110 protein-coding genes, 17 tRNA genes, 3 rRNA genes and 1 other annotated feature (1 of these 131 cut by a window edge) are annotated in these 115,343 nt (G+C 41.0%); of the genes, 98 read left to right on the top strand and 32 right to left on the bottom strand.

The window, feature by feature from the left end; genetic code table 11:
• The 3 genes from bcp to perR all read left to right on the top strand — a co-directional run.
• Positions 1–123 carry the 3' portion of a thioredoxin-dependent thiol peroxidase gene (gene bcp / locus MKY71_RS15610; RefSeq protein ID WP_340733228.1) on the top strand. 345 nt of this gene lie to the left of the window's left edge, so only the last 123 of its 468 coding nucleotides appear in the window; its start codon lies beyond the left edge, outside the window; the stop codon is at positions 121–123.
• A 23-nt stretch (positions 124–146) separates the two neighbouring features.
• Positions 147–1,094 carry a D-2-hydroxyacid dehydrogenase gene (locus tag MKY71_RS15605; RefSeq protein WP_339199752.1) on the top strand — a complete coding sequence of 316 codons (948 nt, stop codon included), beginning with the start codon at positions 147–149 and terminating at the stop codon, positions 1,092–1,094.
• A gap of 176 nt (positions 1,095–1,270) precedes the next feature.
• Positions 1,271–1,717: a peroxide-responsive transcriptional repressor PerR gene (gene perR, locus MKY71_RS15600; protein ID WP_339173572.1), complete on the top strand. Its 447-nt coding sequence runs from the start codon at positions 1,271–1,273 to the stop codon at positions 1,715–1,717.
• A gap of 92 nt (positions 1,718–1,809) precedes the next feature.
• Here the strand turns inward: perR and MKY71_RS15595 are convergent, their stop codons facing one another.
• Positions 1,810–2,151, bottom strand: a complete 342-nt coding sequence (locus tag MKY71_RS15595) for a YgzB family protein (protein ID WP_339173570.1) — start codon at positions 2,149–2,151, stop codon at positions 1,810–1,812.
• 291 nt (positions 2,152–2,442) lie between these two features.
• Here MKY71_RS15595 and MKY71_RS15590 point away from each other — a divergent pair, with 291 nt between their 5' ends.
• The 21 genes from MKY71_RS15590 (at position 2,443) to nagB (ending at position 11,520) form a co-directional block, all read left to right on the top strand.
• Positions 2,443–3,336 carry a nucleotidyltransferase-like protein gene (locus tag MKY71_RS15590; protein WP_340733227.1) on the top strand — a complete coding sequence of 298 codons (894 nt, stop codon included), beginning with the start codon at positions 2,443–2,445 and terminating at the stop codon, positions 3,334–3,336.
• A 344-nt stretch (positions 3,337–3,680) separates the two neighbouring features.
• A 16S ribosomal RNA gene (locus MKY71_RS15585) occupies positions 3,681–5,235 on the top strand.
• Positions 5,236–5,661: 426 nt separating this feature from the next.
• Positions 5,662–8,590 (top strand): 23S ribosomal RNA (locus tag MKY71_RS15580).
• 116 nt (positions 8,591–8,706) lie between these two features.
• Positions 8,707–8,822: ribosomal RNA gene (gene rrf, locus MKY71_RS15575) — 5S ribosomal RNA — on the top strand.
• Together the 16S, 23S and 5S rRNA genes with 16 tRNA genes alongside form the textbook arrangement of a ribosomal RNA operon.
• Before the next feature lie 14 nt (positions 8,823–8,836).
• Positions 8,837–8,912 (top strand) — tRNA-Asn (locus MKY71_RS15570).
• A 9-nt stretch (positions 8,913–8,921) separates the two neighbouring features.
• A tRNA-Ser gene (locus MKY71_RS15565) sits at positions 8,922–9,013 on the top strand.
• Positions 9,014–9,029: 16 nt separating this feature from the next.
• Positions 9,030–9,104: transfer RNA gene (locus MKY71_RS15560), tRNA-Glu, on the top strand.
• Positions 9,105–9,133: 29 nt separating this feature from the next.
• A tRNA-Val gene (locus tag MKY71_RS15555) sits at positions 9,134–9,209 on the top strand.
• A gap of 18 nt (positions 9,210–9,227) precedes the next feature.
• Positions 9,228–9,302: transfer RNA gene (locus MKY71_RS15550), tRNA-Met, on the top strand.
• Positions 9,303–9,305: 3 nt separating this feature from the next.
• Positions 9,306–9,381 (top strand) — tRNA-Asp (locus MKY71_RS15545).
• Positions 9,382–9,401: 20 nt separating this feature from the next.
• Positions 9,402–9,477: transfer RNA gene (locus MKY71_RS15540), tRNA-Phe, on the top strand.
• A gap of 8 nt (positions 9,478–9,485) precedes the next feature.
• Positions 9,486–9,561: transfer RNA gene (locus tag MKY71_RS15535), tRNA-Thr, on the top strand.
• Positions 9,562–9,567: 6 nt separating this feature from the next.
• Positions 9,568–9,651 (top strand) — tRNA-Tyr (locus tag MKY71_RS15530).
• A 10-nt stretch (positions 9,652–9,661) separates the two neighbouring features.
• Positions 9,662–9,735: transfer RNA gene (locus MKY71_RS15525), tRNA-Trp, on the top strand.
• A 35-nt stretch (positions 9,736–9,770) separates the two neighbouring features.
• Positions 9,771–9,846, top strand: a tRNA-His gene (locus tag MKY71_RS15520).
• A 40-nt stretch (positions 9,847–9,886) separates the two neighbouring features.
• Positions 9,887–9,962: transfer RNA gene (locus tag MKY71_RS15515), tRNA-His, on the top strand.
• Between the two features lie 22 nt (positions 9,963–9,984).
• Positions 9,985–10,059, top strand: a tRNA-Gln gene (locus MKY71_RS15510).
• Positions 10,060–10,070: 11 nt separating this feature from the next.
• A tRNA-Gly gene (locus tag MKY71_RS15505) sits at positions 10,071–10,145 on the top strand.
• Between the two features lie 5 nt (positions 10,146–10,150).
• A tRNA-Cys gene (locus tag MKY71_RS15500) sits at positions 10,151–10,224 on the top strand.
• Between the two features lie 43 nt (positions 10,225–10,267).
• Positions 10,268–10,348: transfer RNA gene (locus MKY71_RS15495), tRNA-Leu, on the top strand.
• A 440-nt stretch (positions 10,349–10,788) separates the two neighbouring features.
• Positions 10,789–11,520 (top strand): glucosamine-6-phosphate deaminase, encoded by a 732-nt coding sequence (gene nagB / locus MKY71_RS15490; RefSeq protein ID WP_339173566.1) that lies wholly within the window; start codon positions 10,789–10,791, stop codon positions 11,518–11,520.
• 35 nt (positions 11,521–11,555) lie between these two features.
• On the opposite strand, the gene MKY71_RS15485 is transcribed toward nagB, so the two are convergent.
• Positions 11,556–12,434: a DMT family transporter gene (locus tag MKY71_RS15485; protein ID WP_339173563.1), complete on the bottom strand. Its 879-nt coding sequence runs from the start codon at positions 12,432–12,434 to the stop codon at positions 11,556–11,558.
• Positions 12,435–12,562: 128 nt separating this feature from the next.
• Here MKY71_RS15485 and MKY71_RS15480 point away from each other — a divergent pair, with 128 nt between their 5' ends.
• Positions 12,563–13,474 carry a S66 peptidase family protein gene (locus MKY71_RS15480; RefSeq protein ID WP_340733226.1) on the top strand — a complete coding sequence of 304 codons (912 nt, stop codon included), beginning with the start codon at positions 12,563–12,565 and terminating at the stop codon, positions 13,472–13,474.
• Between the two features lie 225 nt (positions 13,475–13,699).
• On the opposite strand, the gene MKY71_RS15475 is transcribed toward MKY71_RS15480, so the two are convergent.
• Both MKY71_RS15475 and MKY71_RS15470 read right to left on the bottom strand, forming a co-directional pair.
• Positions 13,700–14,209 carry a hypothetical protein gene (locus MKY71_RS15475; RefSeq protein ID WP_339173558.1) on the bottom strand — a complete coding sequence of 170 codons (510 nt, stop codon included), beginning with the start codon at positions 14,207–14,209 and terminating at the stop codon, positions 13,700–13,702.
• Between the two features lie 13 nt (positions 14,210–14,222).
• Positions 14,223–14,912 (bottom strand): B3/B4 domain-containing protein, encoded by a 690-nt coding sequence (locus tag MKY71_RS15470; protein WP_340733224.1) that lies wholly within the window; start codon positions 14,910–14,912, stop codon positions 14,223–14,225.
• Between the two features lie 100 nt (positions 14,913–15,012).
• Between MKY71_RS15470 and queG the strand changes: the two genes are divergently transcribed.
• From queG to MKY71_RS15450, 4 genes are all read left to right on the top strand, one after another.
• Positions 15,013–16,146: a tRNA epoxyqueuosine(34) reductase QueG gene (gene queG / locus MKY71_RS15465; RefSeq protein ID WP_339173553.1), complete on the top strand. Its 1,134-nt coding sequence runs from the start codon at positions 15,013–15,015 to the stop codon at positions 16,144–16,146.
• A gap of 16 nt (positions 16,147–16,162) precedes the next feature.
• On the top strand, positions 16,163–16,636 hold the full coding sequence (gene trmL / locus MKY71_RS15460; RefSeq protein ID WP_340733223.1) for a tRNA (uridine(34)/cytosine(34)/5-carboxymethylaminomethyluridine(34)-2'-O)-methyltransferase TrmL: 474 nt from the start codon (positions 16,163–16,165) through the stop codon (positions 16,634–16,636).
• Between the two features lie 569 nt (positions 16,637–17,205).
• On the top strand, positions 17,206–18,102 hold the full coding sequence (gene ltrA / locus MKY71_RS15455) for a group II intron reverse transcriptase/maturase (protein WP_339171590.1): 897 nt from the start codon (positions 17,206–17,208) through the stop codon (positions 18,100–18,102).
• Complete coding sequence (locus MKY71_RS15450) at positions 18,006–18,491, top strand: group II intron maturase-specific domain-containing protein (protein WP_339171587.1); 486 nt, start codon at positions 18,006–18,008, stop codon at positions 18,489–18,491. The genes ltrA and MKY71_RS15450 overlap by 97 nt, the downstream gene beginning before the upstream one ends.
• A gap of 67 nt (positions 18,492–18,558) precedes the next feature.
• Here MKY71_RS15450 and MKY71_RS15445 read toward each other — a convergent pair whose 3' ends face one another.
• Together MKY71_RS15445 and MKY71_RS15440 are read right to left on the bottom strand one after the other, a co-directional pair.
• On the bottom strand, positions 18,559–19,332 hold the full coding sequence (locus MKY71_RS15445; RefSeq protein ID WP_340733222.1) for a sporulation protein: 774 nt from the start codon (positions 19,330–19,332) through the stop codon (positions 18,559–18,561).
• Positions 19,333–19,440: 108 nt separating this feature from the next.
• A complete protein-coding gene (locus MKY71_RS15440; RefSeq protein ID WP_340733220.1) occupies positions 19,441–20,328 on the bottom strand; it encodes a VOC family protein in 888 nt (295 codons plus the stop codon).
• 368 nt (positions 20,329–20,696) lie between these two features.
• Between MKY71_RS15440 and MKY71_RS15435 the strand changes: the two genes are divergently transcribed.
• Positions 20,697–20,858: a multidrug ABC transporter ATPase gene (locus tag MKY71_RS15435; RefSeq protein ID WP_339196060.1), complete on the top strand. Its 162-nt coding sequence runs from the start codon at positions 20,697–20,699 to the stop codon at positions 20,856–20,858.
• 48 nt (positions 20,859–20,906) lie between these two features.
• Here MKY71_RS15435 and MKY71_RS15430 read toward each other — a convergent pair whose 3' ends face one another.
• Positions 20,907–22,520 (bottom strand): long-chain fatty acid--CoA ligase, encoded by a 1,614-nt coding sequence (locus tag MKY71_RS15430; protein ID WP_340733217.1) that lies wholly within the window; start codon positions 22,518–22,520, stop codon positions 20,907–20,909.
• A 187-nt stretch (positions 22,521–22,707) separates the two neighbouring features.
• Between MKY71_RS15430 and MKY71_RS15425 the strand changes: the two genes are divergently transcribed.
• Positions 22,708–23,538 (top strand): aldo/keto reductase, encoded by an 831-nt coding sequence (locus tag MKY71_RS15425; RefSeq protein ID WP_339173542.1) that lies wholly within the window; start codon positions 22,708–22,710, stop codon positions 23,536–23,538.
• Between the two features lie 29 nt (positions 23,539–23,567).
• Complete coding sequence (locus MKY71_RS15420) at positions 23,568–24,116, top strand: acyl dehydratase (RefSeq protein WP_339173540.1); 549 nt, start codon at positions 23,568–23,570, stop codon at positions 24,114–24,116.
• Positions 24,117–24,154: 38 nt separating this feature from the next.
• Here the strand turns inward: MKY71_RS15420 and MKY71_RS15415 are convergent, their stop codons facing one another.
• Genes MKY71_RS15415 through MKY71_RS15405 form a run of 3 tightly spaced genes read right to left on the bottom strand, consistent with a single transcriptional unit; the run spans position 24,155 to position 25,943 of the window.
• The gene (locus MKY71_RS15415; RefSeq protein ID WP_340733214.1) at positions 24,155–24,988 is read right to left on the bottom strand and encodes an RluA family pseudouridine synthase; all 834 of its coding nucleotides are present in this window, start codon (positions 24,986–24,988) and stop codon (positions 24,155–24,157) included.
• 57 nt (positions 24,989–25,045) lie between these two features.
• Entirely contained in the window at positions 25,046–25,516 is a 471-nt protein-coding gene (locus MKY71_RS15410; RefSeq protein ID WP_339173537.1) for a thioredoxin family protein, read from the bottom strand.
• Position 25,517: 1 nt separating this feature from the next.
• Positions 25,518–25,943, bottom strand: coding sequence for a disulfide oxidoreductase (locus MKY71_RS15405; protein WP_339173534.1), 426 nt, complete (start codon positions 25,941–25,943; stop codon positions 25,518–25,520).
• 153 nt (positions 25,944–26,096) lie between these two features.
• Between MKY71_RS15405 and MKY71_RS15400 the strand changes: the two genes are divergently transcribed.
• The 3 genes from MKY71_RS15400 (at position 26,097) to MKY71_RS15390 (ending at position 29,543) form a co-directional block, all read left to right on the top strand.
• Positions 26,097–27,638, top strand: a complete 1,542-nt coding sequence (locus MKY71_RS15400; RefSeq protein ID WP_339173532.1) for a GNAT family N-acetyltransferase — start codon at positions 26,097–26,099, stop codon at positions 27,636–27,638.
• Positions 27,639–27,772: 134 nt separating this feature from the next.
• A complete protein-coding gene (locus tag MKY71_RS15395) occupies positions 27,773–28,885 on the top strand; it encodes a GAF domain-containing sensor histidine kinase (protein ID WP_339173530.1) in 1,113 nt (370 codons plus the stop codon).
• Between the two features lie 10 nt (positions 28,886–28,895).
• Positions 28,896–29,543, top strand: coding sequence for a response regulator transcription factor (locus tag MKY71_RS15390; protein WP_339173527.1), 648 nt, complete (start codon positions 28,896–28,898; stop codon positions 29,541–29,543).
• A 103-nt stretch (positions 29,544–29,646) separates the two neighbouring features.
• On the opposite strand, the gene MKY71_RS15385 is transcribed toward MKY71_RS15390, so the two are convergent.
• Positions 29,647–30,993 (bottom strand): hemolysin family protein, encoded by a 1,347-nt coding sequence (locus MKY71_RS15385; protein WP_340733212.1) that lies wholly within the window; start codon positions 30,991–30,993, stop codon positions 29,647–29,649.
• A gap of 380 nt (positions 30,994–31,373) precedes the next feature.
• Complete coding sequence (locus MKY71_RS15380; RefSeq protein WP_339173522.1) at positions 31,374–31,583, bottom strand: YheE family protein; 210 nt, start codon at positions 31,581–31,583, stop codon at positions 31,374–31,376.
• A gap of 108 nt (positions 31,584–31,691) precedes the next feature.
• Between MKY71_RS15380 and MKY71_RS15375 the strand changes: the two genes are divergently transcribed.
• From MKY71_RS15375 to MKY71_RS15345, 7 genes are all read left to right on the top strand, one after another.
• Positions 31,692–32,837: a DUF445 family protein gene (locus MKY71_RS15375; protein ID WP_340733210.1), complete on the top strand. Its 1,146-nt coding sequence runs from the start codon at positions 31,692–31,694 to the stop codon at positions 32,835–32,837.
• Between the two features lie 22 nt (positions 32,838–32,859).
• Positions 32,860–33,204, top strand: a complete 345-nt coding sequence (locus MKY71_RS15370) for a YlbF family regulator (protein WP_339173517.1) — start codon at positions 32,860–32,862, stop codon at positions 33,202–33,204.
• Positions 33,205–33,373: 169 nt separating this feature from the next.
• Entirely contained in the window at positions 33,374–34,876 is a 1,503-nt protein-coding gene (locus MKY71_RS15365; protein WP_340733208.1) for a coproporphyrinogen III oxidase, read from the top strand.
• A 200-nt stretch (positions 34,877–35,076) separates the two neighbouring features.
• Positions 35,077–36,273: an MBL fold metallo-hydrolase gene (locus tag MKY71_RS15360; protein ID WP_340733207.1), complete on the top strand. Its 1,197-nt coding sequence runs from the start codon at positions 35,077–35,079 to the stop codon at positions 36,271–36,273.
• The gene (locus MKY71_RS15355) at positions 36,260–36,505 is read left to right on the top strand and encodes a DUF3006 domain-containing protein (protein ID WP_339173512.1); all 246 of its coding nucleotides are present in this window, start codon (positions 36,260–36,262) and stop codon (positions 36,503–36,505) included. The genes MKY71_RS15360 and MKY71_RS15355 overlap by 14 nt, the downstream gene beginning before the upstream one ends.
• Before the next feature lie 123 nt (positions 36,506–36,628).
• A complete protein-coding gene (locus MKY71_RS15350) occupies positions 36,629–37,417 on the top strand; it encodes an HAD family hydrolase (protein WP_339173510.1) in 789 nt (262 codons plus the stop codon).
• Between the two features lie 109 nt (positions 37,418–37,526).
• Complete coding sequence (locus tag MKY71_RS15345) at positions 37,527–37,901, top strand: DNA polymerase III subunit delta (RefSeq protein WP_339173507.1); 375 nt, start codon at positions 37,527–37,529, stop codon at positions 37,899–37,901.
• A gap of 32 nt (positions 37,902–37,933) precedes the next feature.
• On the opposite strand, the gene MKY71_RS15340 is transcribed toward MKY71_RS15345, so the two are convergent.
• Both MKY71_RS15340 and serA read right to left on the bottom strand, forming a co-directional pair.
• On the bottom strand, positions 37,934–39,187 hold the full coding sequence (locus MKY71_RS15340) for a polysaccharide deacetylase family protein (protein ID WP_340733206.1): 1,254 nt from the start codon (positions 39,185–39,187) through the stop codon (positions 37,934–37,936).
• Positions 39,188–39,411: 224 nt separating this feature from the next.
• Positions 39,412–41,037, bottom strand: coding sequence for a phosphoglycerate dehydrogenase (gene serA, locus MKY71_RS15335; protein ID WP_445265722.1), 1,626 nt, complete (start codon positions 41,035–41,037; stop codon positions 39,412–39,414).
• A 74-nt stretch (positions 41,038–41,111) separates the two neighbouring features.
• Positions 41,112–41,358 (bottom strand) — a binding site (T-box leader).
• Positions 41,359–41,735: 377 nt separating this feature from the next.
• Here serA and MKY71_RS15330 point away from each other — a divergent pair.
• The 3 genes from MKY71_RS15330 to MKY71_RS15320 all read left to right on the top strand — a co-directional run bounded on the left by MKY71_RS15330 (position 41,736) and on the right by MKY71_RS15320 (position 45,567).
• A complete protein-coding gene (locus MKY71_RS15330) occupies positions 41,736–43,421 on the top strand; it encodes an FAD-binding dehydrogenase (protein ID WP_340733205.1) in 1,686 nt (561 codons plus the stop codon).
• Between the two features lie 66 nt (positions 43,422–43,487).
• Positions 43,488–44,270, top strand: coding sequence for an enoyl-CoA hydratase (locus tag MKY71_RS15325; RefSeq protein WP_339173498.1), 783 nt, complete (start codon positions 43,488–43,490; stop codon positions 44,268–44,270).
• Positions 44,271–44,394: 124 nt separating this feature from the next.
• Positions 44,395–45,567, top strand: coding sequence for a hypothetical protein (locus tag MKY71_RS15320; RefSeq protein WP_339173495.1), 1,173 nt, complete (start codon positions 44,395–44,397; stop codon positions 45,565–45,567).
• A gap of 103 nt (positions 45,568–45,670) precedes the next feature.
• On the opposite strand, the gene MKY71_RS15315 is transcribed toward MKY71_RS15320, so the two are convergent.
• On the bottom strand, positions 45,671–45,856 hold the full coding sequence (locus tag MKY71_RS15315) for a YhzD family protein (RefSeq protein WP_008406474.1): 186 nt from the start codon (positions 45,854–45,856) through the stop codon (positions 45,671–45,673).
• Positions 45,857–46,135: 279 nt separating this feature from the next.
• On the opposite strand from MKY71_RS15315, the gene yhaM reads away from it, so the two are divergent.
• The gene (gene yhaM, locus MKY71_RS15310) at positions 46,136–47,071 is read left to right on the top strand and encodes a 3'-5' exoribonuclease YhaM (protein ID WP_339173491.1); all 936 of its coding nucleotides are present in this window, start codon (positions 46,136–46,138) and stop codon (positions 47,069–47,071) included.
• A 153-nt stretch (positions 47,072–47,224) separates the two neighbouring features.
• On the opposite strand, the gene serC is transcribed toward yhaM, so the two are convergent.
• Positions 47,225–48,322, bottom strand: coding sequence for a 3-phosphoserine/phosphohydroxythreonine transaminase (gene serC / locus MKY71_RS15305; protein WP_340733203.1), 1,098 nt, complete (start codon positions 48,320–48,322; stop codon positions 47,225–47,227).
• Between the two features lie 251 nt (positions 48,323–48,573).
• On the opposite strand from serC, the gene MKY71_RS15300 reads away from it, so the two are divergent.
• On the top strand, positions 48,574–48,912 hold the full coding sequence (locus MKY71_RS15300) for a zinc ribbon domain-containing protein YjdM (RefSeq protein WP_079524477.1): 339 nt from the start codon (positions 48,574–48,576) through the stop codon (positions 48,910–48,912).
• Between the two features lie 47 nt (positions 48,913–48,959).
• Here the strand turns inward: MKY71_RS15300 and MKY71_RS15295 are convergent, their stop codons facing one another.
• Entirely contained in the window at positions 48,960–49,808 is an 849-nt protein-coding gene (locus tag MKY71_RS15295) for a peptidylprolyl isomerase (protein ID WP_339173485.1), read from the bottom strand.
• A 147-nt stretch (positions 49,809–49,955) separates the two neighbouring features.
• On the opposite strand from MKY71_RS15295, the gene MKY71_RS15290 reads away from it, so the two are divergent.
• Positions 49,956–50,060: a YjcZ family sporulation protein gene (locus MKY71_RS15290; protein ID WP_081483416.1), complete on the top strand. Its 105-nt coding sequence runs from the start codon at positions 49,956–49,958 to the stop codon at positions 50,058–50,060.
• 94 nt (positions 50,061–50,154) lie between these two features.
• On the opposite strand, the gene MKY71_RS15285 is transcribed toward MKY71_RS15290, so the two are convergent.
• The 5 genes from MKY71_RS15285 to MKY71_RS15265 all read right to left on the bottom strand — a co-directional run bounded on the left by MKY71_RS15285 (position 50,155) and on the right by MKY71_RS15265 (position 52,744).
• On the bottom strand, positions 50,155–50,340 hold the full coding sequence (locus MKY71_RS15285; RefSeq protein ID WP_079524475.1) for a hypothetical protein: 186 nt from the start codon (positions 50,338–50,340) through the stop codon (positions 50,155–50,157).
• A 35-nt stretch (positions 50,341–50,375) separates the two neighbouring features.
• Positions 50,376–50,915: a DUF3267 domain-containing protein gene (locus MKY71_RS15280; protein ID WP_339173483.1), complete on the bottom strand. Its 540-nt coding sequence runs from the start codon at positions 50,913–50,915 to the stop codon at positions 50,376–50,378.
• 140 nt (positions 50,916–51,055) lie between these two features.
• Positions 51,056–51,619 carry an HTH-type transcriptional regulator Hpr gene (locus tag MKY71_RS15275; RefSeq protein ID WP_339176652.1) on the bottom strand — a complete coding sequence of 188 codons (564 nt, stop codon included), beginning with the start codon at positions 51,617–51,619 and terminating at the stop codon, positions 51,056–51,058.
• 183 nt (positions 51,620–51,802) lie between these two features.
• Positions 51,803–52,171, bottom strand: coding sequence for a YtxH domain-containing protein (locus tag MKY71_RS15270; RefSeq protein WP_339173480.1), 369 nt, complete (start codon positions 52,169–52,171; stop codon positions 51,803–51,805).
• A 153-nt stretch (positions 52,172–52,324) separates the two neighbouring features.
• On the bottom strand, positions 52,325–52,744 hold the full coding sequence (locus MKY71_RS15265) for an HIT family protein (protein ID WP_339173478.1): 420 nt from the start codon (positions 52,742–52,744) through the stop codon (positions 52,325–52,327).
• A 310-nt stretch (positions 52,745–53,054) separates the two neighbouring features.
• Between MKY71_RS15265 and MKY71_RS15260 the strand changes: the two genes are divergently transcribed.
• Positions 53,055–53,804 carry an ABC transporter ATP-binding protein gene (locus tag MKY71_RS15260; RefSeq protein WP_339173477.1) on the top strand — a complete coding sequence of 250 codons (750 nt, stop codon included), beginning with the start codon at positions 53,055–53,057 and terminating at the stop codon, positions 53,802–53,804.
• Positions 53,788–54,966, top strand: a complete 1,179-nt coding sequence (locus tag MKY71_RS15255) for an ABC transporter permease (protein ID WP_339173475.1) — start codon at positions 53,788–53,790, stop codon at positions 54,964–54,966. The genes MKY71_RS15260 and MKY71_RS15255 overlap by 17 nt, the downstream gene beginning before the upstream one ends.
• 326 nt (positions 54,967–55,292) lie before the next feature.
• On the opposite strand, the gene MKY71_RS15250 is transcribed toward MKY71_RS15255, so the two are convergent.
• The 3 genes from MKY71_RS15250 to MKY71_RS15240 form a co-directional block, all read right to left on the bottom strand.
• The gene (locus tag MKY71_RS15250) at positions 55,293–55,820 is read right to left on the bottom strand and encodes a chromate transporter (protein ID WP_339173474.1); all 528 of its coding nucleotides are present in this window, start codon (positions 55,818–55,820) and stop codon (positions 55,293–55,295) included.
• Positions 55,817–56,368 (bottom strand): chromate transporter, encoded by a 552-nt coding sequence (locus MKY71_RS15245; RefSeq protein WP_339173472.1) that lies wholly within the window; start codon positions 56,366–56,368, stop codon positions 55,817–55,819. The genes MKY71_RS15250 and MKY71_RS15245 overlap by 4 nt, the downstream gene beginning before the upstream one ends.
• A gap of 122 nt (positions 56,369–56,490) precedes the next feature.
• The gene (locus tag MKY71_RS15240; protein WP_340733200.1) at positions 56,491–56,997 is read right to left on the bottom strand and encodes an antibiotic biosynthesis monooxygenase family protein; all 507 of its coding nucleotides are present in this window, start codon (positions 56,995–56,997) and stop codon (positions 56,491–56,493) included.
• A 211-nt stretch (positions 56,998–57,208) separates the two neighbouring features.
• On the opposite strand from MKY71_RS15240, the gene hemE reads away from it, so the two are divergent.
• The 6 genes from hemE to MKY71_RS15210 all read left to right on the top strand — a co-directional run bounded on the left by hemE (position 57,209) and on the right by MKY71_RS15210 (position 64,423).
• Entirely contained in the window at positions 57,209–58,261 is a 1,053-nt protein-coding gene (hemE, locus tag MKY71_RS15235) for a uroporphyrinogen decarboxylase (protein ID WP_340733199.1), read from the top strand.
• A 162-nt stretch (positions 58,262–58,423) separates the two neighbouring features.
• The gene (gene hemH / locus MKY71_RS15230; protein WP_251690373.1) at positions 58,424–59,356 is read left to right on the top strand and encodes a ferrochelatase; all 933 of its coding nucleotides are present in this window, start codon (positions 58,424–58,426) and stop codon (positions 59,354–59,356) included.
• Positions 59,357–59,368: 12 nt separating this feature from the next.
• A complete protein-coding gene (hemY, locus tag MKY71_RS15225) occupies positions 59,369–60,802 on the top strand; it encodes a protoporphyrinogen oxidase (protein ID WP_340733197.1) in 1,434 nt (477 codons plus the stop codon).
• A gap of 192 nt (positions 60,803–60,994) precedes the next feature.
• The gene (locus MKY71_RS15220) at positions 60,995–61,486 is read left to right on the top strand and encodes a FixH family protein (protein WP_340733195.1); all 492 of its coding nucleotides are present in this window, start codon (positions 60,995–60,997) and stop codon (positions 61,484–61,486) included.
• An 85-nt stretch (positions 61,487–61,571) separates the two neighbouring features.
• A complete protein-coding gene (locus MKY71_RS15215; RefSeq protein ID WP_339173462.1) occupies positions 61,572–62,147 on the top strand; it encodes a TetR/AcrR family transcriptional regulator in 576 nt (191 codons plus the stop codon).
• An 89-nt stretch (positions 62,148–62,236) separates the two neighbouring features.
• Positions 62,237–64,423, top strand: a complete 2,187-nt coding sequence (locus MKY71_RS15210) for a YhgE/Pip domain-containing protein (RefSeq protein ID WP_339173460.1) — start codon at positions 62,237–62,239, stop codon at positions 64,421–64,423.
• A gap of 161 nt (positions 64,424–64,584) precedes the next feature.
• Here MKY71_RS15210 and yhfH read toward each other — a convergent pair whose 3' ends face one another.
• Positions 64,585–64,710, bottom strand: a complete 126-nt coding sequence (gene yhfH / locus MKY71_RS15205) for a protein YhfH (RefSeq protein WP_008406441.1) — start codon at positions 64,708–64,710, stop codon at positions 64,585–64,587.
• A 139-nt stretch (positions 64,711–64,849) separates the two neighbouring features.
• On the opposite strand from yhfH, the gene MKY71_RS15200 reads away from it, so the two are divergent.
• From MKY71_RS15200 to MKY71_RS15170, 7 genes are all read left to right on the top strand, one after another.
• Positions 64,850–65,842 carry a lipoate--protein ligase gene (locus tag MKY71_RS15200; RefSeq protein ID WP_340733193.1) on the top strand — a complete coding sequence of 331 codons (993 nt, stop codon included), beginning with the start codon at positions 64,850–64,852 and terminating at the stop codon, positions 65,840–65,842.
• A 154-nt stretch (positions 65,843–65,996) separates the two neighbouring features.
• Complete coding sequence (locus MKY71_RS15195; RefSeq protein ID WP_340733192.1) at positions 65,997–66,701, top strand: response regulator transcription factor; 705 nt, start codon at positions 65,997–65,999, stop codon at positions 66,699–66,701.
• A complete protein-coding gene (locus MKY71_RS15190; protein WP_339196027.1) occupies positions 66,701–67,684 on the top strand; it encodes a sensor histidine kinase in 984 nt (327 codons plus the stop codon). The genes MKY71_RS15195 and MKY71_RS15190 overlap by 1 nt, the downstream gene beginning before the upstream one ends.
• A 49-nt stretch (positions 67,685–67,733) precedes the next feature.
• Positions 67,734–68,507 (top strand): ABC transporter ATP-binding protein, encoded by a 774-nt coding sequence (locus MKY71_RS15185; RefSeq protein ID WP_339173454.1) that lies wholly within the window; start codon positions 67,734–67,736, stop codon positions 68,505–68,507.
• Positions 68,479–70,413, top strand: a complete 1,935-nt coding sequence (locus MKY71_RS15180; protein ID WP_340733191.1) for an ABC transporter permease — start codon at positions 68,479–68,481, stop codon at positions 70,411–70,413. Before MKY71_RS15185 ends, MKY71_RS15180 begins: the two co-directional genes overlap by 29 nt.
• 138 nt (positions 70,414–70,551) lie before the next feature.
• Entirely contained in the window at positions 70,552–72,102 is a 1,551-nt protein-coding gene (locus MKY71_RS15175) for a fatty acid--CoA ligase family protein (protein ID WP_339173451.1), read from the top strand.
• 1,413 nt (positions 72,103–73,515) lie between these two features.
• Entirely contained in the window at positions 73,516–75,489 is a 1,974-nt protein-coding gene (locus tag MKY71_RS15170) for a S9 family peptidase (protein WP_340733188.1), read from the top strand.
• Between the two features lie 52 nt (positions 75,490–75,541).
• Here the strand turns inward: MKY71_RS15170 and MKY71_RS15165 are convergent, their stop codons facing one another.
• Entirely contained in the window at positions 75,542–76,318 is a 777-nt protein-coding gene (locus MKY71_RS15165) for an enoyl-CoA hydratase-related protein (protein WP_340733187.1), read from the bottom strand.
• 119 nt (positions 76,319–76,437) lie between these two features.
• Between MKY71_RS15165 and MKY71_RS15160 the strand changes: the two genes are divergently transcribed.
• The 21 genes from MKY71_RS15160 to MKY71_RS15060 all read left to right on the top strand — a co-directional run bounded on the left by MKY71_RS15160 (position 76,438) and on the right by MKY71_RS15060 (position 95,252).
• Entirely contained in the window at positions 76,438–77,676 is a 1,239-nt protein-coding gene (locus MKY71_RS15160; RefSeq protein WP_340733186.1) for an EAL and HDOD domain-containing protein, read from the top strand.
• A 116-nt stretch (positions 77,677–77,792) separates the two neighbouring features.
• A complete protein-coding gene (locus MKY71_RS15155) occupies positions 77,793–78,647 on the top strand; it encodes a YitT family protein (protein ID WP_340733185.1) in 855 nt (284 codons plus the stop codon).
• Positions 78,648–78,698: 51 nt separating this feature from the next.
• Positions 78,699–79,013: a cytochrome c551 gene (cccB, locus tag MKY71_RS15150; protein ID WP_339173443.1), complete on the top strand. Its 315-nt coding sequence runs from the start codon at positions 78,699–78,701 to the stop codon at positions 79,011–79,013.
• 172 nt (positions 79,014–79,185) lie between these two features.
• Entirely contained in the window at positions 79,186–80,124 is a 939-nt protein-coding gene (gene hprK / locus MKY71_RS15145; protein WP_339173441.1) for an HPr(Ser) kinase/phosphatase, read from the top strand.
• Positions 80,125–80,147: 23 nt separating this feature from the next.
• Positions 80,148–81,020 carry a prolipoprotein diacylglyceryl transferase gene (lgt, locus tag MKY71_RS15140; RefSeq protein WP_340733184.1) on the top strand — a complete coding sequence of 291 codons (873 nt, stop codon included), beginning with the start codon at positions 80,148–80,150 and terminating at the stop codon, positions 81,018–81,020.
• Positions 81,021–81,346: 326 nt separating this feature from the next.
• Positions 81,347–81,988: a pyrophosphatase PpaX gene (ppaX, locus tag MKY71_RS15135; protein ID WP_339173436.1), complete on the top strand. Its 642-nt coding sequence runs from the start codon at positions 81,347–81,349 to the stop codon at positions 81,986–81,988.
• Positions 81,989–81,990: 2 nt separating this feature from the next.
• The gene (locus MKY71_RS15130; protein WP_339173435.1) at positions 81,991–82,521 is read left to right on the top strand and encodes an acyltransferase; all 531 of its coding nucleotides are present in this window, start codon (positions 81,991–81,993) and stop codon (positions 82,519–82,521) included.
• Between the two features lie 260 nt (positions 82,522–82,781).
• Positions 82,782–83,942 carry an ATP phosphoribosyltransferase regulatory subunit gene (locus tag MKY71_RS15125; RefSeq protein ID WP_340733183.1) on the top strand — a complete coding sequence of 387 codons (1,161 nt, stop codon included), beginning with the start codon at positions 82,782–82,784 and terminating at the stop codon, positions 83,940–83,942.
• A 4-nt stretch (positions 83,943–83,946) separates the two neighbouring features.
• Complete coding sequence (gene hisG / locus MKY71_RS15120) at positions 83,947–84,570, top strand: ATP phosphoribosyltransferase (protein WP_008406420.1); 624 nt, start codon at positions 83,947–83,949, stop codon at positions 84,568–84,570.
• Positions 84,571–84,584: 14 nt separating this feature from the next.
• The gene (hisD, locus tag MKY71_RS15115) at positions 84,585–85,865 is read left to right on the top strand and encodes a histidinol dehydrogenase (protein WP_340733182.1); all 1,281 of its coding nucleotides are present in this window, start codon (positions 84,585–84,587) and stop codon (positions 85,863–85,865) included.
• Positions 85,865–86,458, top strand: a complete 594-nt coding sequence (gene hisB / locus MKY71_RS15110) for an imidazoleglycerol-phosphate dehydratase HisB (protein ID WP_339173426.1) — start codon at positions 85,865–85,867, stop codon at positions 86,456–86,458. Before hisD ends, hisB begins: the two co-directional genes overlap by 1 nt.
• Positions 86,455–87,075: an imidazole glycerol phosphate synthase subunit HisH gene (gene hisH, locus MKY71_RS15105; protein ID WP_339173424.1), complete on the top strand. Its 621-nt coding sequence runs from the start codon at positions 86,455–86,457 to the stop codon at positions 87,073–87,075. Before hisB ends, hisH begins: the two co-directional genes overlap by 4 nt.
• A complete protein-coding gene (hisF, locus tag MKY71_RS15100) occupies positions 87,069–87,827 on the top strand; it encodes an imidazole glycerol phosphate synthase subunit HisF (protein WP_340733181.1) in 759 nt (252 codons plus the stop codon). Before hisH ends, hisF begins: the two co-directional genes overlap by 7 nt.
• A complete protein-coding gene (gene hisIE / locus MKY71_RS15095) occupies positions 87,824–88,441 on the top strand; it encodes a bifunctional phosphoribosyl-AMP cyclohydrolase/phosphoribosyl-ATP diphosphatase HisIE (RefSeq protein ID WP_339173420.1) in 618 nt (205 codons plus the stop codon). Before hisF ends, hisIE begins: the two co-directional genes overlap by 4 nt.
• 185 nt (positions 88,442–88,626) lie before the next feature.
• Positions 88,627–90,153, top strand: coding sequence for a tetratricopeptide repeat protein (locus MKY71_RS15090; RefSeq protein ID WP_339196018.1), 1,527 nt, complete (start codon positions 88,627–88,629; stop codon positions 90,151–90,153).
• Between the two features lie 76 nt (positions 90,154–90,229).
• A complete protein-coding gene (gene trxB, locus MKY71_RS15085; RefSeq protein ID WP_339173416.1) occupies positions 90,230–91,174 on the top strand; it encodes a thioredoxin-disulfide reductase in 945 nt (314 codons plus the stop codon).
• A gap of 330 nt (positions 91,175–91,504) precedes the next feature.
• On the top strand, positions 91,505–91,975 hold the full coding sequence (locus tag MKY71_RS15080) for an 8-oxo-dGTP diphosphatase (RefSeq protein WP_079524437.1): 471 nt from the start codon (positions 91,505–91,507) through the stop codon (positions 91,973–91,975).
• Positions 91,976–91,989: 14 nt separating this feature from the next.
• Entirely contained in the window at positions 91,990–92,871 is an 882-nt protein-coding gene (gene rapZ, locus MKY71_RS15075) for an RNase adapter RapZ (RefSeq protein ID WP_339173413.1), read from the top strand.
• A gap of 4 nt (positions 92,872–92,875) precedes the next feature.
• Positions 92,876–93,853, top strand: coding sequence for a gluconeogenesis factor YvcK family protein (locus MKY71_RS15070; RefSeq protein ID WP_339173411.1), 978 nt, complete (start codon positions 92,876–92,878; stop codon positions 93,851–93,853).
• A 50-nt stretch (positions 93,854–93,903) separates the two neighbouring features.
• Positions 93,904–94,845, top strand: coding sequence for a DNA-binding protein WhiA (gene whiA / locus MKY71_RS15065; protein ID WP_339173409.1), 942 nt, complete (start codon positions 93,904–93,906; stop codon positions 94,843–94,845).
• A 149-nt stretch (positions 94,846–94,994) separates the two neighbouring features.
• Positions 94,995–95,252: an HPr family phosphocarrier protein gene (locus MKY71_RS15060; RefSeq protein WP_339173406.1), complete on the top strand. Its 258-nt coding sequence runs from the start codon at positions 94,995–94,997 to the stop codon at positions 95,250–95,252.
• A 281-nt stretch (positions 95,253–95,533) separates the two neighbouring features.
• Here the strand turns inward: MKY71_RS15060 and clpP are convergent, their stop codons facing one another.
• The gene (gene clpP / locus MKY71_RS15055; RefSeq protein ID WP_339173403.1) at positions 95,534–96,124 is read right to left on the bottom strand and encodes an ATP-dependent Clp endopeptidase proteolytic subunit ClpP; all 591 of its coding nucleotides are present in this window, start codon (positions 96,122–96,124) and stop codon (positions 95,534–95,536) included.
• 187 nt (positions 96,125–96,311) lie between these two features.
• Here clpP and MKY71_RS15050 point away from each other — a divergent pair.
• The 5 genes from MKY71_RS15050 (at position 96,312) to MKY71_RS15030 (ending at position 100,352) form a co-directional block, all read left to right on the top strand.
• Positions 96,312–96,383: transfer RNA gene (locus MKY71_RS15050), tRNA-Arg, on the top strand.
• A 737-nt stretch (positions 96,384–97,120) separates the two neighbouring features.
• On the top strand, positions 97,121–97,900 hold the full coding sequence (locus tag MKY71_RS15045; protein WP_340733180.1) for a basic amino acid ABC transporter substrate-binding protein: 780 nt from the start codon (positions 97,121–97,123) through the stop codon (positions 97,898–97,900).
• Between the two features lie 30 nt (positions 97,901–97,930).
• A complete protein-coding gene (locus MKY71_RS15040; RefSeq protein ID WP_014822776.1) occupies positions 97,931–98,632 on the top strand; it encodes an amino acid ABC transporter permease in 702 nt (233 codons plus the stop codon).
• Entirely contained in the window at positions 98,633–99,355 is a 723-nt protein-coding gene (locus tag MKY71_RS15035) for an amino acid ABC transporter ATP-binding protein (RefSeq protein WP_079524429.1), read from the top strand. It abuts the gene before it with no gap.
• 202 nt (positions 99,356–99,557) lie between these two features.
• Entirely contained in the window at positions 99,558–100,352 is a 795-nt protein-coding gene (locus MKY71_RS15030; protein ID WP_339173399.1) for a basic amino acid ABC transporter substrate-binding protein, read from the top strand.
• A gap of 58 nt (positions 100,353–100,410) precedes the next feature.
• Here the strand turns inward: MKY71_RS15030 and MKY71_RS15025 are convergent, their stop codons facing one another.
• Complete coding sequence (locus MKY71_RS15025; RefSeq protein WP_340733177.1) at positions 100,411–100,671, bottom strand: Parvovirus coat protein VP1-like protein; 261 nt, start codon at positions 100,669–100,671, stop codon at positions 100,411–100,413.
• Between the two features lie 89 nt (positions 100,672–100,760).
• Entirely contained in the window at positions 100,761–102,008 is a 1,248-nt protein-coding gene (locus tag MKY71_RS15020; protein ID WP_340733176.1) for a Zn-dependent hydrolase, read from the bottom strand.
• Between the two features lie 124 nt (positions 102,009–102,132).
• Between MKY71_RS15020 and MKY71_RS15015 the strand changes: the two genes are divergently transcribed.
• From MKY71_RS15015 to MKY71_RS14975, 9 genes are all read left to right on the top strand, one after another.
• Positions 102,133–103,671 (top strand): PucR family transcriptional regulator, encoded by a 1,539-nt coding sequence (locus tag MKY71_RS15015; protein WP_340733175.1) that lies wholly within the window; start codon positions 102,133–102,135, stop codon positions 103,669–103,671.
• A 134-nt stretch (positions 103,672–103,805) separates the two neighbouring features.
• The gene (locus MKY71_RS15010; protein WP_340733174.1) at positions 103,806–105,161 is read left to right on the top strand and encodes an aspartate aminotransferase family protein; all 1,356 of its coding nucleotides are present in this window, start codon (positions 103,806–103,808) and stop codon (positions 105,159–105,161) included.
• Between the two features lie 15 nt (positions 105,162–105,176).
• Positions 105,177–106,694, top strand: coding sequence for a CoA-acylating methylmalonate-semialdehyde dehydrogenase (locus MKY71_RS15005; RefSeq protein WP_340733173.1), 1,518 nt, complete (start codon positions 105,177–105,179; stop codon positions 106,692–106,694).
• Between the two features lie 844 nt (positions 106,695–107,538).
• Positions 107,539–108,936: a dihydropyrimidinase gene (gene hydA, locus MKY71_RS15000; protein ID WP_340733172.1), complete on the top strand. Its 1,398-nt coding sequence runs from the start codon at positions 107,539–107,541 to the stop codon at positions 108,934–108,936.
• A gap of 215 nt (positions 108,937–109,151) precedes the next feature.
• Positions 109,152–110,489 carry an NAD(P)-dependent oxidoreductase gene (locus MKY71_RS14995; protein ID WP_340733171.1) on the top strand — a complete coding sequence of 446 codons (1,338 nt, stop codon included), beginning with the start codon at positions 109,152–109,154 and terminating at the stop codon, positions 110,487–110,489.
• Positions 110,490–110,500: 11 nt separating this feature from the next.
• Positions 110,501–111,784 (top strand): NAD-dependent dihydropyrimidine dehydrogenase subunit PreA, encoded by a 1,284-nt coding sequence (gene preA, locus MKY71_RS14990; protein WP_340733170.1) that lies wholly within the window; start codon positions 110,501–110,503, stop codon positions 111,782–111,784.
• 115 nt (positions 111,785–111,899) lie between these two features.
• The gene (locus tag MKY71_RS14985; RefSeq protein ID WP_340733169.1) at positions 111,900–113,381 is read left to right on the top strand and encodes an NCS1 family transporter; all 1,482 of its coding nucleotides are present in this window, start codon (positions 111,900–111,902) and stop codon (positions 113,379–113,381) included.
• Positions 113,382–113,400: 19 nt separating this feature from the next.
• Positions 113,401–113,613: a hypothetical protein gene (locus MKY71_RS14980; RefSeq protein ID WP_339173380.1), complete on the top strand. Its 213-nt coding sequence runs from the start codon at positions 113,401–113,403 to the stop codon at positions 113,611–113,613.
• A gap of 170 nt (positions 113,614–113,783) precedes the next feature.
• On the top strand, positions 113,784–114,239 hold the full coding sequence (locus MKY71_RS14975) for a nucleotide-binding protein (RefSeq protein WP_339196000.1): 456 nt from the start codon (positions 113,784–113,786) through the stop codon (positions 114,237–114,239).
• Positions 114,240–114,388: 149 nt separating this feature from the next.
• On the opposite strand, the gene MKY71_RS14970 is transcribed toward MKY71_RS14975, so the two are convergent.
• Both MKY71_RS14970 and MKY71_RS14965 read right to left on the bottom strand, forming a co-directional pair.
• Positions 114,389–114,565 carry an asparagine synthase gene (locus tag MKY71_RS14970; RefSeq protein ID WP_079524417.1) on the bottom strand — a complete coding sequence of 59 codons (177 nt, stop codon included), beginning with the start codon at positions 114,563–114,565 and terminating at the stop codon, positions 114,389–114,391.
• Between the two features lie 148 nt (positions 114,566–114,713).
• Positions 114,714–115,325 carry a spore coat protein gene (locus MKY71_RS14965; RefSeq protein ID WP_339173375.1) on the bottom strand — a complete coding sequence of 204 codons (612 nt, stop codon included), beginning with the start codon at positions 115,323–115,325 and terminating at the stop codon, positions 114,714–114,716.
• Between the last annotated feature and the right edge of the window lie 18 nt (positions 115,326–115,343).

The raw sequence follows: 115,343 nt of genomic DNA, 5'->3' as shown, positions 1-115,343 counted from the left end.
GGAATTGAACGTTCAACGTTCTTGATCAATGAAAAGGGAATCGTTGAAAAAGAGTGGCGTAAAGTCCGGGTGAAAAATCATATTGAAGATGTGTTAAACTATTTAAAAAATCGCACAAATTAATAGGTGCACAAAGGGGAATTATGATGGTAACGATTTATTTTACATTTGAACTACGCGACGATTTAAAGCAGCCGCTTTTGGCACAGTTTCCTCAAGTAGATTTTTTATTCGATAAGAAACTGGATGTGGAGAAACTGGCTCAAACAAATGTTTTAGTGACGTATGGGGAAGATTTAAAGGAAGAGCACTTACAGCATGCAGACAAACTGCAATGGATTTTCGTTGCATCTGCAGGAATTGAAAAGATGCCGGCAGAAGCGATCGCGAAACGTAATATACTCGTTTCGAATGTGCGCGGGATACATAAGAAGCCGATGACTGAATCAATTTTAGCGCATATTTTAGCATTAAAACGAGTATTGCCTTTTATTTATGAACAGCAACAGAAGAAAGAATGGAATAAAAAGGCGCGTCCGACAGAGTTAAACGGTAGTACAGCGCTAATCATCGGCCCGGGTGCGATCGGCAGCGAAGTAGGACGGATTCTGCAGGCTTTTGATGTTCATACAATTGGCTGCAACCGCTCAGGCAACGAGGCTCCTTATATGAATGAGACATATAAGCTCGATGATTTAAAAGAGCAGTTACCGAAAGCGGATATTATTCTTTCAATGCTGCCATCTACTAAGGAAACGAAGCATATGCTGACTCGAGAGCATTTTGAACTGATGAAGAGTTCAGCCATCTTTATGAATTTCGGGCGCGGGGACTTAGTGGAAACAGATACTCTTGTTGGCGTTTTACAGGACAAACTAATTGAACATGCTGTTTTGGATGTCTATGAAATTGAGCCATTACCGGCAGAAAGTCCGTTATGGGATTTGAACAATGTTACACTTTCACCGCATTTTTCAAGCCATTCTTCACGTTATTTAGAGCGCAGTTTGGATATTTTCAAACCTAGTCTGGAGAAATGGCTGAACGGGGAACGTGATTTAGAAAATAAAATGAATATTTTAAGAGGATACTAATTGAGAATGCTATATGGAAGAATAGGCATTTAACCGTTTACATTTTCATTTAGCTTTTTTATCCTATACTTTTGTTTCAACCGACATAAGCAATTGTTGACAACGCATGGACAAATTCGCTACACTAATTATAACGATTACAAATTAATAATATGTATGAAAAGGGGTGCATGACGATGTCTGAATTGCATTTAAAGGATGCGCTGGACACGTTAAAGACTACTGGTGTACGAATTACTCCTCAGCGTCATGCGATTTTGGAATATTTAATTCAAAGTATGATTCACCCAACAGCTGATGATATATACAAGGCGCTTTGCGATAAGTTTCCTAATATGAGTGTAGCAACGGTTTATAATAACTTACGTGTCTTTCGTGAGGTGGGCTTAGTAAAAGAGCTTACTTATGGAGATGCAGCAAGTCGCTTCGATTTTGTAACGGGCGATCATTATCACATGATTTGTGATGGCTGCGGTAAAATTGTAGACTTCCACTATCCCGGTTTAAATGAAGTGGAGCAGTTTGCTTCGCAAGTAACGGGTTTTCAAGTTAATTCACACCGTTTAGAAGTCTATGGTACATGTCCTGACTGTTTAGCAGTCGGTGCAACAAAAGTTCAATAATAATCTAACCTAGTAACGGTTGTTGCTGGGTTTTTTTTATACAAAAAACTGGAGTAAAAGTTTGTTATCTTTACTCCAGCCTTGTTGAACATTTAATTTTTATTGTATTCTTGATTGAATTCTTTTCCTTCTAATGTAGGATCTAAAGTTAACGGTTCATTGCAGTACATGCAAATATCCACACGACCTAACACCTTTGTCCATTTCCCGCATTCCGGACAAACGACTTGAACAGCTTTTGTAGACAATAATCCTACCCAGGCGTATACAGCAGTACTGCCGATAATACAAAGAAGTCCAATTGTCATGAAGATTAATACAAGTATCTGATTATTTTTGAAGAAGATTGCACCATACATAATAACGAAGCCGATGAAAATAAGGGATAATGCAAAAGAGCGGATCTTATTAATTTTACTATTATATTTTTTCATTTCAATTGCCTCCTAATCTAAAATATACTATAACATGAATTGGATATAAATTAGTAGACAGGAAAGAATTAGGCGGCTCGTTAACAACTCTTAATACTATTTAAAAATGTTTAAATGAAGGGTTTTTGTAAATGAATGGCGAAAGAAAAAATAATGGCATTTCTATTATTTATTTTTAAGAAATGATGGACTTTCAGCATGGTTAAAGTTTATCGTCGTAATATTAGTTAATTTATCTTATAGCATCTACAAGGATATTATATAGAAGGTAAACTTTATAGGGGGATAACAATGGAACATATTTTAAGACCGATATATCAGGAACGTGCAAGTCAGCCGGAAACGCTTGGAGTAATATTGATAAACAAGCGTGAAGGTGCCGAGAATATGACCGATACATTTGATTCGGTTCTTTTAATTATTGTAAAAGAAAGTGATAAGCCTATTTATTCGAAACACTATTCATATGGTGAAGCGAAAATGGTGATGCATATTTTAACGGAGGAACGGTTGCGTAAATGGATTTTCATTGGCTCGCACAGGCGGTTAGTTGATTGGCTTTTCCACGGGAAAATTATGTTTGACCGCAATGAGTTTCTATATAAACTGCGTTCTGAATTGCAAGAGTTCCCATTCTTCGGTCGAAAATTAAAAACAGGTATACAGTTTGCCAAGTTAATCCGCCGTTATAAAGAAGGAAAAGAATTATTTGAGGATGGTCATTATTTAGATGCGTACAATCATGTGGTTGCTTCATTGCATCATTTAGGGAGACTATCGATTATCGATAGCGGGCATTACCCGGAAGTAACAGTGTGGGCCCAGGTGAAACGCAATGATCCTGCAATATATAAATTATATGAAGAATTGATTATGAGCAACGAAAGTCTTGAAAAGCGTCTGGAGTTATTATTTTTAGCAGGCGAGTTTTTAATCAATTCCAGAACGACAGATGGGGCACAGCATATTTTAGAAACAATGCTTGCACAACCTTCGTGGACAATTCAGCAATTGCATGATCATCCTGAATTGAGTTATTACTCTGTTGACCTGGAAGTGTTTGTTGAATACTTAATTGAAAAAGAGTTAATTTTAGTGGAAGCGGTTATCGCTAAAAACGAAGCGATCTTCCACAGAAACTATTATGTAGACAGACATTATATTGAATCCGAGTATGGGTTATAGTATATTAATCAGAGCGTTTAAAAACGCTCTGAAATTATTTTTAAAAAAGTATTGACGAAAACATTGAAAGTATTGTAATATATTAAATGTCGCTAAGACGTACTTGAAAACAACTAAATTACACACTCGAGTTTCTTTAAAAAACTTTTTCAAAAAAGTTATTGACAAAAAGAAACAGAGATGTTAAATTAGAGAAGTCGCTAAAACGACAAACGAAACACAATGAACCTTGAAAACTGAACAAGCAACGTTAATGAGACAAGCTTCTTGAATGAAGCAAACAATAGATTCCAACTTCTAACGAAGTTGGATCGCTAGCAAAGCAAATGAGCTTTCAAACTACTTTTATGGAGAGTTTGATCCTGGCTCAGGACGAACGCTGGCGGCGTGCCTAATACATGCAAGTCGAGCGGAAATTTTATTGGTGCTTGCACCTTTAAAATTTTAGCGGCGGACGGGTGAGTAACACGTGGGTAACCTACCTTATAGATTGGGATAACTCCGGGAAACCGGGGCTAATACCGAATGACACTTTTTAACACATGTTTTAAAGTTGAAAGACGGTCTTGCTGTCACTATAAGATGGACCCGCGGCGCATTAGCTAGTTGGTGAGGTAACGGCTCACCAAGGCAACGATGCGTAGCCGACCTGAGAGGGTGATCGGCCACACTGGGACTGAGACACGGCCCAGACTCCTACGGGAGGCAGCAGTAGGGAATCTTCCACAATGGACGAAAGTCTGATGGAGCAACGCCGCGTGAGTGAAGAAGGATTTCGGTTCGTAAAACTCTGTTGCAAGGGAAGAACAAGTAGCGTAGTAACTGGCGCTACCTTGACGGTACCTTGTTAGAAAGCCACGGCTAACTACGTGCCAGCAGCCGCGGTAATACGTAGGTGGCAAGCGTTGTCCGGAATTATTGGGCGTAAAGCGCGCGCAGGTGGTTCCTTAAGTCTGATGTGAAAGCCCCCGGCTCAACCGGGGAGGGTCATTGGAAACTGGGGAACTTGAGTGCAGAAGAGGATAGTGGAATTCCAAGTGTAGCGGTGAAATGCGTAGAGATTTGGAGGAACACCAGTGGCGAAGGCGACTGTCTGGTCTGTAACTGACACTGAGGCGCGAAAGCGTGGGGAGCAAACAGGATTAGATACCCTGGTAGTCCACGCCGTAAACGATGAGTGCTAAGTGTTGGGGGGTTTCCGCCCCTCAGTGCTGCAGCTAACGCATTAAGCACTCCGCCTGGGGAGTACGGTCGCAAGACTGAAACTCAAAGGAATTGACGGGGGCCCGCACAAGCGGTGGAGCATGTGGTTTAATTCGAAGCAACGCGAAGAACCTTACCAGGTCTTGACATCCCGGTGACCACTATGGAGACATAGTTTCCCCTTCGGGGGCAACGGTGACAGGTGGTGCATGGTTGTCGTCAGCTCGTGTCGTGAGATGTTGGGTTAAGTCCCGCAACGAGCGCAACCCTTATTCTTAGTTGCCATCATTCAGTTGGGCACTCTAAGGAGACTGCCGGTGATAAACCGGAGGAAGGTGGGGATGACGTCAAATCATCATGCCCCTTATGACCTGGGCTACACACGTGCTACAATGGACGGTACAAACGGTTGCCAACCCGCGAGGGGGAGCTAATCCGATAAAACCGTTCTCAGTTCGGATTGTAGGCTGCAACTCGCCTACATGAAGCCGGAATCGCTAGTAATCGCGGATCAGCATGCCGCGGTGAATACGTTCCCGGGCCTTGTACACACCGCCCGTCACACCACGAGAGTTTGTAACACCCGAAGTCGGTGAGGTAACCTTTTGGAGCCAGCCGCCGAAGGTGGGATAGATGATTGGGGTGAAGTCGTAACAAGGTAGCCGTATCGGAAGGTGCGGCTGGATCACCTCCTTTCTAAGGATTTTTCGGAATCATTCCCTTGGGGAATGAAACATTAACGTTTGCTGTTCAGTTTTGAAGGTTCATTCTTAAATGAATGAAATACTTCAAAACATTGCTCCTGACGCTTGCGCTTTCGTCGCAAAGCTGCATGAAGCAAAATCAGTGAAGCTTTGTCACGATGTGATTGAAGTCAGCTGCTTCGTTCTTTGAAAACTGGATAAAACGACATTGAAAGCAATAAATCAAATTTCTATTTTATAGATTTTTAAACAAGTCAAGCAATTGACGTGTAAACTTAAATCTTGGATCTAAACTTCATTTCATGAAGTTAGGCCTCTGGCAGATGTTACAGATTTTTTAAAGGAAACTTTTTGAGTGGACTCAAAAAAATCTGAACGCAATTACGCCAAGGCGAAATTGATCTAAGTGTTAACTTTTGGTTAAGTTAATAAGGGCGCACGGTGGATGCCTTGGCACTAGGAGTCGATGAAGGACGGCACTAACACCGATATGCCTCGGGGAGCTGTAAGTAAGCTTTGATCCGGGGATTTCCGAATGGGGGAACCCACTATCTTTAATCGGATAGTATCTTCACGTGAATTCATAGCGTGTCGAAGACAGACGCAGAGAACTGAAACATCTAAGTACCTGCAGGAACAGAAAGAAAATTCGATTCCCTGAGTAGCGGCGAGCGAAACGGGAAGAGCCCAAACCAAAGAGCTTGCTCTTTGGGGTTGTAGGACACTCTATACGGAGTTACAAAAGAATGAACTAGACGAAGCGACTTGGAAAGGTCCGCGAAACGAGGTAAAAGCCCTGTAGTCAAAAGTTCATTCCCTCCAGAGTGGATCCTGAGTACGGCGGAACACGTGAAATTCCGTCGGAATCCGGGAGGACCATCTCCCAAGGCTAAATACTACCTAGTGACCGATAGTGAACCAGTACCGTGAGGGAAAGGTGAAAAGCACCCCGGAAGGGGAGTGAAATAGATCCTGAAACCGTGTGCCTACAAGTAGTTAGAGCCCGTTAATGGGTGATAGCGTGCCTTTTGTAGAATGAACCGGCGAGTTACGATTACGTGCGAGGTTAAGTTGAGAAGACGGAGCCGCAGCGAAAGCGAGTCTGAATAGGGCGAATTAGTACGTGGTCGTAGACCCGAAACCAGGTGATCTACCCATGTCCAGGGTGAAGGTGAGGTAACACTCACTGGAGGCCCGAACCCACGCACGTTGAAAAGTGCGGGGATGAGGTGTGGGTAGCGGAGAAATTCCAATCGAACCTGGAGATAGCTGGTTCTCTCCGAAATAGCTTTAGGGCTAGCCTCGTGATTGAGAATACCGGAGGTAGAGCACTGTTTGGACTAGGGGGGCATCTCGCTTTACCGAATTCAGACAAACTCCGAATGCCGGATATTTATACACGGGAGTCAGACTGCGAGTGATAAGATCCGTAGTCAAGAGGGAAACAGCCCAGACCACCAGCTAAGGTCCCCAAGTAATCGTTAAGTGGAAAAGGATGTGGCGTTGCTTAGACAACCAGGATGTTGGCTTAGAAGCAGCCATCATTTAAAGAGTGCGTAATAGCTCACTGGTCGAGTGACGCTGCGCCGAAAATGTATCGGGGCTAAACGATTCACCGAAGCTGTGGATGCATACTTTGAGTATGCGTGGTAGGAGAGCGTTCTAACAGCGTTGAAGTCAGACCGGAAGGACTGGTGGAGCGGTTAGAAGTGAGAATGCCGGTATGAGTAGCGAAACATGGGTGAGAATCCCATGCACCGTATGACTAAGGTTTCCTGAGGAAGGCTCGTCCGCTCAGGGTTAGTCGGGACCTAAGCCGAGGCCGATAGGCGTAGGCGATGGACAACAGGTTGATATTCCTGTACCACCTCCTCACCGTTTGAGAAATGGGGGGACGCAGTAGGATAGGGTAAGCACGCCGTTGGTTGCGCGTGTTCAAGCAGTAAGGCGTGTATGTAGGCAAATCCGCATACTTTAACGTTGAGCTGTGATGACGAGCTCGTATGAGCGAAGTTCCTGATTTCACACTGCCAAGAAAAGCCTCTATCGAGGTGAGAGGTGCCCGTACCGCAAACCGACACAGGTAGTCGAGGAGAGAATCCTAAGGTGTGCGAGAGAACTCTCGTTAAGGAACTCGGCAAAATGACCCCGTAACTTCGGGAGAAGGGGTGCTTCTTTGGGTGCATAGCCTAGAGAAGCCGCAGTGAATAGGCCCAGGCGACTGTTTAGCAAAAACACAGGTCTCTGCAAAACCGTAAGGTGACGTATAGGGGCTGACGCCTGCCCGGTGCTGGAAGGTTAAGAGGAGCGGTTAGCGCAAGCGAAGCTGTGAATTGAAGCCCCAGTAAACGGCGGCCGTAACTATAACGGTCCTAAGGTAGCGAAATTCCTTGTCGGGTAAGTTCCGACCCGCACGAAAGGCGTAACGATCTGGGCACTGTCTCAACGAGAGACTCGGTGAAATTATAGTACCTGTGAAGATGCAGGTTACCCGCGACAGGACGGAAAGACCCCGTGGAGCTTTACTGTAGCCTGATATTGAATTTTGGTACAACTTGTACAGGATAGGTAGGAGCCAGAGATCTCGGAGCGCCAGCTTCGAAGGAGGCGTCGGTGGGATACTACCCTGGTTGTATTGAACTTCTAACCCATGCCCCTTAGCGGGGTAGGAGACAGTGTCAGGCGGACAGTTTGACTGGGGCGGTCGCCTCCTAAAGAGTAACGGAGGCGCCCAAAGGTTCCCTCAGAATGGTTGGAAATCATTCGTAGAGTGTAAAGGCATAAGGGAGCTTGACTGCGAGACCTACAAGTCGAGCAGGGTCGAAAGACGGGCTTAGTGATCCGGTGGTTCCGCATGGAAGGGCCATCGCTCAACGGATAAAAGCTACCCCGGGGATAACAGGCTTATCTCCCCCAAGAGTCCACATCGACGGGGAGGTTTGGCACCTCGATGTCGGCTCATCGCATCCTGGGGCTGTAGTCGGTCCCAAGGGTTGGGCTGTTCGCCCATTAAAGCGGTACGCGAGCTGGGTTCAGAACGTCGTGAGACAGTTCGGTCCCTATCCGTCGTGGGCGTAGGAAATTTGAGAGGAGCTGTCCTTAGTACGAGAGGACCGGGATGGACATACCGCTGGTGTACCAGTTGTCTTGCCAAAGGCATCGCTGGGTAGCTATGTATGGACGGGATAAGTGCTGAAAGCATCTAAGCATGAAGCCCCCCTCAAGATGAGATTTCCCATTACGCAAGTAAGTAAGACCCCTGAAAGACGATCAGGTAGATAGGTTCGAGGTGGAAGTGCGGTGACGCATGCAGCTGACGAATACTAATCGGTCGAGGACTTAACCACATTTTATTGCATAACTCAATGAAACGTTTATCCAGTTTTGAAAGAATGAAAAATTATTATAAAATACTTGACAAAATTGAAAAGTATGGTATAATAATTAATGTCTTTCTAAATAGTCTAGTGATGATGGCAAAGAGGTCACACCCGTTCCCATACCGAACACGGAAGTTAAGCTCTTTAGCGCCGATGGTAGTTGGGGGCTTCCCCCTGTGAGAGTAGGACGTCGCTAGGCTGTTATAGAATTATTCCGAAGTAGCTCAGTTGGTAGAGCATCCGGCTGTTAACCGGCAGGTCGCAGGTTCGAGTCCTGCCTTCGGAGCCATCAAATCTTGGAGAGTTGTCCGAGTGGCCGAAGGAGCACGATTGGAAATCGTGTATGCGGGTAACCCTGCATCAAGGGTTCAAATCCCTTACTCTCCGCCAGGCTTATTTATAACGAGGCCCGTTGGTCAAGTGGTTAAGACACCGCCCTTTCACGGCGGTAACACGGGTTCGAATCCCGTACGGGTCACCAAAAAGATACATAAGAAAGTATCCAGCGTTGGAGGATTAGCTCAGCTGGGAGAGCACCTGCCTTACAAGCAGGGGGTCGGCGGTTCGAGCCCGTCATCCTCCACCATTAAACAAATAATATTATCGCGGGGTGGAGCAGTGGTAGCTCGTCGGGCTCATAACCCGAAGGTCGCAGGTTCAAGTCCTGCCCCCGCAACCAAATGGTCCCGTGGTGTAGCGGTTAACATGCCTGCCTGTCACGCAGGAGATCGCCGGTTCGATCCCGGTCGGGACCGCCATTTTTATGAAATTAAACTGTGGGTTTGTAGCTCAGTTGGTAGAGCATTAGATTGAAGCTCTAAGTGTCGGCGGTTCGATTCCGTCCAAACCCACCATATTTTTTGCCGGTGTAGCTCAGTTGGTAGAGCAACTGACTTGTAATCAGTAGGTCGAGGGTTCGACTCCTTTCGCCGGCACCATTACCTGGAGGGGTAGCGAAGTGGCTAAACGCGGCGGACTGTAAATCCGCTCCTTAGGGTTCGGCGGTTCGAATCCGTCCCCCTCCACCATCCTTTTGATAGGGGCATAGTTTAAAGGTAGAACTACGGTCTCCAAAACCGTCAGTGTGGGTTCGATTCCTACTGCCCCTGCCAAATAAATTCTCAAAAATACTTAAAATAATATAGTGGCGGTTGTGGCGAAGTGGTTAACGCACCTGATTGTGGTTCAGGCATTCGTGGGTTCGATTCCCATCAGTCGCCCCATCTTTTATTTAGGTTTAAGTATTAAAATTATATTATAGTGGCGGTTGTGGCGAAGTGGTTAACGCACCTGATTGTGGTTCAGGCATTCGTGGGTTCGATTCCCATCAGTCGCCCCATTTTATATAATAATTTGAATATTGGGGTATAGCCAAGCGGTAAGGCAACGGATTTTGATTCCGTCATGCCCTGGTTCGAATCCAGGTACCCCAGCCATTTTTTAATTTGCGGAAGTAGTTCAGTGGTAGAACACCACCTTGCCAAGGTGGGGGTCGCGAGTTCGAACCTCGTCTTCCGCTCCAAATATGGCGGCATAGCCAAGTGGTAAGGCACAGGTCTGCAACACCTTTATCACCGGTTCAAATCCGGTTGCCGCCTCCATATTTCATTGAATCGGAATTCCGATTTTTTTTTACCTTAATTTGCCGAGTTGGTGGAATGGCAGACACGACGGACTCAAAATCCGTTGCCGCGAGGCGTGTGGGTTCAAGTCCCACACTCGGTATCAGTTCAATACAACAGATGAAACTCTTCAAAGCCTAACATAAATGCTTTGAAGAGTTTTTTGTTGTATTTGCTTTGTATACTAGCAAGTTTTTAATTCTCTTAAAAGTATTTCCTACAGCAAGCAATTATTTCAATACAACTGTGTAGTTATCTTATAAAAAGTAATACTGTAAAAGATATTTTTTAAGTATTTATACAGAAATAAAGTTATTCCATAAGTTTATTTGCTTACTCCATTTAATATTGGAAAGGTAGAAAAACTATATATATTTTGCGTCATTACATGCTCTTTTTAATAGGAAATAAGACGTTTTTTTCTAGCTTCTTAAAAATATTTGCTATAGAATGAACATTATAATGGTAGGAAAACAAGAAGCCGTAAATATTATTTATACAATAACAAATATGTATTTCAGTGAGGAAGTAGGGAAATAAAAAATGAATGTAGTAACAAACTTTAAGTGGATTGAAGCAGCAAACTATGATGAGATGAGTAAAATTGCCGCAACAATTTTTATAGATCAATTGAAAAAAAATAGTGAAACAGTACTTGGTTTAGCTACAGGGGGGACTCCGGAAGGCTTTTATAAAGAACTGGTTGCAGCATACAAAGCAGGTGAGGTATCTTTTGCACAGGCCAAGTCCTTTAACCTGGATGAGTATGTCGGAATTGATCCGGCAAATGAATCGAGCTACCATTATTATATGGATCATCATCTGTTTAATCATGTCGATATGAAACGTGATAATATCAATTTACCGGCTGGCATTCAATCGAATTTAGAAAAGGCTGCAGCTGAATATGAAGCGATGATTAAGGCAGCAGGAAATATTGATATTCAGCTTTTAGGAATCGGTGGGAATGGACATATTGGTTTTAATGAACCGGGAACTCCTTTCGATGTAGGTACACATATTATAGAACTTGCGCAGTCTACACGTGAAGCAAATAAAGTTTATTTTGATTCAATTGAGGATGTGCCGACCCATGCCATTACTATGGGAATTAAAACCATTTTAAGTTCTAAAAAGATTGTATTATTAATTGCTGGTGCTTCAAAACAAGAGGCCTTTGATCGTTTGCGCAGTGGGATAGTTACAGAAGATTTCCCTGCAAGCGCTCTTCACAACCATCCGGATGTTACTGTTATTTATACAGATGTAAAATAAACTAAAGGAGTGCATACAATGTGCACTCCTTTTTATTATTTCATCGCTGATATAACGACTCCTGCAATAACAGCGATTCCACCAATTACTTGAGCAAGTAGGAGTTGCTCATTTAAAAACAATACAGCAAAGATTGTTGCAAAGAGGGGAATGAAGTTCAGGTAAATACTTGCTTTGTTTGCACCTAATGAGACAACGCCGGTATTCCAGCTTAAAAAGGCAACAATTGAAGCAATGATGCCTACATAAATAATTGCCCCGATTGTCGAAGTGTTCCATACGATTGTCTGTGATGTTGTCAGTAGTTCATATGCTGCGAATGGGAGTAACATAATGGCTCCGATTGCGATTGTTACTAAAAAAGTAGAGTAGCCAGGCAATTTGCCAGCGTACTTTTTAATGAGTAATGAATAGATACTCCAGCACACTACGGCAATTAATACGATTAAGTCCCCTTTGTTGAATGAAAATGAAAAGAGGCTTTGTAACGAACCTCCAGATATAATAAAGAGCACGCCGACTAAAGATAGCATCGTGCCGAACATCTGGAATTTTGTTAAACGTTCTTTTAAAAAGATGAAGCTCAGTATGTATATAATGATCGGTGTCGATGAATTCATTAATGATGCATTGATGGACGTTGTATAATGCAATCCGATGTATACGAGCGTATTGAATGCAGCAACTCCTGTAAGTGCTAAAATAATGACTGCACCCCAATGCTGTCTCAGGGCAGGCCATTCTTTTTTCGTTCGTTGGTAAGCGATAGGGAAAAATACGAGAAAGGCGACAATCCATCGTAAAAAGGCAAGAGTTATCGGAGGAATATCCCCGGAAACAGCCCGTCCAATTACAAAGTTACCACCCCATAATAAAGTAGCTAAAATGAGCAGTAGCTGTGGTGGAAATTTCATACTTGTACATCTCCTTATATTGGAAAAATGATTTTATCTATTATAGGGACAACCACATGGAATTTGCAATGCGCTTTACATAAAACGCTATGATACAATAGCCACAGAAGTAAAAGGAGGTCATTAACATGAAAATACGACCAGCAAGATTACAGCAAGGCGATACTGTAGGATTAGTAAATTTAAGCAGTCCGCTTAAGACAGAATCATTAGGTGATAAATTAGCGTTATTAGATGAGCTCGGTTTAAAGTATAAGCTTGGTAATACGGTACAGGATTATGAAGGCTATTTGGCAGGTACTGATGAGGAGCGAATTAAAGATTTCCACCAGATGATTGTCGATCCTGAAGTGAAGGCCGTCTTTTTAGTGACGGGCGGCTATGGGGTTTCTAGAATTATCGATAAAATAAGCTATCCATTAATCGAGGACAATCCGAAAATTATTTGGGGCTTTTCCGATGTGACGGCTCTACACACTCAAGTAAACGAGTTTGCAAATTTAGTGACGTTCCATGGCCCGATGATGTCCAGTCCAAAAGGGGAGCTGGATACTCTTTCTAAAAAGATGTATCAGCAGCTGTTCCAACCGATTGAAATTCAGTATACGGAAAGCATTTCTCCTCTTACAACAGTTGTACCGGGAGTGGTACGCGGCGAGTTGACAGGCGGAAATTTAAACCGTATTGTCAGTACGCTAGGCACGAAATTTGAAATTGACGTACGTGATAAAATTTTACTTCTTGAAGACATAGGGGAAACAATTGAGCAAATTGATTTAATGATGAACCAGTTGCGCCTATCAAGAAAGCTGGAGCTTGCAGCAGGCTTTGTTATAGCGGATTTTAATATGCCGGATGATACATACAGCTATGAGGATGTGTTGAAGGTAATTGAAGGGTATTTGAAGCCGTTTAACAAACCTGTGTTAGCAGGGTTTAAAATTGGCCACTGTGCACCTAATATCGCGATTCCATTAGGTGTGGACGTAATTTTGGATGCAGACGAAAAGACATTAAGAATTTTACCGGGTGTAGAGTAAATATTAAATATAAAAACAAAGACACCTTTTCACAAATGTGAGCAGGTGTCTTTTAATAACGAGCGAGCAAAAATACTCTATAGTTTGTGTTAGCTTTTACTATGGTTGGTTATGAGTGAAAGGTAACATTGTAAACGGTAAAGAGTTATTGGTTTCACCAGTTGTTGGGAATGCCGAAGCATAATCGCTCGTTATTACCTAGTTTGGAGTCTCACCGCCCCAGGTTTAGAAATAATTGCTGTCATCAAATTCAATTTCAACTTGATAGTTTTTCGCATTGATTAAATTGGACAGGCGATGTGCTTCCTTTTCCAGCTCATTTGCACGGTTTCGATATGTCATTGGCTCGTACAATGCTACGCGGTAAAGCATGGCATCACCGGAATTATGGTAAAAAGCTTCTTTTTCTTCTGAGCCAAGGTTTTTACAAAATTGGGCTTCTGCTCGTAATTGGCTCGCCAGTTCAATTGCTTCGACAATAGGCATTTCCTCATCTTTAAAGACAACCGTATTGTCGATGTTAGCACGGTAGATTAGAGCATCAAGTTTACGAGAATCATAACGTAGCTCTTTTAGCTCTGCTTCAAGCATCTCTAAAGAATAATCAGGTGTTTTTGGCTGTTCACCTTTTTCAATGATGACATGTGTTAATGAATGTACTTGCATTGTGCGTTCCTGAATTCTCTTCGTAATGATACTTTTTAGTTTTACTGCCTCAGCTAAGTTAATACTCAAATCATTCCACTCCTTAAAATTGAACTTTTGAATTTTCCTTCGATAGAATATGTACTTCATATTCGCCACCGCTAACTTGTGTAAACATGTTTCCTGCACTGCTCAATAGTTTAGTTGCCTCTTCTTCACTTAAGGAAGGGCGCAAATAAAAGATTTGCAGGGCATTTGTCGTAGCCTCTGTTACGGCCGTTCTTTTTGAATCAACAAAGGGGCTGCCGAATGGGCCATGCGCATCTTTTGAATGGATGATATTTTCTAGTGAATTAAAGCGTCCATTGATCCCATCATAGCCTGTCGTCTCATTGCCTACTTCGATTTCCACGCCGCCTTCAATAGCATCTAAATCATATATGCCAACAGGAATCTCAAATTGCAGTGAGAAGAAATTGTTTAAATCAACAGCAGAATGGAACGGAGCTAAATACTGCTGCTTAGCGATACGTCGCATCAAACTTTCCGCTGAGTGACGGTACCGGTTCGGATCGCCGCCGAAAGCCTTCCAAAGCTGGCGCCACTCTTTAATGCCAGGTCGTTCTGTCACAGGTGTTTCCTGTAGTTCCAAATACAGATTTTCCTGATAAAGTTGTGTGCGTCCTTTAATCATTTGAGGAGATTCTTCAACGATAATTTTGCTATAATGGATAAGGCCAATTTTTAATTGTTCATTTACTGAAAAAAGAGCTTCATTAATGGAAATATTCATGTAGAACACCTTCTTACATTGTTTTTAATGGGAAAAATACTAAATTATGTAATACGAAATAAATTTATATTTATTGTATCATTTGAAAGGAGCATGTGAAATGAAAGTACATCAACTTCAAGAAGATTTAGTGAAATATGCAGCATCTATTGGTGTTGATAAAATCGGATTTACAACCGCTGCTCCGTTTCATGAATTGAAGAATCGTCTGCGTCGTCAGCAACAATTAGCATACCAATCAGGCTTTGAAGAAGCAAATATAGAGCTGCGCACAGAGCCTTTAAAACTATTAGATGAAGCAGAAAGCATTATTGCGATTGCGATTGCGTATCCTTCTCGCATGCAAGATGCCCCACAAGGAAAAAAAGGGGAGCGCCGCGGCATCTTTTGCCGTGCTTCATGGGGGATTGATTATCATACAGCAGTTCGTGAACGTCTGCAGCTTATTGAAGCTTGGCTGCAAGAACGGGTACCGAATGTAAAGGTGAAATCGATGGTCGATACCGGGGAACTGGTGGATCGTGCGGTTGCAGAACGAGCAGGCATCGGCTGGAGCGCCAAAAATTGCTCTATTATTACACCTGAATTTGGTTCATACGTCTATTTAGGAGAAATTATCACGAACATCCCGTTTGCACCAGATACACCGATGGAAGATGAATGCGGTGACTGTACATTATGTATCGATGTATGCCCTACAGGAGCGATCGTTGCACCTGGGCAGCTGAATTCACAGCGTTGCATTGCCTTTCTAACACAGACGAAAGGATTTTTGCCTGACGAATTTCGTGCCAAAATCGGAAACCGTCTGTATGGCTGTGATACATGTCAGACGGTCTGTCCGAAAAATAAAGGAAAGCTCAACTGGATACATGAGGAATTTACGCCGGATCCTGAAATCGCAAAACCATTGCTTCAACCGCTTTTATCGATTTCAAATAAGGAATTCAAAGCAAAGTTTGGCCATGTATCCGGCTCATGGCGCGGCAAAAAGCCGATTCAGCGCAATGCTATTTTAGCGCTTGCCCACTTTAAAGAAGAAGCGGCAATGCCTGACTTAGTTCAAGTATTGCAAAAAGATGAACGTCCTGTATTGAGAGGGACGGCTGCATGGGCAATCGGAAAAATCGGAACGGATGGGGCAGAGGCTATTTTAATGGCTGCCAGAAAAACAGAGCAGGATGAAGAAGTGCTGGCCGAAATTGAAAAAGGACTGGCCATGTTAAATCATTAAGAGAGAAGGATCAGAAGTGCCAAACCATATCGTATTATATCAACCAGAAATCCCAGCAAATACAGGCAACATTGCCCGCACTTGTGCTGGAACGAATACATCATTACATTTAATCCGCCCTTTAGGCTTTTCAACAGATGACAAAATGCTGAAGCGTGCCGGGCTGGATTATTGGGAACATGTGAATGTTGTATACCATGATTCATTAGAGGATTTTATCGAGTACAGTCAAGATGGCGATGTGTACTTAATTGAGACATATAGTGATGAACCATTTACGACGCATGACTTCAGCAATTCAGAACGTGACTTATACTTTATGTTCGGAAGAGAAACGACAGGCTTGCCAAAGGAATTTGCAAAGGAGCGTGCCGATATGTGTCTGCGAATACCGCAAAGTGACCATATCCGCTCACTGAATTTATCAAACACAGCGGCAATCGTTATTTACGAAGTACTAAGACAACAAAACTATCCGGGGTTAAAATAAAACAAGGCAAGAAGCGTCTGATGCTTCTTGCCTTTTTCTTAGTGTGCCCGGCATGCACAACAGCCTGGTGGTGAAAGTCCACTACAGGCTTGGCAGTAGGAACTGTTAGCGAAAGACAAGGGTGTCCATGGTGACGTGGAATCTGAAGGAAGTCGGACGCAAACTCTCGAACTGACGAACAGAAATCAGATAAAAGGCTGACTTGGGACGGATGAGCTTGCTAAACAAAGCGAAGTCCAATACTGCCCAAATCCCATACAGTAAATCTGGCAGTTACATGAGAGGAAGGCGGTTGTGCTTACCCGGGGAGGTCTCTTGAGGGTTATTCAATTAACAATTTGTTTAGTGATAAATGGATGAATCAAGAGAAGTCAGCAGAAGCCATAGTAGTCTTCGACCGAAGATGAAGGGCCGAACAATCTTTTAAATCTTGAAAGAAACAAGGAGGTGGAGACATCCCGCCAAAACACAGAAAACATCAAGGTATAGACCGAATAGATGGCTACTTATAGAGGGATAAGCTGGAAGCGAAAGAGTATATAAGAGCGTGTAGGGATGTAAACATGGAAATGAAGAAACAAGAAAGTATCAATTTAATTGACAGAATTGCGTCCCATAGAAACCTATGGAATGCATATAAGAAAGTAAAAGGAAATGGAGGAGCACCTGGAATCGACGGTATCACGGTTGATGGACTGAAGGCGCATTTAATAAAATACGAGGAACCATTGAAAAGGAAATTAAAAGATGGTTCCTACCAACCTCAACCAGTGAAACGAGTAGCTATCCCAAAAGCGAATGGCTCCAAACGATATCTAGGTATACCATGTGTATTGGACAGAGTTGTTCAACAAGCCATTCTACAAGTCATCCAACCAATAATTGATCCACACTTTTCAGACAAAAGTTTTGGCTTCCGAAAAGGTCGAAACCAACACCAGGCAATTGCCCTCGCTAAGAAATATTACGAGGAAGGTTATCGAACAGTGGTCGATTGTGACTTGAAAAGTTACTTCGATACGATTCATCACCAGCGACTACGAGCTTATTTGGAAGAATTCATAACAGATAAAATAGTACTTAAGCTAATATGGAAATTCTTACGCTCAGGCATATTGGACAAGGACATCCTCATTGAAACGACAGAAGGTACACCCCAAGGGGGTCCACTCTCTCCAATTCTAGCAAACGTGTATTTAAACAAGCTAGATAGAGAGTTAGAAAAACGAGGACACCGATTCATTCGCTATGCGGATGATTTTGTGATTTATGTAAAGTCACCAAGAGCAGGTGAACGCGTCATGACCAGTGTCAAGAATTTTATCGAAGATGAACTGGGTCTCACAATCAATGAGCAGAAAAGTAAAGTATGTGGCGCAACAGCAGCTACATTCTTAGGGTTTCATCTACAAAATCTGTCGGGAAAGTGGGATACCGACCAATCAAGTCCGCCAAGAAACGACTAAAAGATAAGCTAAGAATACTGACGAGTCGTAAACGAACAGGGACATTTAGTGAGATTGTGAAAAGAATCAATCAAACAACGGTTGGTTGGATTAATTACTACGGAGTTTCCAACATGAAAACTTTCATCCAAGAATTACAGGGATGGTTAAACCATCGCTTACGTCAATTAATATGGAAACGGTGGAAGCTACCACGAACTAAATATGTGAAATTACGCCAATACGGAATCCAACATGATGAAGCGATGAAAACGGCGCATTCAAGAAAAGGGTACTGGCGAATATCACGAAGCGAGGTTCTACACCAAGCCATTCCAAATAAAAGGCTCGTAAAATGGGGACTGAAAGACCTGTCCCAATTTTACGAGCAAAGATACTCAAAAGATTGAACCGCCGTATACGGAACCGTACGTACGGTGGTGTGAGAGGTCGGCTAGCCAATTAATGGCTAGCCTCCTACTCGATTTTCATCTTCGACTTAATCACTTGTTCAAGCTTTGCCTGGATATTGTCGTGTTCGGATAATGTGAGGCGGATGAAGCTTTCATCCATATCGAATGCTTCGGATAATAAACCTCCAAGTCCGCGCGCACGGCGGTCCACCTGCAATAAAATTTCAGCTGAGTTTGGTGTTTGCTGTAAAAAGATAACTTCAAGTTCGTCTAGATACCGGCGATATGTGTTGTTTGTCGGTGTAAATTCAAATTCCTGAACAATCGGTGTTTGACGGCGCAAATAAGAAGGGGCTTGCTCATTATCCACTTTACGCAACCGGAAGCCCATATTTTGAATGGCTGTTAAAACACCATTCGCCAGACGAGTCGGCTTAATCTCGATAAAGTCCTTATCTGTAGGATCTACCGCATTTTTAATATCTAAGCCCGTTTGTATCCATACACGCGAGTTGCCTGTCGTTACCGGAACAACAGGGGGCAGTGCGAATGAAAATGGGATTTGATGTTTTTCGTTTGGCTGAATTGTAAATGGCTCATTTAATTTGTATTTGTGCAGCACCGCTTTATCTTTAACCTTTTTATCATCGATTTCGCGGATAAAGTTTGTATGGAGTGTTAGATAGATTGCGTCAATTTGCTGGTTTGTGCTGCCCCCGATGATTTCGACAACACCTGAAATATTTTCATTTAATGTATAAGTTGACTTGTGCAATTTTGTATCAACTTTTGCAGCTCCTATCCCGACACTTGCTAAAACCTTATTAAATAATGACAAATGAATTCCTCCGTTAATTGTAATTATCTATGTATACGTAGGATAAAAAAGAAAGTTTCAAAAAAGAGCCCGAAAAGTTTTCGGGCTCTTGCTTTAGGTTTCTGCTGATTATTCACCATCTAATGTAAACACGATGCGTAAACCGTTTGGATCGACTGTTGAGAATAACTGAGTACCACCATGTGCTGGCGCTTCTGCAAAGTTTTCAACGATGAAGCCGTTATTTGTCAGGCTTTGTTTTACTTCTTCAGCATACTCTGCACCCTTTAACACGACTGTAAAGGATTTTAAGCCGACCATATCATTGGTTGGAGCATGACCGTTATTGCTGTTCCAAGTGTTTAATCCGAAATGGTGATGGTATTTCCCTGTTGATACGAACAATGCCTGTGCACCGTAACGAGTCACAACATTATAATCCAATACATTTGTATAAAACTGCTCCGATTTGTCCAGATTTACTACGGATAAGTGGACATGCCCCATAACAGTGTCAGCAGGCAAACCGTTCCAGTTGCCGTCTGCAGCTGCTAAAATCGGCTGGAAATTCAGCTGTTCTGTCACCATATGCACTTGTTCATCCTGATTCCAAGTCCATTCGGATTCATGACGGTCGATATAAATTTCGATTCCATTTCCATCCGGATCGTTCAAGTAAAGTGCTTCTGAAACATCATGGTCTGCCGCACCGAGACGAATATTCATGTTAACAAAATGCTGTACGATGTTTCCTAAGTCCTTGCGAGAGGGTAATAGTAATGCTAAGTGGTATAAACCTGCAAAGCCTTGTTTAAGCGGCTGAGCATTTTGTACTTCGACTAGTGATACTAAGCTTGTTTGTCCGTCTGCTGTTAAGTATGCTTCCTTTTCTGTTTGCTGTAATACTTTAAAGCCGATAATCGTTGTATAGTATTCAATCGAACGTACTAAGTTAGAAACCTTTAATTGAACATGAGCTGGGTAGAGGTTAGGTTTTTTATGAAAATGTGTAGCCATAATATGTGAACTCCCTTAATGGTTATTTTTTATAATCAACTTACTTTATGTAACTAATATAAAATATAGAATAATAAAAGTCAAATGAAAAAGACAATCGCTACTTGACGATTGTCCTTTACTGGAAAGCTAGTGGAATTATCTTTCTTTTGGGAATGGTTTGCTATCATAGCCAGCTGTGAAAATAGCTACCAAAAATGATATGCTGACACCAAGAATTAAAAGTAATTTCATGGAAGTATCCTCCTCATGTTTTAATTATCTCTGTTTTCAGTATAGCATAAATTATTTGAATGAATACTTTATTTATGACAGAAATCAGTCAAAATTGGAAAAAAATAATACTAAATTAATTTGGAGGGATTGTTATGAAAAGAGAAGAAATCGTTAACGGGAACATGGCGAATACTATGGATGAGCTGAAAATTCTCGGAAAGCAAATGGAGAACTTAAGAGACGGCGGACAACTGGAAGAAGCGGAACGCATTTCAGATCCGCAGCAGTTTGATGATGAAGAGGAAGAAGATTAATAAATAAATGTGCACTGAAATTTGCGTTTCAGTGCACATTTTCTTTCATTAAATCTGAACCTTATAGTCTTTTAATTGTTCTCGCAGGGTTGCTTTTAAAAATTTGCCGACGGAAGTTTTTGGGATTTCATTTAAAAATACGACATCGTCCGGAAGCCACCATTTTGCAAAGTCCAGTTCGATTGACTCAATAAGCTCTTCTTTAGTCGCCGTTGCACCTTCTTTTAAAACGACACATGCCAATGGACGCTCCTGCCACTTCGGATGCGGAACCGCAATTACGGCTGCCTCGAAAACAGCCGGATGTGACATGAGGGCATTTTCCAGATCAACAGATGAAATCCATTCTCCACCTGATTTGATAAGGTCCTTCGTTCGATCGGTAAGTTTGATATAGCCTTCTTTTGTATAGACCGCAATATCACCTGTATAAAGCCAGCCGTCACGGAATGCTTCATTCGTCCGTTCATCATTATAGTATTCAGAGGCAATCCATGGACCGCGGACACGCAGTTCACCCATTGTTTTTCCATCCCATGGAACCGGGCCATTTTCATTAACAACTTCTGTTTCAATTAGTGAAACCGTTAAACCTTGAGAAACACGGATATTCAACTGTTCATCATCTGTATAGTCGTTCATATCGCTTGTTAGATGCGACATACTTACAAGCGGTGATGTTTCCGTCATACCGTAGGCGTTGATGTACGGAACACCAAGTTTTTCGTTGTAAGCCTGAATTAATCCTTTCGGTGATGCAGACCCGCCTGAAATAATTAAACGGACAGAAGAAAGGTCACGGGGATTTTTTTCCTGCTCAACGAGTGCGCCAAGCCAAATAGTTGGAACACCTGCTGTAATTGTTACCTTTTCTTGTTCAACCAAATCCAGTATTAAACTTGGTGTCATCATTGGTCCTGGTAATACGATACTAGAGCCGAAATTCAATGCGGCAAACGGGAAGCCCCAAGCATTTGCATGGAACATCGGCACAACAGGAAGGGCAGTGTCGCTTTCTTTAATTGCAAAAGATTCTGCAAGACCAAGTGCCAGGCTGTGAAGTACAATGCTTCGGTGTGTATAGACGACACCCTTTGGCATCCCTGTCGTTGCAGAAGTGTAGCACATTCCAGCTGGCAGGTTTTCATCCAGATCTGTCGGGAACTCGAAATTTTCATCCGCTTCCTGAAGCAGCTGTTCGTAGCTGTACACATTCGGGAAACTAGATTGTGGAGCACTTAGTTCATCGCCCATAACGATAATATGCTTAACCGTTTTCAAGTGGCCAAGTGCCGGCTCGACTAACGGGAATAAATCGCTATCAATCAATAAAATTTCATCTTCGGCATGATTGATAATATAAACAATATGTTCAGGGGCAAGGCGGATATTAATCGTGTGTAAAATTGCACCGCTGCATGGAATCGCAAAATACGCTTCCAGATGACGGTGATGATTCCAGGCAAATGTGCCGACCTTTGTACCACGCTTCATTCCGAGCTTTGTCAGGGCATCTGCCAATCGGTGCGTTCTTTTTACATAGTCATTGAATGTGATGCGATGTGTTTTAGTGGGGCTTGTGCGAGAGATAATTTGCTTGTTCGGGAAGTACCGTTGTGCACGCTTTAAAAATCCAGTCAAAACTAGTTGTGTATCCATCATAGTTTTTCAGCTCCTCAACGAGAATATACTAATATATACTCCTGAAACCGGAAAATTATTCTGTAAATAGTAATATGCTAGACAATAAGTTTAAAAAATATAATGTGTTTACAAATAATAGCAATTATTAAACGGCAAATAATTAGAATGTTATAATAAACACAATCAAATGTGAGAGGTGAACAATATGAATTTACAATCAACAAAAAAGTTAACAAATGGCGTAGAAATGCCTTATTTAGGTTTAGGGGTTTATAAAATGACGAACCGTGATGAAACCCTTCAGGCGATTGAAACAGCACTTGATTTAGGTTATCGTGCAATTGATACAGCTGCGCTTTATTACAATGAAGAAGAAGTAGGGGAAGCCATTCGCCATTCTTCTGTACCGCGCGAGGATATCTTTGTTACAACAAAAGTTTGGAATAGCGACCAAGGGTATGACAATACATTGCGCGCCTTTGAAACATCACTGAAAAAACTTGATATGGATTATGTGGATCTTTATTTAACACATTGGCCGGTCGAAGATAAATTTGTAGATACGTACCGTGCAATTGAGCGCTTATATGATGAGAAGCTGATCCGTGTACCTGGAGTATCCAACCATCATGAACATCATCTAAAAGAAATTATGGCAACTCGCAATATCGCCCCAATGGTGAACCAGATTGAAGCGCATCCGTATTTGTCCCAAGAACCGCTGCGCGCATTTTGTGAACAGCAGCAGATTGCAGTAACAGCGTGGTCACCGCTAGGCCGTGGAAATGTTTTAAATGACGAAACGATTATTCGTATTGCAAATGAATATAATGTATCACCGGCTCAAATCATCTTACGTTGGCATTTACAAAACGATGTCATCATCATTCCGAAGTCAGTAACAGCTTCACGCATCAAAGAAAATAGTGAGCTCTATCATTTCGAATTAACAACTGAAACAATGCAGCAGTTAAATGCATTGAATCGTAATGAACGATTTGGTAAAGATCCGGATAATTTTAATTTTGATTTCTAACATCGTTTTAACTTAGGGGGAGTGAAACTGTGTTTAAAAATTTTTCACCGAGTTTGTTTTTCTCAATGTCGGCAGTGACGGTTGTAGTTGTCGCACCTTTAATTATGATTTTCCATCCGATTTTTCAGAATGAATTTTTCCTGTACAATAATTCGTCCGTAACATTCATACCAAACCCGCTTAATTTTAGACTTGTACTTATAACAGGTTTTGTTTTGATTGTGATGTTTTGGCTTTTAGCGTATAAGCGTAATATGAAAGTTTATTTGATCGGTCTATTACTTTTTATATTGAGTATTGGCCTCGGTTATTTATCGACTCAAAATTATATATTGATCAGTCAGGAAGAATTGGAACGACACTATTTATTTGAGGAACACCAATATCGGTGGGAAGAACTCGACGAAGTTGTTTATGAATATGTTGTAGGCAGTAACAAGGGAGATATCACGTTTACGACAAAAACAGGGGATCAGTTTGTCGTTAAAGAAAAAGAATTGCACTCAACCGGTAGAAGTTTAATTTATCAGCTTTCGAGAGCGAATGAAGTAACTTATATCGAGCGTGAAAAAAGATAAGAAAGGGCGTCCGTAGTCTAGTTACGGACGCCTCTTTTTTAGTTATCTTTAACGATGATCTGCTCGTCTAAAAACGGGTGCATAAATGCTAGCTGAATGGCGTGCAATGCATAATCGCCGGATGCAGTTTCACGAGCACCGTACATTGTATCGCCTACAATCGGGTGGCCTAAGTGCGCCATATGCACGCGAATTTGGTGTGTACGTCCTGTCTCCAGAACAACATGGACAACACATGTGCCTTTATAGCGATTCACTACTTCATAATGTGTCACGGCATGCTGGCCAGTAGGTGATACGACACGGCGCGTATTGTGATGACGGTCTTTACCGATGGCAGCATTGATCGTACCGCTGTCCGTACGAAGATTGCCCTGAACTTCAGCTGCATACGTACGAACGATTGTTTTTTCCTCGATCATACGGTCAAAAATAGACTTTGCAATCGGATGCTTTGCAACAAGCAGCAACCCGTTTGTCCCTTGATCCAAACGGTGTACATGTTCTGCATAATGCCCGCCGTTGTCCACAATATGACGCATTACATGATTCATGCATGTGTCACGGTCTGTTGGTTCGTTTGGATGTGTTGCCATACCTTTAGGCTTTGAAACAATTAGGCAGTGTTCGTCTTCATAGCGGATGTTTACATCACAGCTGTCTGTGGGAATATAATTTGAAGAAGGAATATCAAATGCAAATTCGATTTTCGTCCCTTTATCAAATGGCTCTTTCCACATAATTGGCTCCCCGTCGATTGTGACTGCTTTAGACATACGCAATTCATGAACAAGCTTTTTGCCTAAGCGCCACTTATCGCGCAGCAGGTCTTCAACGGTTTGACCGTTTTCGTGAATGATATATGTGAACATTAATTTTCCTCCAAATGAAAAATCGTGCTCGTAAAGAACACGATTTTGAATATAATCTTATTTTAACACAACATCGTTAAAGAATTGGCGCGTTGTTTCATCTGGTGCGTCACCTTCTAAACGGGCAACTTCCTCACCGTTTTCAAAATAGATAAGTGTTGGTGTTGCTTGAATATTATAAGTAGTCCACTCATCCGTAAACTCAAGAATGTTTAATTGATCCACTTGAACATCCAGTTCATCGGCAATCGGCATAAGTTTTGGAGTGTAGTTTTGGCAGTGAGAACATTCCGGACTAAAGAAATAGCCGACAACGCCGTCACCTGACTCGATTTTCTCTGCCAATGCATCCGGTAAGATGATATTTTGATAGTTTTCATTGTCCAATAAGTCGATCGTTGATTGTTTTAAGTTGTCAGTACCGTATGGATTGTTTTCTAGTTTTGCACTGTTTTTCATGTTTGTAAGTACAATAATTGCTGCGAATAATACGACAATAATTGCACCGACAATCGCTAACTTCTTCAAATTATTTCTCCCCCTTTAAAACCTTTAACATATAAAAACTAACTGCTGCTATAATAACAAAAGCAGTAAGTGCCAAAAATGGAATCGTAATGAACCCTAGCCAGTTAATATACTGACCGGTACATGCTACACGACCACAGGCAGGTGCTGCATCCTGCATAAAAACTAGCTTCTGCAGGCTATAATGATAAAGAGATGTTGCCGCTCCAATTGTAGAGAATACGGCTGTTGTTAATGCAATTTTCGCATTTTTCTGGATGTAGGCAATCGTTGAAATCAGCACGATAGGGTACATAATAATGCGCTGATACCAGCATAATGTACATGGTTCGTAATTTCGTACTTCAGAAAAATACAATGATCCGAGCATTGCTGTCAACGATACAACCCAAATAATGAGCAAGGCATTTTCAAGTTTTTTGGACATAGTGCTACCTCGATATTCAAAATTTAACTTCTATACTAAAGAAGTTTTTCCTATTTATTCTCATTGATTATAGTTTGAATTCGAGAAAAAGTAAATTACTACGTTTATTAAAGGCTATTAAAAGGAAAGTTAAATACGGAGGGGGAGTTAAGTATGACAGATTCATTAGATATGTCCAAATTTGAAAAACCAATGATTATCCGAAATATGACAATAGAGGATATTGACTCAATATTAGAAATTCAGCGTATATGTTTTCCGGGGATGGAGCCTTGGGAACGAGCGCATCTATACAGCCATTTATCCATTTTTCCAGAAGGACAAATGGTAGCGGAGCTTGATGGAAAAGTAATTGGTTCCTGCTCAAGCCTGCGCATAAACTTCGATGAATACGATGACCGCCATACATGGAACGATATTACCGACAACGGCTTTATTACTAACCATAATCCGGATGGTTATAATCTGTACGGAATTGAAGTAATGGTGCACCCGGCTTATCGTCGTATGAAAGTCGGTCAAAGGCTATATGAAGCGCGAAAAGATTTGGCACGAACACTTAATCTGAAATCGATCATTATTGGCGGCCGTATTCCAAACTATCATGTCCATTCGGATGAGATGAGTCCACGTGATTATGTAGATGCGGTAAGTCGCCATAAAATATATGACCCGGTGCTGACATTCCAAATGATGAACGGCTTTATTTTAATGCGTATTAATCCAAACTATTTACCGGATGATACAGCTTCAGGCAAATATGCGACATTAATGGAATGGAACAACGTGGATTATCGACCGCTGACAAAGCGTCACTTCAAGACGAGCTATCCAGTGCGTATTTGTGTTGTGCAATATATGATGCGTGCAATCGATTCCTTCGAGGATTTTGCGAAGCAGTGTGAATACTTTGTGGATGTCGGATCTGATGCAGGATCGGATTTTGTTGTCTTTCCGGAAATTTTCACGACCCAGCTGATGAGTTTCCTAAATGAGAAATCACCGTCACAGGCTGTTCGTAAATTAACGAAATATACACCAGAATATATCGAACTGTTTACGAGTCTGGCTGTCCGCTACAATGTCAACATTATCGGCGGTTCGCATTTTGTTGAGGAAGAAGACGAGGAAATCTACAATATCGCTTACTTATTCAGACGTGACGGGACGATTGAAAAACAATATAAAATTCACATTACACCAAACGAACGTTTATGGTGGGGCATCAGTAACGGGGATAAAGTCCGCGTGTTCGATACGGACTGCGGCAAGATTGCCATTCAGATTTGTTATGATATCGAGTTTCCTGAACTTGCACGCATTGCGACAGATATGGGAGCGAATATTATTTTCACACCGTTTTGTACAGAAGACCGCCAAGGCTATTTACGCGTGCGCTATTGTGCACAGGCACGTGCGGTTGAAAACCAGATTTATACGGTCATTTCCGGAACAGTCGGAAACTTGCCTGAAACGGAAAACATGGATATCCAGTATGCGCAATCAGGCATCTTCGCACCAAGCGATTTTGAGTTTGCAAGGGATGGCATCGTAGGAGAAACGAGCCCGAACCTGGAGATGGTATTGATTGGGGATGTCGATCTTGAAATATTGAGAAGACAACGCCAAGACGGTACCGTAAAGCATCTTAAAGACAGACGCCATGACGTATACCGCGTGGAATATTTAAAATAATTTACACCGAAATTCTGCTATTGTAAAAAATAGCAGGATTTTTTTCATTCAAAAGTATGAGAGGGATAGCGGTGCGCTCTATTTAATTGAAATGGTATGATAGAGAAAAGTGAAGTTGCAAAGGAAGAGTCAGTATGACAAAAGACCAATCTAATATTGCCATATTAAAAGAAATTGCGGAGCTGTTAAATGAGGAAACAGAAATGATTCCGATGCTGAATGGGGCACTGTCCAAATTTTTAAGCGGTACGAAATTTGAGACAGGCTGGATTTTCTTTATCGATGAAAAAGGGAAATCGGAGCTTGTCGTGAAACAGGATTTGCCGGATGCGCTGAGCCATAACAATTGCCACTATTTAAAGAAGGGCGGTTGCTGGTGTGTATCCCGTTTCCGCAATGAAGAATTAAAAAAAGCTTCGAATATTATTGAATGCCAGCGCATAGAAAGTGCCATCGCCGCAAATGTAGGCGACCATAACGAAATTACCCACCATGCGACAGTACCGTTGCAGTCGGGGCAGGAGCGCTTCGGCTTGCTGAATGTTGCTTCCAGAAATACGGTACGCTTTTCCGATGAAGAGCTGGATTTACTTGAATCGGTTGCTTTTCAGATGGGTTCTGCGATTAAACGTATTTACTTAACGAATGAACAGCAGGAAATCGCGCTTGTTCAAGAACGTAACCGTTTAGCACGTGATTTACATGATTCTGTCAATCAGCTGCTTTTTTCAGTGACACTGACGGCCCGTGCTGGAGTAGAGATGAGCAACGAGCAGGACATTAAAGAAACATTTAAGGATATTCAGCAGCTTACACAGGAGGCTTTGACGGAAATGCGTGCACTCATTTGGCAGCTCCGTCCGAAAGGTTTGGAAAGCGGACTCATTGAAGCGATTAAAGTGTATGCAGAAATGCTGAGCCTTAAATTAACGGTCAATGTTACCGGTGTTATTCAATTTCCTTCCAGAATAGAGGAAACGCTTTTCCGAATTACTCAGGAAGCATTGAACAATGTACGAAAACATGCGGGTGTAAAGAGTGTGGAAATATATATCAACGTGACTCCTACCGATGTATTACTTGTTGTTAATGATTCAGGCCATGGCTTTAATGTGGAGGCACATCGCCGTATACCGTCAATCGGCATGCAATCGATTATCGACAGAGCGCATTCTGTTGGAGGAACGGCAGATTGGGTAAGTGAAATTGGAAAAGGGACAGAATTGCTTGTCCGTTTACCATACTAGGGGGGATTTGATGATACGGGTACTAATAGCAGATGACCATCATGTAGTAAGACGAGGCTTGTTATTCTTTTTAAAAACTCAAAAGGATATTGAAGTTGTAGGAGAAGCGAAAAACGGATTAGAAGCAGTAGAGCTTGTTGAACAACTTTCTCCGGATATTGTTTTAATGGACCTCGTCATGCCTGAGATGGATGGTATTCAGGCAACAAAGAAAATAAAAAACAGCTGGCCGGATATTAAAATCCTGATGCTGACAAGTTTTTCGGATAAAGACCATGTGCTGCCGGCAATGGATGCCGGGGCTTCAGGCTATCAGTTAAAAGATATTGAACCGGATGATTTGGTCGAATCAATCCGTCAGATTATGCGCGGCGAAAATACAATCCATCCGGAAGCGACTACGCAATTAGAAGAAGGGCTGCGTGAAGATGAAAACAAGCCCCATATTTTAAATCCGCTGACACCGAGAGAACAGGACGTATTGGCAGAACTGACAAAGGGCAAAAGTAACAGGGAAATCGCGTCTTCACTATATGTAACAGAAAAAACGGTTAAAACGCATATATCGAATATTTTTGCGAAGCTTCATGTACAGGATCGTACGCAGGCAGCTTTATATGCAGTAAAACATAATTTAACCGAATCGAATGAAAGCTAAATGAGGATGAAACTGTTTCTGTTGAACCAGGTCATTTCATCCGGTAAATTAAAAACCTCACTTTTTCTCCGTTGAAGGAAAAAAAGTGAGGTTTTTGTATGGATTATAGAATTTCCTCGTCTGTCGTTTCAGACGGTGGAAGTTTTGTTACTTCAATATACAAAATGTGGTGACCATCGAGTTCAGTTACTTTGAACCTGTGGCCTTCCGCTTCGATGATATCGCCTTCTTGAACATCAAAGCGTTGTGTCATGAACCAGCCACCGATTGTATCGATATCTTCATCTTCAAACGTTGTACCTAAAATATCATTCATTTCCTGCAATAACATTTTAGCGTCAAAGATATAGTGGTCTTCAGCGATTTCCTGAATTTCAGGGATTTCATCTTCATCGAATTCGTCTTGAATATCACCGATAATTTCCTCGATAATATCTTCAATTGTTACTAAACCGGAAGTACCACCGTATTCATCCATTAAAATGGCCATATGAATACGTTCGTTTTGAATTTTTAATAATAAATCACTAATAGGAATTGTTTCAATTACTCGAATAACCGGTTGCATATATTCATCAACAAGCTTATCGCCATTTGCAGCATCTTTAATATAGGCTGTTAATAAATGCTTCATGTTAACAAGACCAATGACATGGTCTTTGTCTCCATCAGTAACAGGGTAACGTGTATATTGTTCAATGCCCATTACTTCAAATACTTCGCGAATCGTTTGACCTCTTTCAATACTGATAATTTCAGTTCGAGGTACCATTATCTCCTTCGCTATTCGATCAGAAAACTCAAAAATACTATTAACATATTCGTATTCAGAGTGGTTAATTTCCCCACCTTTGAAGCTGTCTGATAAAATCATGCGAAGCTCTTCTTCAGAGTGCGCTTCTTCTGTTTCAGAAACCATTTTCAAGCCAAATGCCCCAGATAATGCACGTGCCGAACCATTTAAGGCACGGATGAAAGGATACATAATGTTATGGAACAGAATTAAAAATCCGGAAAGCTTTAATGTTACGGCTTCTGCTTTTTGAATAGCGAGAGTTTTTGGAGCTAATTCCCCTACGACAACGTGGATAAATGTTACGAGTGAGAAGGCAACAATAAATGAAAGAACAGTTGTGAGATTACCACTTAAGTTAAAGAACTCAAATACTGGATGAAGAATTATTTCGAAAGTCGGTTCTCCGAGCCATCCGAGTCCTAATGCCGTAATCGTAATTCCGAGCTGACAAGCAGATAAATACTCATCAAGGTTTGAAATTACCTTTTTTGCCCGCATCGCAGATTTATTTCCTTCTGCAACGAGCTGATCAATTTTTGTCGTTCTTACTTTAACTATTGCAAACTCAGTTGCAACAAAAAATGCCGTAGCGGCAATTAAGATAGCAAATGCTATCAACCTAATGGTTAGTTCGATTCCTATGTCTACGTCCAACTATATTCTCTATTCGCGGCGCAAATGAGCGTGGCAAATAAAGAGTACACCTCCTAAAAAAAATTTAATACTACAATCATAAAATATTTAAGTAAAAAAAACAATTTCTGAATTTGAAAATTGAGGAAAAAATTTGGAGGGGAATTTGTAATTTATAATTAGTAAGAAGAATCATTTACCATATGTGGATAAATTGATAGAAAATTGAAATTTCGATAGATTTATGCTAATGTAAAATGGTAGATAATGATAATTTAGTAGGCAGATAAATTAGCAAACGCCAGCAACTATAATTTCCTGCAGCCAGCTATTAAATTATGATTAACTCGAACGCGCATAAAAATGGGAGCATCGAAAATTCGACTGCTCCCATTTGTTTTTTATTCGTAAACGTGAAAGAGCATTAACTCGTGAATCATTTTCTCAAGCTGTTCTTTCTGTTCTTCAGCAGGGCTTTCCCCGATGAATTTGATGCTTCCATCTTTATAATATTCCGCAACATAACGTTTCTGCTCATAGAAAAAACGGATGGACCACCCCGGTATTTGACTGTTTTCAAATAATGGCTTATAGCTAAAATGTTGAATCATGAAACTTCCCTCCCATTTTTATCGTACAAGAAAGTAGTACATTGTTGCAATTTTTCTTTTTTGAATTTAATAATAGAACATACACATGATGAAGAAAGAGTGAGCAAAATGGGAGAATTTATTTCGCTAATATTCCTGCTTGGTGTTGTAGGGGCTGTCGTTGGTGCAGCGACAAACTATATGGCAATCAAAATGCTGTTCAGACCATATAAGCCGATCTATTTTAAAAAATGGAAACTGCCGCTAACGCCTGGTCTGATTCCGAAACGCCGTGAGGATTTAGCGATTCAGTTAGGAAAAACCGTTTCGGAATATTTACTGACACCCGAAACAATTAAGAAAAAGTTTTTATCAAAGGAAATACGTGACAATGTATTAACCTTTGCACAAAATAAAGTGACGCAAGAAATCTTTACTAATGAAAAAACGATTAATGATTGGATTCGTTTGGCGGGCTTTACACAATTACCGCAAACAGTGGAAGGAAAAGTGGATGAACTTATTCATGCACAATTCCATAAAGTAAAAAATACGTTATCCACAAAAGCGATTCGCGAACTGTTACCGAATGATCTGGAGCCAGTGCTGGACCAGAAAATCGATGAGGCTGTTGTACAGATCCTGCAAAAAGGCGAAGATTATTTTATGTCGCCGGAAGGTATGATGACAATTAAAAACATGCTGGATGACTTCCTGTCGACGAAAGGTTCGTTTGGCGGAATGATCCAAATGTTTTTAGGGGACTCGACATCACTTGTTGATAAAGTACAGCGTGAGCTTATAAAGTTTTTAAAGGCTCCGGGAACAGCAGCGCTTTTACATCGGATTTTCACAACAGAATGGGAAAAAATTAAAAATCGCCCGGCAATGGACTTTATGAATGATGTAAACTTTGATACGATTGAAACGAGTATCCAAAGCTATGCAAAAAATGCATTGGCATTGGAGGCACGTCTGGATAAAACGATTAATGACTATTGGCCACAAGGAAAAGACTGGGCTACAAATGATCTGCTACCTAAAATGATGGATAAAACATTTATTGCGGCAGAAGGTAAAATCGAAGACGTACTGAAGCGACTCAACTTAGCGGAAGTCGTTCGAGAGCAGGTAGATTCTTTCCCTATTGCCAAATTAGAAGAGCTTGTACTAGGCATTATTAGTAAAGAGCTGAAATTAATCACATGGCTGGGCGGCATTATTGGTGGTCTTGTCGGGATCATTCAAGCGTTAATCGTCTTTTTGACGAACTAAAATGAGAAAGTAGGTATATTACATGATTAATATTTATGAAGATATTAATAAACTTGAAGCAACATTCCGCAAGACTGATGAGTTTCAAAATTTAAAGAACGCAGTGGAAACTGTACGTGCAGATGAGGAAGCGAAAGTATTATTCACAAACTTCCGCGATGTACAATTAAAGATGCAGGACAAACAAAATGCTGGTGAAGAAATTACAGAAGAAGAATATGTATTTTTACAAAAAACAGCACAGTTAGCTCAGCAAAATGCGAAAATTATTGCAATGCTTGAAGCGGAAATGGCTTTAAGTTCAGTAATTCAAGAAATTAACCGTATTATCACACAGCCAATCCAAGCAATGTACGACGGACTATAAGATTCAGGAGGGTCACACTTTTGTGTGGCTCTTTTTTTATTTCAGTAATTTTTTAAGTATTGACCCTATTAATTTTACAAAGATTGAACATGTTTTTTTTCTTCTACCTTAATATTTGTTACAATGAGATAGATTTTTTATTTATTACAATAAGAAGGTAGAGAATAACATGAAAACGATTCATATTAATGAGCATTTCAAAGAAGACTGGACACGTGTTCTTAATCATATAGCCAATTTATTTTACGAGGATTCCGTTATTCAAATCGATCAGGACGGTTCGGATATGTCGATTGAATTTAACAAGTCTATCGATGAAAATTTTACGATTTCCACATTTGCCAAGTTAAAAGTGGATGGACAGGAATATACGAGCGACTATTCGATTAAGTATGCGACAGAAGGAACGGAAAAAGAGCAAAATATTCGAATTAAACGTGCATTGTCACATGTCATGCTGGATGTACTTGAACAATATTCTGGTATGACTCAGCAGTGGGGAATTTTAACAGGAGTCCGTCCGACAAAGCTTTATCATAAATACCGTAAAGCCGGTATGAATGACGAGCAAATTGCCGCGGTACTAAAAGAGGATTACCGAATTTCGGATCAAAAGATTGCGTTAATGAAAGCGATTGTTGAGCGACAACTGACAGTTATTCCGGATCTGGACGAGCTTGGACAGGAAATTTCAATTTATATTGGGGTTCCGTTTTGTCCGACAATGTGTGCGTATTGCACATTCCCGGCGTATGCGATCCAATCAAACCGTAAAGCAGGGCGCGTAGAAAAATTCATCGATGGTCTTCACATTGAGCTGCGTGAAATGGGCAAATGGCTGACAGAAAAAAATATGCGCATCACTTCGATTTACTGGGGCGGGGGTACACCGACTTCAATCGAGGCACATGAAATGGATGCATTATATAAAACAATGTTCGATGCTTTCCCGAATCCGGAGTCCATTCGTGAAATTACCGTAGAAGCAGGTCGCCCGGATACCATTACACCTGAGAAAATCGAAGTGTTGAAAAAATGGGGCATTGACCGTATTTCGGTTAACCCGCAAAGCTATACGCAAGAAACATTAAAAGCGATTGGCCGTCATCATACTGTTGAAGAAACAGTAGAGAAGTTTTGGCTATCACGCAATTCCGGCATGAATAATATCAATATGGATTTGATAATCGGCTTACCGAATGAAGGTATTGAAGAATTCGAACATTCATTAGCTGAATCTGCAAAAATGCAGCCTGAAAGTTTAACGGTTCACACGCTTAGCTTTAAGCGTGCATCGGAAATGACGCGTAACAAAGATAAGTATAAAGTTGCCGACCGCGATACAGTTGGAAAAATGATGCAGATGGCAACAGAATGGACAGCTGAAAACGGCTATGTTCCATATTACTTATACCGCCAGAAAAATATTTTAGGAAACTTGGAAAACGTCGGCTATTGTAAACCGGAAGAAGAATCGATTTACAATATTGTCATCATGGAAGAAGTGCAAACGATTTTAGGAATCGGCTGCGGGGCTTCTTCAAAGTTTGTGCATCCAACTACCGGCAAAATTACACAGTTCCACAACCCGAAAGATCCAGCAGCATATATCCTGACATTTGAAGAATCCATCGCCAAGAAAATCGCCATTTTAGATGAGCTGTATTCTTAATTGATGACCTTCAATATTTGATTGAAAAAGCTTAGAAAAAAAACGGATATTTTTACGCACAGCAAAAAAGAGCCATTTTTCTCATAGAGGAAAATGGCTCTTTTGGTTAAGTCGCTGCTTTTTTCTGCGAAGGGGAGATTTTTATAATGAGATCAACTTGTGTAAACTAGTAAGAGAGTAAAAGAAAAGGATTTGTTGCAATGAAAAAATTAATAGGACTGCTAATGTTCACGTTACTAATCGTAGCAGGATGTACAGAACCAGTCGAAGAAACTTACGAAGCCCCGCTAAAAGAAATGACCGTCCACTTTATTGACGTAGGGCAGGGGGATTCCATTTTCATCGAAGCACCAAACGGAAAAACGATGCTTATTGACGGGGGCGTAAAAGGTGCCGGTAAAGAAGTTGTGGCCTATTTAAAGGCACAGGGAGTCAACCGGTTGGACTATGTAGTCGCTACACATCCGGATGCTGATCATATCGGCGGACTGATTTCCGTGCTGAATTCAATCTCCATTAAGGAATTTATTGATTCAGGAAAAGTACATACGTCACAAACATATGAAGAAATGCTAAGCCTCATTCAAGCCAAAAATATTAAGTTTACGATTCCTAAAGCAGGGGATGAATTTCAGCTGGAGGACAATCTTATAATAGAAGTTCTTGCTGCAGATGAAACGGCTTCTGATAATAATGATGCTTCCATCGTACTGCGCGCGGAATACCAAAATATTTCGTTCTTATTAATGGGAGATGCAGACCACGGTGTAGAGCAGGAGCTTTTACAAAAGGGAACCGATGTACAGGCAACCATTTTAAAAGCAGGTCATCACGGGTCAAATACGAGCAGTTCGCCAAAGTTTGTAGAAGCGGTAAGTCCACTCGCTACTATATTAAGCTATGGACAGGACAATAAATACGGTCATCCGCATGCAGAAGTCATCGATATATTAAAAAATGTGAACAGTGAAATATATAGTACTGCTGAAGCCGGAACGATTGTGATTACAACAGATGGGGTAACCTATGATATAGATGCACAGCAGTGGACAGGTATTGGAGCAACAAGTTCGATACCGGCACCAGCTTCTACAAAGAGCGGCAAAGTCGAACTGATCAGCAAAGATTTGTATGAAGAAATTGTTGTCATCCAGAATAGTAGTAATCAGTCGGTAAATTTGGAAGGCTGGAAACTAATATCAGTTGAAGGCAATCAAGTATTTGATTTCCCGGATATAAATTTAGCATCAGGGAAAAAGCTTTCGATTACAAGTGGTCCCAATGCAAGAGCAGGTACGGGCACAATCGAATGGTCAAAAAGGCAGATCTGGCTAAACAGCGGTGATGCTGCCCAATTAGTCAATGCGAAAGGGGAAGTTGTAAGTGAACTACAATAAATATACGCTAGACCGATTTGATGGAGATTATGCGATTTTTTTAAAACGCCCGGAAGAAACGGAGCAACTTCTGATCCATCATACTGAAATTCCATCAGAACTTAAAGAAGGCGATATCGTAAATATTATGGATGATGGTTTTGATTATAAGATTGAGTTGCTGAAAGAAGAAACTGAAAATCAAAAAGCGCGTGTCAACAATCTGTTACAGCAATTAAGAAACAAGGAATAACAGGCGTTTACTTCGAAAATGCATCCATACTGGAAAATTTAGAAAAATCAAAAAGTATCAGAAATTGTACGCTTTAGTATGGTAAAATATATGGGTACATATATTAATTTTAGGAGCGTAACAATGGCTATTAAAACAATAATTTTCGATTTAGATGATACTTTATTATTCGATCAACATTCAGTGAAAACGGCATTTGAAAAGACATGTGACTATGCAGCGACTAAAAAAAGCGTCGACGCAAAAGATTTGGAAGAAGCGGTAAGATCGGCAGCGCGAAGTCTTTATGAAAGTTATCCTACATATGACTACACGGTCTTAATCGGCATTAACCCGTTTGAAGGTCTTTGGGGAACATTTGATGATCCGACACCACAATTTCAGCAGATGAAAGAAATTGTCCCTGCGTACCGTACTGAAGCTTGGACAAAAGGGTTGGCGGCTGTCGGGATTGAAGATGCCGCATTAGGCGCAGAACTTGGGGAGCGTTTCGTAGAAGAGCGTAAAAAAGCACCATTTTTCTATGAGGATACATTTGCTGTATTGGATGAATTAAAAGGGAAATACGAGCTTGTGCTATTAACGAATGGTGCACCAAGTTTACAAAATTTAAAGTTGGAGATAACTCCGGAGATTGTCCCGTATTTTGACCATATTGTGATTTCGGGTGATTTCGGTAAAGGGAAACCGGATGCTTCCATTTTCGAGTATGTTATGGAAAAAGCGCAGGTTACGAAAGATGAAGCCATCATGGTCGGCGATAATTTAATGACCGATATTTTAGGCTCTTCGCGTGTCGGTATGCGCAACGTTTGGATTAACCGCGAAAGCAAACCGCATAATCCGGAAATTGTACCAACATATGAAGTAACATCTCTTACAGAATTTTTACAGTTAGTGAAAACATTATAAACTAGTAGACGCACTTTACTTTAAGTAAGTGCGTTTTTGGTTTAAAAGAATGAATTTTCTAAAAATTAATGTTATAATAGTTGTATGAAGGGATGAAAGAGGTTTTTCTATGGTAAATAATAATGGATGTCGCTGTGAAAACTGCGGCCGCACAAACAATTCAGTTCAGATCAATCCGGTAACGGTTGACCATCATACAGCATACCTTTGTTTGGCATGTGAACATGTGCTTCATTTACCTGAAAACAAAAATCGATTTTTCAGCCTTGTACGCAGCAAAAACAGAAAACAGGCCAATCCGGAAATGCAAGGAGCACACCGCATCCTGTCTGCATTTATTGCGGTTGGTGTCTTATTTTTCGTTGCGATTGCAGCATTAGGAGTTGCGCAAAGTACGGACATTGTGACATTGCCACAATTTGAAGCTGAATCTATTTTAATAAATGAGCAATTAACGTTTTTACAATTAAGAGCATTTAATTAAGGACCTGGAGAAACATTCACAGGTCCTTTTATTTATTTTCCCAACAGTTCGGAAACAGTCACAAATTCATAGCCCTGTTTTTGAAGTGTAGCCAACACCTCATCCAATGCATCGGCAGTAGTCTGGTGAATGTCATGCATCAATATGATACTCCCATTTTTTGCATGTTCTTTTACTGCTTGCACCGTTTTCTTCGGATCACGGTGCTTCCAGTCAAGTGTATCTATAGTCCACAGTACGTTCGGGACATTTAATTGGTCAGTAATCGTTTTATCATAGCTTCCATACGGCGGGCGGAAAACGGTTGCCCGTTGACCGATCGTCGATTTTATAAGTGTATCGGTTGCCTGGATTTGCTGCTTTATTTCCTTAGCGGATAATGCTGTCAGTTTTTCATGATTAAATGTATGATTGCCTATCTCATGGCCAGCATTATACACGGCCTTTAAAATTTCAGGATGTTCCTTCACCTCTTGCCCCACAACAAAAAATGTCGCTTTTGCCTCAAACTTCTCCAATATTTTTAAAATTTGTTTTGTCACTTTCGGGTGGGGACCATCATCGAATGTTAAAGCAATTTTCTTATCTTTTGCTGGTTTTGGGTTGGCGGGTTTTTCTTTTACAACAGGGGATGTAACGAGTCCATTCGTCAGTACATAGCCTGATAATTTATCTGTTGTTACAAACGCCCAACCTTTTAAATTCGTCAGCATTTTAACAGGGCTGTTTTTGCGTAACACACCAATTTCCGTACTCGAGGAGCTGGCAATCTCTCTTACAACTAAATCGTTTGAATTTTTGACGATCATTGCTTTCGAAACAGGTTTTACAATTGCCTGCTTATTGACAAAACCGGCAATACGTCCGTATTTTACAAAAACAAAGTCGGCAGTTGCAGATCCGTAAAGCTCTACTATTGTATTTAAATGGAGTTTTCCTTTAATATCGCTCTCTTCGTTATTCGTCACATGTACAAGCGGCTCTTCTTTTGCTTGTACAAGCATATATTGAGGGGGTGCAGACTTTAAATATTCACTTGGAATATAGCCTATCACTGTTTTATATTGAATTTCAGCCCATCCATCGGCTTCTGAAAGTACGATAACGGGTGATGCCTTTGACAGTGTAATCATTTTTTGCTCTAAAGTTTCATCAAATACCCCGGTCTCTAAAGTTGTAATTTTAATAGTGGCTGATGGGGCAGCTGCATGGACATGCTCGTTATTAACTACGGAAACACCAACGATACAGAAAACAGTTAATAAGAAATAAAGTATTTTTTTCAACTAAACTCTCCTTTTAGTAAAAAGTGAGCGAATAGAGTGAATGGCTGGTGGGAATCGGGTAGAGGTTTTCACTTTCGCCAAGTAGTATGTAAGATTTTATCCACTCGAAGTTTCCGATGGTAACAGATAAAATCGTCCTTTCAACTTATGTATGCGAAGGGGAAATATGTTAAAACAAAAAACTACTGATGAACGAAATTTTCATTCATCAGTAGTTGGAAGAATTAAAGGGTAATGGCTTTTACTTCATCAATATTTTCAAGTTGTGCTACATAAATTAAATCTTCTGTTGTTACTTCATTATCAACGACAAGCATCATGACTGCAGAGCCGCCGATTTGATCGCGACCAACCTGCATTGTTGCGATATTGATGTCTTTTTCTGCAAGCTTAGTCGCAACACGGCCGATTGAACCTGGTTTATCCTGGTTTTTAATGTAAAGCAGGTTGCCGTTAGGAATAACATCTACTACGAAACCTTCCACTTTAACGATGCGGGCACCAAGACCATTTAATAATGTACCGGCTACCGTATGTTTTTCAGTTTCCGTCACGATTTCAACCGTAATTAAATTTGTGAAGCCTTTAGCCGTTGTTGTTTTGTGTTCGTTAATTTGAATGCCGATACGCTCTGCCAGGTAACGTGCGTTCACATCATTTACGTGAGAGCCGTGGTTTGTTGATAGCAGACCTTTAATAGCATTTGCTGTTAATGGACGTACATCAAAGTTAGCAACTTCACCAGCATAAGAAATGTTCAATTGTTTGATGCTTTCTTCTGTAACCTGGATTAAAAACTTACCAAGCTTTTCGGCTAATGCGAAGAACGGTTCTACTTCCGCAAGCTTTTCTTTCGGAATAGATGGCATGTTAACCGGATTTGTTACAGTACCTGTTTTAAAGAATTTAATAATATCGTTTGATACATCGACTGCAACTGACTCCTGTGCTTCCACAGTAGATGCACCTAAGTGAGGTGTTGCAATCACTTGCGGCAATGTTAACAGTTTATGGTCTGTTGCAGGTTCTTGTACGAATACATCCAGAGCAGCACCTGCTACTTTACCTTCAACAATCGCATCGTATAAATCATCCTCGTTAATGATCCCGCCGCGTGCACAGTTGATAATGCGGACACCGTCTTTCATAATCGCAAAACGTTCTTTGTTGATAAGGTTGCGAGTTTCAGGTAAAAGTGGTGTATGAACCGTTACAAAGTCTGCTGCTGCACATACTTCGTCAACAGTACCTTTTGTAATACCCAACTCTTTTGCGCGATCTTCAGTTAAAAATGGGTCGTAGGCGATTACGTCCATACGTTGACCTTTTGCACGGTAAGCTACTTCAGCACCGATACGGCCCATTCCGATTACACCTAGAGTTTTGTTTTTGAGTTCAACCCCAACATAAGATTTACGATCCCATTTGCCGTTCTTTAATGTATTGAATGCTTGTGGAATATAACGGGCAAGAGATGTCATCATTGCGATGGTATGCTCAGCTGCAGAGTTTGTGTTCCCGTCCGGAGCGTTTACGACAATAATTCCATACTCTGTTGCGGCATTTAAATCGATGTTGTCAACACCTACACCGGCACGTCCGATTAACTTCAAGTTTTTCGCTGCTTCAATTACTTCGCGTGTAACCGTTGTTTGAGAGCGAACAAGTAATACATCTACATCGGCAATTCGAGCTATTAATTGTTCTGGTGTTAACCCTGTATCAACAATGATATTTAAGTTTAATTCTGTTTCCTGACGTAGCGGGAAAATCCCATCATCACTTAATGGATCTGCAATAAATACGTTGATTGTTTTTGTTTTCTTTTCGATTAATTGTGTTGCTGTCATCATAATCTCTCCTCAAAATTCACTATTATTTTTAATTAACCAACAAAAAAAGCCTTCCGTCCCTTACGAATTACGTAAGGGGCGAAAGGCATTCATTAAACAAATCGCGGTACCACCCTTATTCGTTGCCGACTATTTGAAAATAATAGTCATACAACCTTATCAATATGCGTAACGTGCATGGGACGGAATAACTTACTTTGGATGTTCGGCTATTCTATTCAAGAGTGGAACTAATTTAGCGTATACACTGGTTTACACCGACCACCAGCTCTCTTTGCTATACAAAACTAAATCGTATGTCTCTATCACAATAGTTTGTCGTTTTTAAATTTGATAACATCATAAACCCGATTGTTCACCTTTGTCAACGGAATTTTCAAAATTAATAAATAATTAATGATTTAAATAGTAAATATTCGGTTATTTCACGAACGATATTTAGGGATACTAAATTAAATATTCGTGTTTTTAGAAATGTATGAAAGCGCTAACGATATTGATTTATAGGGATTTGTTTGAATTTACTGAAAAATTGTGATTCAGAGTATTTATCGGAAAAATAACGATTTTACTATTTCACAAAAATTTTATTTTTATTTAAATTTTAATGCTTGAAAGAAAAATAATTAAAGAAGGGGAAATAAAAAATACCACGAAATTGTATAACAGATGCACTGACAAAGGGGGAGTAGAAAATGCATTATGATGCAATCGTAATTGGAGCGGGTTTAGCAGGATTAACTGCGGTTTGTCAGCTTATAGATGCGCAAAAAAAGGTATTACTTGTTGATCAGGAACCCGAAAATTCAATCGGGGGTCAGGCATTTTGGTCATTCGGAGGACTGTTTTTAGTAGATACACCTGAACAGAGAAGGTTAGGTATAAAAGACAGTAAGGAGCTTGCTTGGCAGGATTGGCGCGGCTCTGCAGGATTTGACCGATTAGAGGATGAGGATTACTGGGCATATGAATGGGCAAAGGCCTATGTGGATTTTGCTGCGGGAGAAAAATATGAGTGGCTGAAATCACAGGGCATTCAATTTTTCCCGGTTGTCGGCTGGGCAGAGCGTGGGGGTGCTTTAGCAGGCGGACACGGGAATTCAGTTCCGCGCTTCCATATCGTTTGGGGAACTGGTCCTGCGATTGTAGAAGCTTTTTCAAGTAAAGTACTGCAAGCTGTGGAAAGTGGTTTGATCGATTATTTGCCGCGCCATCAAGTAACGGATTTAATGACTGAAGATGGCGCTGTTACGGGCATTCAAGGGAATATTTTAGAAAATAGTATTATTCGCCGCGGTGAAGAAAGTTCAAGAGAAGTTATCGGAACATTTGAGTATACGGCAGATGCAGTCGTCGTAGCGAGCGGTGGCATCGGGGCAAATATAGAGCTTATTAAAGAAAATTGGCCGTCACGACTTGGATTGCCGCCGGAAAATATGGTATCCGGCGTTCCTGCATTTGTTGATGGAAAAATGCTCGAAATTACGGAGCGTGCTGGTGGGCGAATCGTCAATCGAGACCGGATGTGGCATTATATGGAAGGCTTGAAAAACTGGGATCCAATTTGGAAAAACCACGGAATTCGTATACTGCCAGGACCGTCCTCGATGTGGTTTGATGCAACAGGAAACCGTTTCAAAGCACCGAACTTTCCCGGTTTTGATACACTCAGCACACTTGAAGCCATTCAAAAAACAGGCTATGACTACTCCTGGTTCATATTGACAGAAAAAATAATCGAAAAGGAATTTGCATTATCCGGTTCTGAGCAAAATATGGATTTAACAAATAAAAGTATAATGGACGTGCTGAAGCGGGTTTTACCAGGGCCGCCCAAAGCCGTTCAGGCATTTAAAGAAAACGGGGAAGACTTTGTCATTGCGGATAGTTTAAAAGATTTAGTCGATGGGATGAACAAACTTGCAGGCAATGACTTGCTTGATTTTATGAATATAAAAGAGCAGATTTTAGCACGTGACCGTGAAATTGAAAATATCTTTTCAAAGGATGCGCAAATCAATGCATTGCACGGAGCAAGAAACTATATCGGGGATAAATTAATTCGTGCAGCGAAACCCCATAAAATTTTGGATCCGAAAGCCGGACCGCTGATTGCGGTACGTTTAAATATACTTACAAGAAAGACATTAGGGGGATTACAAACCAATTTAAACGGGCAAGTACTAAATGACGAGGGAAATCCTGTTCAAGGACTCTTTGCGGCAGGGGAAGTCAGCGGCTTTGGCGGCGGTGGTGTACATGGCTACCGTTCATTGGAAGGCACATTTTTAGGCGGGTGCCTATTTACGGGCTTGCAGGTCGGTAAATATTTAGCCACTTTTAAGCCTTTACCAAGCAAGGCCAAAGCATTGGAAGTGTGAAAATAAAGGAGATATGAAATCATTTGTCGAAATGAATGATTATTCATAAATAAGGGGTGCATACAATTGAATTTTGAAACTATTAATCTGGAAATCGCGGAGCGAAAAGCAACATTAACATTAAATCGCCCGACTGCTATGAATGCAATGGATTTTACAATGATGCGCGAATTGGCGGATTGCTTTGAAGCGCTACATAATGAAAAGGATGTTCAAATTCTTATCATTAGAGGGGAAGGGAGAGTCTTCTCTGCTGGCGGCGATGTAAAAATGATGGTTTCATCAGATGATTTTTCTGATTTTGGAACGATTATGGATGATATTTCACGTTTAGTGAAGGCGTATTATACACTTCCGATGATTACGATTGCACAAATTCATGGCGCTGCGGCTGGCTTAGGATTTAGCCTGGCGTTAGGAAGCGATATCATTGTTGCAGAGCAATCCAGTAAATTAGCGATGAACTTTATCGGCATCGGTTTAGTTCCTGACGGTGCAGGACACTTCTTTATGAAGGAACGTCTAGGAACACCAAAAGCGAAGCAAATGATATGGGAAGGAAAAGTGCTAAGCGGAGATGAAGCGCTAGCATTAGGACTCATTGATTATAATGTAGAAGATGGTCAGGCATTAGTAACCGTTGACCAGCTTGTCGGCAAGCTGTTGGCATCACCGATCTTGGCGAAGATTGAAACAAAGCTGATCTTGCATAACGCGAACTTGCCTGTATTAGAGCAAATATTGGAAGGCGAATCGGCCGGACAGGTGAAAATGCGTCAAACGCAGGATCATTTAGAAGGGATTCAGGCTTTCGTCGGAAAGAGAATGCCGCAATTTGAAGGGAAGTAAATAATATCGGGGGATGCTGGTGAAACAATGCCGGCTCCTCTTTTTTATTAGGTAATAAAATATTACTGTACATCATTACCGAATGCTTATATGATAGTGAAAGACTAAAAATGGAGGTAACTTCATGGACCAAATTTGGCTATCAGACAACCGGCGACAAATTGTACACAATGTGTATTGTCCCAATGTAAATGATGCGATTGCAATTTGCGAAATTGAATTAAAACAGCTGGATCAAGAACTAAGTAATTACTTGGAAGTCCCGTTCGAGCAATATCATGAAATACATGCACATTTTAATAATAGCGATATTATTAAGCAAGGTGCATTCACATATGAGCAAGTTCGTCACATATTAGATGCTGGAAATATCCATAATCTAGTGATTGATGAAAGAGGCTGTATCGATTTTAAGAAAGAAACAATCGGAATGAGTACCGCGATTTCTTTCGCGCAAAGTAAGTGGAATGGTGCAGATCGGGCTACCGCGGTTGAAAATGCTGTGCTGACAGGTTTAACAGTGATAGGGGAACCATTTGCCGAAGAAATAATCGAAAAGCAAATCGATAACCTGAATATTGTGGACCATATTGAACTGGATGATGGCATTGCAAGTGCTGTTAAAAAAAACGGTGCAAAAGCAGTTGTGAAGAGGATGGCTAGTACGGCTACAAAAAAGGCGATGTACAGTTCTGTTATTGCTAAAAAAGCGATCACATTACTCAATGCAAATGTTGTAACAGGAGCAATCGTAACAGGTGTCTTGTCGAGCGTCGATATTGTTCGCACGATTAAAAAACAGATGTCTCCTGCACAACTATTTAAAAACATTTCCAAAACAGCAGCAAGTGTTGCAGGGAGTATCGCGGGGTTAATCATCGGCGGGGGAGTCGGTCTCTCCATACCGAATGTCAGTACAGCGGTCATCAGTTTAATCGGGGGGATCATCGGTCTTATTATAGGGAGTATATTGACGACGACGCTTGTCAAAAAAGTGCTGGATCTATTTATAAAAGATGACTCGGTGAAAATGCTGGAAATTTTTAATGAAGAGCTTGTCCGTTTAGTAGAGCAGTATTTATTAAATGAAAAAGAGCTTGAACTCGTGTTAAGCGATTTTAATGAAATGTATAATATGCCGGAAGAGTTCCGGAATATGTATGCAGCAGAAGATCGTGTTGCGTATGCAAGGGATATGATTGAAAAAGAATTGAATCGTATTGTCAGGCTGCGCATGTATTTACAAGTCCCGACAAATGAAGAGTTCTATGGAGCAATTAAACGTTTAGCAAAATAAAGAAGGTGCCCTAAAATTTCAGGGCACCTTCTTGTTTATCCCGCAGGCGCGGAAGTTAACTACCGGTAAAAGCCGGATTGAAGTTTCACTATGTACGTTTAATCTAAACGTGGAATAAAATTAATTTACCCGACGAGTTTACTAATCGATGAGTTTTCTCGGCAATACCTTTTTCTTCGATTTGCTTTTGTCCTTCGATTTTTGCAGCATCATCGTTTGCGAAATTCCACACTTCATCAAATAATGTTTCCCCAGTTTTTTCAAATGCAGTAAAACGATAATTCTCCATTTAAACCACCCTTTATAAGCAAGATAATATAATTATACTAGAAATTTTTCGAAAATTCACGAATCAGCCATCATTATTCGAGAAATATTTGCATTTTATGAACTGTTCATGAACAATTTTATCCACAAATATTTACCCGGATTCTAAAATGGGTAAACACATTTTGTGAAGAAAATTCTCTTTCTTGAACCGACAAGCTATTGATTGTCTTTTAATCGATAAATCACGCATATACATGTTACAATAAATTGTAATAGAGTTATAAAGGGGCGATTGCTTGTGAATGGAATTACAAAACTCCAACCTGGTGAACAAGTGGACCAATATTTATTGATCAAAGAAGCAAAAAAAGGCGTGACGACTGTCGGTAAGCCTTTTATGTCACTAATTTTGCAGGATCGTAGCGGCGATATTGAAGCGAAGCTATGGGATACAAACGAAGAACATGAAAATTTATACCGTGCACAGGTAATTGTAAAAGTTGGGGGAGAGATTCACGACTATCGTGGAAAAAACCAACTGCGTGTGAAACAAATCCGACCTGCACGTGATGAGGAAGGCGTTCAAATCAGCGATCTTTTGCCGACATCTGCGGTGCCAAAAGAACAGTTATTTGAAGAGCTTACACAGTACTTCTTCCAAATTCAAAATCCGAATATCTCGCGTATTACACGTAATCTTACAAAAAAATACCAAGATCAAATACTGATCTATCCTGCCGCAACTAAAAATCATCATGACTATGCATCTGGTTTACTTGACCATGTTGTATCGATGCTGAAATTAAGTGAGGCGATTTGTGATCTATATCCGACGCTGAACCGTGATTTATTATATGCGGGGGTTATTTTGCATGATATCGGTAAGGTCATTGAGCTGAGCGGTCCAGTAGGTACAATGTATACGGTGGAAGGTAACTTGCTTGGTCATATTTCAATTATGGTCAATGAAATTGGTCAAGCTGCCAATGAACTGAAAATCGAAGGCGAAGAAGTGATGCTGCTTCAACATCTAGTGTTGTCACATCACGGAAAAGAAGAGTGGGGCAGCCCGAAAAAGCCGATGATTCAGGAAGCGGAAATTTTACACTATATTGATAATATTGACGCGAAGATGAATATGCTGACACGTGCACTTGATAAAACGAAGCCTGGCGAGTTTACAGAGCGTCTATTCCCATTAGACAACCGCTCATTCTACAAGCCGATGATTTAAGGTATTAAGAAATTTCTAAATTCAATAAGAAAAGCAGTTCAAATTTTGTAATTTAAAATTTGAACTGCTTATTTTTTGTCAGCTACTTAGCCGCCTTCACTCCGTTCAACTAAATACCCTGATATCATAAATTATCTATATTTCGTATTTTCTTTATTGGTTATCCTGCTGGAATTTCACCATGAAATCAGCAAGGGCTTTGCATGTTTCAACTGGGACCGCGTTGTAAGCAGACGCGCGGCAGCCTCCTACAGAACGGTGACCATTTAAACCGACAAATCCGGCTGTTTTTGCTTCAGCAAGGAATTTTTTCTCCAGCTCTTCATCAGCTACACGGAATGTAATGTTCATCAATGAACGAGAATCTTCAGTGGCATGCCCGAAGTAGAAGCCGTTCGAATTGTCGATGACATCATAAATATACTTCGCCTTTTCTTCATTGCGCTGTTCGATCGCTTCTAAGCCACCTTCAGCTTTCACCCATTTCAATACTTCGCCCAGCATATAAATACCGAAAGTAGGAGGTGTATTGTACAACGAGTTATTTTTAGAATGTGTAGAGTACTTCAGCATTGTCGGGATAGTTGAATTCGCTTTTTCAAGGAAATCTTTACGGATGATGACAACCGTTACACCTGAAGGGCCTAAATTCTTCTGTGCGCCCGCATAAATCATGGCAAATTTCGATACATCAATTTTCTTCGATAAAATATCTGAAGACATGTCCGCGATTAGAGGGACGTCACCAGTAGTCGGGAACGTTTTCCACTGAGTACCGAAAATTGTATTGTTTGATGTTAAGTGAAGATATGCTGAATCTTCATCGATTTGGATATCTGAAAGAGCCGGGATATTTTTGTAGTTATTGCTTTTTGAGCTAGCTGCTTCCACAGGTGTTCCGAATAACTTCGCTTCGGCAAAGGCTTTTTCTGACCAAGCACCTGTTTGGATATAGCTTGCCTTTTGTCCTTCATTTAAGAAGTTCATTGGAATCATTGAAAATTGAAGGCTTGCTCCGCCTTGTAAAAACAGTACTTCATAGTTTTCAGGGATTTCATATAACTGGCGTAAATTTGCAATCGCTTCATTATGGACTTCTTCAAATGCCGCGCTTCGGTGGCTTAATTCCATTACCGACATACCAGTACCTTTAAAATCCACTAGCTCCGCCTGTGCTTTTTGTAAAACCTCTAATGGTAATGCCGATGGACCAGCATTAAAGTTAAACGCGCGTTTTGTTGTTACTGTCAATGCAATCACTCCTGAATTATTTATTAGAATATATAAGTTGATAATATACTCTTTCCGAACAAATATGTGAAAATTCTTGAAATTATTTTTTTTATAAACATAAATGAGAAGAACTTATAGAAAATTTATAGATTTTTGTCACAAAGGAAAAGGGAATGTTCGTGTTTTGGGCATAGTTACTTTTATAGCCTTGTTTATAAACAGGAACTATGCGAGTATAGAGGGGATGAAATACAGGAGGTATGTAAAATATGGAACAATTACCCAAGTGTCCAGAATGCGGATCAGAGTATACGTATGAAGATGGACAAAATTATGTGTGCCCGGAATGTGCGCATGAATGGTCTCAATCAGCTGAAACAGTGCAAGAAGAAGGATTAGTCGTTCGTGATGCAAATGGCAACCTGTTAGCTGATGGCGATACTGTAACAGTTGTAAAAGATTTAAAGGTAAAGGGAAGCTCCTCTACATTAAAAATCGGTACACGTGTAAAAAATATTCGACTAGTGGAAGGCGACCACAATATCGATTGTAAAATTGATGGTTTTGGTGCAATGAAGCTGAAATCGGAATTTGTGAAGAAAAACTAAAAAAATGCGAGACCCGATTATGGGCCTCGCACTTTATATTTCAACGATTATTCAGCTTTGAAGCCTGAAAAAGCGTCTTTTAAATCTTTGTCTTTTACTTTTACGTCAGCTTCGTTAATTAACTCTGCCATTTTTGTGTTCCAATCCGCTTTTGTAGCAGCGATTGATTCACGGATTTCTTCTTTTTTGTCTTCAAGTTTCCCGTAATCTTTAACATCACGTTTTTCAGTTACTTGAATGATGTGGAAGCCATGTTCAGATTGTACAGGCTCACTGATTTCGTCTACTTCCAATGCATATGCAGCATCGTTGAATTCAGGCACCATTGTACCTACTGTAAACCAGCCTAAATCTCCGCCTTGTGCGCCAGAACCTGGATCAGTTGAGAATTCTTTCGCTAATTCAGCAAAATCTTCCCCAGCATCTAATTTAGCTTTAATTTCTTTTGCAGTCTCTTCATCTTCCACTAAAATGTGGCGAGCGTTTAATTCTTGAGATGCTTGGTTGTAGTACTTTTCGATTTCCTCGTCAGTTACTTCAACATCTTTTAAAGCTTTCTCTTGTAACAGTGTGAAACGAATATTTGTTTTTAACGTTTCTTCCGTTAAATTGCTTTGTGCTAAAATCGACTCGTAGCTATCGCCATACTGCTCTTTAACACCCTTCAATTCTTCTTCGATTTCCTCATCTGTTACTTTATATTTATCGTTTAAAATCTGCTCAACTACTACTTGCTGTAATAATTGATCACCAGCGATGTCCTTCATTGAATTATAAAATTCTTCTTGAGTGATATCGCCTACGCTTGTTGATACAACAACTTCATCTCCAGGATTACTGCATGCAGCTAAACCGATTGAAGCAGCAACTGTTAATGCAAAAATGGTCTTTTTCATTTGAATACGCTCCTAACTTAACTTTAATGCAATTGTAACTATAACATAAACGATTTAAAAACAAAATGGTTGCATGTGAAGAGCGCCTAAGTTTTGTAACAACAGGCGCATACGATATTGAGAGAAAGAGAGAAGGGAGGTGTCAATATGGGTGGCGGAGGTTACAACGGCGGCGGCTACGGCTCTGGCTTTGCTCTTTTAGTTGTATTGTTTATCTTGTTGATTATTGTAGGTGCAGCTTTCATCTACTAAGAAAGAAAGGTGTGTTAAAAGTCTTTACGACTTTTAACACACCTTTTCCAATTATTAAAGTATGGACCAAAAAATTTATTACATAAAAAAATTTTTAAACGGCTAGCAGTACTTCAACATACATGCTTACAAGTAAAATCGTAATCAGTACATTAATCGTACGGAAAATTTTTGGCTGTTTTTCTTCTGGAATTTCACGTCGACTGCATAATGCGGCAGTCATTCGATTTATTTGGAATAAGTATATTACTGAGAATAAGATCACAACAAGTAGTAACAAATTTATTCCTCCCCTCTAAAGCATCAATAAAAAACCTAAATATCAAGCGGAACTAAAATTTCATAACCTCTTGGCGTTTCTTCAATTATAGCATTGTTTGGTGCATACATTAAATTTTTCACATATAAAAAATCCATGAGACAAATACAGCAGTGAAATGCGAGTAAACCACTAAAATAATGCGCATATTCCGGGAAGTTAATGCCCCCGGCGATTATTGCTGCATTAATCACGATAAAAGGTGTAACGAGTGCAAAAAGGTACGACTTTTTCGGAATACCATGCTGCAGACGCATCCGGACAACCGGTAAAAGGTGTTGAATCTTAAAGCGAATAACGAGTGATTTTCTATGTTGAAACAGAGCGAAATAATGTAATAATTTATGCATAGGATAAATAAATGGTAATACTAATAAAACTAACCATAAATGGCGATCGATATGCTTACCGTTAAAATTAAAACTGAATGCAATGTATGAAAAGCAGAATACAAGGATGAAAAGGGTGATTGCCAATAATACAAGTCTTCCCGTACCGTATTCACGCTCAATATTGATTGTTTTCCAACAATGCATGTGAGCCCCCCTAAAATATTATGGAAAAGGACGTATTATGCTTTTCCATTAACGAAACATTATTAAACATAAAACTAACTATAATAAATAAAAAAAGAAATGTCATCAATTTAAATTGTCGACATTTCTTACTAGAAATTTTATGAAGTTGTAGTGATGGACGGTTTACCTTTGTCGTCAATCGTTTCTTTAAAGTTGAAGAAAGAACGTTCGAATATTTCGATGAAGTCATCCCCGTAAATATTACGGATAACAGCCATTACATCCAAAAACTCTGGGAAACGCCCGTAAAGTTCTTTTAATGGTAATGCACCAATTAAAATCGTATGTTCTGTATCGTGATAATGATCATACATACGTAGGATGAGTTCTGCACCTTTATCAGTCAACTCAACATATGTATTACGTTTGTCTTCATCACGTTTTGAGAAAGTAAGTAATCCACGTTCTTCTAATTTTTTTGAAAAGTTGAAAGCGGTAGATACATGCATGACACCAAATTTAGCTACATCTGAAATGGATGCACCTTTCAAATGATATGAAATCCATAAAATATGATGTTCATTAATATTTAAATCAAAAGGTTTAATCCATGTTTGCCAATCTTTTTCGATAGCTTTCCATAGTGCTTTCGAAAGTTGTGCGACTCTTTGGCTAAATAACATAGCCTCTCGTTGTGAGTATAAATCTTCTGTCAAAGCAATCACCTTCTTCTTTCATTTACGTTTTAAAAATATTATAGCAATAAAAGAAAAGACTTTAAAGTTAGAAAAATGGAATAATTCAACATTGGTTGATTTATGCTATAAAAAAGTAAATTTGGGATTAATTTGACTGATTTTAAACTTTATTTTGGTTCGAAAGTTATAGTGGTGAATGACTGTTCATTACCCGTTATTTCTATTTGAAGGAATATTTTTCTCGATTTCACTTATAGAATTCTGTAATTTCTCTATTTCTTGTTTGAGATTTACTGTTTCCGGCTCAATCTGAGTTTTGAAATTTGCGAAATTATCCTTTAATTCATTTACTATACTAGGCATACTATTTTGTACTTCTGCTTTTAATGTTGTAATCGATTGCTTTACATTATTTAATTCATGTTGAACGTCTTGAAGTTTTGATTTGGCGATCTTTGTGTTTTCCAATAAGTTTTGGCGTAAAGCTGTACCTGATTGTGGTGCTGTAAATAAAATAACAGCCGCACCGCTAACAATGCCTGTTGTAATTCCTAGTAAAAATGATTTTGCTTTCATATTGTTAACCTCGCTTTTTTTATTTGTTATCCAAATCTTTTTCCAAATCCATCTTCCGATAAACATTGGAACGACTGGAGATAGGTAATAAAAGAAAAACCAGCATTTTCACTTATGAGAAAGATGCTGGCCATAGTCTCCTTGTAGGAGCAATTATAAGTGGGATTTAATTTCCTCAGAAAGTGTCGACAGCACATCTGGCGGGAATTCCTGTGAACGACCATTCCAGTTGACAACTAGTCCGTCTTTTTCATCATATCGAGGAACAAGATGCAAGTGGTAATGGAAAACAGTTTGACCTGCTTCAGCACCGTTATTATTGATCGTATTCATACCAGCCGGGTTAAAAGCAGCTTTAATGGCATTCGCCACTTTCGGGGCAGCAGCATATAAGTTACGTGCTACATCTTCTGGCATTTCAAACAGATCTTTGCAATGTGTTTTTGGGATTAACAATGTATGGCCTTTTGTTAACGGGGCAATATCCATGAAGGCAAAAGTATGCTCATCCTCATAAACTTTAACACTTGGAATTTCACCGGCAATAATTTTGCAAAATAAGCAATCACTCATCTTTTTTATCGCTCCTTTTCTATTTTTGATTTTCACCATTAGAAGTTCGAAAAAAATGTTATTGTAAATTGAGAGGAATCGAGGGCGGTAAATTCACTTGGAAAACATCCGCCTACAATAAAAATCAATTGTACAACCCCAATTTATGGTGAAGATACTATTATTTTTCTTTATTCTATCATAGATTATTCGGAAAACTACTTTCTTATATGAAGGATTTATTTTTTGTTCTCTGAATTGAGTGTTGCATTCAGTGTTCAATTTTATTCGCTTTTGATAAACTAAATTTTAGAAAAGAGGAGTGACGACTGTGACAATTTTACAACTGCAAAATGTAACAGGTGGTTATACGAGAAAGCCTGTGATTCAAGATTTATCATTTGAAATTAACAAAGGAGAGCTCGTTGGATTAATCGGTCTTAACGGTGCCGGGAAAAGTACGACGATCAAGCATATTATTGGCACGCTCTTACCGCGCTCTGGAGAAATTCGTTTAAACGGTGTGACGTTGAAGGAGAATTTGGACAAGTATCGGTCAAGCTTCTCGTACATTCCGGAAACACCTGTACTGTATGAAGAATTAACATTAAAAGAACATTTACAATTAACGGCAATGGCCTATGGTTTAGATGAAAAAACGCTGGATGCGCGCTCGGAAGTTTTATTGAAGGAATTCCGTATGGAAAAGCGATTAAATTGGTTCCCGTCGCACTTTTCAAAAGGAATGCGCCAGAAGGTAATGATTATGTGCGCATTTTTAGTCGATCCAAGTCTGTATATTATCGATGAGCCGTTTGTCGGGTTAGATCCGCTCGGCATTCAGTCATTGCTAGACCAAATGGATGATAAAAAACGTGCAGGGGCATCGATTTTAATGTCTACACATATTTTATCGACTGCTGAAAAACATTGTGACCGTATCATTCTTCTTCATGAAGGACGCGTACGTGCACAAGGGACAATGAATGATTTGCGCAAAGCGTTCAATATGCCGACTGCGACACTCGATGATTTGTATATTGCGATGACAAAGGAGCAAGACAATGAACAGCATGCATAGTGTATGGGCTAAGCGCTTCGAGCATTACATCGGCGAAGTGATGAAGTATATGCGCTTCGTCTTTACAGGGCATATTGCGATTGTCCTTGTCTTTATCGCAGGGGCGGGGGGATATCAGTACAGCGAATGGCTGAAGGTCGTGCAGCCGGATTTCCCGGCAGAGTGGCTCATTGCCGTTATCGCAGGGGGCTTAGTCGCATTCAGTAGACCTGTCACTTTATTGAAAGAACCGGATCAGGTGTACTTATTGCCGCTTGAGAGCCAAATGCCGAACTATTTCAAAAAGGCGCTGAACTGGACATTTTGGTCACAGGTGCTAGTGCCGGTCGTTCTTTATATAATAGCGATTCCGTTGTTGAAAGAGGTTACGCCACTTAGCGTAGGAGAAATTTGGCTGACTGCCGCGTTTATCGCAGTATTAAAATATATTAATGTTCGCGCCGAATTCAACTACCGCTATGCGAACCGTGGCAATGCCATCGGATTCGACCGATTTGTACGGGCGGTCGTATCGATTATCGGGATCCAAATGACTTTGACAGACGGCTTTTTAGGCATCGTATTTCTAATTATGATGGCTTATTATGCATTTACATTGAAGAAGAAAGTTCAGGATAACCCGGTGCCTTACGAGCATTTTATTAAACTTGAGCAAAACCGGATGATGCGTTTTTACCGTTTTGCCAACTACTTTACAGATGTCCCGCATTTAAAGGGCTCTGTCAAACGTCGTGCATGGCTCGATATAGCGTATAAAGCAATCAGCTATAAAAAGGAAAATACACAGGCGTATTTGATTTACCGTACGTTTATCCGTACAGATGACCATTTTTACTTATGGGTACGGTTAACAGCGATTTCAGCTGTTATTGCGATGTTTATTACGATTCCGTTTGTTACTTGGATCGTTGCAGGTGCATTGGCATTTGCGACAACACTTCAGCTTAAGTATGCGCTCATGTCAGCAGGGGATTTCCGAATGGACATGCTTTACCCGATTCCGCGCGATACGAGAAAACAGGCTGTCGCAAAACTGCTTCGTCAACTAAGCATTGTACAGGCTTTTATCGTGACACTATGTGCAGTGATGCAGCCGCAGTTTTACATCATCCCGGTTGTCATTATCGCAGTGAGCGAACTGACGATGAGAATGTCAAAATAATAAATGGAATTGTAACAATAAATAGAGGTTGGCATAGAAGTAGATATATGTTGGAAAAGAAGGAAACTTTATTAGAAACGGATATTAAAATTGATTGGAATGGAGGGGCGACTCCTGGGGGATAAGCGTGACGCCTGAGACTAATGAACAAAAGCTAAGTGCGCCACGTCCTGTGGCAACGCTTTTGTGACCAACATCGTGTTGGCCCCATGCCACGCCTCCGGAAAGCGTCCCCGGAATGGAAATCAATTTTAGAGCTCATCAAAAAAGCTACTTTTCTCTCAGAGAAAAGTAGCTTTTTTGGTTATAATACACTTTCATTATATTTATAACAGGAAGCCGCCGATTAGTAAGCCGACGACGATTACTATAATAGAAGGAACTTTAAATTTTTCCAATGCAAGATAGCTGCCGACGATCATTAAAATCGTTGGAATCAGTTTATTTGATTCATAGGAAGACTTTGCGAAATCGAATGTTAATGTAATTAATAATACGGCAATTGCAGGTAGTACAAAGCTTGATAATCGGATTACTTTAGGTGAATCTCTATATTTATGTAGAAGATTTAAAAGTGTAATCATCAAAATCAGGGTAGGGGCAACTGTCGCGAATAACGCGATAAAACTCCCTAAAATTCCACCGACTTCAAAGCCGATATAGCCCGCCATCTTCGTTGCAATAGGGCCTGGCAGTGAATTGGCCAAAGCTAGAAACTCACTGAATTCACTTTGCGTCATCCACGCATACCTGTCTACTACTTCATGTTCGATTAACGGGATGGAAGCAGGTCCGCCACCGTATGCTAAAAGGTTCGGTATTAAAAATGCAATGAAAATCTCCCAAAATATCATTGTTCTTTTCCTCCTTTAGCCGGCAGTGCAAGCGCCAATATTAAGAGGGAAGCAATGATGATCCCAGGGTGAAGATCAAATACAACAATCGTTATAAAACTATATAAGAAAATAATTGCACTGATTTTCAAACCTAAAGACTTATGCGATTTTTTTAGGAAATCGAATGCATAGAGCCCCATCATCACTGTCACAATGGGGATAACCCCTTTAGACATGTTATTGATGAAATCGGAGTTGCTAAATTGCTTCAATGAATTTAATAATATGATGATTAATAGTACGGTAGGTATGACCGAGGCAAACAGGGCATTGATTAACCCGAGCATTCCGCCTATACGGTAGCCTATATAGCCTGCCATTTTTGTCGCAATCGGTCCAGGCAATGTATTACCAATTGATAAAACATCCGAAAAATCATCGTCTGTCATAAGTTTATACTTTTCCACCACTTCTTTATGTAGTAATGGAATGATTGTCGGACCTCCGCCGAAGCCAAGAATTCCGGACACAAAAAAAGCTTTAAACAACTGAATTTGAATTTTCACATCATAACCGCCTTTTAATTAGTTGGAAGCAAAATAGTTCGGAAAACGAAAGAATTTCTAAATATGTATTATTTTATATAAAAATGCTACGAAATACAATCGTAGCATTTTTGATAGAAGCATTATTCTTTTGAAGCTGCACTATATGTCGTAATATAAGAGGATGAGTTAAACATCGACTGTAGCACTTGTGTCGTACCTTCAAAAACAGGGGCAAATGAAGTTTTATACTCATCGCTTGCTTTCCATACTTCGTAGGAAGCAGGTCCGCCCCATTGAATGATAAATAAATAGGTTTCTGCTTTAACCGGGCGCAATAAACGGTAGGCAATGACAGCATCATTGGAATTCAGTGCAGGGATGACGTCGAGAGCTTTTTTCTCGAAAACCGGGCGTTCATCTGACATAATGGGCATATTGAAAAAAGTAAAATAGCCCTTTTGCGTAAACTGCCCATCCTGTGCAATGACTTCAAACTTGCGAGGTACTGCGAAAATTGATTTTTTGTCTGTTTCATGCAACACCACCGAATTGCCATTTCCGTGCAATAAAATTAAAGGGTGCTGTGGGTTTTTTGCGATTAATTTTTCCATATAGTCAGGTGTTCCTGAAGTTACATAAAAATTCATAAGACCGACCTCCTTTACACTATTATTTCCATTTATAAAGATGTTCAAGCCATTTGTCAAAAAGTTCTATAGCAGAAGAGACAATTTTATGACATTTATTGAAGAAATCTATACAATTATTAATGAAAAGTTTATAGTCGATCATGGATATCAATGACGTTTTTGAGGTATAGAATAAAAAAGAATTTATTTTAAGGGGTAGAAATCAAAAATGATGAAATTTAATGACACATTATTACGTGCTGCTCGCGGTGAGCAAGTAGAACATACGCCGGTTTGGTTTATGCGCCAGGCAGGCCGTTCACAGCCAGAATATCGTGAAATAAAAGAAAAATATTCATTAGAAGAGATTACAATGCAGCCGGAGTTATGTGCATATGTGACGCGTTTACCTGTTGAACAATACAATGTAGATGCTGCGATTCTTTATAAAGATATCGTTACCCCTTTACCAGGAATGGGAATTGATGTGAAAATAAAAGCGGGAATCGGTCCGGTTATTTCAAACCCTATCCGTTCAGCTGCTGATGTAGAAAAATTACGTGATTTCAATGCACAAGAGCATACACCTTACGTGCTTGAAACAATTAAAATGTTAACGACAGAACAGTTAAATGTTCCGTTAATCGGTTTTGGCGGTGCTCCGTTTACGCTTGCAAGCTATATGATCGAAGGCGGCCCGAGCAAAAACTACGCTAAAACAAAGTCATTCATGGTTTCACAGCCAAAAGCATGGTTTGCGTTAATGGACAAACTGGCTGATATGATTATTTTGGATATTACAGCACAAGTAGAAGCTGGTGCAAAGGCAATCCAAATTTTCGATTCTTGGGTTGGTGCATTAAATGTAGAAGATTACCGTATTTTCATTAAACCGACGATGACACGCATTTTTGCTGAATTGCGCGCATTGAATGTGCCGTTAATCCAATTCGGTGTAGGTGCATCGCATTTAGTAAAAGAATGGCATGACCTGCCTGTTGATGTCGTAGGTTTGGACTGGCGTTTACCAATCCGTGAAGCAGAAGCGCGCGGCGTAACAAAAGCGGTACAAGGGAACTTGGATCCTACATTATTACTGGCAGACTGGAACGTAATCGAAGCAAGAGCGAAAGATATCGTTGATCAAGGTTTAGCACATACAGGCGGACATATTTTCAACTTAGGCCACGGTGTCTTCCCTGAAGTAGATCCAGCTGTCTTAAAACGACTAACAACATTTGTACATGAATACAGCCGCGAACAAATCGCAAAACGTTCATAATACAACAATAAATTCAAATTTGATTATTCACCGGTTTAGGTGAGAAAACTATATAGATGAAAAGTTTGCTGGAGAGCACCCAAAAACAAACGGGATGAAAACTTTTAAAAAAAAAACTAATAAAAATAGAAACGTGTTTAAAAACATGCAGAGGTGACTTACATGAAAGAAGTACGCGGGTTATTAGTAATGGCTTATGGTACGCCATATAAAGAAGAAGATATCGAACGTTATTACACACATATTCGTCACGGCCGTAAACCGAGCCAGGAACATTTGGACGACTTAACAGAACGCTACCGTGCAATCGGCGGTATTTCTCCGCTTGCGAAAATGACGGAAGCACAGGCTCATGCATTATGTGCACGTTTGAACGAAGTACAGGACGAAGTGGAATATAAAGTATTTATCGGCTTAAAACATATCGAACCATTTGTAGAAGATGCAGTAGAAGCAATGGTGAAAGAAGGAATCACGGAAGCGGTATCGATCGTTTTAGCACCACACTTCTCAACATTCTCGATTAAATCTTACAATGGACGAGCGAAAGAAGCTGCAGAAAAATTAGGCGGTACATTAAATATCACTTCTGTTGAAGCTTGGTATGACGAGCCTAAATTTATTGAATTCTGGAAAAATGCCGTAAATGGCGAGTTGGCAAAAATGACAGAAGAAGAACGCGCAAATGCTTGCTTAATCGTGTCTAACCACTCATTACCGGAAAAAATCAAACTTGCAGGCGACCCGTATGAAGAGCAGTTAATCGAAACAGCACGTTTAATTGAAGAGGCGTCTGATATTGTGAATGTTGAAGTAGGCTGGCAGTCAGCCGGACAAACACCGGAGCCATGGCTAGGACCGGACGTACAGGATTTAACAAAGGAATTATTTGAGCAAAAAGGTTATAAAGCTTTCATCTATACACCAGTAGGATTTGTTACAGAGCATTTAGAAGTGTTATATGATAATGACATTGAGTGTAAAGTTGTTTGTGACGAAATCGGTGCAAGCTACTATCGCCCGACAATGCCAAATACACATCCTTTATTCATTGATGCAATGGTAGATGCTATCAATAAAAAATTAGCGAAATAGTAGAGAGTGATGATGAGGGTGACTTTAAAAAGGAACAAGGTTGTTATCGTTGGCGGTGGCATCACTGGTTTAACGACGGCATACTATTTACAGCAAAAAACGAAGGCGCATAATTTACCGATAGATATCGTGCTGATCGAAGCGTCACTACGTTTAGGTGGTAAAATCCATACTGTAAGACAAAATGGATATATTATCGAACGTGGGCCTGAATCGTTTTTTGATACAGGTAGCAGTGTCCGAAAGTTGGCACGTGATTTAAATATCGAACATGAGATGATTCAAAATAATTATGGTCGAACATTCATCGCAGTTGGCAGCAAGTTACACCAAATTCCGAGCAATATTCTGCTCGGGGGGTCACCTAAAATCTTACCGTTCATGACATCGAATGTTCTATCTTTAATGGGGAAATTCCGCGCAGCAGGGGATTTATTATTACCGAAATTACCGCATGCGGCGGACGAACCGATCAGTGAGTTTTTTAATCGGCGTTTTGGCAGAGAAGTGGTCGAAAATTTAGTTGAGCCGGTATTGGCAGGTACTTTTGCAGGCGATGTCGACCATCTCAGTATGCAATCGATGTTCCCGCAATTTTACCAGTTGGAAAAAGACTACCGCAGTTTACTGCTCGGTATGAAAAAAACAGGTAAAGGTATTTACGCGCTTGTGGATACACCAGGTGAACTACATTATGAATCATTTGAAAATGGGCTGGAATCATTGATTGAAACATTGGAAAATGCTTTAACCGATGTTACGATTTTAAAAGGGTTGAAAGTGAATTTTATCGAAAATAATATGGATGATACTCACCTTATTGAATTGAATGATGGGACGTCTATACAGGCGGACAAAGTCGTTGTAACGACACCATTTAATGTAACGAAAAGAATCTTCCCGGACTCTGTAACGATGCAGCAAGTTCCGGATATGAATTATGCTACAATTGCCACGGTTACGATGGCATTCGAAAAAGGGTCAATGCAAAAATATGAAGATGCGCTGAACTTCTTCGTTTCCCGCAATAGTCATTTTGCTATTACAAGCTGTACGTGGAGTCACCGTAAATGGGATAATGTCTCCCCGGATGGCCATGAACTGTTGAGGGTTTATATTGGCCGTGTAGGAGACGAATCGATTGTGGAGCTGCCCGACAGTGAAATTGAAAAAATCGTATTGCAGGATTTGGAACGGGCGGTAGGTTTGAATGCCTCGCCATTGTTGACAACAGTTGCCCGTTGGAAGGAAGCAATGCCTCAATATACAATTGGTCATGAGTCGCGCATGTCTACTATGAAAGAACAGTTCTATCAAGAGTTTCCGAATGTCTATTTAACAGGAAGCTCCTATGAGGGAATTAGTATTCCGGACTGTGTCTTCCAAGGAAGAACGACTGCAGAGCAATTACTCAACCAGTTGGCCGAAGCTAAATTGGCAATTTAACATCAATGGAATCATTGAATGAAATGCTGTATTAAAAGTGAGTCGCTTTTAATGCAGTGTTTTTATTTTGGATAATTTTACAATGGTTCACAAATTTATCTTAAATTTAGTATGCATCGGTAAGGTTTTTTTAGTACGCTAATAACGATAGGATGAATTACATAATTGTTCATAAGGATGGGAGATTTAACGATGAGAAAATGGCTTTACAGTTTAGTTGCAGTACCTTTTTTACTGGTAGGGTGTGGGGATGAGCCGGAAGTGGAAACGCTTGATACTGCCGAGGTACCGTCAATTATCGATGTACATATTCAAACAGCTGAACAATTGAATACAGGGGAAACGATTCAGCTTGCGGCACGTGTGACTCAGGATGAAGAAGCGGTAAATGATGCGAAAGAAGTGAAGTTTGAAGTATGGGAGTCGGGTCTCCGTGATGAAGGGGAGATGCTGGACGGAGAACTGACAGAAGACGGAATCTATGTCGCTGACTATACGTTTGACCATGATGGCGTATACTATATGTTTGCCCATACGACGGCGCGCGGCATGCATGTCATGCCAAAGCAGGAGCTGATCGTCGGCAACCCGGATATGAGCAAAGTGCTGGAAGATACAAGTTCTGATTCGATGGAACATGATGAAGAAGATGCCGAAGAAAAAGAAGAAGATCATAACCATTAAATATTGCAATATAAGAAGAACGGTGTATAATAGTGACTGAATGACCGAAGTGTTCATTTGGTCACTTTTTTGAGGAGGTGGATTTATGGATCGTCGACATGAAATTTTAATAGCTGCTACAAAGTCTTTCACATTATTTGGCTATAAGGCAACAACGATTGAACAAGTTGCTAAAATTGCAAATGTAGGGAAAGGAACTATTTATACGTTTTTTAAAAATAAAGAAGAGCTGTTTCAGGAAGTTGTATTCCATTTAATCGGTGAAATGAAGCGCGAAACAGATCAGCTAATCGATACAAACGCGAGTTTTATGCAAAATGCCCATACAGCATTGATGAAAATGCTGCAGTTCCGTGAGCGTCATTTACTGTTTGCCAAACTAATAGAAGAGGAAACAGCACTGGGCACTCCTGAAGTACAGCAAATGCTGTTAAAAATCGAGTCGGAAATCATTTCATATGTTTCTTCGCGGATTCGTAACGGCATTGCAAAAGATGAAGTCATCGATTGTAATCCTGAACATGTCGCTTTTTTATTGTTTAAATCGTATTTGGCTTTTATTGTAGACTGGCAGTTGACACATAAAGAACCACTAAACGAACAAGAAATTCTGACATTATTCAGCGAAACCATTTTCCGTGGTTTGGCAAAGAAAAAGTAGTTGTCACTTCCAGGTGAAGTGCTTTCTTTTTACCGTAAAATGACCGAATGACGATATTGGTCATATAGTTTTTGAAGGAGGAAATTAATGTGATAAAAGCAGAATGGCTGAAGATTTTTAAAACGAAGAAAATGCTTATTTCAGTTATTGCCGTTCTATTTGTTCCTGTTATGTACAGCGGGATGTTCTTATGGGCATTTTGGGATCCATATGCCAATTTAAAGGACTTACCGGTTGCCGTTGTCAATGAAGACACCGGAGCTGTAATGGATGAGGAAACAATGGAGCTCGGCCAAACATTGGTCGATAAGCTGATAGAAAGTGAACAATTCCACTTTGAGGAAGTTGATGCAAAGGAAGCGGACCAAAAATTAAAAGATCAAAAATATTATATTTTAATTAAAATTCCGGAAAACTTCTCAGAGCATGCCACTACATTATTAGATGATGAACCACAGAAATTGGTTATTGATTATATTCCAAATGAAGGTTTCAACTTTTTAGGCGCACAAATTGGTGAAACGGCAATGGATCGCATTAAAGCGGAAGTAAATACGCAAGTTTCAGCAACATATGCGGAAAAATTATTTGATTCTATTACACAGCTTGGTGACGGTTTTAACGAAGCAGCAGATGGAGCAGGGCAACTGGATGAAGGGGCAGCAAAACTGGCTGATGGCGCTGAAGAGCTAAAAGGCTATTTAGAGCAATTGGCATCAAGCTCTGTTCAATTATCCGATGGTACTGACACATTAGTTACTGGTGCTAAAAGTGCTGCAAAAGGTGCTTCCGATCTGGCGGCAGGTGTAGCAAAAATTGCGGATGGCAGCAGCCAATTGGAAGCAGGAGCAAAATCTGCAGCAGATGGTGCAACTACACTGCAACAAGGTATTGAAAGCTATACGAACGGTGTAGCACAAGTCGCGAACGGACAAAAGGATCTTACATCCGGTCAGGCAAGCTTAGCTGAAAACCTGAAATTATTAACACAAGGTACAGCGAATATCGATGACAAAGTAAAAGCGCTGGCAGATGGTTCAGCTAATGTAGCAGGCGGTATGGATCAGTTGGCAGCCCAGCTGGAAGCGATCTTACCAATGCTGCCAGAAGAAAATCAAGCAGCATTAAAAAATGCACTAGCTCAGCTTCAAGAAGGCAGTAAACAAGTAAGTGGCGGTTTAAGCCAGCTGCACGCAGGAACTAACGGATTGGACGATAAAATTGCGGCAATCAGTGAAGGTGCAAATCAATTAAATGCAGGGCAACAACAAGTAACTGCAGGTGTTTCACAATTACAGCAAAATTCTGCACAGTTGATAGCAGGTGCTAAATCATTGGCACAAGGCAATACGACAATTGCCGGAAAACTAAATGAATTATCAGCAGGCGCATCAAGTGCTGCAACAGGCGCAAACACATTAGCGCAAGGTTTGAACTCATTAGTAGATGGTTCGAATAAATTATATGACGGCACTAGCTTATTGGCTGAAAAATCAGGTGAGTTGGCACAAGGTTCTACTACTTTAGCCGACGGTACGAAAGAGTTGAAAGATGGTACGACAACTTTATCTGAAAAATTAACGGAAGCCGGCGAAAAAGCCGCTGTTAATCCGACTGAAGAGACATACGATATGGTCGGTTCTCCAGTGGAAGTCGAAAAAGAATCTGTCAACCATGTACCGAATTATGGTACAGGTTTTGCACCATACTTTATTTCATTAGGATTATTCGTTGGGGCACTATTAATTTCGATTGTATTCCCATTTGTTGAACCAGCCGTTATCCCGAAAAACAGTGCAAGCTGGTTTGTAAGTAAAGTAACAGTATTAATCGGTGTCGGATTGGTACAGTCATTTATTACGATTGCCATTGTTGTTTGGGGTCTTGGACTTGAGGTAAATAATATGCCGCAGTTCATTCTGACAACAATTATTACTAGCTTTACATTTTTAGCTATGGTTCAATTGCTTGTATCAGTGTTTGGTGATCCAGGACGATTTATTGCCATCGTCGTGTTGATTCTTCAATTAACAACTAGTGCAGGGACATTCCCGATTGAGCTAGTACCAGAGCAATTGCATTTCTTCAATAAAATTTTACCGATGACATTCTCTGTACAAGGCTTCAAAGCAGCCATTTCAACTGGTGATACATCATTCCTAATGTTCAACTGGTCGATTTTAGGTGCAGTGATGGTTTCGTGCTTAGCAATCACTTTCGGTTACTTTGCATTGCTTTATAAAAAACGTTATTCAAAACAACCTACAGAACAATAAAAAGAAAAAGCATGGATTCGGGTATTTTCCCTTGAATCCATGCTTTTTTTATACAGAAAAACCACGAGCATTGAGCAAACTCGTGGTTCATGAAAGTTATTATAGGTTCATCTTACTAAGATGAAGTTGTCAGTAATGCGAATTAAACAGTGTAAAAAGAATTAAAGAGAGTTACATTTATCACAATTGTTGCTGTAGCACTCGCTTTGTTCTTCGATTTTATCACCGCATTGAACGCAAATTTTATCAGGTAGATTCTTGAAAAATTCCACTACGTTTTCTAACATTGTGCATGCCTCCTTTAAGTTTCTGTTATATTACTTCTGTTTATATATTGTATTGTATTATAACAGTTTTAATTCGTCAACACAAAATGCCTAAATTAAGTTAAAATATAAATGGACGATTTTTGAAGGAGTGAGCCTTTTGTATTTTATCGATAATAAAGGAATTACAGATCCGCGTATTAACTTGGCAATAGAAGAGTATATACTGAAAAACATGGATATCGAAAAGGATGATTTTTTACTGTTCTATATTAATCAGCCTTCGATTATCATCGGAAAAAATCAAAACACGATCGAAGAAATCAATACAGATTACGTTGAAGAAAACGGAATCATTGTAGTACGTCGTCTTTCCGGCGGTGGGGCAGTTTATCATGATTTAAACAATCTGAACTTCAGCTTCCTGACAAAGGATGACGGCAACAGCTTCAGCAACTATAAAAAGTTCACACAGCCTGTTGTTGATGCACTTGCAAAATTAGGGGTTAACTCTGAGCTTTCAGGCCGTAACGATATTTTGGCTGAAGGGAAAAAGGTTTCAGGCAATGCCCAATATTCAACGCGTGGCCGCATGTTCAGCCATGGGACACTTATGTTCGACCTGGATATTGATGCTGTCGTAAACTCACTTAAAGTAAAACAGGACAAGATCGAATCAAAAGGAATTAAATCCGTGCGCTCGCGTGTTGCGAATATCATTGATTTCCTTCCAGAAAAAATTACGGTAGAACAGTTCCGTATGGAAATTTTAAAATCGATTTTCGGTGGCGAGGAAAATATTCAATATTACGAGCTTACGGAACAAGATTGGGAAAACATCCATGAAATTTCAAAAAGCCGTTACCAGTTATGGGAATGGAATTACGGAAAATCACCGCGTTTTAACATTCAAAAAACGAAGCGTTTCCCTTCAGGCAGCCTGGATATTCGCCTGGAAGTAAACAAAGGGGTCATTGAAGAGGCAAAAATCTTCGGAGATTTCTTTGGTGTCGGTGATGTGGATGAGGTTGGAGAACTTCTGGTCGGAACGAAATATGACCGTGCCGCAATTGCAGAAAAGCTGAAAGATATTGAAATCCCGGTATACTTTGGCGGGATTACGGAAGAGGATTTTCTTCATTTAATTTACTAGCAGCTTGTCAGTCATCATGAATGAATTAGAGAGTGTAGAAAAGGAGGCTCCTGTTTTCGGGAGCCCCCTTTTTTTGATACAATGGAACAATATGAACAATTAACTTATGTAGGGATATTTTAGTTGAAAACCTATCGAAAAGGAGGTCATTCAGATGGAAAAACATCGAATTTTCATCGTCGAGGATGATCCTAAAATAGCTGCACTATTGGCAGACACATTAAGAAAATACCAGTACGAAGTCGAGACGATTAAAGACTTTGATTCATTAATACAACAATGCTTAGCATTTTCTCCGCATATCATTCTACTCGACATTAATTTACCTTCCTATGACGGGTATTATTGGTGCCGGGAGCTGAGACAGTTTACGAAATGTCCGATTTTATTTATCTCCGCTCGCTCGGGGGAAATGGATCAAATATTCGCACTGGAAAATGGCGGAGATGATTTTATTACGAAGCCGTTTAACTATGAAATTGTGCTCGCTAAAATTCGCAGTCATTTGCGCCGTACATATGGAGAATATTCTGCAAGGCAGGAAGAGCGGAAAATTGTACAAGGACAGCTTACATTGTATTTGGAACGGATGGAACTTCAATTGAAGGATCTCGTCGTTCCGCTTCAAAAGAAGGAAAGTGTCATTTTAGGATTGTTAATGGGACAAGCGCCAAAAGTCGTGTCACGCGAACAGCTGTTGGAGGAATTGTGGGATGATCAGGCATTTGTTGATGAAAACACATTAAATGTGAATATGACGCGTGTTCGGAAGAAGCTGGCTGACTACGGCATTTCATCTGTTATTGAAACAGTGCGCGGAGCAGGGTACCGCTTCTTATTAAGCTCGGAGGAAATGTAATGGCGATCAAACTATTTGTGAAGGAGCATCTTTCCTATGTGATCTTTCAAGTCGTCCTCACATTATTTTTGCTTTCATTATTTTGGCTTGATGGCTTTCGCAGTATTACTACTGCCATTTATGCGATTGCGATCAGCCTTCTTTTAATCCTCTCCTTTTTAGTTGTGCGCTATATGTTGAGACGCCGGTATTTGGCGAAGATATCGACGTTGCCTCAAACGATGGAGGATGCGCTTCAAAAGAATGCGAAAACAACGGAATATATGGAAACAGAGCGTTACTTGCATGAGCTGTACAAATTGTATCAGCATGAAGTGCAGGCGCTTTATGCGGCACAGTCCAGACAATATAAATTTATGAACCAGTGGGTACACCAGATGAAAACCCCTGTCTCTGTTTTGGAGCTTTTGCTGCAGCAGGAAGATGAGCTGGATAAAAAAAGTGTACAGGAAGAGACCGAACGTTTGAAACGCGGCCTTGAAATGGTTTTAGTAAATGCACGTCTGGAAAACTTTTCGGATGATATGCAAATCGGGAAAGTGCCTTTAAAATCAGCAATCATGGCAAATGTTAATGAACATAAACGTCTGTTTATCGCCAACCGAGTGTTTCCGGAAGTGAACATTGATGACGAGTTAATCGTCATGAGTGATATGAAATGGCTGAACTTCCTTATTGGGCAGTTCATTACAAACGCGGTGAAATATACATTTGAGCCAAATAAAAAATTGTATATTACGGCGGAGCAAAAAGAACAGCATGTCCATTTGTTCATACGTGATGAAGGGGTCGGCATTCCCAAATCCGATTTACCCCGTGTAATGAAGCCGTTCTTTACAGGTGAAAACGGAAGGAAAACCGGTGAATCTACCGGCATGGGACTCTATATCGCAAAGGAGATTTGTGATAAGCTCGGACACCAGCTTTTGATTACATCGGAAGTTGGTAAAGGTACACAAATTGAAGTGATTTTTCAGTCATGAGAGATTATTTTTTGATTGAAAGAAACAGACTTGGTTAAAAGGAGTTACTATGTCTATTTTACAAATACAAGATGCTACGAAAGTTTATGAAGGAAAAGTGACGAAGCGAGCGCTCAACCAGCTTAGTTTTGAAGTCGAAAAGGGTGAGTTTGTCGCAATCATGGGTCCATCAGGCAGCGGGAAAACGACGCTTTTAAATATGGTATCGATGATCGATACGCTGACATCCGGTGAAATCATCTTCAACGGGATGAAGCCGCAAAAGCTCAACAGTGAGGAACTGGCCTATTTCAGACGCCGCCAGCTTGGTTTCGTCTTCCAGGACTTTAATCTGCTGCCGACATTGACGGTGGAGGAAAATATCATTTTACCGCTGACTATTGATGAACAGCCGATTGCTGTCATGGAGGAACGGTTGAAATATTTAAGTGAGCTGCTCGATTTAACGCCAATTTTAATGAAGCGACCGAATGAAATATCAGGTGGACAAGCCCAAAGAACAGCGATTGCACGTGCACTGATCCATCAGCCGATGCTTGTTTTAGCGGATGAGCCGACAGGGAATCTGGATTCGAATGCATCGCGGGAAGTGCTGGAGCTTTTGGCAAGAATGAATAAAGAGAACGATACGACGATTTTAATGGTGACACATGATCCGATTGCGGCGAGTTATTGTGATCGTGTAATTTTTATTAAAGACGGCGAATTTTTCAATGAAATTTATACAGATGATCGTCGCCAAACATTTTTCCAAAGGATTTTAAATGTATTAAGTTTATTAGGGGGACATGTAGGTGACTTTTCTTCAATTCGCTTACCGTAACGTTTTCCGTAACTTCCGTAACTATGCAGCTTTTTTCATGGCCAGCTTTTTCAGTGTATTTGTATTCTTTATTTATTCGATGCTTATGTTTCATCCTGAAATCGAACGTGGTTTTTTAGGGGAAGTATCGATCGCCGGAATGGTGTTTGCGGAAGTCGTTCTCGTGCTGTTTTCGTGGTTTTTTATTTTCTACTCGATGCGTGCCTTTTTGGAAGCGCGCTCTAAAGAGTTCGCGATTTTACTGCATCTTGGCATGGACCGGAACCAGCTAGGAAAACTGGTTATTATCGAAACGATGACAATCGGTATTTTCTCCTGTATTTCCGGTATTGTATTCGGGTTCGCATTTTCGAAGTTTTTCTTCATGATTGTCCGTGAAATTTTAAACTTAAATGCATTGCCGCTCTATTTGTCATGGGAGCCGTTTGTGCTCACATTATTCGTTTATTTGAGCGCCTTTATCGTAATCTCGACATTGAGCATTCTGTTTACACCGGATATTAAAATACGGAACTTCATAAGAGGACCGAAGTTTGTGGATGCGGCAGTATCCTATTCAAAGCGTAATGCTATTTTAGGAATCATTCTTATTTTATGTGGATACGGTCTAGCACTCATCACAACGAAGTCATCGATTTTTTCGTATACATTACTGATTCCTGTTTTCGTGACATTGGGAACCTACTATTTCTTTTCCGATACGACACTTTATATTATTGACCGGTTGAAGGGGCATAAGCAGTTTTACTGGAAACGGGCACGCATGCTGGCGATTGCCGAACAAGTGCAGATTTTACGTTTCAATTCACGCATGTTTTTCATTGTGACACTCGTATCGACGCTTGCCTTTTTAACGGTCGGTGTCTTATCGGCGATGTCTTCCTATACATCGCAATATGACAAAATCAATCCAATCGGCCTCATCTATAAAGGGGAGATGGATAATCCATATGAAATTGAACATATTTTATCGGTCATTGATGAGCTGGAGTTTAACGGCATCAGTTATCATATGACGCGCTTTACGGTCATGCGCCAAACTTCATCGTATACGTCGAATCCGGTAGAGGTTTTCCGGGAAACGGATATTAACCATCTGCTGTTTTCGTATAAATATCCGCTCGTGAATTTAAAAAGCGGGGAAGCGATGTTCATCCCTTATTCGGAGGATTCGATTGAAAAGCTGCAGAGAACGGAAGTAAAGACAGTGTTGAAGGAAAACAATGTGGACCTGACGATTAACAGTGTGTACCCGAAAATGTTTTTCCCGACAGCTATTATTAGCAGTAACTCCATCATTATTAGTGATGAAGACTTTGAAAAGCTGACAAATGAGTTCGAGATGGCACCATATGTCGAGCCTGGCTATCATCTATTTACGTTTGATATCCCTAACTGGACTGAAACGAAAAATGTCGGAATTGATATCCAGCAGATGGTCGCTCGCGATTATTTGATCAACAGTGAATATACATTGCCGTTTTACTTTGAAAATGCGGGATTAAATTATTCTTATATATTAGCTACGTATTCTTTATTAACACTTATCGGTATATTAGTAGTAGCTGTGTTTTTACTTGCATCGGGAAGTTTCGTGTATTTCAAAATTTATGCGAATTTGGACCGGGAGAAAAAACAATTTGATATGCTCATTAAAGTAGGATTAAGCGGTAAAGAACTGAAGCGTCTCATTACGAGAAATTTAATGATTCAATTTTTCCTGCCGTGGGGATTAGCCTTTGTGCATAGCGCATTTGCGTTCTATGTTGTGCAAACCGTATTGAACGATGTCATGAATTTATCGATCGTAAAAGAAGTTGTGTTTTCGTTTACAATGTTTGCACTTATCCAAATCGTCTACTTTTTCCTCATCCGCTGGCGCTATATTTCACATGTGCGCGGATAAATAAAAAATAGAGAAAATATGATTTTAGTACAATATTTGTGAATAAACGAGATTTTCGTATTGTTTTATTAATATACTTATTCTATAATGCTAATAGAGTGAAAATTTTTTCATTTTACGCATAGGGGGATGGGTGTATTGAATTTAGTTGAAAAGGTAAGACAACAAGCTTTCGAACAACCAGAAAAAACAGCGTACTACTTTTTAGGTAAAGGCACATCTTACGGTGAATTGGAGCAATCGGTTGCACGTTTTGCAGCTGCTTTGGAAGATTTAGGTGTAAAAAAAGGCGACCATATCGCATTTTTATTAGGGAATACACCGCACTTCATCATCAGTTTATATGCATCAATGCGTATTGGTGCTGTGGCAATTCCGATTAATCCAATCTATACAGCAGATGAAATTTCATACATTATCCAAAATGGTGATGTAAAAGTTGTCATCGCACTTGATTTATTATTACCGCTTGTGGAAGCAGGGGTGCATAGATTCCCACAAGTAGAACAATATATCATTTGCGAAACGACAGAAGACATCGGCGAAAAGTATGCCGCGCTTTCAGATGGAGCAAAAGAAAAGACGAAGCTGTTTTCACAAGTATTGGCTACAACAGCACGTACTACGGATCCTGTAGAAATCGCGCCGGATGATACGGCGATTATTCTATATACTTCCGGTACGACAGGTCATCCGAAAGGTGCCATGCTGACACATAATAATTTATTCTCGAATGCCAGAGATATTGGCGATTACTTAAAAATGACTTCAGAAGACCGTATCGTGGCAACATTGCCGGTTTTCCACGTCTTTGCATTAACGGTCGTTGTCAATTCACCGTTAACACGCGGAGCAACAATCTTATTGGCCCCGCGCTTTAGTCCGGGAGAGATTTTCGAGTTGATTTCGACTTATAAGGCGACGGTATTTGCGGGTGTTCCGACAATGTACAATTTCCTTTATCAGTATGACAAAGCGGATGTTGCTGCATTCTCGACAATTCGTTTAGCGATTTCAGGTGGTGCGTCATTACCTGTATCATTGCTGCATAACTTTGAGCAAAAGTTCAATGTACGAATTTCTGAAGGATATGGCTTATCGGAAGCTTCACCGGTTACATGTTTCAACCCGACAGACCGTGAGCGTAAACCAGGCTCAATCGGACAGTCGATCAGCAATGTTGAAAATAAAGTAGTCGATGAAAATGGCGATGAAGTGGGCGTTGGTGAAGTTGGCGAGCTGATCGTACGCGGACCGAATGTCATGAAAGGCTACTACAATATGCCGGAAGAAACAGCAGTAGCTATTCGCGATGGTTGGTTATATACAGGTGACTTGGCACGAAAAGACGAGGAAGACTACTTCTACATCGTTGACCGCAAAAAGGATATGATTATTGTAGGCGGTTACAATGTGTATCCGCGTGAAGTGGAAGAAGTATTGTTCTCACATGAAGGTATTGTGGAAGCGGCAGTTGTAGGCTTCCCGGATCCGGATTTTGGTGAGTCGGTACATGCTTACGTTGTGTTAAAGGATCCGACGTTAACAATTGAAGCGATTCGCGAGTTCTGTGCAGACCGTATTGTGAAATACAAAGTGCCGACTGTTATTGAAATTTTGGACGAGCTGCCAAAAAACACAACAGGCAAAATTCTGCGCCGTTCTTTAAAAGAAATCGCAAGAACATAACATTTCAACACCTGCCATCTTGGCGGGTGTTTTTTAAAATGGTAATAAGGTGCCGGTGTTTCTATCGTTGCTTATATTGGGAGGCGATGTGCTTTCGCAAGGCGCCTTGCTTACTCATAGGGTTCAGCCTTCTTATTAGGGTTCTCATAAGGTTCCGGTGTTTATTGGCGGGCAAGCACAAAAGTCACCAAGCCATGTTGCACATGTCTTTGCGACTTTTCTTCGTGCTTTGTGAAAGGCCCGCCAATCATAAAGTGCCGGTGTTTACATCGTTGCTTAAATTGGGAGGCGCTGTGCCTTCGCAAGGCGCCTTGCGTACTTATAGGAATCAGCCTTCTTATTAGGGTACTTATAAGGTTCGGGTGTTTATTGGCGGGCAAGCACAAAAGTCACCAAGCCATGTTGCACATGTCTTTGCGACTTTTCTTCGTGCTTTGTGTAACGCCCGCCAATCATAAAGTGCCGTTGTTTACATCGTTGTTTATATTGGGAGGCGCTGTGCCTTCGCAAGGCGCCTTACTACTCATAGGGATCAGCCTTCTTATTAGGGTTCTTATAAGGTTCGGGTGTTTATTGGCGGGCAAGCACAAAAGTCACCAAGCCATGTTGCACATGTCTTTGCGACTTTTCTTCGTGCTTTGTGAAAGGCCCGCCAATCATAAAGTGCCGTTGTTTACATCGTTGTTTATATTGGGAGGCGCTGTGCTTACGCAAGGCGCCTTGCGTACTTATAGGGTTCAGCCTTCTTATTAGGGTTCTTATAAGGTTCCGGTGTTTATTGGCGGGCAAGCACAAAAGTCACCAAGCCATGTTGCACATGTCTTTGCGACTTTTCTTCGTGCTTTGTGAAAGGCCCGCCAATCATAAAGTGCCGGTGTTTCCATCGTTGCTTATATGGGGAGGCGCTGTGCCTTCGCAAGGCGCCTACTTTCTCATAAAGTATCACCTTTTTTAGAAAGGAGAAATATTTTTTGTAACAAGGGCTATCATTTTTTATAAAGAAAGATTAACTTTGTGCGTAGAACCGGAAATGTGCTTCTGCGGTGTCTGCAACAAGTTGCAGACATCCTCGGCGCAAATGCAAATAGTGCATCATGAGGCATGCACTATTTGCATTGCCTACCACTGTAAGCGCCGACTAAAGGGCGTTACGATTTAGAGCCGGACACTTTTGATTTGGCGGGTGTTCCAAGCCGCAATAATAGCAGCAGTAAAGGTGCGACGTTTACGGCGTGCCTTTACTGCTGCTATGCGGCACACGCCAAAAAAAAACCCGGAACTATATAAGAAGCTCTATGAGGAGAGGGGTTAAACTTTTATTCTACATATTTTTATAGAATTATATTTTGAAATTTCAAATAAAAGATGGTACATTGTTATTACGGAAATCGAAATAAATGAAGAGGTGTTTTAATGACAAAGTTAATTACAAAAGAAAGTTTGTTCGAAATTCAATCTATTACTAATCCGATACTTGCGCCAAATGAGCAAGAGGCGGTATTTATTCGAACAGAGATCAATAAAGAAGAAAATAATTACAATGCCCATTTGTTCCATATTGATCTGGAATCAGGGGAAACAACGCAATGGACTTACGGCAATGAACGTGTGACGAATCCGCAGTGGTCACCGAACGGTAAACAAGTTGCATTTTTAGTGAAGCGCAATGAAAAACAGCAATTATACATATTAAACAGCCGTGGTGGGGAAGCACAGGAAATTACGACACTACCAAATGGCGTCAATTCATTTTTATGGAGCCCTTGTGGTCAGAAAGTTTGGATTACAAGCACAGTAAAAAAAGGGCTGGATATTACGAAAGAGGAAGAAAAGGAAGATTCGAAATTCCCGAAAGCCTATGTCGTGGATAAAATGAAATACAAAGCAGACAGTATCGGTTTATTAAAACAGAACCGCTATACACAAATTGCTTCTGTTGATTTAGCTGCGAAAGAAGTAAGTACTTTTACAGAAGGCGATTATTCACATAGCTTACAGGGCATTTCACATGATGGAAAAACATTGGTGATCGGTGTGAACCGTGAAGAAAATACGGATCAAGTTTTCCGTACACCGCTTTACCTAGTGGATGTAGACACGAAAGAAGAAACAGTTCTAATAGATGAAGATGGTTACTTTGGTGGAGCTGAGTTTTCATTGGATGACCGTTATATTGCATTTGGCGGTTCGGATCATTCATTCAGAAATGCTACACATGGCCATGTTTATATTTATGATACGGAAACGAAAACAACCATAAAGCTGACGGAAATGCTGGACTTACCGGTTGGCGATTATGCGGTTGCTGACATTCAGCAAGGTGTATCGGCTCCATCTGTAGTGTGGACGGAAAACAATGATTTGTACTTCCAAGTATCGACTGAAGGGGATATCCGCTTATATTATGCAACGTTGGAAGGCGCACTTTATCCTGCTTCACCGGAAAATGAGCATGTATACGGCTATGCAATCTTTAAAAACGGCAACCGTGCACTAATGACGGTATCCAATGGAACTTTCCCTGGAGAGCTGTTTGACTTTGATATTACTACAGGGGATCGTAAGCAGTTAACGACGTTTAACGAAAAGTTTTTACAAGAGACGACGCTGTCTGAACCGGAAGCGATTTCGTACACATCAAAAGACGGTTTGACTGTACATGGCTGGATTATGAAGCCGGCACAGTATACAGAAGGTGAAAAGTATCCGTTAATTGTCGAAGTGCACGGTGGACCACATACTTTATATGCAAATACGTTTTTCCATGAGATGCAGCTATTGGCGGCGAAAGGCTATGGGGTGCTTTATGTGAACCCACGAGGCAGTCATGGCTATAGCCAGGAGTTTGTTGATGGTGTGCGCGGCAATTATGGTGATGGGGATTATGAAGATATTATGGCTGGTGTTGATTATGCACTGGAAAACTATGCATGGATCGATGAGTCACGCTTAGGAATTACGGGCGGAAGCTATGGCGGCTTTATGACGAACTGGGTTGTTGGTCATACGAACCGCTTTAAAGCAGCTGTTACCCAACGTTCGATTTCAAACTGGATCAGCTTCTACGGTGTATCGGACATCGGCTATTATTTCTCGGAATGGCAAATGCTCGCTGATATGAATGATGTAGAAAAACTTTGGCACCACTCACCGCTGAAATATGCGGCTAATGTTGAAACACCATTGCTGATTTTGCACAGTGAACGTGATTTCCGTTGCCCGATCGAGCAGGCAGAGCAACTTTATATTACGCTTAAGAATATGGGCAAAGAAGTCGGCTTCGTCCGTTTCCCTGAATGTGACCACAACTTGTCACGTACAGGTATCCCGAACTTACGTTTAGAACGACTTGAGCAAATTACAGGTTGGTTTGAGAAATACTTGTAAAAGATAAAACAGGGCTTCCTACTAGAGGGGCCCTGTTTTCCTTTATTTATATTTATCTACCTTTAAACTGAGGGGTTCTTTTTTCCGCAAAGGCATTCAGTGCCTCAATGCGGTCTTCAGTAGGGATTGTCAGTTCATAGGCTTTTCGTTCAATTTGAAGACCTGTTTGAATATCTGTTTTCATTCCTTGTTTAACAGCAAATTTAGCTTGCTGGATCGCAATCGGTGCATTGCGTAAAATAAGTGCGGCAAACTCGGCCGTCACTTCGTGTAAGCTTTCCACCGGTGCCACTTTCGTCACAACACCATAGTCCAATGCTTCATGGGCAGTCATCCGTTTTGCTGTCAAAATAAGCTCCAATGCTTTTGCTTCTCCGATTAAACGCGGCAGTCGCTGTGTTCCGCCAGCACCAGGAATGATGCCTAAGCCCGTTTCTGTTAAGCCGAGTGAAACCGTTTCAGCCGCAATACGGAAATCGCAGGCAAGTGCAAGCTCAAGCCCGCCACCAAAGGCATAGCCGTTTAATACACAAATCGTCGGTTGCGGCAATTGCTCAATGAGCGTGAATACTTCTCCGAACCGGTTTAAGTTGCGTTTCACTAGTGTATCCGGCAATGTTTTTCGTTCTTTTAAGTCTGCACCAACTGAAAAGGCTTTATCACCAGAACCTGTTATAATGACAAGGCGAATATCAGGGTGGATTTGGATGGATTCCATTACATTTCTTAGTTGTTCCAGCATTTCAAAATTAAAAGCGTTTAACATATCGGGGCGATCAAGTGTTACATATGCAATGAAGTCTTTTTGCTCGTATTTTACAGTATTCACATTTACTGCCTCCTTGATTTTTGTTAATCTAATTTTATAGTACATTGGAAGATTGTAAAATAACAGCAAATTCCATAATAAATAGAGAGAAAATATATAAGTATTGGGGAAATTACTAAATGGAAGTTTTTGTTGGGCGACAACCTATATTTAACAAACATGAAGAAATCGTAGCGTATGAGTTGTTGTATCGAAATAATTACACCAACCAGTTTCCAAATATTGATGCCGATACAGCAACTGTTGAGCTGTTAATCAATTCATTTCTTTCGATCGGCATTAGAGAAGTAGCCAATGGAAAGCCATCCTTCATTAATTTTACGGAAAACCTGATTATGCAAGAATCCGTTGATTTTATTGAGCATGGACAAATTGTCATTGAAATATTGGAAGATATTCCGATTACAGTGGCATTGATCGAACGGCTTAAACAATTAAAACATGCGGGAAATAAAATTGCGCTTGATGATTTTGTTATTAATGAAGAAGTTTTAATTTATGATGATCTTTTTCAGTATGTTGATTATATAAAAATCGATTTTTTACTTACAGATGAGAATGAGAGAAAAACAATCGAAAATAAGATTAAATCGAAATTTCCTCATATTAAACTATTAGCAGAAAAGGTAGAAACACGTGAGCAGTACGAAATCGCGAAAGAATCCGGTTATTTTTTATTCCAGGGCTATTTCTTTGAAAAACCGCAAATACTTACGGCCAGAGACATACCGGCGAACCTGTTTCAATATTTCCAGATCATCTCGTTGCTGCGGGATGATGAGGCTAATATTGATGTATTGGCGGACAATATCGAGCGGGAGATTTCGTTATCCTACCGGTTGCTCAAATTAATCAATGGGTCGTCAAGGCGTCCGAGAACGAAAGTCCGCTCGATTAAGCAGGCTATTTTATTATTAGGGTTAACGGAATTGCGGCGGTGGATTTATTTACTGGCGATGCGTGAATCCGATGTAAATCGAAATAGCGATGTATTTCAGGAATTAATGTATGCATCGTTGTTCAGAGCAAAGGCATCTGAAAAAGTCGCCCGTCTGAATTACAAAAAGAACTTTTCTGAGTATTTTTTAGTCGGTCTGTTTTCGTTGATTGATTCCCTTTTAAAGCGGCCGATGAATGCCATCGTGACACAATTGCCGCTATCGGAAACGATTTTGGAAACAATCTCCGGTGAACAGACGGAGATGACGCCGTATTTACAGTTTGCTACAGCTTTAAGTAAATTGGACTGGGATAAAGTCATCCCTCTAGCCCGCCAACTAAATATACCGGTTGAAGGGCTTTTGCCGATGTATGAAGAAGTGAAAGTTTGGGTTGATGAGGCATTAATAATCGAATAAAAGCTGGAGAGAAGGCGTCCTATTATGGGGCGCTTTTCCTTTAGTTAGATGAAGTTCTCATTTAATGTAGGATTTGTTATAATTCAATGGAATTTACAAAAGAAGCGAGGATTTGTATGACTTATAGCGCACAGAGTTCTGTGAAAAACAGTGTAATGGAATATGTATTTGTCATTGTCGGCGCAGCGGTTATTGCGCTCGGCTTTAATGTGTTTTTATTTCCAAACCAGGTCGCATCCGGCGGAGTAAGCGGGATTAGTACAATTCTCCATGGAATGTTCGGGTGGAATGCCGGGATTGTTCAGTACGCGTTTAATATTCCCTTATTTATAGCAGGTGTGCTTGTGCTGGGGAAAAAATTCGGGATAAAGTCCTTTATTGGTACGGTTGCTCTTCCTTTCTTCGTTATCTTAACGGAGAGCTGGGATCCTTGGACGCTGAACCCGTTATTGGGGGCTCTCTTTGGCGGTATTGTAGTTGGTTTAGGAATAGGTCTTGTATTTAAAGGGAATGCTTCAACGGGCGGTACGGATTTGCTTGCTCAAATTATTACGAAATATACAGGCTTAACATTAGGGACAAGCGTGCTGGTCATCGATGGTCTGATCGCGGTTAGTGCAGCCATTGTGTTTGATCTTGAAAAAGGGCTGTTTGCGTTAATTGGCTTATTTGTTACGACAAAGACAATTGACATTGTGCAGTTAGGTTTCAGCCAATCGAAAATGGTTTACATTATTACGCAGAAGGAAACGGATGTACGTGATGCGATTTATAAAGAGATCAATCGTGGGATTACGAGGCTTCCGGCATTTGGCGGTTATACGGGTGAGGAACGTCCTGTACTCATGGTCGTTGTATATCAAACAGAGTTCACAAGGTTGAAACAAGTGCTGAAAACCGTTGATCCTCAAGCGTTTGTCATTGTTTCCGATGCCTATGAAGTACTGGGCGAAGGTTTCAAAAAAGTATAAGTTTGTTATAATCGGTAGTGGAATAGAAGTTCATTGTTGGAGGGGTTCAGAATGAAAAAGAGTTTACTTACATTAGTTTTTGGATCAGCCATTTTCCTTGCTGCGTGCGGTGGAGATGATTCGGCATCAAACGGCGGCGAAACAGCTGAAATCGACGGGAAAAGTGTTGTTCAGCAATCATGTGCAACATGCCATGGCGGCCAATTACAAGGCGGGAATGCGCCAGCGTTGAATCAATTAGGGGCAAAATATTCGGAAGAAGAGATTTTGGATATTATTTTAAATGGTAAAGACCGTATGCCTCCTGGTATTGTAAAAGGCGAAAAAGCGGAAGCAGCTGCAGAGTATTTATCAACATTAAAGTAAGTTATACATAAAAAAGATGGAGCTTTATTCGCTTCATCTTTTTTTCCCTTTTGAGCGAATGATCCCGTGATATGATTGATAATTTAAAAAACTAAGCACGTTATATATTGGAATCGGGTTAGACATGATAAAATACAGTGGAGATGCTAGAAGATAGGAGCGTACCAAATTTATGATTCAAGTAATTGCGAAAGATGTTATGGAAAAGTTTAATTTGGAGCTAGTCAGTGGAGAAGCCGGGGTTGGACGATACATAACGACGAGTGATATATCCCGTCCAGGTTTGGAAATGGCGGGTTATTTTACACATTATCCAGCTGACCGTGTTCAGCTGTTAGGTAAAACAGAGCTCTCGTTTTTTGAAATGTTGCCTGTAGAGGAAAAAAGAAGCCGGATGAAGCAGCTTTGTTCGGATGAAACACCGGCAATTATTATTTCGCGCGGTTTGGACGTGCCTCAGGAACTGATCGATGCATCGAATGAAAATCATGTCCCGGTACTTGTTACGAAGCTTACGACAACGAGATTTTCGAGCAGACTGACAAACTTTTTGGAGAGTAAGCTTGCTCCGACAACGGCCATTCATGGGGTTCTTGTCGATGTATATGGTATTGGTGTTCTGATTATCGGAAAAAGTGGTGTCGGAAAAAGTGAGACGGCACTTGAGCTTGTAAAAAAAGGACATCGGTTAGTGGCAGATGATAGTGTGGAAATTCGTCAGGAAGGCGAAAACATGCTTGTTGGCTTCCCGCCGCCATTATTGGAGCACCTGCTGGAAATTCGCGGTATTGGCATCATCGATATTATGACACTGTTCGGTGCGAGCGCAATACGTCCCTACAAGCGTATTACATTAATAATAGAGCTTGAAACATGGGATCCGGAAAAGTTTTATGATCGTCTAGGACTAGATGAGGAAAAAATGAAAATTATTGATTCAGAAGTGACAAAGCTGACAATTCCAGTACAGCCAGGACGAAACGTATCGGTAATTATTGAAGTAGCTGCGATGAACTACCGACTGAAGAAGATGGGTGTCAATGCTGCGGAGGAATTTTCACGTCGTCTGGACGATATGCTTGTTCCGAATGATGAAATAGACGATTATTAAGAGGTAGTTGAAGGGAGAAGTTTATGGTTACAAATTTATTAGCAATTAACCCGGTGGCATTCCATTTAGGACCAATACCGGTGAACTGGTACGGAGTCATTATCGGCTTCGGAATTGTCGTTGCCTACTTTCTGGCACAGAAAGAGTCGGTTCGCCGTGGGTTAGATCCGGAATTTTTCGCCGACCTGCTCATTTGGGCAATACCGATTTCAATTTTATCAGCCCGTGTGTATTACGTTGTGATGAAGTGGGACTACTATAGCCAGCATCCGGGCAGTATCATTCAAATTTGGAATGGCGGTATTGCAATTCACGGTGCTTTAATCGGGGCGTTTATTACAGCATACATATTTACGAAAAAGCGCAAAGTGAGCTTCTTAAAACTGGCCGATATTGCAGCACCGAGTATTCTCGTTGGTCAAATTATTGGACGATGGGGCAACTTCGTAAACCAGGAAGCTTATGGCGGCCCTGTTACACGTGAGTTTTTGGAAGGTCTGTTTTTACCGAACTGGCTGATCGAACAAATGTATATTCGTGAATACGGAAACTATGTACACCCGACATTCCTGTATGAATCATTATGGAACGTAGTCGGCTTAGTCATCTTGCTGTTTGCCCGCAAGTTAAACTGGCGACGCGGGGAAATGTTTTTCTTCTATTTAATCTGGTATTCAATCGGACGTTTCTTCATCGAAGGCTTGCGTACAGATAGCTTATACTTAGTAGGCGATTTACGCTCAGCCCAAGTCGTTTCAATCATCGGTATTACAGTCGGCATCATTGCCATCGTTTATCGCCGCATGAAAGTAAAACCGGTTATCCACTATTTAGATGACGAAAAACCTGTTGCGACTAAAAATAATAGTAAAAATAAGAAGAGTAAGAAGAAATAATTTTAGTAAGATGTTAAGTAAGTAAACGAAATAAATAAAAAAGTTGGTTGATTGGAATGGAGGGGAGTCGAGTGTAGCTGACGGCAAACGCCTTTCGCTACAAACTGCGTTTCCTGCGGGAATAGCGTGAAGCCTGAGACTAGGAACAAAAGCTAAGAACGCCACGTCCTGTGGCAACGCTTTTGTGACCAACATCCTGTTGGCCTCACGCCCGCGGAAAGCGTACTCCTCGGAATGGAAATCAACCTCCTATTATGTAGGGAAATAAATAGTTAACACCGTTTGCATTAGTGCGAGCGGTTTTTTAAAAGGGAGCATTCTTCGGTATGAAAACAAAGGCATTGCTGTTTGATTTTGACGGCACATTATTAAATACAAATGATTTAATCATCCAGACGTTCATGTATATTTTTGACGAAAAATTTCCCGGGCAATATTCGACAGAAGACTGTCTGAGATTCATCGGTCCGTCATTAAAACAGACGTTTGACGAATTAACACCGGGCGAAACCGAAGTAATGATCGGGAAATACAAAGAGTGGAACGCACTGAACCATGACCGTTTAGTAACAAGCTATGATGCAGTAGTCGAAACATTGGAAGAGCTCCACAATTTAGGCATCAAACTGGCGATCGTTTCAACAAAAGCAAGAGAAAGCCTTGCCCGCGGTTTAAAAGTACTTTGTGCGGAACAATTTTTCGATGTCATTGTCGGTTTTGATGATGTGGAACATGTGAAGCCCCATCCGGAACCGGTTCTATTAGCACTCGAAAAGCTGGGTGTCCGTAAAGAAGAAGCGATCATGATTGGCGACAATTCGCATGATATTGAAGGCGGGAAAAATGCAGGGGTCCGAACAGCGGGTGTTGCGTGGTCTGCTAAAGGAGTCGACTATTTAATGTCGTATGAACCGACTTATATGCTTCATCATATGCGTGATTTATTGGATATTGTGAAAGGGGAGTAGGCATGCGCAGAACAGAACGCTACAAAGTTCAAGGTGCGAATTCATTATGGAAAGTTTATAATACGGTTTCTTTTTGGAAAGTGATGAAATGCTTTATCGTTATCCAAATCGGACGGGTTACCCCGGTAATGGCCTGGAAAAACTGGCTGTACCGCTCATTTTTAAAAATGAAAATCGGCAAACAGGCATCTCTGGCATTGATGGTCATGCCGGATTCCATGTTTCCGGAGCGTATTTCAGTCGGAGATAATTCAATCATCGGCTTTAATACGACAATTTTAGCGCATGAGTATTTAATTGAAGAATACCGTCTTGGTGATGTCGAAATTGGCAGCAATGTTATGGTTGGCGCAAACTCGACGATTTTACCGGGTGTGAAGATAGGTGACGGGGCAATCGTTTCTGCGGCGACACTGGTGCATAAAGACGTACCGGCCGGCGCAATGGCAGGCGGCAACCCGATGCGCATTATTTTCACGGCGGAACAAATGGCGGAACGAAAAAAGAATGATACGCCGGTTTGGCAAAATTAAATGTAGCATACCCATCTCCAATTAACGCGGTGATGGGTATTTTTTCATGTCTTTTCCGTCACATAACTGAATTTGGCAAAAGTTGATGTATAATATGAAAATATATCAGAAAATTAAATCAACTAAATATTTGTGTGAATTCATTGACTACGGTAAAAAGTAGCAGTAAAATACTTTCATACACTAGTGATTTAACACTCTAGTATACTAAAGTGTAGTATACAGAATTTAACCAAGTATAAAAATTAGGATGTGTGAAAATGTCATCGATTAAAATGTTTGAGAAGCCACTTGGAATGCGTGATACATTACCGGAAATTTATGAAAAGCTCGAATTAATCCGCTCGACAGGACGAGCAATGCTACGTGAGCGCGGCTATGAATTTATAAAAACACCATCTGTTGAATATTACGATACGGTCGGGAAAGCATCTGCAATTTCCGATGCCCGACTTTTTAAATTGGTTGATAGCCAAGGGAATACCCTTGTACTGCGACCTGATATGACAACACCGATTGCCCGTGTTGCAACATCAAAACTACTGAAAGAGAAAATTCCGCAACGCCTAGCGTATTTTGCCAATGTGTTCCGTGCACAGCAGCGTGAAGGTGGGCGCCCCGCTGAATTCGATCAAATGGGAATTGAACTGATTGGTGACAATTCCGTATATGCCGATGCAGAAGTGATCATGACGGCAATCGATTTAGTGAAGGCTTATCAAATTACAGATTTCAAAGTAACGATCGGACATGCAGGCGTATTGAGCTGCATTTTGAAGGACTATACTGAAAGTGATGCACAGGCAGATGATTTAAATGATCTCCTTGTACAACGAAATTTTGTCGGATTTGAAGAAGCGGTACTGGCATTTGATTTGCCGAAAACAAAATCCGATGCACTGTTAGCCTATATTGCGGATGCAATCAGCTTGCCTTCAATTGAAGCAATCGAAAAATATGTGCGCAAAAATGATGCGCTTGAATATATGCGAAACTTGGCAAGAATATTGGATGCCGCCGGTTATGAGGAATACATCGCATTTGATTTCACCTTATCAAGCCATATGAGTTATTACACAGGGATGTTATTTGAAGTGTTTGCTTCAGGCAGCGGGTTCCCGTTAGGAAATGGCGGACGTTATGACGGCTTGATGCAGCATTTTGGTTCGCAGGCCGGTGCAACAGGTTTTGGTTTACGTGTTGACCGTGTATTTGAAGCAATGCCGAAAATCAACGTCGACAAAGATGAAGTGCTTGTATTGTTCACAGCTGAGCGTTTTTCAGAGGCATTACAGGCAGTTCAGCAACTGCGTGAACAAGGAAAGCAAGTAACTTTCCAATCCTATGAAGGCATCGAAAATATCGACGCATTAAAAGCTCACTTTAAAATCGTTAATGAATACAATAGCAGGGAGGCATAATCAAATGACACAGCTAACAATTGCGATGCCAAAAGGCCGTATTTTTGAAGAAGCTTATGAAATGTTGCTGGAGGCTGGCTTTAACCTTCCTGAAGAAGTGGAAATGTCGCGTAAACTTATGATCGAAATACCGGAGGAAAACATCAGCTTCATTTTGGCGAAACCGATGGACGTACCGGTTTATGTCGAGCATGGGGTTGCAGATATCGGAATTGCGGGTAAAGATGTATTACTTGAGCAGCGCCGAACAGTCCATGAGCTGCTGGATTTGAAAATCAGTGAATGCTATATCGCTTCAGCAGGTTTGCCGAATACAACGATTAATGAAATAGCGCCGCGTATTGCGACGAAGTATCCGAATATTGCGATGAAGTATTACAAAGGAATCGGCGAGCAGGTAGAGATTATTGAGCTGAACGGATCGATTGAGCTGGCACCGATGATTGGCCTGGCTGATCGCATTGTCGATATCGTTTCAACGGGTCGTACATTGAAGGAAAACGGCTTAGTGGAATATGAGCATATTGCCGAAGTTTCATCGCGTTTAATTGCGAATCCTGTAAGCTATCGCATGAAGAGTGACCGCATTCAAGATTTAGTGACACGCTTGAAAAAATGTGTGAAATAAGAGGGGCCAACGAGATGAAAATAACAATTTTGGATAACGATATTTCTTTAAAACGCCAACTCGAGCAAGGCAATGAACAACAGCTGCATACAGTACGTGAAGTCATTCAGGATGTACGTACTAAAGGTGATGAGGCGATTAAATATTACAGTGAAAAGTGGGACGGTTTTGCACCGGAAAACTTACGCGTAGCCGAAAGTGAAATCGTTGAAGCGGTTAAAAATTTTGATTCGCAATTATACGGTGATTTACAGGAAGCAGCAGATAATATTTACCGCTATCATAAGGAACAAAAACGTACGGGATTCAAGTTGCCATTAGAAGACGGGTCGTATTTAGGGCAACGAATTACACCGCTTGATGCAGTTGGATTGTATGTACCTGGTGGATCGGCAGCCTATCCTTCTTCTGTATTGATGAATGTCATCCCGGCGCAAGTTGCGGGAGTAAAACGCATCGTCATTACATCACCAGCAGGAAATGACGGGAAATTGCCGGAAGCGGTACTCGTTGCAGCACATATTTTAGGTGTGACGGAAATTTACAAAGTAGGCGGTGCACAGGCGATTGCTGCATTAGCATACGGTACGGAAACGATTGCCCCGGTTGATAAAATTACAGGTCCGGGCAATATATTCGTCGCATTAGCGAAGCGTGAAGTATTTGGTGAAGTGGCAATTGATATGATTGCCGGTCCATCTGAAATTTGTATTTTAGCAGATGAAAGTGCTTATGCCGATGAAATTGCTGCTGACCTGCTTTCACAGGCAGAGCATGACACTTTAGCATGTGCGGTTCTGATCACAACTAGCGATGACTTGGCGGATGCGGTTGCAGATCAGGTCGAGATTCAATTATCAAAACTGCCGAGACAGTCGATTGCACGAAAATCGATTGAAAATTTCGGTCATATATATGTAGCGGAATCTATGAAAGATGCGGTACGTGCTGTGAATTCATTGGCACCTGAACACCTGGAAGTGATTACGGAAGATGCCGAAAAGGTTTCGGAAATGATTACACATGCCGGTGCAATTTTTATCGGCCGCTATAGCTCGGAGCCGGTAGGGGATTACTTTGCGGGCACGAACCACGTATTACCGACGAACTCAACAGCGCGTTTTGCTAGTGGCTTAAATGTCGATGATTTTATTAAGCGCACAAGCGTTGTTTATTACAGCGAGAAAACTTGGCAACAAAATGCGCCGAAGATTGCACGCCTTGCTCGACTTGAAGGGTTGGAAGGACATGCAAGAGCGGTAGAATCGCGCGGCTGGGATAAAGGAGAAGAATAATGACACGTTTTGCAAAAATCGATCGCGATACAAATGAAACAAAAATTAAAGTAGAGCTCAATTTAGACGGTACAGGTCAAGCCGACATTAAAACAGGTGTTGGCTTTATGGACCATATGCTCGATCTCTTTATTAAGCACGGACTGTTTGACGGTAAAATACTGGCGGACGGGGATACTTGGATTGATGATCACCATACGACAGAAGATATCGGAATTGTGTTAGGACAAGCATTCCGTGAAGCGTTGGGCGATAAAAAAGGAATCAAACGTTACGGCACGGCATTTGTACCGATGGACGATGCGTTAGCACAAGTTGTCGTTGACTGCTCAAACCGTCCGCATTTGGAATACCGCGTTACACCGGAGCTTAATGCAAAGGTAGGCAACTTTGATACAGAGCTTGTTCATGAGTTTTTATGGAAGTTTGCACTGGAAGCACGCATTAACCTGCATGTCATCGTTCCTTACGGCCATAATACACACCATATTATTGAAGCGATTTTTAAAGCAACGGCACGTGCATTGGATGCAGCGGTAGAAATCGATCCACGTGTAAAAGGTGTGCCATCAACAAAGGGGCTGTTAACGTGAAGATAGGTGTAATTGATTATGGAATGGGCAATCTGTTTAGTGTCGAACAGGCACTAAAACGATTGGATGTACAAGTCATTGTTTCAAGCGAGATTGAACAGTTGGAAGCAGCAGATGCTTATGTGCTGCCGGGTGTAGGCGCATTTCCGGATGCGATGAAGCGCTTGGAAGAAACAGGGCTCATCAATTTCATCCAAACAACGAAAAAGCCGTTGCTTGGCATTTGCCTTGGCATGCAGCTAATGTTTGAAGAAAGCGATGAAGTGGCGCAAACGAAAGGTCTTGGCATTTTCAAAGGACGTATTCAGCGCTTTACGAATGTTACACGTATTCCGCATATGGGCTGGAACGAGCTGAAGTTAAACCAAACACCAGCATGGTTAAATAATGAAGACTTGCCGCAGGAACGTCATGTCTACTTTGTTCACTCGTACTATGCGAGCGGCATCGATGACATGGAGCTGATCGCCTCAGCTGACTATGAACAGGTTCAAGTACCGGGCATCGTGGCAAAAGATAATTTTACAGGTATGCAGTTCCATCCAGAAAAGTCGGGGCCGTTCGGTGTGTATTTATTGACGGCTTGGACACAGGGAGTGAAAGAGGGCGTATGTTAACAAAACGAATTATTCCATGTCTTGATGTAAAAGAAGGACGTGTTGTAAAAGGGGTACAGTTTGTAGAATTGCGTGATGCAGGCGATCCTGTAGAGTTAGCTAAGTTTTATGATGAGCAAGGCGCCGATGAGCTTGTATTTCTTGATATTTCCGCTTCGCATGAAGGCCGGGAAACGATGGTCGATGTTGTCCGTCAAACAGCAGCATCATTGGCGATTCCGTTTACAGTAGGCGGCGGCATCCGAACGATTGAGGATATGAAGCGTATTTTACGTGCAGGTGCCGATAAAGTATCGGTCAACACTTCAGCACTGGAACGCCCGCAGCTTATTAAAGAAGGCGCGGATTACTTCGGGGCACAATGTATTGTATGTGCAATTGATGCGAGGTACAGTGAAGAAGACGGAACATGGATGGTCTACACACATGGCGGCCGCAATAAAACAGCATGGACAGCAGTCGAATGGGCGAAAGAAGCGGTACGATTAGGGGCCGGAGAAATCCTCCTTACATCGATGAATCAAGACGGCGAGAAATCTGGCTTTGACCTGGCATTAACAAAAGCGGTACGTGATGCGATAACGGTTCCTGTCATCGCGAGCGGCGGGGCAGGCAATGCCGAACATTTCCGTGAAGTACTGCAGGATGTTGATACAGATGCGGCACTCGCAGCGAGTATTTTCCACTATAAAGAAACGAGCGTAGCAGAAGTGAAAAGCTACTTAAAAGAAAAAGGGGTTCGAGTACGATGAACGTAAAATTTGATGAACAAGGCTTAATTACAGCCGTAGTACAAGATGCACAGTCAAAAGAAGTATTAACAGTAGCTTATATGAACGAAGAATCACTGCAAAAAACGATTGAGACGAATGAAACTTGGTTTTATTCACGTTCTCGCCAGGAGCTTTGGCATAAAGGGGCAACGAGCGGCAACACGCAAAAAGTAGTTTCAATCAAAACAGACTGTGACAAGGATGCACTTGTCATCGAAGTCATCCCAGCTGGTCCGGCTTGTCATAACGGAACAACTTCATGCTTTACTGAAAGCTTGGTAGAAAATGAACGTCCAGGGTCTGTTGCCATTCTTCCGCAGCTTGTCGAAGTGATTAAACAACGTGAAATCGATATGCCTGAAGGGGCGTACACAACGTATTTATTCGATAAAGGGATCGATAAAATCTGTAAAAAAGTCGGCGAAGAGGCGACAGAAGTTGTTATCGGTGCGAAAAACCGCGACGCAGAAGAAGTGAAATGGGAATCAGCCGATCTTCTTTATCACTTATTAGTCCTTCTTCAAGAGCAAAAGGTTAATGTTTATGAAGTACTCGATGTACTGCAAAAACGTCATGAAGGAAAGAAACAATAACTATCCGAAAATTAACACCGCTTTGTCAGACGTGTTTTTAGTACATATGTGCCGGATATGCTATAATAGTAAGAATTGATTAAGGGACCACACCTGTGCGTTCCTTATTTCTTTGTTTACAAACAAATGACCTGCGTATTTGATGATATAGAATGTATTGAACGGAATGACTCGGAGGAATTTTATTGGAAAATAAACGTTTAAAATCAAAAGCTACTAATGTCGTGTCGTTTGTTCCGAATGGTGATTATTATTATAAGAAAGCTTTGAAGGCAATTGAACGAGACGAAATGGATAAAGCATATAAATATATTAAACGCGCGGCGGATTTAAGTCCGGATGACGCGCACGTGTTACTGCAGTACGGAATTCTGGAAATGGAACTGCAAAATTTTGAGCATGCATATGAGTTGATTCACACAGCCTATAGTTTAGAGCCGAATGAATCCGAAATCATTTTCATGCTGGCGGAAGTGTCGGGCTGTATCGGTCATATTGCGGATGCCCAAAAATACGCAGCACAATATTTAGAAATGGAACCGAATGGCGCCTATACGGAAGATGCCTCCGAAATATTGGAGTTTGTCGACTATGTGGGCGAAGAAATGGATGACATGGATGAATTTGATGGGGCGAAGCATGTGGCACAGGAAAAGGCCCGCCGCTATATGGAGCAGGGAGATTTTAAAACGGCAATCGAAATGCTGGAGCAACTTATTGAAGAGTATCCAGACCTTTGGAATGCGTATAATAATCTGGCGTTGGCTTATTTTTATGTCGGAGAAGCGGAACAGGCACGTGCACTTTTATATCGAGTGCTGCGTGAAAACAAAGGCAATCTTCATGCACTTTGCAACTTGGCCGTGTTTGCTTATTACGAAAAGAGCAGTGAAGAGCTGAACGAAATGGTCGGATTACTAAAGAAAATCCAACCGTTCGATTGGGAAAACCGTTACAAGCTCGGTGCGACATTTGCGTTAATCGGGCAATATGAAGAGGCCTACAAATGGCTGCGTTCAATGAGTAAAAAGGGGTATGATGGAGAGCCTGGCTTTTATTTCTGGCTTGCCCAGTCTGCCTACTTCTCAGGACACGAAGCCACTGCAAATGAAGCATGGAAAACGCTTATTCAGCTGGATCCTTCAAAAGAAGGAATGGAACCGTGGGCAAATGGTGAAGGTTCGATTTTACGCAATTCAGCGGAAAATCACCGGGATTTCATCATTCGTCAGCTAACAGATGAGCATCAGTCCAGCCGGTTATTCGGCATGTTTTTATTGAAGCGGTCTGCCCATAAACAAGAAATTGTGGCACATCCTTCACTTTTAAATGTCTCGAATTTCACAGCGATTGAAAAGCTTTGCCTGGCATATGCACTGGACTATGATTTCAGCAAAGGCAGCAAGGAAGAACAGCAATTCCTGCGCTTTATGGAAGTTGCCGAACTGATCACAGAAACGAATGATTCGATTTCATTGGAAGTGGCGCAAGTGTTAAGTACATGGTTTGCGCTTGGGGAAATTGCATTCGAACAAGGCTATGCATTCAAAAATCGCGCGGCGCTTGCTGCTGCTGTTGAATATTCTTTCCATACGGCATTGGAAAACAAAGTGACGAAAAAAGCAGTTGCGGGCAAATATAATATTTCGACTGCCACATTATCGAAGTACAATGATGAGTTATATGAATTTGTACCATCGGACTTTGAATAGGCAGTAAATTTGTATTTACCCAAGCAATCTTATACGATAAAACTATATAAAAGGTATACGTAAGAGGAGGATCTTCATGTCAGAAGAAAAAATTTATGATGTAGTCATTATCGGAGCAGGTCCAGCAGGTATGACTGCTGCGGTATATGCATCACGCGCTAACTTATCAACATTAATGATTGAACGTGGGATTCCCGGCGGACAAATGGCAAATACAGAAGCAGTGGAAAACTACCCTGGTTTCGATACTATTTTAGGGCCTGAGCTATCGACGAAAATGTTTGAGCACGCAAAAAAATTCGGTGCTGAATATGCTTACGGTGATGTAAATGAAATCATCGATGGTGATGAATACAAAATTATCGTTTCAGGTAAAAAACAATATAAAACACGCACGATTATCATTACAACAGGTGCAGAGTACAAAAAACTGGGCATTCCTGGCGAAACAGAGCTTGGCGGCCGCGGTGTAAGTTACTGTGCTGTATGTGATGGCGCATTCTTCAAACAAAAAAACCTGATCGTAATCGGTGGAGGCGACTCTGCTGTTGAAGAAGGTGTTTACTTAACACGCTTTGCGGATAAAGTAACAATCGTACACCGTCGCGATAAGCTTCGTGCACAAAAGATTTTACAAGATCGTGCATTTGCCAACGAAAAAGTAGACTTCATCTGGAATTCAACTGTGAAAGAAATTCATGAAGTTGACGGTAAAGTAGGCAAAGTGACGTTAGCTTCAACAGTTGACGGTACAGAGTCAGAAATGGAAACAGATGGCGTATTCGTATATGTCGGCATGCTTCCATTAACAGCACCATTTGCTTCACTGAATATTTTAAATGAAGCAGGCTATATTGTAACAAATGAAAAAATGGAAACTGCAATTCCTGGTATTTATGCTGCGGGTGATGTTCGTGAAAAAATGCTGCGTCAAATTGTAACAGCTACAGGTGACGGCAGTATTGCAGCTCAATCTGCTCAACATTACGTAGAAGAAATCAAAGAAAAAATAAATCAATAATTCTTTAACATAAATGTAATCATATCGTTACAAAATAAGGGTATACTAAAAGTGGAATTTGTTTTAACCCCCTTATATTTTTATCCTAAGGTTGTTTCAAGCGGTTTACGCTGAAGCAACCTCTTTTTTTATGGCTTTCCTGCATAAATGCTGGCATTATAAATGAAACGCTTGCTTTTACTGAATGCATAGGACAAGGTATAATAGAAATAAGCTTTAGAAAAACACAATTCGCTTCACGTATAGCGAAATTGTGTCTTTACTTATGTGGAATTCGTGAAATATTATATATTCACTTATCCATTAAATGAAAAAGTTGAGGTGTTGTGTATGCAACGTATTACAAATTTACTCGCTATTAAAGATGGTCAAGTATTATTGCTGCAAAAGCCGAGAAGAGGCTGGTTTGTGGCACCAGGTGGAAAAATGGAGCCAGGAGAGTCCATCTATGACTCGGCTATACGCGAATTTCAGGAAGAGACGAATTTAACACCAAAAGACGTTCATTTAAAAGGCGTATACACAATGGTTATCAAAAATGGTGATACGGTCGTCGATGAGTGGATGCTGTACACATTTATTGCAACAGATGTTGAAGGAACACCATTTGTCGAAACACGGGAAGGCATTTTAAACTGGTATGAAATTGATCGTTTAAAGGATCTTCCGATGGCAGCAGGTGACCGTACGAATTTATTATTTGCAGCGTTAAATAAAGGTACGCAATATGGTACATTTGAATATACAGAGGATTTTGAGCTGATTAGCGAAAAAATCCAAAACTCGACGGAACAAAACTAGAGGAGATGAAATAAGTGGCAAGTTCGAGCTATACACATGAGTTAGTAATTATTACAGGAATGTCAGGGGCGGGCAAAACGGTAGCCGTTCAAAGTTTTGAGGATTTAGGTTATTACTGTGTAGATAATTTACCTCCGGAGCTTTTAACTACTTTTTTAACGCTAATGAAGGGTTCCGAAAAAAAGATTTCACGTATGGCAGTTGTGATGGATTTACGTGGGAGAGAATTTTTTGGCTCATTGATCGAATCGCTCGACGCACTACTGGATGAAGAAGATATTTTACTCCGTATTTTATTTTTGGAATCCGATGATGCCACATTAGTTCGCCGCTATAAAGAATCACGCCGATCACATCCGCTTGCACCTCAGGGATTACCGCTGGAAGGGATTCAGCTGGAGCGCGAATTGCTCTCTGAAGTAAAAGGGCGCGCCAAATCAATCGTCAATACTTCCAAGTTAAAGCCACGTGAATTACGTGAACGTATCGCCCAGGAGTTCAGCAATATGAGCAGTCCTACGTTTTCACTAAACATTATGTCATTTGGATTTAAGCATGGGCTGCCGATTGATGCTGATTTAGTATTCGATGTTCGTTTTTTAAAAAATCCTTACTATGTTGAAGAGCTAAGACATAAAACAGGGCTACAAACAGAAGTTTCCTCTTACGTATTGGCAACGGAAGAAACACAACAGTTAATTGCCAAACTGACTGACCTGTTCACTTTCATGATTCCCCATTACCGTAATGAAGGCAAATCACAGCTTGTCATCGCTTTCGGCTGTACGGGCGGTCAACATCGCTCCGTTACACTTGCTGAATACTTCGGGAAGCTATTGGCAAAAAATGATCAAGTCATCGTTACACATAGAGATATTAATCATAGGAAGGATTAATGAAATGAAAAAAAAGAGAACAAGAATCGTCGTAATTGGCGGGGGGACAGGCCTTTCTACAATTTTACGCGGTTTGAAGCAGCATCCTTTTGATATAACGGCTATCGTTACGGTTGCTGATGACGGTGGCTCTTCTGGCCGTTTGCGGGATGACTATGATATCCCGCCGCCAGGAGATGTGCGAAATGTAATTGCCGCACTTTCTGACGTAGAGCCGTTAGTCGAGCAAATGTTTCAATACCGCTTTTCCCAATCAAACGATTTAGGCGGTCATTCGCTCGGGAACTTAATGTTGACGGCTTTGACGGAAATTACAGGTGATTTTAACCATGCGATTGCTGAAATGAGCAAAGTACTGAACGTGCACGGAAAGGTCATTCCAGCAGCGAATAAAAAGGTTACGTTACATGCCGAATTGGCGGATGGGTCAGATGTGATAGGCGAGTCGAAAATTCCTTCAGGCCAGGCACCGATTAAACGGGTATACTTGGAGCCGAGTAATCTCAAACCTTTACCTGCTGCAGTTCATGCGATTGAACGGGCAGATTTTATTTTGATTGGACCTGGCAGCCTTTATACGAGCATCATTCCGAATCTATTAGTGAAAGGAATCGGGCAGGCAGTTGTTCGTGCAAAGGGTGAAAAGATTTACATTGCGAATTTAATGACACAGCAAGGTGAAACGAGAAACTTTACTGCGTCAAAACATATTGAAGCAATCCATGAACATGTTGGCGAAGCGTTTATCCAATCGGTACTAATCAATGAAAAGGAGCTGCCTCCTTCGATTTACGAAAATTACCGTGAAGAAAATGCCGAACCTGTAAAGTTTGATATAGAAAGATTGCAAGAAATGGGCATCACTATTATTCCAAAAGAGATCGCCCTTATTGAAAATGGAACAGTACGTCATGATGCGGTAAATCTAGCGGAATGGCTTTGTGAATATACATTACAGAAAAAACAAACAACGCAAGAATAGTAGTATGAAAGAAACACTACATAGGTTGCTGGGAAAGGGGGAGCGAATCCATGTCATTTGCATCTGAAACAAAGAAAGAACTGACGCAGGTAGAAGCGGGTGATAGCAGTTTAAAGGCAGAAGTATCTGCCCTGATACGGATGAACGGTTCGTTAAGTTTTGCGAATCGCCAAATAAGCTTGGACGTACAAACAGAAAATGCGGCAATCGCACGTCGGCTTTATACAATTGTAAAGAAGCTTTATCCATATAATGTCGAGTTGCTTGTGCGGAAAAAGATGCGTCTTAAAAAGAATAATGTGTATATATGCCGTGTTCGGGAAGGCGCACGTGAAATTCTTGCGGATTTAGAAATTGTCTCAAATTCATTTGAGTTTAATCATACGATCGCGAAATCTATCATACCGAAAGAGAATGAACGCCGTGCTTATTTACGTGGTGCCTTTTTGGCAGGAGGCTCGGTGAACAATCCGGAAACCTCTTCCTACCATTTGGAGATTTATTCTTTATATAAGGAGCACGGGGAAGCGTTGGCTGAGCTGATGAACCGGTACGACTTAAATGCGAAGACAATCGAACGTAAAAAAGGTTTTGTCACGTATTTAAAAGAAGCCGAAAAAATTTCGGATTTTATGAATTTAGTCGGTGCTGTACAGGCAATGCTAAAGTTTGAGGATGTGCGGATCATTAGAGATATGCGTAACAGTGTAAACCGTATCGTAAACTGTGAAACAGCCAACTTAAACAAAACAATAGGCGCGGCGTTGAGGCAAGTGGAAAATATCCGCTATATTGATAATGCGGTAGGTCTTGATCAGCTGCCGGAAAAACTGCGTGAAATTGCACGCCTTCGTGTGGAATATCAGGACGTGACGTTAAAAGAGCTCGGTGAAATGGTTTCAACTGGCGTTGTCAGTAAATCAGGCGTCAATCATCGTCTGCGCAAAATCGATGAAATCGCGGATGCGCTCCGTCGTGGAGAAAGTATTTAAACTCACAAAAACGGAGCAAGTACATCAAAGCGTAAAAGAAAAAATTGGTAACGATTTCATAAAAGATGTTTCCAATTGTTGTTCTTTTCGGACAATTTCGTTAAGATAAACTTAAAGCGATGAACGGTTGTGAAAGGGAGAATTTCAACATGATTGAAAAACAAGTAGAAGTAAAGTTAAAATCGGGCTTACAAGCAAGACAGGCCGCTTTGTTCGTTCAAGAGGCGAATCGTTATAAAGCAGACGTCTTTTTACAAAAGGATACGAAAAAAGTAAATGCAAAGTCGATCATGGGCATTATGAGCCTGGCTGTTGCTAAAGGCACAGTTGTTACATTATGGGCAGACGGCCATGACGAAGAAAAAGCAATCGACGCACTACAACTTCTAATTGAAAAAGCGGATTAAAGCAAAAGGATAAAGCGCCCGTTCAACTCTTCTAACCATTGGAGGGCCCGATGCAAAAGTAAACGTTCCACCACTTTTGCATGAGGGACCGAAATGGTGCAAGGAGTTGGCGTTTTACTCTGGACGTGGACAATCCTATTTATTAAAGCAATAAATAAAATGCGATAATGAATTTTATTTGCAAGACAAAAGCACAGCTGTTCAGTACATGAACGGCTGTGCTTATTTTTTTGAACACAAAAAAGCATACAAGACGAATCTTGTATGCTTGAATGAATCGATTATTTTAATTGGTTACGCTCATAAATTTTATCGATTAGACCGTACTCTAATGCTTGCTCTGCAGACATGAAGTTGTCACGATCTGTGTCGCGTGCTAACGTTTCGTAATCTTGGCCACTGTTTTCAGCCATGATGCGGTTTAATTTTTCACGTAAGTGTAAAATACGTTTCGCAGCGATTTCGATTTCTGTTGCTTGACCTTGTGCTCCGCCAAGTGGTTGGTGAATCATTACTTCAGCGTTTGGTAATGCAACACGCTTGCCTTTTGCACCAGCAGAAAGCAGGAATGCACCCATTGAAGCAGCCATACCGATACAGATTGTTGAAACATCAGGTTTGATGAAGTTCATCGTATCGTAGATCGCCATACCAGAAGTGATCGAGCCACCTGGTGAGTTGATGTACAGGTAGATATCTTTATCTGGATCTTCAGCTTCTAAAAATAATAGCTGTGCTACGATAGAGTTTGCAACATTATCGTCAATCCCACTACCTAATAAAATGATGCGGTCTTTAAGTAAACGTGAATAGATGTCATATGCACGTTCGCCGCGGTTTGTTTGTTCAATAACTGTAGGAATTAAGTTCATTGAAAAATCCTCCCTTTGTTAAAGCTTATATTCGATTACTATTGCTGAAATTGACAAATATTTCAGCTGTAAACCTATCATACACGTATTAGTCAGTTATGGTCAAATATAAACTCTGATTTTTACAGTTGAAAATAAGGGGTTCCATCTGTATAATGAAAAAAGTTGCTCATATACTTATTTATATGTCCTCGTGGTGTAATGGATAACACTTCAGATTCCGGTTCTGAGGCTGGGGGTTCGATTCCCTCCGAGGGCGCTTTCTTTTTTAAAGATTATTGATCAGCATGAAGTAAAAATAATCTTTCTCTTCCATTTTTCTACAGTTTATTTTTGACGCTACACTATAAGTTTCCGAAACCGAACTAATTTAAACGCTCTTCACTTAAAAAAACAAAATTTCTTTATAAAAAAATACATTTCCTACTTGAATTATATGTAGAAAATTAGTACATTATTAAATGTTGTGTTTTTACAAAACTAGTTAGATAGACCATACTATCATGTCCTTTAGGGGGCACCATTTTACTGTTTTAATATACGTTTCAATATCAATTGTAAAAAAACATCTGAGGTTTTTTTGCAATAGAGAATGAAGTTTTAGTAGGATAGAAGGAATCACTGTACCGGTTCTTTTTATCCTTCATTCGTTCTCTAACTAAATAATAATTTCAAGACTGTATGAGAGGAGCTCCTCTTGTGCGGTCTTTTTTTGTTTTAGTAAAAATTCTTTATAGAATTAACATATATTATAAAAAACAGGGAATATATGTAATGGAAAGTGAGGCATTTTAGAAGGGGGATACAATAATGGAATAGTAAATGAGTGAATAAATATTAAATTATATGCAAATAAACCGTCAATTTTGTTATATTAATTCATCATACTGCAATAATAATCAATTTTTTAAAAATTAAATGTTGTATATTAATTGTGGAATTAATATAATTGAACATGTTATTAAAAAAACTATTACATCCAGGAGGATATTCATAATGAGTACTAGAAAACTATTTAAATGGGCAGCACCTTTAGCAGCAGCTTCGATGATTTTAACAGCGTGTGGAGCAGACGAATCTTCATCAACAGGTGATAAAGAATATAAGAAAATTGTTGCAGGTACGGAAGCTACATATGCACCATTCGAATACTTAGATGATAAAGGCAATGTTGTTGGATTAGATTCAGAGATTTTAGCAGCGATCGGCGAAGAGATGGGCATCGAGACAAAAGTGAAAAATGTAGGCTGGGACTCAATGATGAGCCAAGTAACAAATGGTGAAGTGGATATGGGTGCAGCAGCGATTACAATTACAGATGAGCGTAAACAAACTTATGACTTTACAGATCCTTATTATGAAGCGACGTTATTGATCGTGACAAAAGAAGGTTCGACAGTGGCATCGTTAGAAGATATTAAAGACAAAAAAATCGCGGTGCAAATCAATACGACAGGTCATATCGCAGCTCAGGAACTTCAAGGTGTTGCAAGCTCGAAGATTTTAGCTTATGAAAACTTCTCTGTTGCTTTAACAGAAGTACTGACAGGTGCAGCAGATGCCGCAATCGGTGATAATGCAGTAATTTTAGATTACCTTGAAAACAATCCTGATTCAGGCTTAAAAGCAGTGGAAGATAATTCATTCGAAAAAGATTACTTCGGCTTTATGGTGAAAAAGGGCAACAAAGAGCTATTGGACATTTTAAATGAAGGTCTTCAAAAAATTAAAGACAATGGCAAGCTAGCTGAAATTACAGGTACAGAAATCGAATAAGCTACATTTTAATTTATTGGAGGGTTTCAGATGGATTTTTTTGATTTTTTCCGTTGGGATATAATCTGGAACTACCGTGAACTATATGCAAAAGGACTTTGGGCGACTATTGTTTTAACAGCATGTGGTTATATTGGTGGGATCATATTCGGTCTAGTTTTAGGATTAGGCCAAGTTTCAACAAAAAAGTGGATTTACTGGCCGGCTAAAATCTATGTCGACGTATTCCGTGGTACGCCAATGCTCGTACAATTATTATTAATTCACTTAGCGGTTATTCCGACTATTTTCGGAACATCACAAGGTTGGTGGGTATCGGGTATTGTCGGACTGATTTTAAACAGTGCTGCATATAATGCAGAAATTTTCCGTGCAGGGATCCAGTCGATCGACAAAGGGCAAATGGAAGCTGCAAGGTCTTTAGGATTAACGCAAAGCCAGGCGATGCGCAAAGTTATTTTACCGCAGGCGTTCCGTCGAATGATTCCGCCTTTAGGAAATGAATTTATCGCACTGTTAAAAGATTCTTCACTTGTAACGGTAATCGCCGGAGCCGAAATTTTATACGTAAGTAAAGTAGTAGCCGGAACGTATCAGCGTTTCTGGGAGCCGTATTTATTCGCGGCGTTCCTATACCTTGTATTGACGTATGCTGTAACGAAGCTCATTGCATTTATCGAAAGACGAGTGGATATCAATTACAACCCACGTAAGAAAAAGGAGCGCGCGTAAATGATTAAAGTAGAAAACTTACACAAGCATTTTGGCAAGCTCGAAGTGTTAAAAGGGATCGATTATGAAGTACATGAAAAAGAGGTAGTTTGTGTCATCGGGCCATCTGGTTCCGGGAAATCAACGTTTCTTCGCTGCATGAATTTGCTGGAAGAAGTAACGGATGGGGCAATCTATATAGAAGGTACTAAAATAAATGATCCGAAAACAAATATTAACGAGATCCGTACAGAAGTAGGAATGGTGTTCCAGCAGTTCAACCTATTCCCGCATATGTCGGTCATCGATAATATTACGATGGCGCCAATGCAAATTCGCCAGCTGAACAAGGCGGATGCCGAAAAACTGGCACTGGAGCTATTGGACAAGGTCGGTTTGCGTGAAAAGGCATATAACTATCCGCAGCAGTTATCAGGCGGTCAGCAGCAGCGTGTAGCGATTGCCCGTGCGCTGGCGATGAAGCCGAAAGTGATGCTGTTTGACGAGCCAACGTCAGCCCTTGACCCGGAAATGGTGAAAGAGGTTCTGGAAGTAATGAAGAATCTTGCAAAAGAAGGGATGACAATGGTTGTCGTAACGCATGAAATGGGCTTCGCACGTGAAGTCGGTGACCGTGTACTGTTCATGGATGGCGGCTATATCGTAGAGCAAGGGCATCCGGATGAAGTATTCGGCAACCCGCAAAACGAACGTACAAAAGCCTTTTTAGGAAAAGTTCTATAAAAGCAGTGGGGACTATCTTCTATTATGATGAATAGTAGAGGGTAGTTTTTTTATTTAGTAGAGAGCACAGATGGTTGGAATGCTGGGGAGGCGACTCCTTGGTGGATTTTTATAACGTAAACTATCAGAAGATTTAGAATTCCGTATTGTGTGGCTCTACTAAAAAATGTATAATCTTAACAAAAATAGAGGGGGTTTTATAATGTTCAAGACGAAGAAATTTTTAATAACAATGCTGCTAATGACATTAACGATCATTTTAGCCGCATGCGGAACATCAGACGATGAAACATCAGGAAGTGCAACAGCCGGAGAAGGTGGCGGTAAAAAGCTGCTAGTCGGAACAGAAGCAACATTTGCCCCATTTGAATCAATGAATGACAAAGGTGAGATTGTCGGAATCGATGTGGATATTATGAACGCAATCGGTGAAGAAATCGGTTCGGAAGTCGAGTTCCGAAATGTCGGTTGGGAGCCGGTATTCCAACAAATTACGAACGGTGAACTGGACTTAGGTGCTTCAGGCATCACAATTACAGAAGAGCGTAAAGAAACGTATGACTTCACAGATCCATATTATGAAGCGTCATTGATGATCGTTGTAAAAGAAGATTCACCAATCGAAACATTGGATGAGTTAAAAGATCAAAAAATCTCGGTTCAAATTAATACAACCGGCCATATTGCCGCACAAAATCTGCAAGGAAAATCAAGCTCAAAAATTTTAGCTTATGAAAACCAGCCAGTGGCATTCCAGGAAGTAATCAATGGTGCAACAGCAGCAGCGATCGGCGATAATGCCGTTGTAATCGAATACTTAAAGAACAATCCGAATTCAGGACTAAAAGCGATCGAATCGGATCAGTTCGAAAAAGAATATTATGGCTTCATGGTGAAAAAAGGGAACAAAGAATTATTAGACCGCTTAAATGAAGGCTTAGCAAAAATTAAAGAAAACGGTAAGTTAGAGGAAATTACAGGTCAGAAGATTGATTAATTAATTGAAAACACAGGCATGAAACCTTTTGAAAAGGAATTCATGCCTGTGTTTTAGTTTATATTAGAAAGTTCTTTAACCGAATTGCTCTAGAAAATAAATTTGCGTCCCTCCCCATTTTCGTTGAGGGGTTTTTGTATTGATTTAAACATTGCTGGAAAATTGCGTCACAATATCGTTTATCATATCCACTTGCATAGCAAGCATCATGGTTCAGACAGCAATTATCTACTTCATTCATTGGTGCACCAGGTCCAGTGCATCCCGGACCGCAGTAGCGGTAACCAGGAAAGCAGAACCCCATTGCAGGACGTCTCATCATCCCACCTCCTTCTAGTAGGTTCCATATATAGTATGTTCACCTAATAAGAAGAGGAGGGCAATCCTATTAATTTCATCATAAAACCATTACTTTACACTAGCAGACTTTACGGGTGACACCGAAGATTCAGCTACTTTCAATACCGCATTCAGAAGGACATCCGCACCTTTTGAACATTCTTCGTAGGAAGTATATTCATCTTCGCGGTGACTGTAGCCTTTCGCACTTGGAACGAAAATCATCGTAGAAGGAATGTACCCGGCGATAAATTGAGCATCGTGGCCGGCACCGCTGAACATATGATGGCGTGAATACCCGAGTTCATCTGTGCTTGCTGCTACAGCATGGACAACTTCCGGTGCGAAATACACCGTATCCCGGCTCCATAGTTTTTCGTAGCTCAGCTCGCAGTTTTCGATTTCTTTTGGCAGGTCAAAAATAATTTGCTCCACTTGCTGAATGACTGCCGGGTCCTGATGGCGGGATTCCAACGAGAAGGTTACGTTGCTCGGGATGACTGTATGAATGTTTGGGTAGGCATTGATGCGTCCGATTGTATAAACAAGATCTTCAGGAAGCTGTTTTAATTTATTTTGCAGGATCGAAATGATTTGCATCGCGGCAAACATACTGTCTTTACGCATGGAAATAGGGGTAGTGCCCGCATGGTTTGATTCGCCGGTTAACGTAATGTCATAGCATACCATGCCAAGTACGCCTTCCACGACACCAATCTCTTTTTTATAATGTTCCAGCACGGGACCTTGTTCAATATGAAGCTCCAAATAGGCATGGGCCTCTGTCAGACGATTTGCAGCGTCGCCTTCATAGCCGCTTTCTTTCAGGGCTTGTTCAAATGTTACCCCTTTAGGGTCAGTTGAAGCGAGCATCTTTTCCTTTTCGAATTTTCCTGAAAGAACACCTGAAGCCATTAGTGAAGGTTCAAAACGTGCACCTTCTTCATTTGTGAAGTTTACAATCGTGATAGGATGATCCAGTTCGAGTTTTTCATCGATAATCGTTTGGACGGCTTCCAGTGCAGTTAAAACACCTAGCACGCCATCGAAGCGTCCGCCTTTAATCACTGAATCCAAATGTGAGCCGATGACAATCGGTAAATTATCGGAGTTGGAAGGAAGTGTTGCATACATTGTGCCCATATCATCGACCGTTACGGTCATACCGAGCTGTTCGCAAATTTCCTTGAATTTGTTACGCGCGAGAATATCTTCGGGAGATAGGCTTAAACGTGTGACACCGTTATTTTCTGTAGCCCCAAATTGGCTGAATAAATCAATCATGTTTTGAAGTCGTTCGCGATTTGTTTTTAACATAAATGTCCCCCTTAAATTCAATAATATATAAACATTAGCACTAGCATATAACAAATTAATATATACTTAATGTAAAATGTTACAATAATTGTATGGACGAATTGTTAATGATAGGGGGCTGCTTATGTTAACCGTAAAAGAAGTTCTAAATCGAAAGTACTTTGAATCAGCGAAGGTTGTCGCAGGTCAAATCGGCTTAAATCATGCAATCAAATGGATTCATATATTGGAAGTAACCGATGTGAAGCAGCTTATTAGAGGAAATGAGCTCATTTTGACGACAGGTGTCACTTTAAAAGATAATGAACAAGGCTTTTTGAATTTTGTGAAGCAACTTAGCGATTTGCAGGTAGCCGGGCTTTGTATTGAGCTGGGGATGTATATTCAAACCGTTCCGGAAAGTGTTATGAATCTGGCAGATGAACTGGATTTCCCGCTCATCGTTTTTCAGGAGATTGTCCCGTTTGTCGGCATTACGCAAGATTTGCATACAGCCATCATTCATCAGCAATACGATATTTTAAGGCAGCTCGAAGATTATTCCCAGAAGATCAACAACTATGTTTTGAAAGTAAATGATAAAGTAAAGATTTTGCAGTATATGCAAAAGTATTTGAATGTGGATATTTATTTTGATGTGAAAAGAGGAGCAAGTCTCGCAATCCCGGATAAAAAGATTGAAAATTGCAAAAAGTATATTGACCGTTTAAGTAGTAAGCATAAAGCAAGTATTGAAGTGAATTTATTTGATCAGTTGTACGGCACGGTTTATATCTACTCGGAAAAAAGAGAAATGACGGAGTTGGATTTGCTTATTTTGGACCGTACTGTTGTTACGCTTTCGCAATTTATTTTAAGAGATTTATATATTGAAGAAAAATTGGAGAGCGAGAACCGGAAATTTTTCGAGAAGTGGCTTGAAGGTGAAAACAGCGATGACGAGCTGCTTTATTTTATCGAAGAGATCGACCAGAAGTTGAAGCATAATGGCTGGATGGTTATGATTCATCAGCTGAGAAGGAAAAATGCGAAAAAAGATTTAACGAACTATAAAATCAATCTTCGTCAGGCGCTGCAGAAGGAAGGGTTTTACACATTTATTGTGGAGCAGTCCCAATACTTGATTTTCATCGTCAACGACCTGGCGCAGGGAGCTACGTATAAAGAGCGGATGAACCGTGTGATGAATGAGATGATCCAGCAAAATAAACAAGACATGCTGATCGCTGTTGGGAAATATGTTTCGCATTACAATGAATTGAAGGAAAGCTATCAAACTGCACAGGAAACATTGCAGATTCGGATGAAACATATGGAGCTTTCGTATTTTTACGATGAATTGGTGCTGTACCATATGGTGAAAGTGCTGCAAAACAACAACAGTCTCATGCAGGCAGCGAAGGAAAAAATCGAAAAGCTCAGCCAGTATGACTACAAGCACAATGCAAATCTGATCCAAACGCTCGATGTGTATTTTCAGTGTAACGGACTGAAAAAGGAAACGGCCGAAAAGCTGTTTATCGTCCGCCAAACGCTTTATCACCGCCTGGAAAAGGTGGAGCAGATCATCGGCAATGATTTTATGAAGTACGAAAACCGCCTCTGCCTGGAGATTATGCTGCTTATGACGAAGCATAATTATTATGAGGGTGTGAAGGTTTAGGAGGCGTGATCTAGTAAGCTCTTTGGCCTTAATGTGAAATCGAGTTCAACATCCATTTGACACTATGTATAATGCCCTTATTCTTCCAATAAGCGAAAATAGAAATAGAGTTTAGGAATGTAGGAGGGAAATGCATGAGCCAATATGTAGAGTATAACTGGAAAGCAGATGACGAAAAACATGTATGGCACTCGATGAAGCCTTATAACCCGGAAGCAACATTTATCGTTGAGCGAGCGGAAGGGGCTTGGCTGACAGACATCGATGGCAATAAATATTTAGATGCGATGGCAGGGCTTTGGTGTACAAATATTGGTTATGGTCGTAAGGAGATTGCCGACACAGCTTACGAGCAAATGCTTAAAAATTCTTATACACCGCTAACGAACGGACACACACCGGCGATTTTACTGAGCCAGAAAATCAGTGAGCTGCTTGGTGATGAATATGTTGTCTTCTATTCGAACAGCGGATCGGAAGCAAATGAAGTGGCGTTTAAAGTGGCAAGACAATATCATCAGCAAAAAGGTGATACGAACCGCTATAAAATCATTTCCCGCTACCGTGCTTATCATGGAAGTTCAATGGGCGCATTGGCAGCAACAGGTCAAGCGCAGCGTAAATATAAATACGAGCCGCTTGCACCCGGCTTTTTACATGTAGCACCACCTGATCAGTACCGCAATCCGGAAGAAGCGATCAATGGTGATGCTACGACATTGCCAAGTGTGAAAAACATCGACCAAGTAATGACTTGGGAAATGTCCGAAACGATCGCCGCGGTCATTATGGAGCCGATCATTACAGGTGGCGGTGTCATCATGCCGAATGAGGATTACTTGAAAGGCGTAAAGGAAGTGTGCGAAAACCACGGTGCGCTGCTGATTGTTGACGAAGTAATCAATGGTTTCGGACGTACGGGTAAAGCGTTCGGATTCCAGAACTACGGCATTAAGCCCGATATTGTGACGATGGCTAAAGGGTTAACAAGTGCTTACATGCCGTTATCAGCAACTGCGATCCGCCGTGAAATTTACGAGCAGTTTGTCGAGAACGGGGAATATGAATTTTTCCGTCATATTAATACATTTGGCGGTTCGCCGGTCGCGTGTGCGGTCGCACTGAAAAACATTGAAATTATGGAGCGCGAAAATTTATTCGAACAATCCGTTGTCCTCGGAGAATCACTGAAGCGCACATTGAAAGAAAATCTCGAGGATCATCCTTATGTAGGCGATATCCGTGGTAAAGGGTTACTGATCGGGATTGAGCTTGTTGAAAATAAGGAAACGAAGGCACCGCTTGATGTTGAGCGCGTTAATGCAGTGATTGCCTACTGTAAGAAAAAGGGTGTCATTATCGGGAAAAACGGTGTAACGGTTGCGAACTTCAATAACGTATTAACACTGTCACCGCCGCTTTCAATTTCATTGGAGGAAAAGGACCTGATTGCCAATACAGTGATTGAAGCAGTGAACAGTATTAAATAAAGGGGGATCTTCATAATGACAGAAGCAGTTTCGGTAAAAAAATTAACACATTTTATCAATGGGGAATTGGTCGAAGGGAAGAGCAACAACTATTCGAAAGTTTATAACCCGACGACAGGCGAAGTAATTGCCGAAGTTCCGATTGCGACAGCTGAAGAAACACGTGAAGCCATTGCAGCAGCAAAAGCGGCTTTCCCGGCATGGCGTGATTTATCTGTTGCGAAGCGTGCGGAAGTATTGATGCGTTTCCGATTTTTACTGACAGAAAATATGGATCAGCTGTTGGAAATCATTTGTACGGAGAGCGGGAAAACGTTGGAGGATGCACGCGGTGAAGTAACTCGTGCACTGGAATCGGTTGACTTGGCAATCGGTGCGCCTCATTTGGTGAAAGGGGAATATTCGGTAAATGTAGGTGGGCAAATTAATGCCTACTCTGCGAAGTACCCTTTAGGTGTCGTAGCGGCGATTTCGCCATTCAACTTCCCGATCATGGTGCCATTAGCGCAAACTTCGATGGCGGTTGCTGTTGGGAATGCGGTTATTTTAAAAGCTTCTGAAAAGGTGCCGATGACTTCGCTGTTTGTCAGTGAACTATGGAAAAAGGCAGGATTGCCGGACGGGATCTGGACAGTAGTAAACGGCAGTAAAGATGCGGTAAATGAACTGCTGGAAAACCCGACTGTTCAGGCAATTTCATTTGTCGGATCAACACCTGTTGCGAAATATATTTATGAAACGGGTTCAAAATACGGTAAGCGCGTAACTGCTCTAGGCGGCGGTAAAAACAATATGGTTGTTATGCCGGATGCGGATCTGGAGCAAGTTGCGAATGCATTTATCGGTGCTGCATATGGCGCGGCTTCCCAACGTTGCATGGCGATTTCGACGATTATGCCGGTTGGTGAAGAGACGGCTGACCGACTTGTTGCGATTTTGAAAGAGAAAATCAGCAACTTGAAAGTGGGCAGCTATAAAGAAGAGGGCACGGATTTTGGACCGGTCATTTCTAAAGAGTCGAAAGAAAATATTTTGAAAGCGATCGATCTGGCTGAACGTCAAGGTGCGACGGTCGTAGTGGATGGCCGTGAACTGGATATCGTGAAAAACTCGGAAGGTTTCTTCGTCGGTCCGACATTGCTGGACAATATTACGAAGGAGATGGAGATTTTCGATGAGGAAGTTTTCGGTCCGGCTCGTAATGTCGTGCGCGTAAACTCGCTGGCGGAAGCGATCGATTTCATCAATGGTCAGGATCTGGCGAATGGGGTTACGATCTTCACGAACGATGGTGCGGCAGCGCGCAAGTTTACAACGGAGATCGATGTCGGTATGGTCGGCGTCAATGTGCCGATTCCAATCCCTGTCGGCTATCATAACTTTGCCGGCTTCAAAGGTTCGCGCTTTGGTGAAGGGCATATGTTTGGTCCGGATCAGGCCCGATTCTTTACGAAAACGAAAACAGTATCGGAACGCTGGCCAGACACAACAGAAACAACAGCATCGACATTCGCTTTTCCTAGCAATAACTAAAATACATGAAGAAACAGCTTAATTCCAGGATGTGGGGTTAGGCTGTTTTTTGTTTCGGGGGTGGCTTGTTTGCAGCGGGAGGGCGGATTTAGTAGAAGATTGGGGTTGGTGGACATAAATTTAAGTTCAGGTATAGGCGGGTTTATATTTTATTAGAACATTTGCGGCGGATATTAGAAGAAGTTGGCCGGTTATTAGAACAGTTCGCGAATTTAGTAGAAGATTGAGTAGTAATAAGGTTAGCGGACCCTGTTTTTGGGGTGGGCGGATGCGGGTTCGTGGTTTTATTAGAACATTGCGGACGGATATTAGAAGAAACGCCGTGGATATTTGAAGATCGGGAGGGGATATTAGCACATTGCACACACATATTAGAACAATTGACGATTATATTAGAACATCCAAAGTTTATTAGAACAAATAAAAATATATTAGAACATCCTCTGAATATATTAGAAAACTTCCCCCACGAACTTCACTTCTAGTAGAAGCCCAAACCAAAACCAATACATTATGTTAGAAAAGTTTACGTAAAAACAGTATATTTCCTTACAAATTTTAACCTTTTGTCTAAAATATTTACGGAAAAAATTACCTTTTGTATATTAAATTTAGTCAAAATATTCAGTAAAGTTATGTATATGAAGGATTCGCAAGGGTTTTCGCCAACAGAAAATATTTTTAAAATTTTTTCTGTTAATTAGATATTATGTTACTAATTGTTACATATAATACTATATATTAAATTATATGCTAAAAAACTAGTAAATATTCTCAAATACTAGGATGCACTTTGGTTTTTCATTTTTTCAATAGAAATTACTAGAAAACTAGGAGGGTTCATATGAAAAAGATTATTACTGGGGGAACAATTGTTACTGCTGCAGATACATTTAAAGGGGATGTGCTGATCGAGGATGGGATCATCACTCAAATTGCAGCGAAAATAGATGATGCTGATGCGGAAATTATTGATGCAACAGGAAAGGTTTTATTCCCGGGTGGTATTGACCCTCATACCCATCTTGATATGCCGTTCAACAATACGGTAACAGATGATGACTGGCAATCTGGAACAATTGCTGCGGCATACGGAGGAACAACGACAATTATCGATTTCTGTATTAGTGCGGGCTCGCCTACACTGATGGATGCGATCGATACATGGCATGGCAAAGCAAAAGATAAAGCCGTAATCGACTATGGCTTCCATTTAATGATCGGTGATTTAAACGAACAGCGCTTGCAGGAATTACCGGAAGCGTTGGAAAGAGGCGGGATCAGCTCGATCAAAGTGTTCCTTGCCTATGCGAAGGAATTCCAGGCGACGGACCGTACATTATTCCAGGCGTTTAAAGTCGGGAAGAAGCTTGGCGCAACGGTAATGGTTCACTGTGAGAACGGATCGGTTATCGATGAGCTAGTAGAAGAAGCGAAAGCGAATGGTCAAACGGAGCCGATCTATCATGCGCTTACTCGTCCGCCTGAAGTTGAAGGGGAAGCGACGAAGCGTGCGATTGAGCTGGCGAACTTGGCTGGAGCGCAATTATATGTCGTGCATGTCACGTGTAAAGAAGCGGTTGATGAAATCATTTCAGCACGCAATAAAGGCTACAACGTGTTAGGTGAAACATGCCCGCCGTATTTAGTCCTTGACCAGACGGCATTGGAGAAGCCGAACTTTGAAGGTGCGAAATATGTATGGTCTCCGCCGTTACGTCCTGTAGAGCATCAGGAAGTATTGTGGAATGCATTGAAGGCGAAGCAGCTGCAAACGATTGGTTCGGACCAATGTTCATTCAGCTTCAACGGCAAGAAAACATTAGGAAAAGATGACTTCTCGAAAATCCCGAACGGTGGACCGTTTATCGAAGACCGTTTCTCTGTACTGTATTCGGAAGGTGTTGTGAAAGGCCGCATTACAGAAAATGAGTTTGTTGATATGATTTCGACGCAGTCTGCGAAGATTTTCGGGCTGTTCCCTAAAAAAGGAACGATTGCGGTTGGTTCGGATGCGGATATCGTATTATTCGATCCGACAGTGAAACGTACGATCTCTGCGGAAACACATCATATGAATGTGGACTACAACGCATTTGAAGGGCTGGAAGTGACGGGTGAGCCACAAAGTGTGCTAGTGCGCGGTGAATTTGTCATTCAAGATAAAAAATTCGTCGGACAGCTTGGAAGCGGCAAGTATATCCGTCGTGAAGTAAAAGGAACTACTAAAGTAACTTCATAACAAGGTCAGTTACGTTCTCGTAATTGCGTCCAGATTCGTGGTTTAGCCAGCCTTTGTTACACAACGCAACATTTATAGGCTGGCATCCATTTCATTAAAAAATCTGTGACATCTGCCGGGGCTTATCTTTATCCAGCAGGTAGTTGGGTATCGGCTGGATAAAGATTCAACAGCTAAAAGTAATAACAAATCAAACTGGAGAGGGTTGTTATGAAATGAGCAATAGTTTAGCGAAGAACTTTGAAGAGATATTTGATGGGTTAACAACATACGCGGCAACTGTTGAAGCGAATCGTTGTTTGTACTGCTATGATCCGCCATGTGTAAAGGCGTGTCCAACGAGCATTAATATTCCGAGCTTTATCAAGAAAATTGCTTCGAATAATATGAAAGGTTCTGCCCGTGTCATTATGGAATCAAATCCGGTAGGCGCTAGCTGTGCGCGCGTTTGTCCAACAATCGAGCTTTGTGAGGGGGCTTGTGTGTTGAACAGTGAAGAAAAGCCGATTCAGATTGGTCATCTTCAGCGCTATGCAACGGATTGGCTGCGTGAATCGAACGTTAATCTGTTTACGCCACAACCGACAAACGGCAAGAAAATTGCGATTATCGGAAGCGGTCCGGCAGGGTTGTCTGCTGCCCGTGAACTGGCATTGCTAGGATACGGTGTGACAATTTTCGAAGCGGATGAAAAAGCGGGTGGTCTGAATTACTACGGCATCGTTTCATTCCGTCTGCCGCAAGATGTGGTGGAGTGGGAAGTGAAGCAAGTAAAGAATCTTGGCGTTGAAATTAGAACAAGCACAAAGATCGGCGAGGATGTACTGGTTGATGAACTGCTTGAAAACTACGACCGCATCATTGTAGCGGTAGGTATGGGCAAAGTGCCGATGCTTGGCATTGAAGGCGAAGAGTTGGACGGTGTGTATGATGCGATTGACTTCGTAAAGGAATCGAAATCTTCATTTACTGATCGTGTACTGGGCAAAAAAGTGCTCGTTATCGGTGCGGGTAATACGGCGATTGATGCGGCGACATGTTCTGTAAGACTTGGTGCTGAGCAGGTGCAAATCGTTTACCGTCGTACATCGAATGAAATGACGGCATATGATTTTGAATTTGATTTTGCGAAGCAGGACGGAGTTGAATTCAGATGGCTGACATTACCGAAGCGCATAATTGGCGACGAAAACGGTAAAGTGATCGGAATGGAATGCATCAAAATGAAGCTGACGGATATCGAAGGTGGAAAAGGGACATTAACGGAAATTCCTGGTTCTGAATTTGTGATTGAGGCGGATGCGGTAATTCGGGCGATCGGCCAAACGAAGCAGTATGAACTGATCGAGCATTTAGGCTTGGCGAATACTCGCGGTGTGATTGATGTGGATCACAACAGCCTTAAGTCATCCAATCCGAAAATTTATGCTTGCGGTGATGTGATTTACGGCAACGGATACGGTGAGGCGACAGTTGTATCGGCGGCGCAGCAAGGCAAAGATTCGGCATACGCGATTCATTATGAACTAAACGCAAATTCAGAAATTGCATAGGGGGAATTGAAATGGCAGATTTACGAATAGATTTTGCTGGTATTAAGTCACCTAATCCTTTTTGGTTGGCATCGGCACCACCAACAAACTCCGGCTATCAAGTGCAGCGTGCATTTGAAGCAGGGTGGGGCGGCGCTGTATGGAAAACGTTGGGCGACCCTATTTTAAACGTTTCCTCTCGCTTTGCTGCGGTAAGTTTCAATGGTCAGAAGGTAGCGGGTTTCAATAATATTGAGCTCATTACAGACCGACCGCTTGAAGTGAACTTAAAGGAAATTTATGAAACGAAAAAACGCTTCCCGGATCATACGATCATCGCTTCATTGATGGTCGAGCCAAAAGCCGAAAAGTGGCATGAAATCGTGAAAAGAGTCCAGGATGTTGGGGTAGATGGCTTCGAATTAAACTTCGGCTGCCCACATGGTATGGCGGAACGTGGCATGGGAGCCGCTTCGGGTCAAGTACCTGACCTGGTGGAAAAACAGACATATTGGGCGAAAGAATATGCGGAAGTACCGGTTATCGTCAAACTGACTCCAAACATTACGGATATTACTGTAACGGCGGAAGCAGCAGTGCGCGGCGGTGCGGATGCGATAAGTATGATCAACACGATCAATAGTTTGGCGGGCGTTGATCTGAATTCTTGGAACACGATTCCACATGTTGGCAATAAAGGGGCACACGGAGGTTATTGTGGACCGGCCGTGAAGCCAATTGCACTGAACATGGTGGGTGAGTGTGCGAGAAGTCCGTATATCAATTTACCGATTTCCGGAATTGGCGGTATTTCGAACTGGCAGGACGCTGCTGAGTTCATCTTAATGGGTTCGACGAGTGTGCAAGTTTGTACGGCGGCAATGCACCACGGCTTCAGCATTGTTGAAGATATGATCGATGGTTTAAGCAATTATTTAGATGATAAAGGCTTGAAATCGGTGATGGATTTAGTCGGCAAAACAGTACCGAAATATTCGGATTGGGGAGATTTAGACTTAAATTATAAAGTTGTTGCAGAGATCAATAATGATGTTTGCATCAACTGTAATAAATGCCATATTGCCTGTGAAGATACGTCTCATCAATGTATCGATCTGTATACAGAAGATGGCCGTCCAATGCTGAAAGTGCGTGAGGAAGACTGCGTAGGCTGTAACTTATGTTCAATCGTCTGTCCGGCAGAAGGTGCGATTACGATGAAGGAACTTGTTCCGACACAACCGCCGATGACGTGGAACGAAAGACAGAAGCTAATTGCAGGATTTGCCCCAAGCAGTTCAAGTGTTGCGAGGTAGTTGGCGCAAATTTTAAAAGGATGGCTGTCAGTCTAACCCACGTCGCATGTGCGGCAACGGGTGACTGACAGACTTCCTCTGTAGACCAAAAAATTGAATAAAGAGAGGTGTAGCGATGTCAGACAGAAAAGAAGCAAATAGCAACTATTTAAAATCACCAGATTTACTTCCTGTCACACACGAAAACCGAAGTATTAGTATGATGGGCTTTGGGGTTATCTGGGTAGGGATGGCCATCGTACTCGCCGCATTCGCAATCGGTGCGGGAGGAATTATCAATCTAAGTATGCCGATGCTTATCCTGGCGACATTGGTTGGATCGATTCTAATCGGGATTTTCATGGTCGTCATCGGGGATATCGGTGTTGAACACGGTTTATCGTTTCCTGTTTATATGCGTGCGCCATTCGGAACAATCGGCACGCACTTCCCGTCATTTGCCCGTGCATTTACAGCATCATGCTGGTTCGGGATCAACACATATTTTGGATCATTGGCGATCAACGGTATTTTGAACATTTTGGTCGGCTTTGACAATTGGTTTATCTGTTTCCTAGTATTCGCGACGTTGCAGTTGTTCAACGTATCGCTGGGGATCAAATCAATTGAACGTTTCGCGGATTTCGCTGCACCGGTCATTATCTTTATTTCGATTTGGATGTATTTGCAATTATCTGCTGAAGCGAAAGAGCAAGGCAAAGCGGTATGGTCATGGGTGGAAGCACCGCAAACTGGTTTCGAACAGTTTACGGCATTCATGGTAGTCGCTACGGCAATCATGGGCTTCTGGGCAACATTGGCTGCGGATATGCCGACACTTTCTCGTCACTTCAAAGCACCGAAAAATGAGCGAAACTGGTTCAAACGAAATAAAACACAGTTACTTGGCTCTTTAGTAGTTCAGCCAATTTTCAATACACTGATGATCGTCATCGGTGCGGTATGTTATATGGCGACGGGTTCAGGTGATCCGGTCAACGCACTTCAGCAAGCGGCAGGCGGTTTTGTCCTCGTGATGCTGTTATCGATGATCGTACTGGCACAATGGTCGACAAATACTTCCGCGAACGTTATTCCGGCTGCGACGATTTTCTCGAATATCGGCGGAGCGAAAGTACCGTTCTGGGTCGGTGTAGTCGTTGCCGGTATTGTCGGGACGGTTGTTCAACCTTGGAGCTTGTTTGATGTTTTAAATAGTGTACTTCTTGTTGTAGGGGGTATCCTTTCTTCGATTGTCGGTATATTATTTGCTGACTATTACTTGCTTCGAAAGCGTCGAGTGAATGTAACGGACCTTTATGAGGCGGAAGGGCAATACCGCTATTTGAAAGGTGTCAATGTAGCAGGTATTATCGCTTGGGTGATTGGCGGTCTGATCGCGAATATTTGGCCATCATTCTCTTCACTTATCGGTTTCTTTGTAGGGGCTGCAATCTATTATGTGCTGGCGAAATACTGGTGGTTCAAGAAGTATCCACAAGCTGAAATCGTCAATCCGAGTGATGATGAATATTTAGGTATTACAGCGGGACGCAGCTGGGAAATTGACGCTGTGCCAGAACCGATTGGTGTAGAGCAAACAGCTTCAACAGATTAAATGTAAACGAGGTGCGGTCATGTCAGAATTTCAGTTTGTAGAAAAAGAAATTCAGCAAATTGATGAACTGCTTGCTGAAAACTATATTATTAAAACGATCGATGAGAATCTGGAAGGAGCTTTCGTTACGTTTGTCAATCCGGCAACTCATGATGAGCGTTTACTGCATATTAAAATGGCAGACACAAGAAAATACTTCTCCAGTAAATTAATGGAACAATTAAGCAGTTGAAAATTAAAGGGCCAGGCGCATTTCCTACGGGATGCGCCTTTTTTATTTTATTTGCACTGAAAAATTTTTAACGAGGGCATATTTCGACATGGAAATACATATTGTGAAGAAGAACAAGTGGATGCACCAGTTGAATCCAGAAAAATTTCTGATCGAAGTGGAGGGTTATTATGGGTGGAGGTAAAGGCACATTTCAGAAATGGAGGAAGAAAGTCAACAAGAAGGTGACAACGCTTAGCAGTAAAACGTCTTTTGCGGTCGACCGGTCCAAACTGCGAAAACAAATCAATGGAATTGAAGAAGAGATCAGAGTGCTGAAACAGCAAATCGGGGAAATCGTCAACTTGAACCGCAACAGCCTGTTTTCAGTCAGTATGGTGAATTATCAGCTCGCGCAAATTGAGGCGAAAGAAAACACGATTGCGCAGCTGGAAAGAGATATTGAAGAATTGAATGAGCTTAGTAAATTAGCGGGTGTCGAAGAGGAGGAAATCAAACCCGACCTGAAAGCAAAGCAAACGATCGACGATATTACGGCGTCCTATATATACAATTGCGCCAACTGTAATGAAGTGTACGATGAACCGAAAAAGTTTTGCGAGGAGTGTGGATATAACATGGATTAGCGCTTATCGCTGAAATTTGCGATAAGCTGAGTGCAATCAAAGGTAAAAGGAGGAAGACCAAATAGAGAACGCCCAACTTTCTATAAACTTTAGAAAGTTGGGCGTTTCTTTGTAGAGAAAGCGGATTTCTTTACACCCGCTTTTCCTGATTACTTACGATGTTCTACAAGGTCAATTGCCCCTAATACTATATGGGCAAGGCCGAAACCGAAAATGGTATTGGCAATCATTTTGTTCGTACCGATTTTTTGTTTCATCGCATACCCCGTTGCAGTGACAGCTGATCCAAGTACAGTCGGAATTAAACCTTCACGAATATTTTTCATAAAAGCCCCTCCTTCATCGTAGTAGGTGAAACAAGCACCGTTCCTATTGTTTGTACTTCTGTGTGAAGTATTTATTGTAAATATTGGATAAATTATTTGGCAATTTTGAAACTATACAATGATTTGTTCGTATAGTTTATTGGGCATACTAGTTAGGCATATTTTTTGCTTGTTCTGCTTGGCCGTACATATTGAGCATTGTGCTCATATCCTGTGGTGACAGTTGTGGTACTTGGTAATAGCCTTTTTTGTTTTGATACAGTGAAAGTTCATAGGCCATTTCGATGCAGTTTGGTACTGAATCTTGCAGTACACGACGAACAACAGGGTTTGTGCTTTCTAAAGCAGCAACTGTTTTCCCTGAAGCACCCATTTTATGGACACTTAGCAAGAAGCCTGAAATAATCGCATCATTAATTTCGTTTGCTGAAGTGATCGGTTTTTTCGCTTCACCAGGTTTGATGCCGTAAATTGTATCGTTCCCCATGTTCATATTATAGCTGCGTGTAGGATGTTTTGGATCATGGCCTGTTTTAAAGGCTTCCATTGTAATGTTGTACTCATCAAGCATAAATGCGTACTGACGATCCAAAATAGATAAAAGCTCGCTGTCTTGAACTTGATCACGGAGCAGGACGAATTGGTTTAATCCGCCGATCATCGCGCTGAGTACTTCATGAACATCCAGTATTTCATGGGCACCATGATTTGTTGAAAAAGGCATTTGATTGTCTTGAGATTGGGATGATTGGGTAAACATGAATTAGTAACCTCCATA

It is taken from the genome of Solibacillus sp. FSL W7-1324, assembly GCF_038008025.1.
GTDB lineage: Bacteria > Bacillota > Bacilli > Bacillales_A > Planococcaceae > Solibacillus.
The sequence above is the reverse complement of the archived record's forward strand: the minus strand, read 5'-3'. Positions and strand labels throughout refer to the sequence as shown.

What these genes read in the sequence shown, in the direction of transcription:
- MKY71_RS15605 (WP_339199752.1), top strand. Translation starts at nt 147, where the DNA reads ATGGTAACGATTTATTTTACATTTGAACTACGCGACGATTTAAAGCAG.
- perR (WP_339173572.1), top strand. Translation starts at nt 1,271, where the DNA reads ATGTCTGAATTGCATTTAAAGGATGCGCTGGACACGTTAAAGACTACT.
- MKY71_RS15595 (WP_339173570.1), bottom strand. Translation starts at nt 2,151, where the DNA reads ATGAAAAAATATAATAGTAAAATTAATAAGATCCGCTCTTTTGCATTA.
- MKY71_RS15590 (WP_340733227.1), top strand. Translation starts at nt 2,443, where the DNA reads ATGGAACATATTTTAAGACCGATATATCAGGAACGTGCAAGTCAGCCG.
- nagB (WP_339173566.1), top strand. Translation starts at nt 10,789, where the DNA reads ATGAATGTAGTAACAAACTTTAAGTGGATTGAAGCAGCAAACTATGAT.
- MKY71_RS15485 (WP_339173563.1), bottom strand. Translation starts at nt 12,434, where the DNA reads ATGAAATTTCCACCACAGCTACTGCTCATTTTAGCTACTTTATTATGG.
- MKY71_RS15480 (WP_340733226.1), top strand. Translation starts at nt 12,563, where the DNA reads ATGAAAATACGACCAGCAAGATTACAGCAAGGCGATACTGTAGGATTA.
- MKY71_RS15470 (WP_340733224.1), bottom strand. Translation starts at nt 14,912, where the DNA reads ATGAATATTTCCATTAATGAAGCTCTTTTTTCAGTAAATGAACAATTA.
- queG (WP_339173553.1), top strand. Translation starts at nt 15,013, where the DNA reads ATGAAAGTACATCAACTTCAAGAAGATTTAGTGAAATATGCAGCATCT.
- ltrA (WP_339171590.1), top strand. Translation starts at nt 17,206, where the DNA reads ATGAAGAAACAAGAAAGTATCAATTTAATTGACAGAATTGCGTCCCAT.
- MKY71_RS15450 (WP_339171587.1), top strand. Translation starts at nt 18,006, where the DNA reads ATGTGGCGCAACAGCAGCTACATTCTTAGGGTTTCATCTACAAAATCT.
- MKY71_RS15440 (WP_340733220.1), bottom strand. Translation starts at nt 20,328, where the DNA reads ATGGCTACACATTTTCATAAAAAACCTAACCTCTACCCAGCTCATGTT.
- MKY71_RS15435 (WP_339196060.1), top strand. Translation starts at nt 20,697, where the DNA reads ATGAAAAGAGAAGAAATCGTTAACGGGAACATGGCGAATACTATGGAT.
- MKY71_RS15430 (WP_340733217.1), bottom strand. Translation starts at nt 22,520, where the DNA reads ATGATGGATACACAACTAGTTTTGACTGGATTTTTAAAGCGTGCACAA.
- MKY71_RS15425 (WP_339173542.1), top strand. Translation starts at nt 22,708, where the DNA reads ATGAATTTACAATCAACAAAAAAGTTAACAAATGGCGTAGAAATGCCT.
- MKY71_RS15415 (WP_340733214.1), bottom strand. Translation starts at nt 24,988, where the DNA reads ATGTTCACATATATCATTCACGAAAACGGTCAAACCGTTGAAGACCTG.
- MKY71_RS15405 (WP_339173534.1), bottom strand. Translation starts at nt 25,943, where the DNA reads ATGTCCAAAAAACTTGAAAATGCCTTGCTCATTATTTGGGTTGTATCG.
- MKY71_RS15400 (WP_339173532.1), top strand. Translation starts at nt 26,097, where the DNA reads ATGACAGATTCATTAGATATGTCCAAATTTGAAAAACCAATGATTATC.
- MKY71_RS15395 (WP_339173530.1), top strand. Translation starts at nt 27,773, where the DNA reads ATGACAAAAGACCAATCTAATATTGCCATATTAAAAGAAATTGCGGAG.
- MKY71_RS15390 (WP_339173527.1), top strand. Translation starts at nt 28,896, where the DNA reads ATGATACGGGTACTAATAGCAGATGACCATCATGTAGTAAGACGAGGC.
- MKY71_RS15380 (WP_339173522.1), bottom strand. Translation starts at nt 31,583, where the DNA reads ATGATTCAACATTTTAGCTATAAGCCATTATTTGAAAACAGTCAAATA.
- MKY71_RS15375 (WP_340733210.1), top strand. Translation starts at nt 31,692, where the DNA reads ATGGGAGAATTTATTTCGCTAATATTCCTGCTTGGTGTTGTAGGGGCT.
- MKY71_RS15370 (WP_339173517.1), top strand. Translation starts at nt 32,860, where the DNA reads ATGATTAATATTTATGAAGATATTAATAAACTTGAAGCAACATTCCGC.
- MKY71_RS15365 (WP_340733208.1), top strand. Translation starts at nt 33,374, where the DNA reads ATGAAAACGATTCATATTAATGAGCATTTCAAAGAAGACTGGACACGT.
- MKY71_RS15360 (WP_340733207.1), top strand. Translation starts at nt 35,077, where the DNA reads ATGAAAAAATTAATAGGACTGCTAATGTTCACGTTACTAATCGTAGCA.
- MKY71_RS15350 (WP_339173510.1), top strand. Translation starts at nt 36,629, where the DNA reads ATGGCTATTAAAACAATAATTTTCGATTTAGATGATACTTTATTATTC.
- MKY71_RS15345 (WP_339173507.1), top strand. Translation starts at nt 37,527, where the DNA reads ATGGTAAATAATAATGGATGTCGCTGTGAAAACTGCGGCCGCACAAAC.
- serA (WP_445265722.1), bottom strand. Translation starts at nt 41,037, where the DNA reads ATGACAGCAACACAATTAATCGAAAAGAAAACAAAAACAATCAACGTA.
- MKY71_RS15330 (WP_340733205.1), top strand. Translation starts at nt 41,736, where the DNA reads ATGCATTATGATGCAATCGTAATTGGAGCGGGTTTAGCAGGATTAACT.
- MKY71_RS15320 (WP_339173495.1), top strand. Translation starts at nt 44,395, where the DNA reads ATGGACCAAATTTGGCTATCAGACAACCGGCGACAAATTGTACACAAT.
- MKY71_RS15315 (WP_008406474.1), bottom strand. Translation starts at nt 45,856, where the DNA reads ATGGAGAATTATCGTTTTACTGCATTTGAAAAAACTGGGGAAACATTA.
- MKY71_RS15300 (WP_079524477.1), top strand. Translation starts at nt 48,574, where the DNA reads ATGGAACAATTACCCAAGTGTCCAGAATGCGGATCAGAGTATACGTAT.
- MKY71_RS15295 (WP_339173485.1), bottom strand. Translation starts at nt 49,808, where the DNA reads ATGAAAAAGACCATTTTTGCATTAACAGTTGCTGCTTCAATCGGTTTA.
- MKY71_RS15290 (WP_081483416.1), top strand. Translation starts at nt 49,956, where the DNA reads ATGGGTGGCGGAGGTTACAACGGCGGCGGCTACGGCTCTGGCTTTGCT.
- MKY71_RS15280 (WP_339173483.1), bottom strand. Translation starts at nt 50,915, where the DNA reads ATGCATTGTTGGAAAACAATCAATATTGAGCGTGAATACGGTACGGGA.
- MKY71_RS15270 (WP_339173480.1), bottom strand. Translation starts at nt 52,171, where the DNA reads ATGAAAGCAAAATCATTTTTACTAGGAATTACAACAGGCATTGTTAGC.
- MKY71_RS15265 (WP_339173478.1), bottom strand. Translation starts at nt 52,744, where the DNA reads ATGAGTGATTGCTTATTTTGCAAAATTATTGCCGGTGAAATTCCAAGT.
- MKY71_RS15255 (WP_339173475.1), top strand. Translation starts at nt 53,788, where the DNA reads ATGAACAGCATGCATAGTGTATGGGCTAAGCGCTTCGAGCATTACATC.
- MKY71_RS15250 (WP_339173474.1), bottom strand. Translation starts at nt 55,820, where the DNA reads ATGATATTTTGGGAGATTTTCATTGCATTTTTAATACCGAACCTTTTA.
- MKY71_RS15240 (WP_340733200.1), bottom strand. Translation starts at nt 56,997, where the DNA reads ATGAATTTTTATGTAACTTCAGGAACACCTGACTATATGGAAAAATTA.
- hemE (WP_340733199.1), top strand. Translation starts at nt 57,209, where the DNA reads ATGATGAAATTTAATGACACATTATTACGTGCTGCTCGCGGTGAGCAA.
- hemH (WP_251690373.1), top strand. Translation starts at nt 58,424, where the DNA reads ATGAAAGAAGTACGCGGGTTATTAGTAATGGCTTATGGTACGCCATAT.
- hemY (WP_340733197.1), top strand. Translation starts at nt 59,369, where the DNA reads ATGAGGGTGACTTTAAAAAGGAACAAGGTTGTTATCGTTGGCGGTGGC.
- MKY71_RS15220 (WP_340733195.1), top strand. Translation starts at nt 60,995, where the DNA reads ATGAGAAAATGGCTTTACAGTTTAGTTGCAGTACCTTTTTTACTGGTA.
- MKY71_RS15215 (WP_339173462.1), top strand. Translation starts at nt 61,572, where the DNA reads ATGGATCGTCGACATGAAATTTTAATAGCTGCTACAAAGTCTTTCACA.
- yhfH (WP_008406441.1), bottom strand. Translation starts at nt 64,710, where the DNA reads ATGTTAGAAAACGTAGTGGAATTTTTCAAGAATCTACCTGATAAAATT.
- MKY71_RS15195 (WP_340733192.1), top strand. Translation starts at nt 65,997, where the DNA reads ATGGAAAAACATCGAATTTTCATCGTCGAGGATGATCCTAAAATAGCT.
- MKY71_RS15190 (WP_339196027.1), top strand. Translation starts at nt 66,701, where the DNA reads ATGGCGATCAAACTATTTGTGAAGGAGCATCTTTCCTATGTGATCTTT.
- MKY71_RS15185 (WP_339173454.1), top strand. Translation starts at nt 67,734, where the DNA reads ATGTCTATTTTACAAATACAAGATGCTACGAAAGTTTATGAAGGAAAA.
- MKY71_RS15170 (WP_340733188.1), top strand. Translation starts at nt 73,516, where the DNA reads ATGACAAAGTTAATTACAAAAGAAAGTTTGTTCGAAATTCAATCTATT.
- MKY71_RS15160 (WP_340733186.1), top strand. Translation starts at nt 76,438, where the DNA reads ATGGAAGTTTTTGTTGGGCGACAACCTATATTTAACAAACATGAAGAA.
- MKY71_RS15155 (WP_340733185.1), top strand. Translation starts at nt 77,793, where the DNA reads ATGACTTATAGCGCACAGAGTTCTGTGAAAAACAGTGTAATGGAATAT.
- cccB (WP_339173443.1), top strand. Translation starts at nt 78,699, where the DNA reads ATGAAAAAGAGTTTACTTACATTAGTTTTTGGATCAGCCATTTTCCTT.
- hprK (WP_339173441.1), top strand. Translation starts at nt 79,186, where the DNA reads ATGATTCAAGTAATTGCGAAAGATGTTATGGAAAAGTTTAATTTGGAG.
- lgt (WP_340733184.1), top strand. Translation starts at nt 80,148, where the DNA reads ATGGTTACAAATTTATTAGCAATTAACCCGGTGGCATTCCATTTAGGA.
- ppaX (WP_339173436.1), top strand. Translation starts at nt 81,347, where the DNA reads ATGAAAACAAAGGCATTGCTGTTTGATTTTGACGGCACATTATTAAAT.
- MKY71_RS15130 (WP_339173435.1), top strand. Translation starts at nt 81,991, where the DNA reads ATGCGCAGAACAGAACGCTACAAAGTTCAAGGTGCGAATTCATTATGG.
- MKY71_RS15125 (WP_340733183.1), top strand. Translation starts at nt 82,782, where the DNA reads ATGTCATCGATTAAAATGTTTGAGAAGCCACTTGGAATGCGTGATACA.
- hisG (WP_008406420.1), top strand. Translation starts at nt 83,947, where the DNA reads ATGACACAGCTAACAATTGCGATGCCAAAAGGCCGTATTTTTGAAGAA.
- hisD (WP_340733182.1), top strand. Translation starts at nt 84,585, where the DNA reads ATGAAAATAACAATTTTGGATAACGATATTTCTTTAAAACGCCAACTC.
- hisB (WP_339173426.1), top strand. Translation starts at nt 85,865, where the DNA reads ATGACACGTTTTGCAAAAATCGATCGCGATACAAATGAAACAAAAATT.
- hisF (WP_340733181.1), top strand. Translation starts at nt 87,069, where the DNA reads ATGTTAACAAAACGAATTATTCCATGTCTTGATGTAAAAGAAGGACGT.
- hisIE (WP_339173420.1), top strand. Translation starts at nt 87,824, where the DNA reads ATGAACGTAAAATTTGATGAACAAGGCTTAATTACAGCCGTAGTACAA.
- trxB (WP_339173416.1), top strand. Translation starts at nt 90,230, where the DNA reads ATGTCAGAAGAAAAAATTTATGATGTAGTCATTATCGGAGCAGGTCCA.
- MKY71_RS15080 (WP_079524437.1), top strand. Translation starts at nt 91,505, where the DNA reads ATGCAACGTATTACAAATTTACTCGCTATTAAAGATGGTCAAGTATTA.
- MKY71_RS15070 (WP_339173411.1), top strand. Translation starts at nt 92,876, where the DNA reads ATGAAAAAAAAGAGAACAAGAATCGTCGTAATTGGCGGGGGGACAGGC.
- whiA (WP_339173409.1), top strand. Translation starts at nt 93,904, where the DNA reads ATGTCATTTGCATCTGAAACAAAGAAAGAACTGACGCAGGTAGAAGCG.
- MKY71_RS15060 (WP_339173406.1), top strand. Translation starts at nt 94,995, where the DNA reads ATGATTGAAAAACAAGTAGAAGTAAAGTTAAAATCGGGCTTACAAGCA.
- clpP (WP_339173403.1), bottom strand. Translation starts at nt 96,124, where the DNA reads ATGAACTTAATTCCTACAGTTATTGAACAAACAAACCGCGGCGAACGT.
- MKY71_RS15045 (WP_340733180.1), top strand. Translation starts at nt 97,121, where the DNA reads ATGAGTACTAGAAAACTATTTAAATGGGCAGCACCTTTAGCAGCAGCT.
- MKY71_RS15040 (WP_014822776.1), top strand. Translation starts at nt 97,931, where the DNA reads ATGGATTTTTTTGATTTTTTCCGTTGGGATATAATCTGGAACTACCGT.
- MKY71_RS15035 (WP_079524429.1), top strand. Translation starts at nt 98,633, where the DNA reads ATGATTAAAGTAGAAAACTTACACAAGCATTTTGGCAAGCTCGAAGTG.
- MKY71_RS15030 (WP_339173399.1), top strand. Translation starts at nt 99,558, where the DNA reads ATGTTCAAGACGAAGAAATTTTTAATAACAATGCTGCTAATGACATTA.
- MKY71_RS15025 (WP_340733177.1), bottom strand. Translation starts at nt 100,671, where the DNA reads ATGAGACGTCCTGCAATGGGGTTCTGCTTTCCTGGTTACCGCTACTGC.
- MKY71_RS15020 (WP_340733176.1), bottom strand. Translation starts at nt 102,008, where the DNA reads ATGTTAAAAACAAATCGCGAACGACTTCAAAACATGATTGATTTATTC.
- MKY71_RS15015 (WP_340733175.1), top strand. Translation starts at nt 102,133, where the DNA reads ATGTTAACCGTAAAAGAAGTTCTAAATCGAAAGTACTTTGAATCAGCG.
- MKY71_RS15010 (WP_340733174.1), top strand. Translation starts at nt 103,806, where the DNA reads ATGAGCCAATATGTAGAGTATAACTGGAAAGCAGATGACGAAAAACAT.
- MKY71_RS15005 (WP_340733173.1), top strand. Translation starts at nt 105,177, where the DNA reads ATGACAGAAGCAGTTTCGGTAAAAAAATTAACACATTTTATCAATGGG.
- hydA (WP_340733172.1), top strand. Translation starts at nt 107,539, where the DNA reads ATGAAAAAGATTATTACTGGGGGAACAATTGTTACTGCTGCAGATACA.
- MKY71_RS14995 (WP_340733171.1), top strand. Translation starts at nt 109,152, where the DNA reads ATGAGCAATAGTTTAGCGAAGAACTTTGAAGAGATATTTGATGGGTTA.
- preA (WP_340733170.1), top strand. Translation starts at nt 110,501, where the DNA reads ATGGCAGATTTACGAATAGATTTTGCTGGTATTAAGTCACCTAATCCT.
- MKY71_RS14985 (WP_340733169.1), top strand. Translation starts at nt 111,900, where the DNA reads ATGTCAGACAGAAAAGAAGCAAATAGCAACTATTTAAAATCACCAGAT.
- MKY71_RS14980 (WP_339173380.1), top strand. Translation starts at nt 113,401, where the DNA reads ATGTCAGAATTTCAGTTTGTAGAAAAAGAAATTCAGCAAATTGATGAA.
- MKY71_RS14975 (WP_339196000.1), top strand. Translation starts at nt 113,784, where the DNA reads ATGGGTGGAGGTAAAGGCACATTTCAGAAATGGAGGAAGAAAGTCAAC.
- MKY71_RS14970 (WP_079524417.1), bottom strand. Translation starts at nt 114,565, where the DNA reads ATGAAAAATATTCGTGAAGGTTTAATTCCGACTGTACTTGGATCAGCT.
- MKY71_RS14965 (WP_339173375.1), bottom strand. Translation starts at nt 115,325, where the DNA reads ATGTTTACCCAATCATCCCAATCTCAAGACAATCAAATGCCTTTTTCA.